The organism is Pseudomonas sp. Ors-4-3C, from assembly GCF_055755035.1.
Genome location: NZ_CM146900.1, coordinates 3,525,001 through 3,637,626, shown reverse-complemented (window position 1 = coordinate 3,637,626; position 112,626 = coordinate 3,525,001). Strand labels below are relative to the sequence as shown.

The following is a 112,626-nucleotide window of genomic DNA, read 5'->3' as shown; positions in this document are numbered from 1 at the left end:
CAGTCAGGGTCTGAAAACTGTCATCGCCAATATCGAGCAACGGGTGCTGGACAGTTTTCGCGAAGAATTGGGGGAGGACGGCGAACAGGATCTGCAGCGGATTCGTGCGGTACGGGTACTGCAGGGCGATCCGTCGCAGGTGATTCTTGACCAGGTGGAGAAACTCTCTGTGGATTTGCTGATCGTAGGCACTCACAGCCACGGTGTCGGGGCGGAAACGCCTTTGGGGCGTACGGCGACCCGGGTCCTGCAATTGGCCAAGGTGCCGGTTTATCTGGTGCCGTTGGTGGAGCGCCGGCGTCGGGAGGATCGCTGAAGCGGGAATAATGGCGTTTTGATAAAAAAGTTCTAGATTTATTCATCAAACCATTAATATAGTTATATACCGTCGCTGATGCCCGTGGCGTCTACCTGCTTTGAGGGATACATATGAAGCTTCAACAATTGCGCTACATCTGGGAAGTGGCGCACCACGACCTCAACGTTTCCGCTACAGCCCAAAGCCTTTACACCTCGCAACCGGGTATCAGTAAACAAATCCGCCTGCTGGAGGACGAACTCGGCGTTGAAGTGTTTGCCCGCAGCGGCAAGCACTTGACCCGCGTCACCCCGGCCGGCGAGCGCATCATCACCACCGCAGGGGAAATCCTGCGCAAGGTCGAAAGCATCAAGCAGATTGCCCAGGAATTCTCCAACGAGAAGAAAGGCACCCTGTCGATCGCCACCACCCACACCCAGGCGCGTTATGCATTGCCGCCGGTGATCAGCAATTTCATCAAGCAATACCCGGACGTGGCGCTGCACATGCATCAGGGTTCGCCGATGCAGATCGCCGAGATGGCCGCTGACGGCACCGTCGATTTCGCCATCGCCACCGAAGCGCTGGAACTGTTCGGCGACCTGGTGATGATGCCGTGCTATCGCTGGAACCGTTGCGTGGTCGTGCCGCAGGGCCACCCGCTGACCAAGCTGCCGAAGCTGACCCTTGAAGCGCTGGCCGAATACCCGATCGTGACGTATGTGTTCGGTTTCACTGGCCGTTCGAAACTCGACGAAGCCTTCAGTCATCGCGGCCTGACGCCGAAAGTGGTGTTCACCGCTGCCGATGCCGACGTGATCAAAACCTACGTGCGCCTGGGTCTGGGTGTGGGCATCGTCGCCAAAATGGCGGTCGACACCAAACTCGATAACGATCTGGTGGTGCTGGATGCCAGCGAACTGTTCGAGTCGAGCATCACCAAGATCGGTTTCCGTCGCGGTACCTTCCTGCGTGGTTTCATGTGCGACTTCATCGAGAAGTTCGCCCCGCACCTGACCCGCGAAGTGATGGCCAAAGCCATCCAGTGCCACAACAAGCAGGAACTGGAAGAGCTGTTCGACGGCGTCGAACTGCCGGTCCACTAAGACCCTGCCTCAAAGCACCTCGGTGACAGCGAACTGTTGCCGGGTGCCCGCCACCAGAATCTCCACCTCATCGCCCTCGAACTTGCCCAGCAGGCTTTTGCCCAGCGGCGAGCGCGGGGTGATGACGGTAATCGGCTGACCCACCACATCGACTTTCAGGCCCGCCGCATCCGGCGCCAGAAACAGCCATTGCTCGCGACCCTTTTCGTCTTCCAGGCCGAGCAGGGCGCCGATCTCGATGCCGCGATTTTCGTCATAGGCGCGCAGTGTCAGGTTCTGGCACAGCGCCAGTGACTGGCGGATTTCCTCGACCCGTTTCGCCTGACCTGCTGCCAGATAGGAAGCCTCAAGTCCGAGGGTGTCGTACTTGTTCTCGGCGATGTTCTCTTCGTGAGTCGCGGTTTCGTAAGCGGTCTGCGCGGCGCGCTCGGCGATGTCGAGGTCGACGCGCAGTTTGTCGAGGATCAGTTGGTGGACGGTGTGCTTGTTCATGATCAATCGCAGAATTGCAAAACGTTGGCGCGGCTCTTCTCGCTCGGCGCGGTCTGGTCCTGTTGCAGCCAGAACTGGCACTTGGGGTTCGACTGGTTGCGACTGCTGCTGCGTGCCTGATCCAGGCGATTCTGCTGTTCGTTCTTGCGCAGGTTTTCTTCGTACTGCTCGAACAGCGGACTCTGTGGCGGAATGTCCGGTTGTACCTGGACGGCCGCCGGGGGCTTGGCCAGTTGCTGCACGGCCTGAGCGACAGGCGCCAGTTGCTCGGTGAACACAAAGCGTGAAAGCAACCAGCAGGTCAAGGCGATGGCCAGAAAGCCCAGCCACATGCCCAGGGCAATGCTGCCGGTCAGTCGCAGCGCGCTAAGCTGAACAGGCAAGGGACGACGCGGGGTGGGGCGATAGGGCATGGCTGCCTCCTGGCGGATGATTACGGGCAAGTCGCGATTGTCGCACGAAGATTAATCGCCGTCGGCTCTTCTGCGCGAGGTCATTTATGCGGACAATCAGCCCTTTTGCCAACGGGAGTCTTGCATGTCGGTACCGAAAACCCGCTGGGATATTTTTTGCACCGTGGTCGACAACTATGGCGACATCGGTGTGACCTGGCGTCTTGCCCGCCAACTGGTGGCCGAGCATGCGCTGGCGGTGCGTCTGTGGGTCGATGACCTGCGCGCCTTCGAGCGTATCTGTCCCGAGATCGACATCAACCTTGCCCAGCAAACGCAGCAGGGCGTCGAGGTGCGGCACTGGCCGAGCGACTGGCCGCAAACGGAAGCCGCCGATGTGGTGATCGCCGCATTTGCCTGTCAGTTGCCACCGGCGTACATGGACGCCATGGCCGAGCGGCAACGGCCGCCACTGTGGATGAACCTCGATTACCTCAGCGCCGAAGACTGGGTAACCGGTTGTCATGGCTTGCAGTCGGTGAAGTACAAGTCGGTACAGAAATTCTTTTTCTTTCCCGGATTTCAGCCGGGGACCGGCGGCTTGCTGCGTGAAGTCGGTCTGCTTGAGCGTCGTCGGCATTTTCAGCAGGATGCCGCTGCGCAGCGACAATTCCTGCAAGGCCTGGGTGTCGATCGCGCAGCGGATTCGCAGCTGATCTCCTTGTTTGCCTACGAAAATGCCGGGCTGGCCAGTTGGCTGGATGTGCTGGCGGCGGATAGCACACCGACCCATTTGCTGGTGCCGGAGGGGCGGATTCTCGGTGATGTCGCGCGCTGGCTCGGAGTCGATTCGCTGGCCGTCGGCGATTTGAACGTGCGTCAGGCGCTGACGGTGCAGGTGCTGCCGTTCGTCCGTCAGGATCAATACGATCAGTTGCTGTGGTGCTGCGATTTCAACGCGGTGCGTGGGGAAGACTCGTTCGTCCGCGCACAGTGGGCCGGGCGACCGATGCTCTGGCACATCTATCAGCAGGACGAAGACATCCATCTCGACAAGCTCGACGCCTTTCTCGCGCTCTACACCGAAGGGCTTTCACCGGCCGCTGCCGAGGCGATCAACGGTCTGTGGCGGGCCTGGAGCGCCGGACAACCGATTGGCGAGCACTGGCTGGAGGCCCGTAAACACTGGTCGCAATTGCAGGACAACGCCGAAGCATGGTGTCTGGAACAAGGCTTGCAGGCGGATCTTGCCACGGCGCTGGTAAGGTTTTACCTAAATTGGATATGATACGCGGCCTAGATTTTTGTAAATCCCATCCAAATTCGGATATTCGCAATGAAAACTGGTAAAGAACTCAAACCCGGTACCGTGATCCGTATCGACAACGATCCTTGGCTGGTTCAGAAAGCTGAATTCACCAAGTCGGGCCGTAACAGCGCGATCATGAAGACCAAGCTGAAGAACCTGCTGACCGGTTACAAGACCGAAACCGTTTACGGTGCGGACGACAAGCTGGACGACGTGATCCTCGACCGCAAAGAAGCGACCCTGTCCTTCATCAGCGGCGACACCTACACGTTCATGGACACCACTGACTACACCATGTACGAGCTGAACGCCGAAGACATCGAAAGCGTTCTGCCTTTCGTTGAAGAAGGCATGACCGACGTTTGCGAAGCCGTATTCTTCGAAGAGCGTCTGGTTTCCGTAGAACTGCCGACCACCATCGTGCGTCAGGTTGACTACACCGAAGGTTCCGCTCGCGGTGACACTTCCGGCAAGGTGATGAAGCCTGCCAAACTGAAGAACGGTACCGAGCTGTCGGTTGCTGACTTCATCGAAATCGGCGACATGATCGAGATCGACACCCGCGAAGGCGGTTCCTACAAAGGCCGTGCCAAATAAGCACTGCTTTTCGCGGAAAGAAAAAGCCCGACCATTGAGTCGGGCTTTTTTGTGCCTGCGATTTCACGTTTACCGCTGAACCCTGTGGGAGGGGGCTTGCTCGCGAATGCGGTGTGTCATTCAACAAACTGGTTGTCTGAGCGGGCCTATTCGCGAGCAAGCCCGTTCCCACAATGGTTTGGTGTTGTTCTCAAACGGTGGTGTGCAGACGCACTTCAACATTGCCGCGAGTGGCGTTGGAGTACGGGCAGACCTGGTGCGCCGCTTCGACCAGGCTCTGTGCATCCGCTTGCTCCAGGCCTGGCAGGCTGATGTGCAGATCGATATCGAGACCGAAACCGCCAGGGATCTGGCCGATACCGACGTGGGCGGTGATCGAGGCGTCGTCGGGGATTTTGCGTTTGGTCTGGCTGGCAACGAATTTCAGTGCGCCGATGAAGCAGGCCGAATAGCCGGCAGCGAACAGTTGCTCAGGATTGGTCGCTGCACCGCCGGCACCGCCGAGTTCTTTCGGGGTAGCGAGTTTGACGTCGAGGATGTTGTCGCTGGAGATCGCACGACCATCACGGCCGCCAGTGGAGGTTGCGATTGCGGTGTAGAGAGTTTGCATGGTGTGAGCCTCGTCGAGTGTGTTTGTTTGCGCTAATTGTTTGCGCGCTAAGTAATTGCGAGATAAATGTGGCTCGCCAATGTTTAGCGCGCAAGATAATTTTTTTGAGAATGCTGAACCTCAGTCCTTTAAAGGCGCTGTCGATCAGCTTGAAAGTGAAGATTTAGAGCGGATGGTGGGGGCGGCGGCGGGGGCTGAAGAATATTTTTCCTGGTGAACCGATCCTTTGTAGGAGTGAGCCTGCTCGCGATAGCGTTGGGACAGGCAATACGCAAGCTGACTGAACCACCGCTATCGCGAGCAGGCTCACTCCTACAAGGGGGGCAGCGCTGTTATCCGGTCAGGCTGTCTTGCAGATGACTGCGCAGCACTTGCAGTTCCGCTTGCAGGTTTTGCAGGCGCTCGACGGTAAAACCACTGGCGCCGAGGATGCACTGCGGAACGCTTTTGGCTTGCTCACGAAGAGCGCGGCCCTGCGTGGTCAGTTCGACGATCACCACCCGTTCGTCTTCACGGCTGCGAGTTCGACTGAGCAGACCTTCGCCTTCCAGACGCTTGAGCAACGGCGTCAGCGAGCCTGGATCGGTCAGCAATCGCGTGCTGATTTCGCCCACGGTCAAACCGTCCTTTTCCCACAGCACCATCATCGCCAGATACTGCGGGTAGGTCAGACCCAGCGCTTGCAGCAGCGGCTTGTAGACCTTGGTCATCATCAGCGAAGTGGAGTGCAGGGCGAAGCAGGCCTGGTTATCCAGCAGCAGGTGATCGCAGTTGTCGGGGGTTTCGCGTTCGGTGGTCATGGCAACGCCTTGTTCGATGATGGGCTTGAATCTAGCGCCCGAATGTTTAATGCGCCAGATAATTATCCAGAATCTAGTGCCGGCCCAGCTCTCGCTGTAGCGCCAGATCCCACGGCGGCACCGGGCTGAAACGGGTCTTGAGGTATTCCAGAAGCAAACGGCTGCGCGAGTTGGTTTGCTGTTCCATGCGCAGCGCATAGATACCGGTGGTTTCCGGTTGTGGCAGGCCGGTCTCGCAGAACAGCGGCAGCAACTCTCCGCGCAGCAGGTACTCACTGGCCAGCCAGGTCGGCAAATGCGCGATGCCCAGCCCGGCCAGTGCGCCGCACACCAGGGCTTCGGCATTGTTGGCGCTCATGCGGATTCGTGAGGGGCGATGCAGTTGCATTTGCCCGTCCAGCTCGAAGCGCCAGGCGAAGGGCGGGGCGAGGCCTTCCCAATCCAGTCCGTCGTGTTCACTCAACTGCGCAGGATGGCTCGGCGCGCCACGGCGTTTGAGGTAGTCGGGGCTGGCGCAGGCGATGCGCACCATGCTCGCCAGCGGGGTGGCGACCAGCCGGGTATCGGCCATTTGTCCAGCGCGCAGCACCAGATCAACTTTGCCCAGATTCGAGCCGTGCATGTCGATGAAGCTGTCGATCAGGTGCAACTGCACATCCAGCCCCGGGTACAGCACCAGAAAGTCGGCGATGACCGGCGCGAGATGGCGGCGGCCGAACGCAGCGGGGGCATCGATGCGGATCAAGCCTTCCGGCGCACTGCTCAACGACACCGCTTCGGCACGGGCCAGTTGCAGCTCGCTGACGATACGTCGCGCCCGCTCGGCAAACGCCAACCCGGCCGGGGTTGCCCGCACAGCGTGGGTGCTGCGGATGAACAACTGGCTACCGACGGCGCTTTCCAGGCTATCAATCCGCCGCGCAATGGCCGAAGGCGTCAGCGGATGACGACGGGAAACCGCGGAAAAACTGCCGCTTTCCAGAACATCGAGAAATAACCCGAGCTGATCGGTCAACTGATTGGGATTCATGAGAATTCAATGCTTGTGCGAATTTGGCATAGCCATTGTGCGTTGCTGTGCGTTTCCCCGCCAGCCTGTACTGCGTAGGATGAATCGCCTGACGGATGAGGAAATCGCTGTGATCGAGTTTTTGTTGTACCTGCTGTTTGGCGCGGCCCTGGGCACACTGGGCGGGATATTTGGCATCGGCGGGGGTTTGATCGCTATTCCGCTGCTGGGGGTGTGGTTCGGCCTGGATCAACAGATCGCCCAAGGCACGGCGCTGGTGATGGTGGTGCCGAACGTGATGCTGGCGCTGTGGCGCTATCACCAGCGCAATCGCATCGAACTGCGCCATGCGCTGCCGCTGGCGGTCATGGGCTTTTGCTTTGCGTGGATCGGCTCGATCTGGGCGGTGGGCATCGATGCGCAAACCATGCGCATCGGCTTTGTCGCGTTCCTTGTGGTGCTCTCGGCGTACAACCTGCTGAAGATGTTCGGCAAAAAAAACGCGGTGAGCTCCGAGATGCGTTACTCATGGCCATGGCTGGGTGTGCTCGGCGCAGCGTCGGGGACCATGGGAGGCTTGTTCGGCGTTGGCGGGGCCGTGGTGGCGACGCCCGTGCTGACCAGTCTGTTCGGCACCACGCAAGTGGTTGCCCAAGGCCTGTCGCTGGCGCTCGCATTGCCGAGCACCGGCGTGACGTTGGTGACGTATGCGGTGCATCACGAAGTGGACTGGATGATCGGTCTGCCGCTGGCCATCGGCGGTCTGGCCAGCATCAGTTGGGGCGTGAAAGTCGCCCACGCAATGCCGGAAAGGCTCTTGCGCGGGCTGTTCTGCGGTTTTCTGGTGCTGTGTGCGGTGATGCTCGCCTTTAAAGTTTGAAGCCTTCGACGATGTGCTCGGCCAGGCATTCGGTGATCGGCGACGGATTGTTCAGGTTGCGGATCAGCATGATGCTGGCCTCGGGCAGCAGCGGCAAATCTTCGGCGGCGCCGAGAATGCGCATGTCCGGGGTGATCAGGCTCTCCAGTTGCGCGGTGATCGCCAGACCCGCGCTCACCACCGCCATCAGCGCCGACAGGCTGGTGCTGTTGTAGGCGATGCGGTAGTCGCGGCCCATCGCGTCCAGCGCATTGCACGCCCACAAGCGGCAGAAACAATCACTGTTGAACATCGCCAACGGCAGCGGCGTCTGCTCGTGGGCGCTGAAGTTTTGCGCTTCGGCCCAGACAAATCGCTCCTTGCGCAGCAACTGGCCGATCTCGTTGCCCGGCTCGCGGGTGACGATCGACAAATCCAGATCGGTGCGCTGCAACAGCTGTTTGCTGGACTCGCAATGCACTTCGATCTGAATCAGCGGATAGAACTGGGCGAACCGCGACAGGATTCCCGGCAGAAAGCGCATCACGTAATCGTCCGGCGTACCGATGCGCACGGTGCCGACCATGTGTGGCTCACGCAGGGTGTTGAACACTTCGCTGTGCAATTTCAGGATGCGCCGCGCGTAGCCGAGCAGCACCTGGCCTTCGGCGGTCAGGCGTACCTGGCGGCCATCGCGCTCGAACAGCTGGCGTTGCAGAACGTCTTCTTCCAGACGCTTCATCTGCATGCTCACGGCCGATTGCGTGCGGTTGACCATCTCGCCAGCGCGGGTGAAACCGCCCTGGTCGGCGATTGCAACGAAGGTGCGCAGGACATCGGTATCGATACTGGGATAGGCCGACAATTCATCAATCTCCGAGATGCATGGCATCAGAAACATTCGTTGGATTGATCTTAGCTCCGGGGCGAGACTTTAGTCATCCCACATGGAGGGCAACACGATGAAAGGTCAAAAAGTCTATGTCAGTGATGAAAGAGTGCCGGTGCACCTGATCTCGGATCTGCTGCACAAGTTTAGCCGCTGGTACGAATTGCACCGTGAACGTGAGCTGCTTGCCAGTCTGAGTGATGAAGCGTTGAAGGACATCGGGGTCAGCCGAGCTGACGTTGAACACGAGGCCATCCGGCCGTTCTGGGACGATCCGATGCATAAATGATGAGGGTATCGCTACACAAACCCCTTTTGACTGAGGTAGGTTGCGAGCAGACAAGGAGATGTTCATGCCCGCGACTCTGGCCTTTTCCCTCAAACAGGCGCGACGTCTGGCGCTGGCTGCCCAAGGGTTCAACGGGCGCCAGCCGCTGACCGTCAAGGCGCCGCACGTCAACCGGCTGATTGAACGGCTGGGGCTGTTGCAGATCGACTCCGTCAACGCGGTGGTGCGCTCGCACTACTTGCCGCTGTTTTCTCGTTTGGGTTCATATCCATCCACACTGCTCGACCAGGCCGCCTGGAGTTCGGGGCGCCGTCGCACGCTGTTCGAATACTGGGGCCACGAAGCATCGTTGCTGCCGCTGGCGATGTATCCATTGCTGGGGTGGCGGATGCAGCGCGCGAAACGTGGCGAGGACATCTATCAACAATTGGCGAAGTTCGGACGCGAGCAGCAAGACACGATTCGTCGGGTTATGGCAGCGGTCGAAGCGCAGGGCGCGTTGGGCGCTGGCAGCCTTTCGACCCGTGAGGACAAGGCCGGTCAGTGGTGGGACTGGAGCGCGGAAAAGCATGCGCTGGAATGGTTGTTCGCCTCTGGTGAAGTGACCGTGGCCGGGCGCCGCGGTTTTGAGCGTTTGTATGATTTGCCGGAGCGGGTCATCCCTGCGCCGATTCTGCAGCAGCCGTTGCCGGATGAAGCCGAGGGCCAGCGTGGTCTCCTGCTGCACGCGGCTCAGGCACTCGGCGTCGGCACGGAAAAGGATCTGCGGGATTACTTCCGTTTGAACCCGGCCGATGCGCGACCGCGTCTGGCGGAGCTGGTCGAGGACGGGCAGTTGCAAACCTGCGAAGTCGCTGGCTGGCGACAGATCGCCTACTGTCTGCCGCAGCCGAAAGTCCCGCGTAAAGTCCTCGCCAGTGCGCTGTTGTCGCCGTTCGATTCGCTGATCTGGGAGCGCAGTCGTACCGAGCGACTGTTTGATTTCCGCTATCGGCTGGAAATTTATACGCCGCAGGACAAACGGGTCTATGGCTATTACGTGCTGCCGTTCCTGCACAACGAGCGGATTGCTGCGCGGGTCGATCTGCGCGCCGAGCGGGCGTCGGGGCGGTTGGCGGTGCATGCGGTGCACGAGGAAGAGCCGGGGCTGGATGATCAGGGGATGTTGGCGCTGGCGCTGAATTTGCGGCAGATGGCCGATTGGCTGGGGCTTGCGCGGGTGCAGCTTAATTGTCAGCGCGAGAGTGCGGGGCGATTGCGGGTGGCATTGGCTGAAATCTGTAGTGACTGAGCTGGCCCCTTCGCGAGCAAGTCCGCTCCCACATTGGTTCTGTGCCGTTCACAAATCCAGTGTGGGAGCGGGCTTGCTCGCGAAGGCTGCCTCTCAGACGCTAGAAACCTGACCGATTCAACGCCGAACCTGCTTCAGGGTTTCCGCAATCAAAAACGCCAGTTCCAGCGACTGATCGGCATTCATCCGCGGGTCGCAATGGGTGTGATAACGATCCGACAGCCCGTCTTCAGTGATCGGCCGCGCACCACCGATGCACTCGGTGACATTCTGCCCGGTCATCTCGATGTGAATCCCGCCCGCGTAGCTGCCTTCGGCTGCGTGCACCTGGAAGAACTGCTTCACCTCGCCAAGGATCTGTGCGAAGTCGCGGGTCTTGTAGCCGCTGCTGGCCTTGATGGTGTTGCCGTGCATCGGGTCGGAACTCCACAGCACCTGCTTGCCCTCACGCTGCACCGCGCGGATCAGCGCCGGGAGATGATCGCCGACCTTGTTCGCACCCATCCGCGCGATCAGGTTCAGGCGACCCGGATCGTTGTCCGGATTGAGCACGTCGATCAGGCGGATCAGGTCGTCCGGGTTCATGCTCGGGCCGACTTTGACGCCGATCGGGTTGTTCACCCCGCGCAGGAATTCGACGTGGGCGCCGTCAAGCTGACGGGTGCGGTCGCCGATCCACAGCATGTGCGCCGAGCAATCGTAGTAATCGTTGGTCAGGCTGTCGCGACGTACGAAGGCTTCTTCGTAGTTCAGCAGCAGCGCTTCGTGGGCGGTGAAGAAACTGGTTTCGCGCAGTTGCGGCGAGCTGTCCATGCCGCAGGCGCGCATGAACGCCAGGGTTTCATCGATGCGGTCGGCGAGGTGGCTGTATTTTTCGGCCAGCGCCGAGTTGGCGATGAAGTCGAGGTTCCACTTGTGCACCTGGTGCAGGTCGGCAAACCCGCCTTGGGCGAAAGCGCGCAACAGGTTCAGGGTGGCGGTGGACTGGTGATAGGACTGCAGCAGGCGCTCCGGATCCGGCACGCGGCTCTTCTCGTCGAAACCGATGCCGTTGACGATGTCGCCACGGTAGGCGGGCAGGGTCACGCCGTCGATGGTTTCGTCGTTGGCTGAGCGCGGCTTGGCGAATTGACCGGCCATGCGCCCGACCTTGACCACCGGGCAACCGGCGGCGAAGGTCATGACGATTGCCATCTGCAGCAACACTTTGAAGGTGTCGCGAATCTTCGCTGCCGAGAACTCGGCAAAGCTTTCCGCGCAATCGCCGCCCTGCAACAGGAACGCCCGGCCCTGAGTCACCTCGGCAAACTGTCGGCGCAGCTCGCGTGCTTCACCGGCAAACACCAGCGGCGGATAACTGGCCAGGGTCTGCTCGACCTGGCGCAGGTGCGCGGCGTCGGGGTATTGGGGTTGTTGCTGGATCGGCAGGGCGCGCCAGCTGTCAGGGCTCCAGGGTTGGCTCATCACAGTCTCTAATTCGGTTCTACGCTCGGGACGCCCATGGTAGCAGCAATTAGTGCGTGACCTGCTCCCGCGCCTCGTCGACAATCGCCGCTTTGCCACGGCGCCTGAGCGGCGTCATCGCGTCACCGCGCCCGGTGACCATCAGGAGACGAAATGACTGAGGAGCGCGTCGAGCTGTTGCTCGCCGAGGTACAGGATGAGTTCGGCGTGATTCGCGTGCTGGAAGTGGCCGATTACCGCTTTCTGGAATTCGGCGATGCCATCGAACAGAGCTGCGTGTTCACCGCCGATCCGAGCTGGCTCGAATACGACTACACCCGGGCGATGCTGATTGGCGCGCTGTGTCATGAGCAACCGGAGAGCGCACTGTTTCTCGGCCTCGGTGCCGGCACGCTGACCCAGGCCTGCCTCAAGTTCCTGCCGCTGGAAGACGTCGAAGCCATCGAACTGCGCCCGGACGTGCCGCGCCTGGCCATCGAGTATCTGGGGCTGGATGACGATCCGCGCTTGTACATCCGGGTCGGCGATGCGCTGGAGTTGCTGCCGACGGCCGAGCCTGCGGATCTGATTTTTGTCGACCTCTACACCGACGTGGGGCCGGGTGTCGGACATCTGGCCTGGAGTTTCCTCGGCGACTGTCAGAAGCGTCTGAATCCGGGCGGCTGGCTGGTGATCAACCAATGGGCCACCGATGATGGCAAACCGTTGGGCGCCGCATTGCTGCGCGGGCTCTATCACCGGCATTACTGGGAGTTGCCGGTGAAGGAGGGCAACGTAATTCTGATTGTGCCGGCGGATCTCGATCAGGAGCTGGACATGCAGGCGCTGACCGCCCGGGCCGAAGCGCTGGCACCGCGGTTGGGGTATTCGTTGCAATCGTTGATCAAGGCGATTCGCCCGGCGACTTGAGTTGTCAGTGATGGCCCCTTCGCGAGCAAGCCCGCTCCCACACTTGAAATGCATTCCAAATGTAGGAGCGGGCTTGCTCGCGAAGAGGGCCTGAAGAGCACCAGATTTCTCAGATCCCTTTGAAGATGCCCGGCCGCCGCTCCACCAGCGACCTCACGCCCTCCTTGGCATCCTCACTCCCCAGCAACTTCTTCACCAGCGCCGGCAACCCCTGCGCTGCCGCTGTCTCACCTTCATACCGCGCCTGGCGCGCCGACATCAGTGTCGCCTGCACCCCCAACGGTGCCTGCCGAGCAATCCGCTCGGCCAGTTCGATCGCCCGTGGCAGCAAATCCTCGCTGGCCATCACTTCCTGCACCAAGCCCAGACGCAACGCATCATGCGCATCGAACTCATCACCGGTCAGCAACCAACGCATCGCGTTGCCCCAGCCCGCCACCTGATGAAAACGTAACGTCGCGCCACCAAAAGGAAAAATCCCACGCTGCACTTCCATTTGCGCAAAGCGCGTATTGCTCGCACACAGGTTGATATCGGCAGCCAGCATCAACTCGATGCCGATGGTCAGGCAGTAACCCTGAGCGGCAACAATCACCGGTTTGCTCACTCGCGGTCCGACGAAAACACCCCACGGGTCGCAACCGCCGGTCGGAACCTGCCAGCCTTCGGCGAGGGCGGCGCTGGCGTTGAGCAGGTCCAGGCCGGCGGTAAAGTGCTTGCCATGCCCGAACACCACGGCCACCCGCGCCTCGCTGTCTGCCTCGAACTCACCGTAGGCCAGGCTCAGGGCATTGAGCAGATCGAGGTCGAACGCGTTGCGCTTGGCGGCTCGGTCGAGGCCGATCAAGTGGAGATGACCACGACGTTCACGGCTGACGCGGCCGGGGCAGGGCTGATTCATGGGGAGATCCTCGGGCGGGAAGGGCGGGTGCAGCGACGGTATGCCGCACATCGGTGAATCGTTTAAGCGTCATCGCCCGCAGGGCCGGGCCTTTGAAAAATAGACCTTCGCACGATTATCCGCAAAACCCCGTTACACAGCGGTGACACACCGATTCAGACGATAAAAAAAGCTCCCTTTTCGGGCAAAATCCGGTATAGTGCGCGCCGGCCTTTAACCGGGCCGCGTTTAGGTAGCGCAGTTTCCCGAAGTCAGCTTCGGCTGCACGTCCGCATTGCGGGCTCTTCCCGGACGATTCTTTTTTTCATTCATTCGTTTTCGCAAATCCCCGCCGACAAAGCTGCCAGGGCGACTCTTGAGTCTCAACACGGCATGCGCAGCTTTGGAGCATGGGTCTTTGCGGATGCACTTAGAGGCAGACCCATGACCCAGGAAACCGGCGGATTCGCCGCTTTTAATCTTAACCCGAATATTCTTGCAGCCGTCGCAGCGACCGGCTACGAAGAGCCTTCGGCGATTCAGCAGCAATCGATCCCGATCATCATGGCCGGCCAGGACATGATTGGCCAGGCGCAAACCGGTACCGGTAAAACCGCCGCGTTCGCACTGCCTATTCTGCACCGCATCGATCCTGCCAAGCGCGAACCGCAAGCCCTGATCCTGGCGCCAACTCGAGAGTTGGCGCTGCAAGTAGCAACCGCTTTTGAAACCTACGCCAAGCAAATGCCTGGCGTCACCGTTGTCGCCGTTTACGGCGGCGCACCGATGGGCCCGCAACTCAAGGCTATCCGTAATGGCGCACAGATTGTTGTCGCTACTCCGGGTCGTCTGTGTGACCACCTGCGTCGCGACGAGAAAGTCCTGTCGACCGTGAACCACCTGGTTCTCGACGAAGCTGACGAAATGTTGAAACTGGGCTTCATGGATGATCTGGAAGTCATCTTCAAGGCGCTGCCATCGACCCGTCAGACCGTTTTGTTCTCGGCTACCCTGCCGCAGTCGATCCGCGCCATTGCCGAACGCCATCTGCGCGATCCGCAACACGTCAAGATCCAGACCAAGACCCAAACCGTTACCGCGATCGAACAGGCTCACCTGTTGGTTCACGCTGACCAGAAGACCTCTGCCGTTCTCAGCTTGCTGGAAGTGGAAGACTTCGACGCGTTGATCATGTTCGTGCGCACCAAGCAAGCGACCCTGGATCTGGCCAGTGCCCTCGACGCCAAAGGCTACAAAGCCGCTGCGCTGAACGGTGACATCGCCCAGAACCAGCGTGAGCGCGTGATCGACTCGCTGAAAGATGGCCGTCTGGACATCGTTGTGGCGACCGACGTAGCTGCCCGTGGTCTGGACGTTCCGCGCATCACCCACGTATTCAACGTGGACATGCCGTACGATCCGGAATCCTACGTGCACCGTATTGGCCGTACCGGCCGTGCCGGTCGCGAAGGTCGTGCGCTGCTGCTGGTGACTCCACGTGAGCGCCGCATGCTGCAAGTGATCGAGCGTGTAACCGGTCAGAAGGTTGCCGAAGTGCGTCTGCCGGACGCTCAGGCTGTTCTCGATGCACGCATCAAGAAACTGACCAACAGCCTGTCGCCGCTGGTCGCTGATGCCGAATCGACTCACGGCGAACTGCTGGATCGTCTGACCGCTGACATCGGTTGCACCCCGCGTGCCCTGGCTGCAGCCCTGCTGCGCAAGGCTACCAACGGTCAAGCGCTGAACCTGGCCGCGATCGAGAAGGAACGTCCACTGGTGCCGAACAACGCACCGCGTGGCGACCGTCCTGAGCGTTCCGGTGATCGTCCAGATCGTGGTGACCGCGAGCGTCGTGCGCCAATGCCTCTGGGCGAAGGTCGTGCCCGTTGCCGTACCGCGCTGGGTGCGCGTGACGGTATCGCCGCCAAGAACCTGCTGGGCGCCATCCTCAATGAAGGTGGTCTGGCCCGCGAAGCGATCGGTCGCATCCAGGTGCGTGACAGCTTCAGCCTCGTCGAGCTGCCGGAAGATGGTCTGGACAAACTCCTGACCAAACTGAAGGACACTCGCGTCGCTGGCAAGCAGCTGAAGCTGCGTCGCTACCGCGAAGATTGATCCGCCCTCGGGCTGATTGATCGAACATAAAAAATCCCCGACTGGTTCGGGGATTTTTTTTGCCTGTCTGAAAGAGCAAAGATCGAAGATCGAAGATCAAAAGATCGCTGCCTGCGACAGCTCCTACACAGGGTGTACTCATTCCCCACTGTAGGAGCTGCCGAAGGCTGCGATCTTTTGGTTCTGCGTTTATCCGAAGCGATAGATATCCATGCCTAACGCACCCATTGTGAATCCCCTGTGCGCCACGCTGAACTCGCCCCCCGCACCGCGGGCGAAATACAACGGCAGCAAATGCTCATCGCTCGGATGGCTGCGTACGGCGTTCGGTGCCTGCTGACGGTAATCGTGCAGCGCCGCCTCATCGTTCGCCTCCAGCTTGTCGATCATCCAGTCACGGAAGTCCCGTGCCCATGGCTCGACGCTTTCCGGTCCGGCATGCCAGTCCAGTTCGCGCAGGTTGTGGGTGATGCTGCCGGAGCCGATCAGCAAAATGCCCTGATCGCGCAGGCTTGCCAACGCACGTCCGACACGGGTTTGCAGCGCCGGGCCGCTGCGGCTCGGCAGCGACACCTGTACCACCGGGATATCCGCCTGCGGGTACATCAGCGACAGCGGCACCCAGACGCCGTGATCGAACGGTCGTTGCGGATCAAGGCGTGCCGGCAGATGGGCAGCGTTCAGCAGTTCGGCAATTTCGCCTGCCAGTTGCGGATTGCCCGGTGCCGGATATTGCACTTCAAACAAGGCACGGGGAAAACCGCCGAAGTCATGCCAGGTCTCTGGTTGCGGATTACTGCTGACCAGCAGTTCCTGACTTTCCCAGTGCGCAGAAACGATGACGATGGCTTTGGGGCGGGGCAGTTCGGCCGCCAGACGCGCCAGAGCCGGGCCACTGGCACCGGGTTCCAGGGCCAGCATGGGCGAGCCGTGGGAGATAAACAGGCTGGGAAACATGGAGAGGTTCCTGAGCGGTAAGATGGCCTCATCTTCAGTCAGATCATTGATCTAAATCTAATATAAGTTTTAACGCCTTTTGATCGATTTTTTTGGGGTGATGCATGCAGCCTGAGTTTTGGCACAAGAAGTGGGAATCCAATCAGATCGGCTTTCACCTGCCTGAGGTGAACCCGTATCTGCAGCGTCACTGGGCGCCGCTGGCCATCCCGGCCCGCGCGCGGGTGCTGGTGCCGTTGTGCGGCAAAAGCCTGGATCTGCTGTGGCTGGCAGGGCGCGGCCATCAGGTGCTCGGGGTCGAGTTGTCGCAGAAGGCCATCGAGGACTTTTTCAGCGGGCATCAGGTAACGCCGCAGGTCAGCGACAAAGGGCCGTTCAAGGTCTATCGCGCGGATTCCATCGAGTTGTGGTGCGGTGATTTCTTTGCGCTGACGGCAGACGATGTAGCTGACTGTGCTGCGTTGTACGACCGGGCAGCGCTGATTGCCTTGCCGCCCCCCATGCGCGAGCGCTATGCAGAGCATCTGCAGCAGATCCTGCCGCCGGGCGTGCAAGGGTTATTGATCACACTGGATTACGATCAGGCGCAAATGTCCGGGCCACCGTTTGCAGTGGCCGATGATGAGGTGCAGCGGTTGCTGGGTGGTGACTGGCAGGTGCGGATGCTGGAAGAGCAGGATGTGCTGGGGGAGAGCTGGAAGTTTCTGCAGGCGGGAGTGACGCGGTTGGAGGAGCGGGTGTATCGGGTTTCTGGCCGATAGGTTTTTTATTGGCCGGGCTGGCCTCATCGCTGGCAAGCCAGCTCCCACAGGGATCGTCGGTGTTATAACAATCTCGAATACACCAAAAACCACTGTGGGAGGGGGCTTGCTCCCGAAGAGGCCAGAACAGGCAATCCATAATCCCGAGTACAAAAAAGGCCCGCATCACTGCGGGCCTTTTCGTTACTGCGTCAAACTGATCAACCGCGACGACGCAACGCGTCGATACGTTCTTCCAGCGGCGGGTGGCTCATGAACATGCGGGCAAAGCCCTGTTTGATGCCACCGTTGATGCCAAAGGCATTCAGGGTGTCCGGCATGTGCACCGGCAGGCCCTGCTCGGCACGCAGACGTTGCAGTGCGCCGATCATTGCGTTGGTGCCCGCCAGACGTGCGCCGGCTTCGTCGGCACGGAATTCGCGCTTGCGCGAGAACCACATGACGATGGCGCTGGCGAGGATGCCCAGAACCAGTTCGGCGAAGATCGTTGCCACGTAGTAGGCAATGCCCTGGCCTTCTTCGTTCTTGAAGATCACCTTGTCGACGAAGTTGCCGATGATCCGCGCGAAGAACATCACAAAGGTGTTCACCACGCCCTGGATCAGCGCCAGGGTGACCATGTCACCGTTGGCCACGTGACCGATTTCGTGGGCCAGCACGGCTTTCACTTCATCCGGCGAAAAGCGCTCGAGCAGGCCCTGGCTGACCGCGACCAGCGCGTCGTTCTTGTTCCAGCCGGTGGCGAACGCGTTGGCCTCGTAGGCCGGGAAAATACCGACTTCGGGCATCTTGATCCCGGCTTCGCGGGACAGTTGCTCGACGGTTTGCAGCAGCCATTGCTCATGCCGGGTGCGTGGCTGGGTGATGATCTGGGTGCTGGTGCTCATCTTCGCCATCCACTTGGAGATGAACAGCGAGAACAGCGAACCGGCGAAACCAAAGACCGCACAGAAAACCAGCAGCTGACTGAGGTTGAGATCAACCCCGTTGGCCGCCATGAACCCGTTGAAGCCGAACAGGCTCAGGGTGATGCTGGCTATCAGCACGACCGCCAGGTTAGTGGCCAAAAACAGCAGGATGCGCATCATGGTTGTAGAAATCTCCTCAAGCTAAAGATGTAGCGTACTGCGGGGTATATAAGGTGCGGCACCGGGTGATTCAACCGAGTGACTATTTCAAACTGTGTCCTACAGCGGATTCCTGGGTCTGCAGGTCGTTGCCCACGACCGAAACCGAAAGGGGTGACAGGCAGCCGCCACCCGCCGCCATTACGTCAGGCGCGTATAAGCCATATCAATCGCAAGTGTAGAAGGCGCAGTGAGGCGGGGAGGGCAGAAGTGTTGCTGAATCAGACAGCGCGCAACGCAGGACACGTTGCGCACTGTCGACCGGTTACTGGCGGTAGGACTTGAGGAAGTTGCCGATGCGGCCGATGGCCATTTCCAGATCATCGACACGGGGCAGGGTCACCACGCGGAAGTGATCCGGCCACGGCCAGTTGAACGCCGTGCCTTGCACCACCAACAGCTTCTCGGAGAGCAGCAGGTCGAGGACGAATTTCTCGTCGTTGTGGATCGGGCAGACTTTCGGGTCGATCCGTGGGAACGCATACAGCGCGCCCATCGGCTTGACGCAGCTGACGCCCGGAATGTCGTTGAGCAACTCCCAGGTGCGGTTGCGCTGCTCGAGCAGGCGACCTTGCGGCAGCACCAGATCGTTGATGCTCTGGTAGCCACCGAGGGCGGTCTGGATCGCATGCTGGCTCGGCACGTTGGCACACAGGCGCATGTTGGCCAGCATGTCGATGCCTTCGATATAGCTCTGGGCATTGTGTTTTGGCCCGGAGATGGCGATCCAGCCGGAGCGGAAACCCGCCACGCGGTAGGATTTCGACAGACCGTTGAACGTCAGGCACAGCAGGTCCGGCGCCAGCGAAGCGGTGCAGATGTGCACGGCATCGTCATACAGGATCTTGTCGTAGATCTCGTCGGAGAACACCACCAGGTTGTGCTGGCGGGCCAGTTCGAGCATGCCCAGCAACACCTCCTTCGAATACACCGCGCCGGTCGGGTTGTTCGGGTTGATGATCACCATCGCTTTGGTGTTCGGAGTGATCTTGGCCTTGATATCGGCCAGATCCGGGAACCAGTCGGCGCCCTCGTCGCACAGGTAGTGCACGGCATTGCCGCCGGCCAGGCTCACGGCGGCGGTCCAGAGCGGGTAGTCCGGGGCCGGCACCAGCACTTCGTCGCCGTTGTTGAGCAGTGCCTGCAGCGACATCACGATCAGCTCGGACACGCCGTTGCCCAGGTAGATGTCTTCGATGCCGACACCTTCGACATTTTTTTGCTGGTAGTACTGCATCACCGCTTTACGCGCGCTGAACAGGCCTTTGGAGTCGCTGTAGCCCTGGGCCGTCGGCAGGTTGCGGATCACATCCTGGAGAATTTCGTCCGGCGCCTCGAAACCAAACGGTGCCGGGTTGCCGATGTTCAGCTTGAGGATGCGCTGGCCTTCCTCTTCCAGACGTTTGGCGTGCTTGAGCACCGGGCCGCGAATGTCGTAGCAGACGTTGGCGAGCTTGTTCGATTTGCTGAACTGCATGGCGTTGTGATCCCGAAAATGAACGATCCAGACGGCGAATGGCCAACCGTACTGGGATTCCTGCGTCTTCGCACAGGCGGAGTCTTGCGCCGTGGCGCCGAGAATCCGTTTGAATGCGCCCGGTCTGACTGCCAGACTGGCGTGTGACGAGGCGCAATCATACGTGCCACCCGATCCGTGGAAAAGGTACAGATCGGGCTTTTTCAGCCGCTGAGGTGTGATGATGGAAAAGTTGGAAAAAACCCTGGAAGAATGGCGTGCGATGCTCGACCCCGAGCAGTACAACGTGTGCCGGCTCAGTGCGACCGAACGGCCGTTCTCCGGCAAATACAACGCCACCAAGACTGACGGCGTCTATCACTGCGTCTGCTGCAACGAGCCGCTGTTCGACTCCACGACCAAATTCGATTCCGGCTGCGGCTGGCCGAGCTTCTACGCGCCGATCGGCGAAAGCGCCATGACCGAAATCCGCGATACCAGCCACGGCATGATCCGCACCGAGGTCAAATGCGCCCGCTGCGATGCGCATCTGGGCCACGTGTTCCCCGATGGTCCGCCACCGACCGGCCTGCGTTATTGCATCAACTCGGTGTGCCTGAATCTCGAGCCGCGCGAGTGATGCGAGCCCCTGTAGGAGCTGCCGAAGGCTGCGATCTTTTGATTTTCAAGATCAACAGATCGCAGCCTTCGGCAGCTCCTACAGGGTTATGTGCAGTTAATTAAATTGCACGCAATTTAATTGCTCGCTATGTTTACGCCTTCTTCCAGAATTCAGAGTGCGGATCATGAGCGACAACCTGCTGAATATCCCTGTCACCACCATCAAGGGTGAGCAAAAGACCTTGGCCGATTTCGCCGGCAAGGCCGTTCTGGTGGTCAATACCGCCAGCAAATGCGGCTTCACCCCGCAATACAAAGGCCTGGAAGAGCTGTGGCAGACCTATAAGGATCAGGGCCTGGTGGTGCTGGGGTTTCCGTGCAATCAGTTTGGCAAGCAGGAGCCGGGCAACGAGGGCGCGATTAGCGAGTTCTGTGAGCTGAACTACGGCGTGAGTTTCCCGCTGTTCAAGAAGATCGACGTCAACGGTTCTGACGCGCATCCACTGTTCGTGCAGTTGAAAAAGCGCGCTCCGGGTCTGCTCGGCTCCGAGGGCATCAAGTGGAACTTCACCAAGTTTCTGATCGGCAAGGATGGGCAACTGGTCAAGCGTTTCGCCCCGACCACCAAGCCGCAGGACATGAGCGGCGAGATCGAAGCTCTGCTCAAATGAACAGCCTGCCCGACGATTCGCTGAAGCTCGACAGTCAGTTGTGCTTCAAGTTGTATGCCGCGTCCCGGGCGGTGATTCGCGCTTACAAGCCGATGCTCGATCAGCTTGGCCTGACGTACCCGCAGTACCTGGCGATGCTGGTGCTGTGGGAATGGCAGGACAAAGCGCCGGAGCAACCGACGGTCAAGGCCTTGGGCGAGCGGCTGGCGCTGGACTCCGGCACCCTGACGCCGTTGCTCAAGCGTCTTGAGCAATTGCAGTGGGTGCAGCGCCAGCGTTCGGCGCGCGACGAGCGTGAAGTGCATCTGAGCCTGACCACCCAAGGTCAGGCGCTGCGCGAGCAGGTCGGGCCACTCAAGGCCCGGTTGTTGTGCGACAGCGGGGTGGATCTCGATCGACTCAACGATTTGCGCAACGGCCTCGATCACCTGTTGGGGCAGATCAAAGCACTGACGTAGTCGGAATCCACTGGTCGAGCACCGCCGCCAGCTCTTCGCGGCGGAACGGCTTGGCCAGGTAATCGCTCATGCCGGCCGCACGGCAGCGTTCGCGTTCTTCGGACATGGCGTTGGCGGTCAGTGCGACGATCGGCAGGTGTGGCCAGCGCCCGCTCTGGCGGATCTGCCGGCTCGCTTCGTAGCCGTCCATCACCGGCATGTTGCAGTCCATCAGCACCAGATCGAATTCATCGTGCTCCAGTTGATCGAGCGCCTCGGCACCGTGGGCGGCGACCACCACATCGCAACCGAGCTTGCCGAGCATGCCCTTGGCCACCAATTGGTTGACCGGATTGTCCTCCACCAGCAGTACCCGTCCGCGCCGTTGTACGGGCACGCTCTCGAGGCGCGCATCGTTGATCGTGGTGATGTCGGCCAGCAGAATGCGCCGCAGGATCTGAAACAGCGCGTTGCGCGCCAGCGGTCGGGCCTGTTGCTGCAATGGCGCCAGCGCCGCGGCTTCTTCGCTGGGCATGAAGCTGCCATAAGCGGTCACCACCAGGATCGGCGTGCTGAGCGTCGGGCGCAGGCTGAACAGGCATTCCGGGCAGTCGGTGATCACCAGGTCGGGAGACAGGCCCAGCAGCGGATCGTCCATGCTGCGCTGCTCATAGGTCACGCCCCACACTGGCAACAGCGTCTTGAGCAGTTCCGCCAGGCCGCTGCTGGCAGCGGTGATCGCCAGAACCTTGCCCTGCAACGGCGGCGGCATCACCGCCCGGGTGTGGCACGGCAACGGCAGGTCGGCACAGAACTGACTGCCGAAACCGGCCTCGGAGCTGATGGTCAATCGGCCTTGCATGGCTTCACACAGGTTGTAGGTCAGCGCCAGGCCGAGGCCGGTGCCGCCGTACTGGCGGGTGATACCGGCACCGGCCTGGGTGAACGGCTGGAAGATTTTCACCTGGGCTTCCTGGGCGATGCCGATGCCGGTGTCGCAGACCTCGATGCGCACCCCGTCGTTATGCGCTGACAGACGCACATCGACCCGGCCGAACCGGGTGAACTTCAGGGCATTTGACAGCAGGTTGCTGACAATCTGCCGTACCCGGGTTGGATCCCCCAGCACCAGCGCGGGGAAGTGCGGGTCGATCAGGCACGTCAATTCGACGCTGGGCGCCGCGTTCTGCGACAGCAGGTTGGCGGTGTCCTCGATCAGCGAGCCGAGGTCGAACGGGATGTGTTCCAGCTCCAGTTGCCCCGCATCGAACTTGGACAGGTCGAGAATATCGTTGAGCAGTTCCACCAGCACCTTGCCCGAGTCGTGGGCAATCGACAGCTGTTGCTGCTGCTCGGCATTCAGTGGCCCGTCGAGGGACAGGGCGATCATCCCCAGCAGGCCGTTGAGCGGGGTGCGGATCTCGTGGCTCATGTTGGCAAGGAATGCCGAGCGCGCTTCGGCCATGTCCAGCGCGGTGCTGCGGGCCACCTCCAGTTCCTCGTTGGACTGGCTGAGCCGGGTGTTGATGGCCTTGAGCTCGGCGGTGCGGGCCGAGACGATGTGTTCCAGTTGCCCGAGGTAATCGGTCAGGCGGTTTTCGGCGTTGCGGCGTTGCTGGATTTCCGTGGCGATGTTGTCGAACTGCTGGTTGGCGACTTTGACCAGTACGCCGATCTCATCGTTGGCGTGGCCGGCCGGACATTCCAGAGTCGTCGGTTCTGCGCTGCGTGCGTCGCGCGCGCTGAGCTCCCGGATCAGACGCACCAGTGGCTTGGTCAGCATCACGTAGAACAGCGCCAGCAGGATGCCGGTGAGGATCAGGCTGCGGGCAAAACCGTTGAGCAGGGTGACTTCGGCGCGGCGCAGGAACCGGCTGCCGAACGCGTAGGTGTCGACTTCCAGACTCAGCGTGCCCAGCGATTCGTTGGGCAGGTGGTCGAGGTACAGGCGGTCTTCGAACTGGCGTTTGGCGCCGAACAGGAAATCGCTGATCACCCGATAACCGCTTTGCAGTTCCGGGCGTTTGACGTTGGCCAGGACGTTACCGTTGTTGTCGGTCATTTGCGCCGAGATGATCGCCGGCGAACGCAACAGGCCCAGGGTCAGTTCCTGCGCCAGTTCCGCGTCGATGTTGTAGGCGATGCGCGATGCCGGATTGTGGCTGATTTCCAGCAAAGACAGGATTTCACGGTTGATGGAGGCGTCTTCACTGGCATAATCGATGCCGATTTGCAGCAGGCTGAGCAGCGTGCCCAGAATGAACCCGACCAGCACAGTGAATCTGGCTTGCTTGTAAGACAGCCGGTGGGTGAATTTGATATCCATGGGGTGTTGAACCACTTCCGTTTCCCTTCGCTGCTCAAGCATAGTCGATCATGTATGGATACCGAGGTTCCCGAATCGCCTTGTAACAAGGCCTGAGCGGGGGTTGTTGATCTGATTGTCGTCGCTGAAGCACCATCATTGCTTTGAACGTGCCCGAGGAGAAGACGTGGATTCCCGATTAAATGCTTTTCTTGAACGCGCCGAGTCGGTTCTGGCGCGGATCGAACCCTTGTTGCCGGCGCCGCGCCCGGTGATCGACTGGGAAACATGCCTCGCGGCGCGCTGGCAGCGTGACGGGCGCAGCGGGTATTTGCTGCCGCTGGAAGTCAGCCTCGACATGCGCCTGTCCGACCTGATCGGCGTTGACCGTCAGTTGGAGCAACTGGGGCGCAACACGCAACAGTTTCTCGACGGCATGCCGGCCAACCACGCGCTGCTCTGGGGCTCGCGCGGCACCGGTAAATCGTCGCTGGTGCGTGCGCTGCTGGCCGAACACGCCAGCGCCGGTCTGCGTTTGATCGAGATCGAGCGTGACCATCTGGCCGACCTGCCGCGCGTGGTCGAGCAGATCGCCAAACTGCCGCAGCGCTTCGTGCTGTTTTGCGATGATCTGTCGTTCGAATCCGGTGAAGGCGACTACCGAGTGCTGAAAAGCGTGCTAGACGGCTCGCTCGAGCAGGCACCGGACAACGTCTTGCTGTACGCCACTTCCAACCGCCGCCATCTGGTGCCGGAAAAGGAAAGCGACAACGAAAACTGGAAACGCGTCGACGGCGAACTGCATCCGAGTGAGGCGGTGGAAGACAAGATCGCCTTGTCGGACCGTTTCGGCCTGTGGCTGTCGTTTTATCCGTTTACCCAGGAACACTTCCTCAACGTCGTCGAACACTGGATCGGCCAGTTGGCCGCCAAGGCTGGCTTGAGCTGGCAGCGCGATGAAGAGCTGGACATCCTCGCCGTGCGCTGGGCAACCGGGCGCGGCAATCGCAACGGACGTTGCGCGTACCAATTCGCCCGTTACTGGGTGGGACTGAAATTGCTGGAGCACAAGGCATGATTGATTTGCAACAAAGCGGCCAGGGGCTCGAAGGCTATGGCCTGTTGGCCGCACAACTGGAATCGCTGCTGGCGGACGAGCGCGATTTCATCGCCAACGCCGCGCAGTTTTCGGCGGTTCTGTTCAACCAGCTCGATGATTTGAACTGGGCCGGTTTCTACCTCAATCGCAACGAAGAACTGGTGCTGGGTCCGTTCCAGGGCCAGATCGCCTGCGTGCGCATTCCGTTCGGGCGCGGTGTGTGTGGCGCGGCAGCGGCCAGTCGGCAAACCCAGCGCGTTGAAGACGTGCATGCGTTCCCCGGTCATATCGCTTGCGACAGCGCCTCCAACAGCGAACTGGTGGTGCCACTGGTCAAGGACGGTCGGTTGATTGGCGTACTCGATCTCGACAGCCCGAAACTCGCGCGTTTCGGCGCGGACGATCAGGCCGGTATCGAGCAACTGGCGGCGATCTTCCTGCGTCTGACCGACTGCTGATCAGGCGCTCAGGCCAGCCTTGCGCAGCAGGCTGGCCGAGTCCACCGCATCGATCTGTCGCGGATCGAGAAACCGCGCGGCGTACTGCATGTACACCCCGTCGTTGATGAACAGCGCAAACAGCTCGGGGTCGATGTGTGCCTCGCGGGACATGGTGGCCATGATCCCCAGGGCTTCGCTCAAGGATTTGGCTTTCTTGTACGGCCGATCCGCCGCTGTCAGCGCCTCGAAAATATCGGCAATCGCCATCATCCTCGCCGGCAGGCTCATGTCGTCGCGCTTCAGGCGTTTGGGGTAGCCGCTGCCGTCCATTTTTTCGTGATGACCACCGGCAATTTCCGCAACGCTGCCCAGATGTCCGGGGAAGGGCAGGTGGCTGAGCATCAGGATCGTCTGCACCATGTGGTGATTGATGATGTAGCGCTCCTCACGGGTCAGCGTGCCCCGGGCAATGCTCAAGTTGTAGAGTTCGCCGCGATTGTATTTGTAGCGCGGCACATCCAGTTTGAACCCCCACGGGTTGTCTTCCGGAATCAGTTCGCTGTCGGCGCGCTTGATCAGGTGTTCGGGTTTGTCCGCCAGCAGTGCCTCGCTGACCGGCAGATTCGCAACCGGCGTTTGCGCCTGACGGCGGTTTTCCTCCCATGACACCCCCAGTCGATCATCGAGGGTGCGCGTCCAGCGGCGCTCGGCAATGCGCTCAAGACGCTGCATGTCGGCTGGCGCCATGGCCTCGCCGCCCAGATTGCAACGGGCAACAAAGGCAAAGTCGTCGTCCAGTTCAGCCAATGTGGCGTCACGCAGGGCGCTCAGTTGCGCCTCGTTGCCGCCCAGCGCCAGTGCCTGCCAGTAACTGATCCAGGCATCGCGCTTGAGCACCTCGAAACGCGTGCGGATTTCGTGGATGCGATCGTTGAGGGTTTCCAGTTTGGTGGCCTTGTCGACGACATATTCCGGCGTCGTGACCTTGCCGCAATCGTGCAGCCAGGCCGCGATGTGCAGGGCTTCCCATTCGTCTTCGGTGGGCTGATAGCTCTGGAACGCCGGCGCCTGACTGGCGGCCGCGGCCTGCGCGAGCATCAGGGTCAGTTCCGGCACGCGCTGACAGTGGCCACCGGTGTACGGGCTCTTGGCGTCGATGGCGCCGGCCAGCAACTGGATGAACGCATCGAGCAACTGCTTCTGCTTCGCTTGCAGGCGCTGGCTTTCGATACTCACCGCCGCCGCGCCGGAGACTGCTTGCAGGAAGGCGATGCGATCCGGGCGCAGTTTTTCCAGGTCCTGAGCGCTGCCGCTGTCGTTGATCAGCAGGAGCAGCAGGCCGATGGTTTCGTTGTGCCGGTTGCGCAGGCGGATACCGATCAGGTGGATGCGCGGCGATTGCATGGCCAACAAGACTTTCTGCAAGTCCCCGGCCTGTTCAAAGCCAAGGCTGCTGACCACGTTGTCAGCGGTGATCAGTTGCTGGAACCACGCCGGCCCTTGATCGGCCAGAAGATCCCGGCCCAGCACAGCGAACTCGCCCGGTTCCTGCGAGACGCCATCAATTACCAGTCCGTAAGGCTCCACTCGGTTGCCATCGTTTTCGCGCAGATAGATCAACCCCGCTTGCGCCTGGGCGATCTGCACCGTTTCGAACAGCACCCGTTGCAGCAACGGGGCAAAGCGGGTTTCGGCGCACAGGCTGTCGGTGATGCGGAAGAAACTGGCGAGTGTTTCCTTCATGCGGGCCATCGACAGGCTCAACTGATCAACTTCCAGAACCGGCGAGCGACGGGTAACCGGAAAGTTGAAATCGAAGCTGCGAATCGCATCGGCTTCCTTGACCAGCGCATGCAACGGCTTGACCAGAATCCGCGAGGTCAGCCAACCCAGCGGCAGGCACAGCAGCAAGGTCGCGAGGGTGATCAGTGCCCCTTGCCAGCGCATACGGTAGGCGTCGGCCAGCAACTCGTCCTCCGGCACCAGCAGGGCCATCTGCAGACCTCTCGGGCCGCCCTCTTGCAGATTGCTGCGGGCGACGATCCAGCGGCGTCCATCGACGTCGAGCCGTTTGCCCGGATGCGTGGTGGACAGCAACGCGTACAGATTCGGGCTCAGGTCGGCAGCCTTGGCCAGGCGTGCGCTGCTGTCGTCGACAATCAGCCGGCGGCTGTCCGGATAGGCCACGGCATTGCCATCGGCATCGAACAACACGATTTCGGTAGACGGGGTAACCACGTGTTTGAGCAAGGTGGCCGAGAGTGCTTCCAGCGTCAGGTCGGCACCGATCACACTGGTTGCGCCGCTGCGTCGGGCCAGGGTGGTGCCCACGTTGTGCGTGGAGAAAAACACATAGGGTTCGGTGGTGATCTGATCGCCCTGTTGCAGGGCGTTGGTGTACCAGTTGCGGGTGCGCGGATCGTAGCGGTCGTCGGGATTGTCCTGGTGCCCGACAGGCATCAGCGCCTGGTCGAAGAACAGTGACTGCGACGACGCGATGCCGCTGGCGTCGTGCTCGATGCTCCAGACCTGATAGGCCGCGTCCGGCGGTGCCTTGAGCAGGGTTTTCAGGGCGCTGGTGCGCAACGGCCGGACCATGAAGAAGTCGCCGTTGCCGTAGCCCAGATACAGCGAAGCGAGATCGGTGTTGTCCTTGAGTGATTGACTGAACGGCTTGAGCAGCGCCAGACGCTGTTGCAGGTTCGAGGCCCCGGCCGCCTGGTTGTCGGCCAGCAGGCTCAGCAGGTGACGGATCGGTTCATACGTTGAATGCAGGTCCAGGCGCACGTCCTGTTCGATGCGATTGAACAGGTTTTCGCTGCTCGACAGGATGATTCGGGTGGTCTGGCGATAATTGAACAGTCCCAGCACCACGCCGGTCAGCAACAGCAGAAACGTGAACATGACGCTGATGTGCACGTGCAACGGGAACCGGCGTTGATCCGGGCGCAGTGGGCTGGGCATTGCTGACTCTCCATTGAAGTAAACACACTGCTCAGCGTCCAAGCATAGTTAAGGCTCGGTCATTGTGCTTTCTGCGAACGGTTCCAATTGTTGCTGCAGCGCCTGCTCCAGTTCGACCATCGCCGCGTCGGTGGCCTCGATGCAGCGCACGATGGCCGCCACAGACGTGGTCTGCAGGCAGGCCTGTTCCAGGGCATCGCAGCGCACGATCAGACGCGAAGCCTGGGCGATTCGGGCGGCGCCCTTGATCTTGTGCGCCACCGCCGCCAATGCCTCGCGATCATTGTGCGGCGCCAGTGCCAGCAGCTCCTCGCGATCGAGGCGGCTGCTCTTGAGCAATTGCGTGAGCAGGCGTTGGGCCTGAAGCGGGTTGCCGCCCGTCAATTGATTCAAACCCTCGAGATTGAACGCAGGTTCAGGCGTTGCCGGTTGCAGGCCGTTGACCCACTGGCTCAGCGCACTGAGGCTCAGGGGTTTGAACAGGCAGTCATTCATGCCGGCCTGTTTGCAGCGCTGCACTTCCTCGGGTTGCGCATTGGCCGTGAAGCCCAGCACGGTACAAGGAGCACGCCCGGTACTTTGTTCGTGCTGGCGGATGGCCTCGGTCAGTTCGTAGCCGTTCATCACTGGCATATTGCAGTCGGCGATGACCAGATCGAATGCGCCGCGCTGCCACTTCTCGAGTCCGCTTCGCCCCTCTTCGGCAAGGCTGAAGCGGTGCCCGAGGAACTCCAGTTGCTGGCACATCAGCAGACGATTGGCGGGATGGTCGTCGACCACGAGGATGTTCAGCGGCGTACCCGCGGCGTGGATCGGTGGCGCGGTTTTCGTCGCGGCGACCTTGCACGGCAGCGTTTGCAGCGGCAGCGACAGGCAGACCTGAGTGCCGATCCCGGGCTGACTGCTCAATTGCAGCTGACCGCCCATCATTTCACAGAGGTTGCGACTGATCACCAACCCCAGACCCGCGCCGCTGCGCGCGGGCTGTCGGCCACTGTCAGCCTGGGCGAACGGTTTGAACAGGCGCTGTTGATCTTCGATGCTGATGCCGACCCCGGTGTCCTGGATCGTCAATTGAATCAGCGAACACTGGCCCGCGCCATCGGGCACCACGTCCAGATTGACCCGGACCTGCCCGGACTCGGTGAATTTGATGGCGTTGCTGATCAGGTTCGACAGGATCTGCTTGAAGCGCAACGGATCGAGCTGCACGTCGACATTGAGGCCCGGGGGAGTGAGGGTCAAGGGCAGGGCGAGGTTTTTCTGCCGGGCCAGACCGTCGAAGATCCTCACCACTGAAGAAACGGTTTCCACCAGATTGACCCGCTCGGGACTCAGGCTCAGGTGCCCGGACTCGATCCGTGCGATATCAAGGATGTCGCCGATCAGGCCCAACAGGTCCTTGGCCGAGCAATAGGCGGTTTCGATGGACGAGCGATCCGGAGCCTGATCGGTCATGCGTTCGAGCGTCAATTCGAGCATGCCGATGATGGCATTCATCGGCGTACGGATTTCGTGGCTCATGGTGGCCAGAAAGGTACTTTTCGCACGGTTGGCGTTGTCCGCTTGTTCTTTGGCCGTACGCAGTTCATCGAACAGTTGCCGGCGTTCACTGATGTCGATCCAGCCACCGATGATCCCTTGTACATCGCCGCTGGAATCGCGGTACGGCAGGATCCAGTGGTAGATCGTCAGACGCCGGCCACCGATGTGCAGCGGTCGGTCGAGTACCATCGGTGTCCCTTCGGCCACGACCCGCTGGTAATCCGCCTCGAAGGCCTGGGCTTCGAAGGCATTGCTCAGGGTGCCTTGCATGACGCTTTTGCCGATCACGTCTTCGCGTTTGGCGTTGAAGGCTTCGAGGTAACTGTCGTTGCAGCTTTGCAGCAGCCCCCGGCGGTCGCGCACATAGATCGGGTGAGGCGTGCCGTTGACCAGTGAGCGCATGAATTCGAACTGATCGTTGAGTGCCCGCTCGGCGGCCTGGCGTTGCTTGATCTGGCGCCGCATGTAGGCATTCCACAGCAGTGACAGCAACAGCAGCAGGCAGGCTGCGCCGATCAGTTGGTAAAACAGGCGCTGGTAGTGATGCCAGTTGCTTTGCGCCGCATTGGAAAAACCGCGCCAGCGGCTATTGATCACCCCCAGTTCTTCGGGGCTGATGCTCAGCAGCGCCTTGTCGAGGATCGACCCCAGTTCGCTGTTGTCGCGGGCCGTGGCCAGCGAAAAGGCGGCCTGACGGGTGCCGAGGGTGGTGGTGATCTGCAACTGATGCTCGAAGATCCGCGACGAAATCAGATAGTTGGCGATCACCAGCGAAGCGACGGCGCCATCGGCCTTGCCCTCGGCGAGCAAGGTCGCGGCGCCAAAGGTGTCGGAGGTTTCGGTCAGGTGGATATTGGGGAACTCGCGTCGCAGGTAATCGGCCATGGGACTGCCTTGGGCAATCGCCAGGTATTTGTCCTTGAGCTGCGTCGGATGCGTCGGGCTGTCAGTGGCTTTGCGGGTCAGCAGGACGAACGAGTTTTCCAGGTAGGGACGGCTGAATTGCAGGGTCTTTTCCCGTTGCGGGCTGGGTAGCAACGCAGCGATCAGATCGGCCCGGTGCTGATTGATCTGCTCGACCATGTCGCCGTCGCTGCGGCTGCGCACCAGTTCGAAGCGCATGCCGGTGCGCAGGCGCAGCAGTTCGAGCAGGTCTGCAGTGATGCCACGCAGATTGCCGTCGCTGTCGAAGAACGTCAGCGGCGCGAACGCCTCGTTGACGACGACGCGCAGCACCGGATGCTGTTTGAGCCACTGCTCTTCATGGTGGGTCAATTGCAGCTTCTGGTCGGTCAGCAGGATGTCGCTGCCAGCGCTCCAGCGCTTGGCGATGCGGTCGCGTTCACTGGCCGGTATGGCCTGGAGCGCGGTGTTGATGATCGCGAGCAGTTGCGGATTGTCGGTATGCACGGCAAAGCTGAAACCGTGGGCTTCCTGTTTGCCGAAATTGGCCATGCGAATGTTGTTCAGATAGCCCTTGTTGATCATGTAGTGGGTGGAGATGGTATCGCCCAGAAACACGTCGGCCTGATCGAAAGCCACCGCATTGATTGCGTTTTGATAGGAAGGGTAGGACGTCAGGATGGCCTTGGGGTACAGCGCCTTGACTTCCTCCTGCGGCAGATAGTGATAGACCATGCTCAGGCGCAGACCGGCCAGGCCCTCGGTAAGCGTACGGGTCTCGTCTTCACGGGTGACCAGTACCGGCTGATCGATGGCATAGGGGATTGAAAGCAGAATGTCTGGATTACTGGCCTCGAAACCGTTGGCCGTACCGAGCATATCGACCTGTCCGGCTATCAGTGCGCGCAAGGCGGCTTCCCGTGAGGCAAAGCGCTTGACCCGGATTGGTAAACCGACAGCCTGTGCGAGGAGGCCGGCGTAGTCGGCGGTAAAACCTTCGTAATCGCGGCCGCTGGCGGTCATGTCGAACGGCGGATAATCCGGTGCGGAGGTGCCCAGTCTCAGTTCGCTGCGAGTCTGTAACCATTGCCGTTGCGCGGGCTGCAGAGAAATGGACAGCGCTTCGTGGCTCGAACGGCTGCGCAGCACATAATCTTGCGCTGTGACGAGGTCGGCATAGGCCTGATGAGTCAGGCACAGGCTCGCACACAATATGACGAGATAGATCTTCAAACGACTGGGCATTCAGGCTCTCACACTAGCGCGTTGCGTTTGGCCATCTCGATAAGTTCCACCAGGGATCTGGCTTTCAGTTTCTGCATCAAGCGTTTTTTGTAAGTGCTGACGGTTTTGTTACTGAGAAACATGCCTTTGGCAATTTCCTTGTTGGTACGCCCCTGTGCAAATAACTGCAGGACCATGAGTTCGCGGTCATTCACGGCTTTGAATAATTCCAGTTCGGCGTAACGTACATCGTCACTGCGTACCGGATTCAATGCCTGACTTGGGAAATAGTTGTAACCGGAAAGTACCGCTTTTATGGCGCTGACCAGTTCACTCAAGTCTTCTTCCTTGCACACATAACCGGACGCGCCGGATTGCATGCAGCGAATACCGAACAGTGTCGGGCATTGCGCCGTCAGTACCAGGGTCTTGAGCGGAGTGCCCATGGCGTTGAAACGGGCGAGGACTTCCAGACCGTCGAGCTTGGGGATGCTGATATCGAGGATGATCAGGTCGGGCATGCATTCGCGAACCATCTGCATGGCATCGACCCCATTATCGGTTTCGCCGACGACCCTATAACCTTCATGCTCGAGCAGCATTCGAACGGCAAGTCGGATGACGGGGTGATCATCGACAATAAAAACGGAGTTCATAATCAAATCCCATACGTGCGCGAATAAAGCGCGCACCTTAGCTCAGATAAATGAGCGGCCGCATGAACTCACATGGCTCTAGCAGCAATATAGGATAAGTCCTACACACTAAAGGGGAATTGACTACGACCAAACTCAATGTCGCGTAAGGAGGTGTTTAGAGTATTTGTTTATCTGAATGTTTTAAGTTGCTTGTAGAGTATTGAAGAAACAGCGTTTGTCTGTGTTGTTTTGAAGTTAAACGGATTACGTTTGGTCTGCGCGGTCATTGAGTACCGCAGAGCCGCGTTAATGGATCAGGCACTCAACCGGGCAGTCGCGCTGACCCGGTTGAGGAAGGTGCCCCGTCAGTGGCTGGAGCGCCCGGTCATTTCCAGCGCCATGTCACTGGCGTAGCTGTCGGTCATCCCGGCGATAAAGTCGATCATGCGCAGGAACGAGGTGTGCAGCGGCCCGTGGGGGTCGGGTGCATTGTTGCCCAGCAGATCAAGGATGCGTCGGCTCTTGAACGACGGCGTGCGTCCGCCATGTTGTTCGAGTGCCGCACCGCAGAACGCGTTGAGGAGGATTTCCAGCGTGGTGTAGGCGCCGATTTCATGCAGCGTCTTGCGCTTGTCCTGGAAGATTTTCTTGCGAGCGATGTCCTTGGCGTTGAGCACGCAGCGTTTGGCCGGGCCGTGCATGTGTTCCACCAGGTCGCCGTGCAGCGTGCCGGCGAGCAGCGCGTCCTGTTGCTCGACGAATGCCCGGGCGGCAGCATTGGTCAGGTGCTCGATGGCCTTGCCGCGCAGGATCGCCAGTTTGCGTCGGCGCGAATCCTGCGGGCCGAGCTGGCGATAGGTTTCCGGCAGGTCGTCACCCACAAGGCCGAGCAGCAGCGATTCGACTTCCGCGTATTCCAGCAGCTCCATTTCCAGGCCGTCTTCGAGGTCGATCAACGCATAGCAGATGTCGTCGGCCGCCTCCATCAGGTACACCAACGGGTGCCGCGCCCAGCGCTGGTCTTCCAGTTGTGGCAGGCCGAGTTTGTGGGCGATCTGCTCCAGCAGCGGCAATTCACTCTGGTAGCAGCCGAACTTGTGTTTCTTGTAGCCAAGCGAGTCGGCGTGACGGGCCGTCCACGGATACTTCAGATAGGTGCCGAGGGTGGCGTAGGTGAGTCGGGTGCCACCGTCGAACTGGTGATACTCAAGTTGAGTCAGCACGCGAAAACCTTGCGCGTTGCCTTCGAAATTGAGGAAGTCACCGCGCTCGGCTTCGCTCATGCCGTCGAGCCAGCCGCGCCCGGCCGCCTGCTGGAACCAGTGGCGAATCGCGTCTTCCCCGGAATGACCGAACGGTGGATTGCCGATGTCATGCGCCAGGCAGGCCGATTGCACGACCATGCCCAGGTCGCTCGGGTCGCACCAGTCGGGCAGGGCGCTGCGCAAGGTTTCACCGACGCGCATGCCCAGCGAACGGCCGACGCAGCTGACTTCCAGCGAGTGGGTCAGACGGGTGTGGATGTGGTCGTTACTCGATACCGGGTGCACCTGGGTCTTGCGTCCCAGGCGGCGGAAGGCGCCGGAGAAAATGATGCGGTCGTGGTCTTTGTGGAACGGGCTGCGGCCCAGCTCTTGCGGGCTGTGCAGCGGTTTTCCAAGGCGTTCGCGGTTAAGCAGGGTCTGCCAATCCAAGGCTGGTTCTCTCCGTCGGTGACTGGAATGATCAATGCCCTAGCTTCCCGGTTCGGCCACGCCCCTGCAAGCGGAACTACAAGCCGGCTGCATCAATGTCGATCAGCAGCAGGCGTTCGCCGTTGTCGAAGAACTGGCCGGCGGTCAGGCAATACTGGTTGCTGGTGGCATCGCGGTAGGTGCTGGACAGGGTCAGGCGCCGCTCCTCCCAGCCTTCGGCGAGCAAATGATAGAAGTACGGACGCCATGACCAGTTGTGCCCCAGGTAGCGGTTGTCGGCGACCCAACGGTTATGCCGCCATTCAAGGTTGGGCGTGAGTTGGGTGCCATGCCGGTCGCATTGGTAGAACCGCAGCAACCACGGGAAGGCTTCGAGTTGCGGCAGCGCACTCAGCGGCGCGTGGGCCTGAGCCCAGCTCTGGAGGATCGACATCAGTTCGCCGAGCTGCTGGCGCATCTGCATCAAGCGCCCGCGTTCGGCCAGCTTCTGCCGCACGTACCGCTGACGCAGTTCGGCGAAGCGCTGCACGAAGGCATCGGTCGGATAGAAGGCTTCCTGCGCCCGGGCGAACAGCAAACCCTGAACGTAACGTGATCCGCATTCCAGGGCGAAATTCAGCTGCGCTTCGGTCTCCACGCCTTCGGCAATGATCCAGCAGCCGGTTTTCTCAGCCATTTGCGCCAGTGCCTTGACCACCTCGCTGCTCGGCCCGCCCAGCGCCGCCGCCTGGAACAGGCGCATGTCGAGTTTGAGGATGTCCGGCTGCAACGCCAGCACCCGATCGAGCTGCGAGTAACCGGCACCGAAATCATCAATGGCAATCCGCGCGCCGGCCTCACGATAACGGCCGACCACGTCGGTCAGACGCTGACTGTTGCCACCCAGCTCAGTGATCTCGAACACGATGCGTTGCGGATCGACGCCGTGTCGCAGCATTTGCTTGAGACTGGGCAGGGGCTGATCCGCGCGCAGGCGACTGATCCAGCGCGGCGACATGTTCAGGCTCAGAAACCATTCGGCAGGGGCTTCATGCAGTCGGCTCAGGGCGTGGTCACGGATCTGGCGGTCGAGGCGGCGCAGGGCGATGGCAGGTGTGCGCGGGTCGGCGAACAAGGGCCCGACCGAGGCCAGTTGGCCGTCAGGCTGGCGCAGTCGACCGAGAGCTTCGACGCCTGCAATTCGTCCGGTGGCGGTATCGATGAAAGGTTGAAAGCAGGCGAGCGGTTGCCCGTCGATCACGGGGCCTCCTTAGTTGTTCTTGTTCGGGGTAAACCCTGCCGGCCGGATAGGCGTGCGGGATTGAACCTCGGGGTGAGGAGGTTCAATCCCGGATATTGCAAGAATGCAGCCAGATACGTCGGTTCAGCGTTTGCCCGAACTCTGCATCACCAGTCTGATCAGCGGCCCGAGGCTGGTGCCCAGACGGATCAGCCGGGTCAACCCGCCGACGCCGCCGCTTTTTGCGCCTTTGCCGGTAATGAAACCCAGCAGGGTGACGGCGGCCACGCCCCATAGCGGCGCATGCTTGATGCCGAAGCCGTCTTGCAGGTTTTGCTTCATCCCCCGCATGCGCTGCAAGGGTTGCAGCACTTGCCCTGCTTCGTGGCGGATTTCCTGACGATGCATTTCCATGCGCAGGCGGATCAGCGCCTTGCGCATTTCCCGGCGCGAGCTGTTGTGTGGCAGTTCAGGCAGGCTCATGGCAGCAGGCGCTCCCGATCGTTGGCCAATTCTTCCAGGGTGCCGTGGAAGGGCGAGGATTCATCGAAGACCGCAGCCTTCAGACGCAATCCACAGAACCCCGCCGCCAGGACGTAGAACACGCACAGACCGATGATCCCGGCCAGGCGATAAGTGTCCCAGAGCAGGATCAACACCAAGGCAGACAGGCCGATCAGCAACAGCAGCGCAAACACCAGCGCCAGCCCTGCGAACAGCAACAGGCTGACGGTGCGTGCTTTCTGTTCCTGCAGCTCGATGCCGAACAGTTCGACATGGCTGTGCAGCAGGCCGAGAACAGCTGCGCCCAGGCGCCGCGTGGAGGAGGTGGTGCCCGACCCCAGGCCGGATTCGCCGATCGACATGATCAGCGCCGAGTGGCCAGCAGGCCAATCAGGAAGCCCACCCCGGCGGCGATGCCCACCGACTGCCAAGGATTGGCGGACACGTAGTCTTCGGTGGCGGTGACCGCCGCTTGACCGCGATCGCGCAGGGTGTCTTCGGTCAGCTTCAGGGTTTCCCGGGCGCGCAACAGGCTGTCGTGGATCTGATCACGCAGCTCATCGGCCTGATCGCCCGCGAGGGACGCGGTGTGTTCGAGCAACCGTTCGGTATCGGCCACCAGAGTCTGGAAGTCGTTCATCAGGATTTCTTGAGCAGTCTTTGCCTTGATGCTGGCCATGGGTGGATCTCCGTAAGTGACGTCTGAAGCGTTCGAGTATGAGCCTTGCGCGAAGGTTCAGTACAAATGACTGGTACAGCTTTTGCTATGTCGTGGTGCGTCCTGCCGTCGCCGTGCGCTGTTGCCGGGCGTGCATGCAGCAAAACCTTAACTCAAATAATCCTGGTTCGTGTCAGGACATCCACCTTGTGCGCCAAAGCGGTTCATCGCAGCGTCGCTGCGCAGACCGACCGGTCGCAACTTGGTGCATGGATTGTCCGCGCGAACCGCTTTGGTGCCTTTTTAGCCTTCAGGTCTGCCTCTTTATGGAAAATCTGCAAAGCGCTGTGGAAACACTGGTTCACAGTTCCAACACGTTGTTCATTCTGATCGGTGCGGTGATGGTGCTGGCGATGCATGCCGGTTTCGCCTTTCTTGAAGTCGGCACGGTTCGCCAGAAAAACCAGGTCAACGCGCTGTCGAAAATTCTCAGTGACTTTGCGGTCTCGACCCTGGCCTATTTCTTTATAGGCTATTGGATCTCCTACGGGGTGACCTTCATGCAACCGGCGGCGGTGCTGAGTGCCGATCACGGTTACGGTCTGGTGAAATTTTTCTTCCTGCTGACCTTCGCCGCGGCGATCCCGGCGATCATCTCCGGCGGGATTGCCGAGCGCGCGCGATTCGTTCCGCAACTGTGTGCAACGGCGCTGATCGTGGCGTTCATCTACCCGTTTTTCGAGGGCATGATCTGGAACGGCAACTACGGTCTGCAAGCCTGGCTGACCGCGCGCTTTGGCGCGGCGTTCCATGATTTCGCCGGATCGGTGGTGGTGCATGCCATGGGTGGCTGGCTGGCGCTGGCGGCGGTATTGCTGCTCGGTCCGCGTAACGGGCGTTATCGCGATGGGCGTCTGGTAGCGTTCGCACCGTCGAGCATTCCGTTTCTGGCGCTGGGTTCGTGGATTCTGATTGTCGGCTGGTTCGGCTTCAACGTGATGAGCGCACAGACGTTGCAAGGCGTCAGCGGTCTGGTTGCAGTCAACTCGCTGATGGCCATGGTCGGCGGCACGGTGGCGGCGTTGATTGTCGGGCGCAATGACCCGGGCTTCCTGCACAACGGCCCGTTGGCCGGACTGGTAGCGATCTGCGCCGGTTCCGACCTGATGCATCCGGTGGGTGCCTTGGTCACCGGCGCGATTGCCGGTGCGCTGTTTGTCTGGTGCTTTACCGCCGCACAAGTCAAATGGCGCATCGACGATGTGCTCGGTGTCTGGCCGTTGCACGGTTTGTGCGGGGTGTGGGGCGGGATCGCCTGCGGCATCTTCGGCCAGACTGCGCTGGGTGGTCTCGGCGGCGTCAGCCTGATCAGCCAGGTGATCGGCACCGCGCTGGGTGTGTTGGTGGCGTTGCTCGGCGGCTTCGTCGTCTACGGTGTGATCAAGGCCTTGCACGGCCTGCGCCTGAGTCAGGAACAAGAGTATTACGGCGCTGACCTGTCGCTGCACAAGATCGGCGCGGTGAGTCAGGACTAGGCTTCCTTGTCTTCGGCGCCGGGATAGAACCCGTGCAGCAGGCGATAGCGGTCGATGCGCACTTGATCGATCTGCTCCTGCACCTGATGCGCCGGCAGGCCGAGCATGATCAAGGCGTGGGAGGCGAGCATCAGGCTCGATTCCAACAGTTCCGGCACCACTTCGGTGGCGCCGGCCGCTTTGAGTTCAGCCCATTGGCTGTCGTCGCGGGTGCGCACCAGAATCGGGATCTGTGCATTGAGCCGGCGCGCTTCCTTGAGAATTCGCAAGCTGACATCGCTCTGATCCACGGCGATCACCAGCAGCCGCGCGCGCAACAGTCCGACCGCGGTCAGCAGGTCGCCGCGTGACGAGTCGCCGTAATGCACCTCGCTTTCGCCGGACGCGGCTTCCTGCACGCGCACCGGATCGTTGTCCAACGCGATATAAGGCTGATTGGCATTGCGCATGAAGCGGCCGATGGACTGGCCGACTCGGCCGTAGCCACAGATCACTACGTGTTGATCCAGACCGGCATTGAGGGCGCTGATTACCTCGATTTGTGCCTCCTGGTTCGGCTTGCGGTGCAGGCGTGCGGCGATTTTCGGCGCGGCGCGCAACAGCAACGGTGTCAGCAGCATCGAGCAGAATGTTGCCGCGAGCAGCAGGGCGCCCAACTCGGCAGGGAGCAATTGGTTCTGTTGCATCTGCGCCATCAAGGCGAAGCAGAATTCCCCGCCCTGCGCCAGGGCCAGGCCGCTGCGCCAGGCGGTTTCATGATCGCTGCCGCGCCACTTGATCAGGAGTGCGACGACCGTGCCTTTGATTAGCATCAGGCCGAGGGTCAGGCCGAGAATCAGCACGCTGTGACTGATGAACAGTTGCAGGTCGATCAGCATGCCGATGCTGACGAAAAACACCCCGAGCAGGATGTCGCGAAACGGCCGGATGTCGGCCTCGATCTGATGGCGATAGTGGCTCTCGCCGAGCAGCATCCCGGCCAGAAATGCGCCAAGGGCAGGGGACAGGCCCAGCAGGTGCGTCAGCCATGCGGTCAGCAGCACAATCACCAGCGCCAGCAGCACGAACAATTCCGCCGAGCGCGACGCGGCCACCTCATGGAACAGCCGTGGCAGCAGCCAGCGGCTGGCCAGCAACAGACCGAAAAACAGCACCACGGTCTTCACCAGCGTCAGCGGCAAGGCCCAATACCAGGCTTGCGCGCTGCTCCCGGCGAACACCGGCACCAGGGTCAGCAACAACACCGCGACCACGTCCTGAAACAGCAAGACCCCGACCGCGTTCTGCCCGTGGCTGCTGAACACTTCGCCCAGGCTGCTCAACTCCTTGGTGACAATCGCCGTCGACGACAACGACAGCCCGGCGCCGAGCAACATTGCCGGGGCCAGCGGCATGCCCAGCAGGATCAGCACCAGCCCGAGCACCCCGGTGCTGAGCAATACCTGCTGGCTGCCCAGGCGAAACACTACCTGGCGCAGCGCGATCATTTTCGACAGGGAAAACTCCAGGCCCAGTGAGAACAGCAGGAACACCACGCCCAACTCGGCCACATCCGGCAGGTGTTCGCTCTCGTTGACCCAGTTGAACGCGGTCGGTCCCACCATCAGGCCCACGCAGAGATAGCCCAGCACCGGCGGCAAGCGCAGGCGGCGGAACAGGGCAATCATCACCAGGGATGAGGCGAGGATGATCAACAGGTTGGCAAACACAAGACACTCCGATGTCAGGCTCAGGCTTCTCAAGCGTAGAGGCAAAAAGCCCGGGAGCATCGCCTGATTGGCTTTTCCGTGGACTGATTTGCGTCAGGGTTTTGCGTGTTTCCCGCCGTGTTCGGGTCTTCGGGCAGCAGTCGCTCGACGGGTTTTCGAGGCAGGCCTAGAATGAACGCTCACTTTTCCGGTTGAGCGATCATGCCTCCTGAATGTCAGTTGTTCGGCACCTTGGGATGCCATTTGTGTGAGTTGGCAGAAGCCGAACTGATGCCGCTTGTCGAGCACGGTCTGCTGGTCGAACTGGTGGACATCGCTGAAAGTGAGCCGTTGGTTGAGGCTTATGGGCTAAGAATTCCGGTACTGCGCCGAATTGATACCGGGGCCGAGTTGGACTGGCCTTTCGACGCCGATCAAGTGGTTGCTTTCCTGCGTTGATCCTCGTTCCGCTGGTCACTCCTGCACAGGCAGTCCTTGGCACTCTAGGGTTTATTCGGTTACTGTATGTTCATACAGTAATTGGAAAGACCTGCTGCTTTTGATGACTTGAGCAGGTGAATCCGGCAGTCAGAGGGACGAACCGTGGTCAATGTCGAACAGTTGAAGAACAGCGTGAACCGGATGTCGGTTGACGTGGTGCGCGAGGCGGTCCTCGAGTTGCGCCTGGACGGGCTGGTCACGGAGGGCAAGACGCCTTTCAACAAACTGCATTTCAACACCTGTTTTGCCGAGATCGAGGCGCTGTTCCAGCGTGCCGGTTATCACAAGCAGCTGGATGTGGTCGGTTATCAGGGCTTGCTGTACGCCTTGTATGACCCGGGGCGCTGGGAGGCGGTCGATGTGCTGCGCTGGCTCAAGGAGTTCACCGAAGCCGCGGCGCTCAAGTCGATTCCGGCCTGAGCGGGCCGCAGATTCTGCGCTAGGTTCGTTGCGCTCAGTGTTGGATAATGCCGGCCTGCATTGAGGGTTCGAATTTCCGTATGTCCACACCAACATTTTCCGCTGCTCAGAATCAGGCCAGCACCCTTTACCTGCCTCCGGGTGCGTGGCTTACCGTGCTGGATTGCCTGTGTGAGCATTTCAGTGCGATCAGCCGGGAGCAATGGCTGGACAGAATCGCCCGGGGCCGGGTGCTGGATGGTCAGGGGCAGCCGATTGCGGTGGATCTGCCGTACAAGGAAGGCCTGCGCATTCACTACTTCCGCGAAGTGCCGGATGAAAAGCCGATTCCGGTGCTCGAGTCGATCCTGTATGCGGACGAGCATCTGGTGGTGGCGGACAAACCGCATTTTCTGCCGGTGACACCGGCCGGTGAATACGTCGAGCAGACGTTGCTGCGCCGTCTGATCCGTCGCCTCGATAATCCGCATCTGGTGCCACTGCACCGCATTGACCGGCACACGGCGGGGCTGGTGATCTTTTCCGCCAACCCGCAAACCCGCTCGGCTTATCAGTCGTTGTTCCCGACCCGGCAGATCGATAAACGTTATGAAGCGATCGCCCGTGCGCTGCCGGAACTGGAATTTCCCCTGGTGCACAAAAGTCGCCTGATCGACGGCGAACCGTTCTTCCGCATGCAGGAAGGCCCAGGTGTCGCCAATACTGAAACGGCGGTGGAAGTCCGGGAAAAGAATGGTGATCTGTGGCGCTACGGCCTGTACCCGGTGACGGGCAAGAAGCATCAGCTAAGGGTGCATATGACCGCGCTAGGGGCGAGTATCTGTAATGATCCGTTCTACCCGGATGTGTTGAAAGACGTTGAGGATGACTATGCCAATCCGTTGAAGCTGTTGGCACAGGGGCTGCGGTTTGTCGACCCGGTGACCGGCGAAGAACGCGAGTTCGAAAGTCAGATCACCCTGCAGTGGTGACGCCATTCACTTTCCCCGCACCCATGAAAAAGCCCGCATTGATGCGGGCTTTTCTGTATCCGGTGTCGACGTAAAGCTTACAGCTCTTTAACGGTACGAACCTGATCCTTGTTGATGCGGGTCTCTTTGCCGTCGAGTTGTTTGAACTCGTAGAAGCCCGAATCTTCATCGTATTTCGGGGTGTCGACGGCCTGGATTTCGCGACCGTCATTCAAGGTGATCACTGTTGGCGACGAGCAACCAGCGAGAGTTGCCAGGCCCAGTGCGAGCATGAAAGTGGCGAGGGTCCGTTGAGTCATGGGTGTGTCTCCGAATGGGAATACTTTGGTTACTGAGCTTGAGACGTGTACAAGGCGTGAGAGTTCCTTGAATGCTGTCAGTCTGACACAGTGTTATGCGCATTTAACAGTTCGGGGGTGTTCAGGTTGGCCAGGCGCGGGTCATTGTCGGGGCATTGCAGGGCCGTCGCGCCGAGGTTGCGCATGACCCGGCCAGGGCTGCGTTCGCCGGTATTCCAGGCGGTTTCGAACACGGGCAGCAGCGCGACCGGAATCACACACAGCAGCGGTTCCCAATGGTCATCGTGACGCAGCATTAAAGGTTTGTCAGGAAACTGGCCGGCGGTTTCACGCATGTCCTGCAGCAGTGCTGCGTCGATTCGCGGCACATCGCAGGGCAGCACCAGCAGGTGCGGCAGACGGGCGGCTTTGAGTCCGGCAAGGATACCGGCCAGAGGACCGGGAAAATCGCCCTCTTCATCGCTGACCAATTGATCGGCGTACGCGGCATAACGCTCACGATTGCGATTGCAGGAGATGATCAGATCGTCAGTCAGCGGCCGGACCTTGCGCTGCAAGTGCGCAATCAGCGGCTCACCCTGCCACTCGATCAGCCCTTTGTCCTGGCCACCCATGCGCTGGCCGCGTCCGCCTGCCAGGAGCAAAATGGAACAAGGGGGCAATGGCGTATTCGAGGTCATGGCAGCTCTCCAGCAGGGCGGCGAAAAATTCGGGCGCTGTGATATAACACCGGGCTGTTTCTCCTACAACTGGACGAGCCTAATGAAAGCCAAGGCCGATGTACCTTTTGCGCCGCTGAACATTGCGGTGCTGACTGTCAGCGATACCCGAACCCTGGAAACCGACACATCAGGCCAGGTCTTCGTCGACCGTCTGACCGCTGCCGGCCACCGTCTGGCCGAGCGGGTCCTGCTCAAAGATGATCTGTACAAGATCCGCGCGCAAGTTGCCCACTGGATTGCCGAGGACGTGGTGCAGGTTGTGTTGATTACCGGCGGCACCGGTTTTACCGGGCGTGACAGCACGCCTGAAGCCGTGGCTTGTCTGCTCGACAAGCAGGTTGACGGATTCGGTGAACTGTTCCGCCAGATCTCGGTGGCTGATATCGGTACGTCAACCGTGCAGTCGCGAGCTCTGGCCGGTCTGGCCAATGGCACGCTGGTGTGCTGCCTGCCAGGTTCAACCAATGCGGTGCGCACCGGTTGGGACGGGATTCTCGCCGAACAGCTGGACTCTCGGCATCGCCCATGCAATTTCGTACCTCACCTGAAACAGGCAGCGCCTTGTGAATCCCGTGGGTAAGCCGGGCAAGACTGGCAGTCTGATGCCTGTCGAGGAAGCGCTGGCCTGCCTGCTGGAAATGGCTGACGCTTCGCCGATTGTCGAGCGCGAGTTTCTGCCGTTGGCTGATGTAGAGGGGCGGGTGCTGGGCGACGACCTGATTTCGACTCTGGATCTGCCGCCCTGGCCAAACAGCGCCATGGACGGTTATGCCCTGAATCTGGCGGACTGGACCGGCGAACCGCTGCCGGTCAGCCAGAAAGTGTTCGCCGGGCAGGCACCTGAGCCATTGAAGCCCGGTACCTGCGCGCGGATCTTCACCGGTGCGCCAGTGCCAGCCGGGGCCGATTGCGTGGAAATGCAGGAGAACGCCGAGGTTCTGACCGACGGCAGCGTGCGCTTCATCGAAACCCTGAGTGTCGGTCAGAACATTCGCCCGCAGGGGCAGGAAACCACTGTCGGTGAGTTGATCCTGGCGGCAGGTACCCGACTGGGACCGATCGAGCAAGGTCTGGCGGCGTCGCTGGGGTGTGCCGGCCTGAATGTTGTACGCAAGGTGCGAGTCGCGGTGCTGTCCACCGGCGATGAACTGGTCGAGCCGGGTCAGCCGTTGGGGCCGGGGCAGATTTACAACAGTAATCGGGTGGTGTTGTGCAGTTGGTTGCAGCGCCTGGGTTGTGAGGTGATTGATGCCGGCATTCTTCCGGACGATCTGGCCACTACGCGGGCGCGTTTGGGCGACTTGCAGGATGTCGACCTGATTCTGTCGACCGGCGGCGTTTCGGTGGGCGAAGCGGATTTTCTTGGCATCGCGTTGAGGGAAGAGGGCGAGCTGGCGCTGTGGAAACTGGCAATCAAACCGGGCAAACCGCTGACCTTCGGCCATTTTCGCAAAGTGCCGGTCATCGGCCTGCCGGGTAACCCTGCTTCGACTCTGGTGACCTTTTCTCTGCTCGCGCGGCCCTATTTGCTGAGGCGTCAGGGCGTACAGGATTCAGAACCTCTGAAGTTTACGGTGCCGGCAGGCTTCGTCTGGCCTGTGGCCGGCAATCGGCGCGAATACTTGCGCGGTCGACTCGAACAAGGGCGGGCAGTCATTTACCGCAATCAAAGTTCCGGTGTGCTGCGCAGTGCGGCCTGGGCGGATGGCCTGGTAGAAGTGCTGGAAGGCCGTACGCTGGCAGAAGGCGATGAGGTTGGGTTCATTCCATTGAGCGACCTGCTCGGCTGATCCGCGCCTGGTGACTGCAGGCTCGACCGATACCGAGTCGATGCCTGCATTTCTCCGTCAATGGCTCATCAGTGTGACCAACTGATCGAACCGGCTGTTGGCAACCCATCCCAACAGTCCCAAGACCACCGCTGTAGCACCCGCCGAATAGGCGAGACGGTGCTTGATGGTCTTTACATCCCCGCGGACTTCGTCCATATCGCGACGAATGTATTTGAGGTGGGTTTCCAGTTCGGTCACGCGCGGTTCCATATCAACTTCTCCAGCGGTTCTGGCGTTTTTTTTGAAATCGGATTTGTGACTGGTGCGACTTTCACCGAGAGGGACAATCGGACTAGTTGGAATTTTGGCTTCATGGCTGGACATGGAAATGTCCATCGGCTGTTTCAAATGTAAGCGCGCTGGCCTTCCCGTCATTCCAACTGTCACCAGCACCGAGGGTGTATCCACTCATTACCTGCACGTCCTTGTGTTGTTAAATCGAAGATTGATACCACCTGCACACGGTGAATCAATGATCGAGTCTGGTCAATTGAGCCGATTCCTCACATATCGTAAGAAAAAATACCGCTGTGTAGGACTGCAACAGGCAATCGTTTGAATTAAATGGAATTGCCATGGCTTTTTTGCGGGTGCCAGAGGTCAAGATGTTTCATACCGATTCAACCGTGGGGAGTGACCGTTATGAGTGAGCGCAGGGCGCTGTTGATTTTGCATGGCAAGCAGGCACTCAATGAGGCGGTGCGCGCCGCCGTCGAAGCAAAGCGCGAGCAGGGCTGGGAGCTGGCAGTGCGTCTGACCTGGGAGGCGGGTGACGCTCAGCGTCTGGTGGAGGAGGCACTGGCAGGCGGTTATCGGCAGATCATCGCCGGGGGTGGTGATGGTACGTTGCGGGATATCGCTGAAGCCCTGGCGGCGCATGCGCACAAGGCCAGTCTGGTGCTGCTGCCGCTGGGCACGGCCAACGACTTTTCCCGCGCGGCGGGGATCCCGCTGGAGCCGGCCGAGGCACTTGAGCTTCTCGATGTACCGCCGCGTGATATTGATCTGGGCGAAGTTGGCGGGCAGATTTTCCTCAACATGGCCACCGGTGGTTTCGGTAGCCAAGTGACGGCCAATACGTCCGAGGATCTGAAAAAAGTGTTGGGCGGGGCCGCCTATCTGTTCACCGGTTTATCGCGCTTCAGTGAGTTGCACGCGGCCTATGGCGAACTGCAGGGGCCGGACTTTCACTGGCGTGGCGAGCTGCTCGCGTTGGGTATCGGCAACGGCCGCCAGGCGGGCGGTGGACACGTATTGTGCCCGCAGGCGCTGGCGGATGATGGCCTGTTGGACATCAGCATTCTGCCCGCGCCACAGGAGTTGGTGGGCACGCTGAAGAATCTGCTCAGCGATGGTTTCGGCCTCGATAACATGTTTGTGCGCGCCCGCTTGCCCTGGGTCGAAATCAAGGTCGCCGAGGGCTTGAGCATCAATCTTGACGGCGAGCCGCTGACAGGCGAAAACCTGCGCTTCGAGGCCCGTCCGAGAGCATTGCGGGTGCACTTGCCCGAGCATTCGCCGCTGTTGGGCGTTAACTGCTCGATCAGTCGTCCAGGCTGATGATCTGCTCGCGTACCGCGAACAGTACCAGGCCCGCCACGTCGTAGATCTGCAGGCGTTTCATGATCTGCGAACGATGGGTTTCGACGGTCTTGATGCTCAGGCCCAGACCGTTGGCGATTTCCCGGGTGGATTTGCCGCGTACGATCAACCGCAGGATCTCCAGCTGGCGTGCCGTCAGGTTGTGCGAGTCGGCCACTTCCGGCTGGTTTTTCTGCGTGCGGGTCAGCGCCTGATTGATCACGGTGTGGGCGATCGCCGGGCTCAGGTAGCGTTCGTTGTTGCGCAGGGCTTCGAGGGCATGTTCAAGCTCGGTGGCCGTCGTGTCCTTGAGCAGATAACCGTGCGCCCCGGATTCCAGTGCCTGCATGATCAGCGCCGGATCGGTATGCATCGACAGGATCAGTACCTTGCTTTGTGGCCGCACGCGCTTGAGCCGTTGCAGGGCTTCCAGGCCTCCGGTTTCCTTCATCGAGATATCCAGCAACACGATATCGGGTACCAGTTGCTCGACCATTTCGAGCAGCTGCGAGCCATCGCTGGCTTCGCCAACGACCGCGTAACCGGGAATGTCGAGCACCAGAGCACGCACGCCGGCCCTGATCAGCGAGTGGTCATCCACCAGAAGTAAGTTACAAGTCAACGCATAACCTTATTCGTACTGGCCCGCTCGAGTGCACGGGGCGCCCAGGGGAATAGTGCTTCGATTTGAGTACCTTTGCCCGGCTCGCTGATGACGTTCAGCGTGCCGCCCAACTGTTCGATCCTTTCGGCCATCCCGGCCATGCCGCGCTGTCCTTCCCGCCCCGGATCCGCAGCAGGCGCAAACCCTTGGCCATCGTCACTGATCAACAACGTCAGGCCTTGCGGCAGTCGTTGCACGCGGATCAACAGGTTGCTGGCCTGCGCGTGACGCAGAATGTTGGTGACCGCTTCCTGGGCAATGCGAAAGGCGGCGACTGCCATTTCTTCGGGAATCCCGTTGAGCCGCTGCTGGCAATCGAGGCTCCAGTGCACCGGCGTGTTGGCCAGAGTCTTGAGCAAGTGCGCACGCAGACTGGCCTCCAGCCCGAGGCTGGTCAGTTGGCGCGGATTGAGGATAGCCGACACGTCGCGCACCTTGTTCAGGGTTTCCTCAAGGGTGTCGCAGAGTGTCGAGCATTGCTCTTGCAGGTCTTGCGGCAGACGTCTTTTCAGCCATTCGCTTTGCAGCTTGGCCGCCGTCAGCAACTGACCGATATCGTCGTGCAGTTCGCGGCTGAGCCGGTGCCGTTCGTTTTCCTGGACTTCCAGCAAGCGGTCGGCGAGCTCCTGAGGCTGGAACTTGATCGATTTGCGTGACAGCCGATATTGCACCCAGACACAAGCGGTGGCGGCGATGTTCAACAGCAGCAGACCGAGCGAGAGTGGCGCCGCAAAACCGTAGGTCAGCAAGCTGCCAACGGCTGCGCTGACACACAATATGAGAGTGAACCGGCGTGCATTTTCCCGGGAGGGTGGCCATGTGGTGATTGACTTGAGGCTGGCGTACATAACGGATGGAGCCAATAGATGTTCGCTGCGGGCAGACCGGCCGGTGGCGGGCGGATCTCTGTCTGAAAATGCTGTCAATTATGTTATTGATTTTAACCGGGGTCAGTGAACGACATTTGACCGCAAACTTCGATGGATGCCTGTCACTGAATCACTGTGCCATTAAATTGAAAGCAACTAATGGCCGGCATAATACCACTTAAGATACCGTTGGTCGCGTTTGCCATATATGTCCATTGAGTCATGAAAGAGGCCATGTTGGACGTGAGTTCCATAATGGAAAAGTCGCTTTATTGTGTTCGATAGATATCGATGTTGCTCGAAGTTGATCGTTACACGGACACAGGCAAACCCTGAGGCCGCAGGAAAATTTCCGCTGGTGTCAGGTGTGATTATTTAATTCGGTTTGTCGCTGGCAGGTATGAACTATTCAATTGCGACATTCAGCGATGCGGATCAGCTATCTGGATTCGTGCAATTTCAGCACTGAATCAGGCCTGCCGTTCCGAATAAGACATGAGTGACAACGGTTGAGTCGCAAGTGACGGCTGAAATTCGCCTTGACCTACCTGGAACGCGAAGGCTTCGATCAGGGAGGTCTGTTCGCTGGCATCCAGGCTCAACTGGCCAGTGTTCTGATCGACCAGTTCGATTTGCCAGGCCATCAGGGTGAAACAGTCTTTGAGCGCATCCAGAGCCTGTGCATGCAGGTCGATATGTTCCGGCGCGTGGTCGAGCAGGCTGTGAATATGCAGGGAAAACTCGGAGATCGCCTCCAGTGCCAACGCTTCTGCACGGCTTGCAAGCTTGAGCAGGGTGCTGCGCATGCAGTCGATGGCGTCCTTGTCGTTGCTGATCAGTTGCAGGTGGCTCAGGCATTCTTCGGACTTGGCCAGGAGTGTTTCAGCTTCGACGAGAAATTCGGGGAAGCGTTGTGCCCAGTCTTTGCGGTCGATTGGCATGCTTATCTCCACAGCGTCATGTCTGATGAGGGAATGCCGTGTGTGTCGACGATCATGAATCGTCGGGAGATCGCGCCCCACCGTGCAAGTGCACTGGCTGAGGTTTTCCAGAGGGTAAGGTTCCACTGACCTGCGATCGCACACAATAGCCTGACTCCGTTCATGCAATGAGAATGGCGTCACATTAATGGCTATTGGATATTGCGAACATCAGGTTGGGCCTGATTGTTACTAGGGGATTCCCTTACACGCGGGAACCTGTGACGCCAACCGTGGTCGCGCCAGAAGAGAATGTAGCAGATGAAAACACCGAGCCAGTAAACCATGATGTTAATGTGACATCAATGCCTGTGTATGGCATTTTGATACTGATTTCTGTGGGGATCAAGAACCGCCATAAACAGCCGATAACCCCTCAATAGTGAATTCATCAGAACAAGCCCAGGAGTCATTGATGGCCGGCATTCTCGACACGGTAGACCAACGCACGCAACTGGTGGGTGAGAATCGCCTGGAAATTCTCATGTTTCGACTGGCCGGACGCCAATTGTTCGCGATCAACGTGTTCAAGGTTCAGGAAGTTCTGCAATTGCCGAAGCTGACCCTGATGCCGCAGCGCCACCCGTTTGTCTGCGGCGTGGTCAACCTGCGCGGCCAGACGCTGCCGGTGATCGACCTGTCCCAGGCGATCGGCATGCGTCCGCTGGTGCCGGGCCCGAACAGCACCATCATCGTCACCGAGTACAACCGTTCGGTGCAGGCTTTCCTTGTCGGTGGCGTGGATCGCATCGTCAACATGAACTGGGAAGCCATTCTGCCGCCGCCGACCAGCGCCGGGCGCCAGCATTACCTGACCGCGATCAGCAAGGTTGACGATCAACTGGTGGAAATTATTGACGTCGAGAAAGTCCTCGCCGAGATCGTCCCGTACAACGCCAAGGTCTCGCGTGACAAGCTCGACGATCCGGTGCTGGAACGTGCCCGCGGCCGCGAAGTGCTGCTGGTGGACGACTCCAACGTAGCGCTGTCGCAACTGCGCGACACCCTTGGCCAGCTCGGGGTGAAGATGCACATCGCCAGTGATGGCCTGAAGGCACTGAACATGCTCAAGGCCTGGGCCGATACCGGGGTGAACATGACCGACAAACTGCTGATGGTGTTCACCGACGCGGAAATGCCGGAAATGGACGGCTATCGCCTGACCACCGAGATCCGCAACGACCCGCGCCTGCGCGGCCTGTACGTGGTGCTGCACACCTCACTGTCCGGCAGTTTCAACGACTCGATGGTGAAGAAGGTCGGCTGCGACAACTTCCTCTCCAAGTTCCAGCCGGACAAACTGGTCGATGTGGTGCGTCAGCGCCTGATGCTCGATGAAGTGCCAGCCTGATCCTGACACTTCAGCCTCCTGTGGGAGCGAGCCTGCTCGCGAAGGCGGATTCCATATCGACACATGTGTTGAATGAGTTTCCGCTTTCGCGAGCAGGCTCGCTCCCACAAGGTTTGCAGTGCACAAACTCTTTTGATTCACGGATAAAGCTCGTATAGGGTGGCTTTTTTGCCCATCAGGAAGCTGGACATGCTGCGTCTGAGTGCGCTTTATCGTTACCCGTTGAAATCCGGCAAGCCCGAGATTCTGCAGTCGATTGGCCTGGATAAACTTGGCCTGGAAGGTGACCGACGCTGGATGCTGGTAGACGAGGCCAGCGGCCGCTTCCTGACCCAACGAGCCGAAGCGAAAATGAGCCAGCTGTCGGCGCTGTGGAATGCGCAGGGCGGTCTGACCCTCAGTGCGCCTGACCACTCCGCGCTGGATATCCCCTTGCCCGAGGACGATGCCGAGCTGCGCGGCGTGACCATCTGGCGTGACACCCTGCGCGTGCCGGATGCCGGTGATGAAGCGGCCCGCTGGGTCAGCGATTTCATCGGCAAGCCGACCCGTCTGGTGCAGGTGCCACTTGATCGCGCGCGCATGACGCAGGCCGGTTATGGCCGCGAGGATGATCAGGTGGCATTCGCCGACGGTTTCCCGCTATTGCTGATTGGTGAGGCGTCGTTGCAGGATCTGGTGCAAAAGGTCGGACGACCGCTGGAGATGTTGCGTTTCCGGCCGAATCTGGTGATCGAAGGCAGTGCGGCGTTCGCCGAAGATGGCTGGAAGCGCATTCGCATCGGCGCTGTCGAATTCCGGGTGGTCAAGCCATGCTCGCGCTGCATCCTGACCACCATCGATCCGCAGACCGGGGAGCGCAGTGCCGATCGCGAACCGCTGGCGACCTTGCAGAAGTACCGCGCCCAGGCCGATGGCGCGATGTTCGGGCAGAATCTGGTCAACGACAGCAATGGTCGACTGGAAGTCGGTATGCCGGTGGAAATCCTCGAATAATCGAGGCCAGAAATGAAAAATGCCCGTGTCCATGGACACGGGCATTTTTTTGCACCGGGAAAAGCCGTGGGCTTAGCCGCGGTATTCGCACAGGTAAGCGGTATCAACAGCGACTTTCAGCTGGAACTTGCTGTTGGCCGGTACGTTGAACTGGCTGCCGGCAGCGAAGGTTTCCCAGTCGCTGCTGTCCGGCAGTTTGACGGTCAGTGCGCCGGAGACCACGTGCATGATTTCGCGCTGAGCGGTGCCGAATTCGTATTCGCCCGGGGCCATGACGCCGATGGTCGCCGGACCTTCAGCGGTGCCAAAAGCGATCGACTTGACGGTGCCGTCGAAGTACTCGTTGACTTTGAACATGGGCGATTCCTCTTGAATGGGGCTTAAAAGGGTTAAAAAAGGGCCGGCCAGTATGCACAAGGCTCCCGGCGCCGTCACCTGCCCGGGGCGTGTCCGGCGAGTTCTCGCCCTGACTTCAGAGTGGCAAGACCAGCGGCAGCAACCGCGCAGTGTTGCGCGCATCTTCCAGGGCCCGATGCTGTTGACCGCTGAACTGCATGCCGGCCAGTTGCAGCGCGCCGTTCAGGCCCAACGGTCGTTCCAGTCGCCGCGCCTTGGCAAAGCGCTGTTTGAGGTTCATGTGCTGCACCCGGCTCAGTACGCTGTCGAGTTGCAGGCGTTGCCACTCCTGGAGCAATTGCTTGCGGTCGTAATCGCCCCAACTGGCCCAGCCCTCGAGGCGCGTCTGGTGTTGCCCGAGCCAGCGTTCGAACGCCGGCCAGACCTCGCTCAACGGCTGCGCGGCGTCGATGTTGGCTTGGGTGATGTGTGTGAGCTCCCGACAGAACGGCGTCAGCAATGGCCGCCGGGTCGGTTTGACGAACCGCTGAAAGTGATCCTGCTCGCGACCGGCACGATCGACCAGCGTCGCGCCGATTTCGATGATTTCCATTTCCGTAACCGGCCAGCCACCTTCATCTGTGGTGGCTTCCAGATCAATGACCAGCCAATGGGGCATCGCAGGTTTCCTGATTTACGCGTCCTGATAGATCAGAGCGTAGTCAAACCTCGCGTTTGCGCCTGGCGACTCACTCGACCTGCAACAGAACCTGACGATTTTTTACCTGATCGCCGACCTTGACCTGCACCCGCTTGAGCACGCCGTCGATGCCGGCCTTGAGCGGATGCTCCATTTTCATTGCCTCCAACACCACCAGCAACTGACCCTTGCTGACCGTGCTGCCTTCGCTGACCAGCACGTCGACGATGGCACCGTCCATCGGCGCCTTGAGTGTGCCGGAGCTGACGCTGCTCTGACTGCTGATGAGCGCATGAGTTCGATCCTCCAGGCGCAGGCTGCCGGGGTGGGTGAACAGCCAGAGTTCTGCACCATCGACCCGATAGGCGTGACGCTGGCGCAGGCCGTCGACTTCCAGCGTCACCGCGCGCTCGTCGCAATCGATGACGGTCAGCGCCAGCGCGCGCTGCATCACGTTCACGGTGAATCGGCCAGCGCCGTCCGCAAGCAGCTGCAAGGTCCAGTCCCGTTCTTCCACACCGAGACGGTAATTGAGCGGCACGCCGGCATTGTTGCGCCAGCCCTTGAGTGGCGCACGATGCGCCCGCGCGCCAGACTGATAAAACAGCACGGCGGCGATGGCCAGTTCCTCCGCACCGGGGTCGTAGGCGTGCAGGCAAGGGTGGTCAGTGAAGTGCTGAGCAATGAATGCGGTGCTGAACTCGCCGCTGATGAACTGCGGATGTTGCAGCAGGCTGACCAGCAAACGCTGATTGGTCTGCACGCCGAGCAGCACGCTGTCCTGCACCGCGCGCAACAGTTTGCGCCGCGCTTCTTCGCGGGTGGCGCCGTGGGCAATCAGTTTGCCGAGCATCGGGTCGTAGAACGGGCTGACCCACTGACCTTCGCGCAAGCCGTGATCGATCCGCGCACCCGGAGTGACTGCCGGTTCCCAGGCCTGGACACGACCGGTTTGCGGCAGGAAATTCTGCGTCGGATCTTCGGCATACAGACGCACTTCCATGGCGTGGCCGTTCAGCGCGACCTGATCCTGAGTCAACGGCAGCGGCTGCCCTTCGGCGACGGCCAATTGCCAGGCGACCAGATCCTGCCCGGTGATCAACTCGGTCACCGGATGCTCGACCTGCAGACGCGTGTTCATTTCCAGAAAGTAGAACTGCCCACGGGCATCGAGCAGAAACTCGACGGTGCCGGCACCGACGTAATTCACCGCTCGGCCAGCCTTGAGCGCCGCTTCGCCCATGGCCTGACGCAACTCGTGGGTCATCACCGGGCAGGGTGCTTCCTCGATGACTTTCTGATGGCGGCGCTGCACCGAGCAGTCGCGCTCGCCGAGGTAGATCAGGTTGCCGCGATGATCGCCGAACAGTTGTACCTCAACGTGCCGTGGTTCGATCAGCGCCTGTTCGAGGATCAGTTCATCACTGCCGAAACCGTTCAGCGCCTCGGAGCGGGCGGTGCGCAATTGCGCCGGCAACTCGTCGCTGCTGTGCACCAGGCGCATCCCGCGTCCACCGCCGCCAGCGCTGGCCTTGATCATCAGCGGGTAGCCAATGCGCTCGGCTTCACGCAGCAGAGTGGCGTCGTCCTGCGCGGCGCCTTGATAGCCGGCGATACACGGTACGCCCGCGTCGAGCATGGCGATTTTCGACAGGCGCTTGCTGCCCATCAGTTCGATGGCGTCGGCGCTGGGGCCAATGAAGGTCAGATTGGCCGCTGCGCAGGCGCGGGCGAACCCGGCATTTTCCGAGAGGAAGCCATAGCCGGGATGAATCGCGTCGGCACCGCTGCGGCGGGCGGCGTCGAGGATCGCCGGGATGTTCAGGTAGGACTGTTGCACCGGTGCGGAGCCGATGTTCACCGCTTGATCGGCCATCTGCACGTGCAGGGCATTGGCGTCGGCATCGCTGAATACGGCAACGGTGCGATAGCCGAGGGCCTGGGCGGTGCGCTGGATGCGGCAGGCGATTTCACCGCGGTTGGCGATCAGGATTTTGTGGATGACGGGCATGTTGATCTTCCTGAGTATTTGGCGGTGGGTTGTCTGGCCTCTTCGCGAGCAGGCTCGCTCCCACAAGGAATTTGCATCGTTCACAAAACCTGTGGGAGCGAGCCTGCTCGCGAAGCTTTTAAGGGGCCCACCCAGGTTTACGCTTTTGCACAAAAGCCATGGTGCCCTCGATCCCTTCGGCCCCGGTCACCGCTTCGCTGAACCACCGCGCCGCTTCATCCAGCAATTCACTCGAAGGCTGCCCGGCACTGGCCAGCAGCAGCTTTTTGGTTGCCGCATTCGCTTCGGGCGCGCAGCACAGAACATGGTCGATCACTTCATCAAGACGTTCTGCCAGCGCCTGCGGATCCTGCTCGACAAAATGCACCAGCCCCAGACGTCGCGCCTGATGGCCATCGAAGCGTGCGGCGGTCAGTGCCAGGCGACGGGTTTCGGTCAGGCCGATGCGTTGCACCACGAACGGAGCGATCTGCGCCGGTAGCAAGCCAAGGCTGGTTTCCGGCAGACCGAACTGCGCTTGATGGTCGGCCATCGCGATATCGCTGACACATGCCAGTCCGAAACCACCACCGAGCACTGCGCCCTGTAAAACGGTGATCAGCACTTGTGGTGTGTCCTGAGCTTCTTGCAGCAGGGCTCCAAAGGCGCGGTTCAACTCGCGGTAAGCGTCGGCCCCTTGGGCACGGGCATTGGCCATGTCCTTGATGTCGCCACCCGCACAGAAATGCCCACCGGCACCGCTGAGGACCAGAGCGCGCACCCCGCGGTCATCGCGCACCGTCGCCAGCACCGCACGCAGCTCGGCGACCATTTGCAGGCTCATCGCATTGCGGCTTTCCGGGCGATTGAGGGTGATGTGCAGCACGCCGCCGTGCTGTTCCAGCAACAGCGTCTGGCAGTCGGGCAGGGCGCTCATTTCTTTTTCCCCGGCAGGATGCCCATCAGTTTGCAGATGATCCCCAGCATGATTTCGTCGGCGCCGCCGCCAATCGACACCAGCCGCACATCGCGATAGGCGCGGGCCACCGGGTTGTCCCACATGAAGCCCATGCCGCCCCAATATTGCAGACAGCTGTCGCTGACTTCACGACCGAGGCGTCCGGCCTTGAGCTTGGCCATCGACGCCAGGCGTGTGACGTCCTGACCTTTCACATATTGCTCGGTGGCCTGATAGACCAGCGCCCGCAGGCATTCGATTTCGGTCTGCAATTCGGCGAGGCGGAAGTGAATCACCTGATTGTCGATCAGCGCGTTGCCGAAGGTCTTGCGCTCCTTGCAGTACTCAATGGTGCTGTCGACGCAATATTCCAGACCCTTGATCATGTTCGCCGCGCCGAACAGGCGTTCCTCCTGGAACTGCAGCATCTGCATCATGAACCCGGCGCCTTCGTGGCCGATGCGGTTGCGCTGCGGCACACGCACGTTGTCGAAAAACACCTGGGCGGTTTCCGAGCTGCGCATGCCGAGCTTGTCCAGGTGCGAGCTGAGGCTGATCCCCGGGGTGTTCATCGGCACCATGATCAGCGACTTGTTGATGTGCGGCTTGTCGTCCGAGGTGTTGGCCAGCAGGCAGATGAAGTCGGCACTCGGTGAATTGGTGATCCACATCTTGCTGCCGTTGATCACGTAGTCGTCGCCGTCCTTGCGCGCGCTGGTCTTGAGCCCGGCGACGTCGGAGCCGGCACCGACTTCCGAGACTCCGATGCAGCCGACCTGCTCGCCGCTAATCGCGGGGCGGAGGAATTCGTCGCGCAATTCATCGGAGCCGAAGCGGGCCAGCGCCGGGGTGCACATGTCGGTCTGTACGCCGATCGACATCGGAATGCCGCCGCAGTGGATGGTGCCAAACTCTTCGGCGGCGACAATCGAATAGCTGTAGTCGAGGCCCATGCCGCCGAATTTTTCCGGCTTGGAAATCCCCAGCAACCCGAGGTCGCCGGCCTTGCGGAAAATCTCGTGGATCGGAAAGCGCCCGGCCTGTTCCCATTCATCGACGTGCGGGTTGATTTCGTGCTCGACGAATTGGCGGACGGTGCGGCGCAGTGCTTCGTGTTCCGGGGTGAAGATCATTTTTATTGTTCTCCTTGGGATCCGTGGCAGTCAGAAGCGGCTGACGCCGAAGCTGTTGGGTTGCAGCGTGCGGATGTCGGCTTCATGGCAGATATCCAGCAGGTATCCGAGCAGGGTGCGGGTATCGCGTGGGTCGATCAGGCCGTCGTCCCACAGGTTGGCGCTGCCGTAGAGCGCGGTGGACTGGCTGTCGAGTTTCTGCGCGGTGACCTGTTCGAGCATGTCGAGCATTTTCGGGTCCGGCACCAAGCCCTCTTTGAGCTGTTTGGCCTCGGTGACGATGCGCAGCACCTTGCCGGCCTGCGCGCCGCCCATCACCGCGGTGCGGCTGTTGGGCCAGGCAAAAATGAAGCGTGGATCGAGACCGCGCCCGCACATCGCGTAATTGCCGGCACCGTAGGAACCGCCGACGACAATCGTCAGTTTAGGCACTCGCGCATTGGCCACCGCTTGAATCAGTTTCGAGCCGTGTTTGATCACGCCTTGCTGCTCGGACTCGGTGCCGACCATGAACCCGGTGGTGTTGTGGAAAAACAGCAGCGGCGTCTGACTCTGGTCACACAGCTGAATGAACTGCGCGGCCTTGCTCGCCCCAGCGGGGGTGATCGGGCCGTTGTTGCCGATCAAACCGCAGGCGCGACCGTGGATTTTCAGTTGGCCGCAAACGGTGTGTTGATCGAACTCGCCCTTGAATTCAAGGAACTCAGACTCATCAGCAATCCGCGCAATGATTTCGCACACGTCGTAGGGCTTTTTCGGGTCGTCGGGGATCAGTCCGAGCAGTTCGTCGATCGGGTACAGCGGCGCCTTGTATTGCGGCTCGGGCAGCCACGGCAGTTGCTCGTTCCACGGCAGCATGCGCAGGATCTCGCGCACCAGCCGCACGCCATCGGCATCGTTCTCGGCCAGGTACTCGGCGGTGCCGGCGACTTGCGCGTGCATCTCGGCGCCGCCCAGCTCTTCATCGGTGGCGACCTCGCCCGTCGCGGCTTTGAGCAGCGGCGGCCCGGCAAGAAACAGCTTGGCCTTGCCGCGTACCACCACCACGTAATCCGACAGCCCCGGTTGATACGCGCCACCCGCCGTGGCCGAACCATGCACCACGGTAATTTGCGGCAGGCCCATGGCCGACATGCGCGCCTGATTGGCAAAGCTGCGCGCACCCTCGACGAAAATCTCCGCGGCATAGTTGAGGTTGGCGCCGCCGCTCTCGGCCAGGGTGATCACCGGCAGTTTGTTTTCCTGGGCGATCTGTTGCAGGCGCAGGGACTTTTTCAGGCCAGTCGGGGAAATGGTGCCGCCCTTGATCGCGCTGTTGTTGGCCACCACCATCGCGCGTATGCCGGACACGTAACCGATGCCGGCAATCAGGCCACCGCCGGCGGCGCTGCCATCCTTGTCGTCGTGCAGTTTGTAGCCGGCCAGGCTCGCCAGTTCGAGGAACGGTGCGCCGGGGTCGAGCAGCAGATTCAGGCGTTCACGGGGCAGCAGTTGCCCGCGCTTGTCGAATTTGGCCTTGGCTTCGGCAGCCTTGTTCAGCAGGTTCTGTTCCAGTTGCTGGACGTGCTCGATGGCCGTGAGCATCGCCGCCTGATTGCGGGCGAAGGCCTCACTGTGCGGATCGAGTTGGGACTGGATCTGCGGCATGGCTTACTCCTTGTCCTTGAGGACGTCGGGCAAGTACGCCCGATGGAAACCGTTGAACGACTCGCTGTGGCTCGCCTTGTGCAACGGCCATGCGCGGCTGCCGAGACTGGCCGCGCCATCGATTTTCAAGGTGCTGCCGCTGATGAACGCCGCCGCCGGACTGAGCAGGAAAACGATCGCCGCACTGACTTCCGATTCGGTACCGATGCGCTTGAGCGGCACATGTTCGCGCAGGGTCGGGATCACTGCTTTGAACGCGCCTTCATAAGTGTCCATGCCGCTGGACGCGATCCAGCCCGGCGCCACTGCATTGACCCGCACCCCGGCGTAACCCCATTCGAACGCGGCGGTCTTGGTGAAGTTGTCCATCCCCGAACGTGCCGCGCCGGAATGGCCCATGCCGGGCATGCCGCCCCACATGTCGGCGAGCATGTTGACGATGTTGCCACCGTGCTTGCTCATCGACTGGTTGAACACTTCCCGGGCCATCAGGAAGCCGCCGACCAGATTGGTCCGCAGCACGGTTTCGAAGCCTTTCTGATTGATCGAGGCCAGTGGCGACGGGTACTGGCCGCCGGCATTGTTGACCAGACCGTGGATCGGCCCGTGTTCGGCGATCAACTCAGTGACCAGTTGTTTCACCGCTTCCTCATCACGGATGTCGCAGGCTTGCCAGTGCGCGCGGCCACCGTCTTCGGTGATTTCAGCGGCGACCTTTTGCAGTTTTTCCGGCTTGCGCCCGACCAGCAGCACATTGGCCCCGAGCGCCGCCAGTTCATGCGCGGTGCAGCGCCCGATACCGCTGCCGCCACCGGTGACGATGATGTTCTGGCCGCTGAACAGATCGGCACGGAAAATTGACTCATAAGCCATGACGCGAATCCTCTAGTCGAGCTGTTCGGCGATGCTCTGCGGCACCGGGATCTGGATTTCCAGCAACTGCTGGGCGAAGGCCTTGCCCTGTGGATCGATACGCAGACTCGCGACACCGCCACCACCGAGGGCGTTTTCCAGCAGGAAATTCAGGCTGTGGGTGCCGGGCAGGTACCAGCGCTCGACCCGGCCATGAATCGGGTCGAGCACGTGGCTCATCCAGTCGACAATCACTGCCGGCGTCAGCGCTTCGGCGATCCACGGCAGGTATTCGGGGCGGCGCGGCAAGACGCCGATGTTGCTGTGGTTGCCCTTGTCGCCGGAGCGCGCCACCGCCAGTTTCACCAACGGCACACTGGCGTCGGCGCGGCCCTGGGGTTTCGGTGGCTGGTCGGGGGTGGGCAGATCGTGGCTGTCGAGTGGTGTTTGCGCGGGCAGGGCGCAGGGGTGCTGTTCACCGGCCATATCGACTTGCAGGGTGCAGGCGTTTTTGTCGATCAGGAACGAGAACAGGCGAATCAACGGATACACCGTCGGCCGTCCGCCGACGATGCCGGTCAGTCCCGGTGCCATTCCGGTGGCAGCCTGGGCGATTTCCCGGGAGAACAGGATCAGCGCCGGTTTCAGTGGATGGCGCACGGCGAGTTTGATCACCACCTCGCGGCTGTCCCGACGCTGGCCGTGAGGGCCGTAAGTGGCTTCGCTGCCGAGCAGTTCGATGTCGACTTCGCTGTACGCTGGCCAGCCGCGTTGGCTGAACATTTCCGAGGTCTTGTCGATGATCGCCTGGCTGACGCGCCGGGCCTTGTCCACCGCATCGATACCGGCGATCAGGCAACTGGCGGTGCAGCGGAAACCGTCCGGCCAGGTCGCGCTGACCTTGTATTTATCGCTGGGCGGCAGACCTTTGGCGCCGTGGACGTGCACGGCGTTTTTGCCTTGTTGCTGCAGTTTGACCTGAGTGAAATCGCAGACCACATCCGGCAACAGATACGCCTGCGGATCACCGATTTCATAGAGCATCTGCTCGCCAACTGTCAGCGGCGTCACCAATCCGCCGGAGCCTTCGGGTTTACTGACGATGAACTGGCCGTCGGCGCTGACTTCGACGATGGGGAAACCGATGTGTTCGTAATCCGGCACGTCGCGCCAGTCGGTGAAGTTGCCACCGGTGCATTGCGCGCCGCATTCGATGATGTGCCCGGCCAGCGCGGCCTGGGCCAGTTTGTCGTAGTCGTGCCACGCCCAGCCGAATTCATGCACCAGCGCCGCACTGACCACCGCGCTATCGACCACGCGCCCGGTGATGACGATGTCGGCGCCCAGGCGCAGGGCTTCGACGATGCCCGGTGCGCCGAGGTAGGCGTTGGTCGATACGCACATCGGCGGCAGCGGCGTGCCGTTGAACATTTCGTGGATGCCTTGGGCGGCAAGTTGCTTGAATTGCGGTTGCAGGTCATCGCCGAGCAGCACGGCGATTTTCAGCTTGACCCCGGCCTTGTCGCAGGCGGCTTGCAGGGCGGCGGCACAGGCTTTTGGATTGATCCCGCCAGCATTGCTGATGACGCGGATTTTCTGTTCAGCCAGTTGCGGCAGCAGCGGCGCGAGCACTTCGATGAAGTCCCCGGCGAATCCGGCCTGTGGGTCCTTCATACGGGCGCCGGCCATGATCGACATGGTGATCTCGGCCAGGTAATCGAACACCAGATAATCCAGCTGTCCGCCGGCCACAAGTTGTGCGGCGGCGGTACTGGTGTCACCCCAGAATGCGCTGGCGCATCCGATCCGAACGGTGGTGGGCATTTTTATCTCCGACTCAGGAACCTGCGACAGAAGTGTCTGGAGGCTACCAAGCAAGCGCTTGGTTTGTAAACCACTGAAATATCTTCTGCCCAAGCGCTTGCTTGGTTGCGGCCCGCGGCTTAAATTGCGCGCAACCCTGCGTGTTCAGGGGGCAACAGACTGATCGACTGTAGGAGAGAACGGGTGGACGAGCAAAAAGCCCTGAGGGTCATGCGCGAACTGGTCGACCAGGGCCAGTTGACCGACCCTGACAGTGCCCGCGGCAAACTGCTGCAAGTGGCGGCTCACCTGTTCCGCAACAAGGGCTACGAGCGCACGACGGTGCGTGACCTGGCGGGGGCGGTGGGGATTCAGTCCGGGAGCATTTTTCATCACTTCAAAAGCAAGGATGAAATCCTCCGTGCGGTGATGGAGGAGACCATCCGCTACAACACCGCGCTGATGCGCGCCGCGCTGGCCGAAGCCACCAATGTCCGCGAGCGGGTGCTGGCGCTGATCCGCTGCGAATTGCAATCGATCATGGGCGGCAGCGGCGAAGCCATGGCGGTGCTGGTCTACGAATGGCGCTCGTTGTCCGAAGACGGTCAGGCCCGGGTGCTGGCCCTGCGCGATGTCTACGAGGACATCTGGCTGCAGGTGCTGGGGGAAGCCAAGGAGGCCGGTTTTATCCGTGGCGATGTGTTCGTTACCCGACGTTTTCTCACCGGCGCGCTGTCCTGGACCACCACCTGGTTCCGTGCCGGCGGCAGCCTGAGTCTCGATCAGTTGGCCGATGAAGCGCTGATTCTGGTACTCGAAGAGCGTTAACCCATTTTTCTATAAGGTCGGGAAACTGGCTAACTGGGCGAAACCGCCTAGCTTGAATGCATTGATCGGTATTTTTTCGGGGAGTGGGGTGTTTTGAAGTCTTCGCCAATTCGGACGGCCACGGGTCTGGTACTCGTCGCGCTGACGGCATTTTCAGGGTTGCCTGCGCAGGCGGCGCAACTGGTTCGAGTGGGCGCCGCGCACTTTCCCCCTTACACCATTCGCCCGGAAAGCGGCGCCGATACCGGGCTGCTGCCGGAATTGGTCGAAGCGCTCAACGCGTTGCAGACGGACTATCAGTTTGTCTTGGTACCGACCTCGATTCCCCGGCGTTTCGGCGATCTGAAGGAAGGTCGCACCGACATGGCCATCTTCGAAAACCCCGAGTGGGGCTGGAAGGACATTCCACATACCACGGTCGATATGGGCCTGGAAGATGCCGAGATTTTTGTCGCGCAACGCAAAGATGCTCGCCAGGAAAACTATTTCGCCGATCTCAAGGGCAAGCGCCTGGCGCTGTACAGCGGTTATCACTATGAGTTCGCCAACTTCAATGCCGATCCCAAATACCTTGCTGATACGTTCAACGCCACGCTGACCTATTCCCACGACAGCAACCTGTTGATGGTCCTGCGCGGGCGCGCCGACATTGCCTTGGTGACGCGCTCATACCTGTTCGATTATCTGAAGCGCAATGAAAAGGTTAAAGATGAGCTGTTGGTGTCGCAGCGCATCGATCAGATTTATCACCACTACGCCATTTTGCGCCCGACTGCACCGATCACCGGCGAGGCGTTCAGCAAGTTACTGCAGGGGCTGCGCAACAACGGCCAGATGCTGAAAATCTTCGAGCCGTACAAGATTGCCGTGGTGCCGGTGCCGCAGCCCTGAGCGTTTTTCACCCCGGCGGCTAAATTTCCTCCCTTGGCTCACGTCCCATCGTTGAACTGTCGACGATTATCGTGAGCCCGACCCATGTCCAATCTGAATGACCTGACTGCCCTGGCCTTGCCTTCGGGCAGCCAATTGGTAGCCGATGCAACTGAAAGCCGTCTGAGCCTGAGCCTGGACGGGCAACCGCTGATTCGCCTGCGAATCGATCGTGGCGGCAACGGCCCGATTCAGCTCGATGAGCGTTTTGCCCTGCCGCCCGGCCTGGCGTTGTGGGCGGCCTGTTACTGGTTGTTCGCCCGTGAGCCGGAGCGCCAGCAATTGCTCTGGCAGCTGGATCAGCCACCCACCGAAGCCTTGCTCAGCGGTTTGCTGGTGAGTACCGAGGTGGCCGGTGAGTATCGCTGCGAACGCACACTGTTCTGGCAACTGCCGCAGCCATGGCTCGGCACCTCGTTGAGCGGCAGTTACCCGCAGCAAATGGTGATCAGCCAGGGCAAGCGCCATCCGCTGCGCCCGGTGAAGCCGCGCGGTGAAGTCTATCGGCGCTTCGATGCGCGTCTCGGGGCGTGGATTTCCCTGCGCACGGTGGAAATCGAGCAGGATCTGGCGCGTTTCAACCGTTGGCAGAACAGTCCGCGGGTCGCCAGTTTCTGGCAGGAGGAGGGCAGTCTTGAGCAGCATCGCGAATACCTGAGTAAGCTCGACGCCGATCCGCACACCCTGATGCTGATCGGTTGTTTCGACGATCAGCCGTTTGCCTATTTCGAAGCCTACTGGGCCAAGGAAGATCGTATTGCGCCGTTCTACGACGCCGACAATTACGACCGTGGCATTCACATGCTGGTGGGGGAGGAGAATCACCGTGGCCCGCACAAAGTCGCGAGTTGGTTGTCGGCGCTGGTGCACTACCTGTTTCTGGATGATCCGCGCACTCAGCGCGTGGTTGCCGAACCGCGTGCCGACAACGCGAAGATGATCGGCCACATGCACAACCAGTGCTTCCACTGCGAGAAGGAATTCGACTTCCCGCACAAGCGTGCGGCGCTGATGATTCTGGGGCGTGAGCGGTTTTTCGATCGGTGCAAGCTGGCCTGAGGTGACACGGCCTGGGATCTATTGCGGTCTCAAGTCTGCCTTCGCGAGCAAGCCCGCTCCCCCATCGACCTGTGTACGCCGGTCAAATGTGGGAGCGGGCTTGCTCGCGAATGGCTTGACGCCGAATTCAGGGCTTAACGACGACCCATCGAAGCCGCATCCCCACGACTGCCCGACACCTTGCGGCAGTGCACCAGCGCATCACGAATCATGAAGTTGACCAGGGTCGGCGAGACGCCGAGTTCCTTGGCGATGTCCTTTTGCGGCACCCCGTGCAGGCGGTACATCTCGAAGGCGTAGCGGGTGCGGCTGGGCAGTTCGGTCAGCGCGTCGGCGATGTGTTCCAGTGTCGAGAAATTGATGTGCGAGGTTTCTGGCGAAGCGCCTTGAATGACCACGTTCAACCCTTCCTCTTCCGGGCCTGCGTATTTCTGCTCCAGCGCCTGTTTACGGTAGTGATCGATGGCCAGGTTGCGCACGATCTGGAACAGGTAACTCAATTGAGCCTTGATTGACGACGTGATCGGTGGAGCCGACTGCAGCCGGAAGAACGCATCCTGAACCACGTCTTCGGCGCGCGAACGGCAGCCGGTAATGCGGGCTGCAATCTTCACCAGAATCAGTCGATTGTCGACGAAGGCCTGAAGTAGCGGTGAATCGCACCTGCTTGTGGATACTTGTTCCGTCATGGAAATCACCTTGCTGCCAATAGGTTAGTGGGACGCCTGGGGGACGGGGCCGTCCTACACATCGAGCGACAAATTATGTTGAATGATAATGATTGTCAATTGAGAAAGAGAACTAATGCTCCGTAAAGGTGCGAATCGAGAACTGCGACACACCGCCACACCTCGGCCCCCGTTGGCGATCCTGCGCGCCGACTAATTATTTCCAGACGTCATCCGTTCTCATTGGTGAATGGCTTCGGGCGCACAGCCCCGGCCAGACAGCATTCCCAAGCCTCGCGCGGTCGGCACAGACCGCGCCCTGCACGCCCTCGACCGGCGTGACGCAGCAACCCGATTCCACTTAGCAAGCCGAATTCAGGCAGGAAACCTCATGACCGACGCGTTCGAACTCCCCAGCACTCTGGTCCAAGCCCTCCAGCGCCGTGCGGCACAGACGCCGGATCGACTGGCCCTGCGCTTTCTCGCCGAAACCGAGGAGCAGGGCGTGGTGCTCAGTTACCGCGAACTCGATCAGCGCGCGCGGACCATTGCTGCCGCGTTGCAGGCCCAGGCTGAATTCGGTGATCGCGCGGTGCTGCTGTTTCCCAGCGGCGCGGATTACGTCGCGGCATTTTTCGGTTGTCTGTACGCCGGGGTGATTGCGGTGCCGGCCTATCCGCCGGAGTCCGCCCGTCGTCATCATCAGGAACGCCTGCTGTCGATCATCGCGGACGCCGAGCCGCGCCTGCTGCTGACCAGCGCCGACCTGCGCGATGCCTTGCAGCAAATCGAAGGTGCGCCGCCGTTGCTGTGCGTCGATACGCTCGACAGCGCGCAGGCTGAACGCTGGGTTGAGCCGGCTCTGCCGCAAGATCACATTGCCTTCCTGCAATACACCTCCGGCTCCACCGCGTTGCCCAAAGGTGTGCAGGTCAGCCACGGCAATCTGGTGGCCAACGAGCTGCTGATTCGTCACGGTTTCGGCATCGACGTGAACCCCGATGACGTGATCGTCAGCTGGCTGCCGCTGTACCACGACATGGGCCTGATCGGCGGCCTGCTGCAACCGATTTTCAGCGGCGTGCCGTGCATCCTGATGTCACCTGCGTACTTCCTTGGCCGCCCGTTGCGCTGGCTCGAAGCGATCAGCCAATACGGCGGCACCATCAGTGGCGGGCCGGATTTCGCCTATCGTTTGTGCAGCGAGCGGGTCAGCGAATCGGCGCTGGAACGCCTTGATCTAAGCCGCTGGCGCGTGGCCTATTCCGGCTCCGAACCGATCCGCCTCGACACCCTTGAACGCTTCGCCGAGAAGTTCACCCCGTGCGGCTTCAGCGAAGCCAGTTTCATGGCCTCCTACGGTCTGGCCGAGGCGACCCTGTTCGTCGCCGGCACGCCGCGTGGCACTGGTATTCCTGCGCTGCGCGTCGATGTTCAGGCGCTGGCGCAAAATCGTGCCGAGCCGGGCGACGGCAGCCCGATCATGAGTTGCGGCATCAGCCAGCCGGAGCATGCGGTGCTGATCGTCGATCCGGTAACGCTAAACGAACTGGCTGACAACCTCGTCGGTGAAGTCTGGGCCGCCGGCCCGAGCATCGCCCACGGCTACTGGCGCAATCCCGAGGCCAGTGCCAAGACTTTCGTCCAGCACGCCGGCCGCACCTGGCTGCGCACGGGTGACCTGGGTTTCAGCCGCGACGGCGAACTGTTCATCACCGGTCGCCTGAAAGACATGCTCATCGTGCGCGGCCACAACCTGTATCCGCAGGACATCGAGAAGACTGTCGAGAACGAAGTGGAGGTGGTGCGCAAGGGCCGGGTCGCGGCATTCGCGGTCACTCAGGACGGTGAAGAAGGCATCGGCATCGCCGCGGAAATCAGCCGCAGCGTGCAAAAAATCCTGCCGCCGGAAGCGCTGATCAAAGCCATTCGCCAAGCGGTGGCCGAGGCCTATCAACAAGCGCCGAGCGTGGTGGTGCTGCTCAATCCGGGCGCGCTGCCGAAGACGTCCAGCGGCAAGCTGCAACGCTCGGCGTGCCGCAATCGTCTGGCCGATGGCAGCCTCGACAGCTACGCGGTGTTCCCGTCCGCCGAGGTGCAAAGTACCGCGTCGACCCTGGCAGCCTCCGAGCTGGAAGCCTTGATCGGCAAGATCTGGGCCGAACAACTCAACGTCAGACAGGTCGGTGCCGACGACCATTTCTTCCTGCTCGGCGGCAACTCGATTGCCGCCACGCAAGTGATCGCCCGAGTGCGTGAAGAACTGGCGCTGGAGCTGAATCTGCGCCTGTTGTTCGAAGCCCCGACCCTGTCCGCGTTCGCCGCTGCCGTGGCGCAGCAGCAACAGGACGGCGGCAGCGCCCAAGGCGCAATAACCACCTTGTCGCGCAGCGAAGCACTGCCGCAATCGCTGGCGCAAAACCGGCTGTGGATCACCTGGCAACTCGACCCGCACAGCAGCGCCTACAACATTCCCGGCGCCTTGCGTCTGCGCGGCGAGCTGGACGAAGACGCGTTGCGTGCGAGCTTCCAGCAACTGATCGAACGCCACGAATCGCTGCGCACACGTTTCTTCGAACGCGACGGTGTGGCGCTGCAACAAGTCGACGCCGCACCTGAATTCAACCTGCAACTGATCGACATCAGCGACCTGCCGGCGCACGAGCGTGAAGCCCGCGCGCAACAGATCCGCGAGGACGAAGCGCGCACCCAGTTCGACCTGGAAAAAGGCCCGCTGCTGTGGGTGACGCTGGTGCGTCTCGACGACGAAGATCACCAGTTGCTGGTGACGCTGCACCACATCATCGCCGACGGCTGGTCGCTGAACGTACTGATCGACGAATTCTCGCGCCTGTACGCTGCCGCCTCTCAAGGCCAGCGCGCCGAACTCGCGCCGCTGCCGACCCAATACGCCGACTACGGCAGTTGGCAGCGCCAATGGCTGGCGCAAGGCGAGGGCGAGCGGCAACTGGCGTACTGGAAAGCCCAACTGGGCGACGAGCATCCGGTGCTGGAACTGGCCACCGATCATCCGCGTTCGGCCAAACAATTGCACAGCGCTGCGCGCCACAGTGTGCGCCTCGGGGTCAGCCTCAGCGATGCGATCAAGCAGACCGCCCAGGCACATCAATCGACGCCGTTCATGCTGTTGCTCTCGGCCTTCCAGAGCCTGCTGCACCGCTACAGTGGTCAGCGCGATATCCGCATCGGTATCCCCAACGCCAACCGTCCGCGCCTGGAAACCCAGGGCCTGATCGGCTTCTTCATCAACACCCAAGTGCTGCGGGCCGAGGTTGATTCACGGCTGTCATTTGTCGAGTTGCTGGCGCAGACCCGCGACGCTGCACTGGGCGCTCAGGCGAATCAGGATCTGCCCTTCGAACAACTGCTCGAAGCGTTCCCGCAGGCCCGCGAGCAGGGTCTGTTCCAAGTCATGTTCAACCATCAGCAGCGCGACTTGAGTGCGCTCAAGCGCCTGCCGGGTCTGCTCGCCGAAGAGTTGCCGTGGCACAGCCGCGAAGCCAAGTTCGACCTGCAACTGCACAGCGAAGAGGATCGCAACGGGCGCCTGACCCTGTCCTTCGACTACGCCGATGAGCTGTTCGACGCAGCGACCATCGCGCGTCTGGCCGAGCACTTCAGCAACCTGCTGCGCGCCGTTTGCGAACAGCCGCAACAGGCAATCGGCGACCTGCCAATGTTGACTCCGTGCGAGCACGAACAGCAGCAGGCATGGAGCATCGCCCCGTGCACCCCGGCGCAACAATGGCTGCCGGAACTGCTCAACGAACAGGCGCGGCAGACCCCGGAACGCACCGCGCTGGTGTGGGACGGCGGCAGTCTCGACTTCGCCGAATTGCACGCCCAGGCCAACCGCCTCGCGCATTATCTGCGCGACAAAGGTGTCGGCCCGGATGTGTGCGTGGCGATTGCTGCCGAGCGTTCGCCGCAACTGCTGATCGGTCTGCTGGCGATCATCAAGGCCGGTGGCGCGTATGTGCCGCTGGACCCGGATTACCCGGCCGAGCGCCTGGCTTACATGCTCAGCGACAGCGGCGTCGAACTGCTACTGACCCAGACCGCATTGCTCGACCGTCTGCCGGCCAGCGACGGCGTCAGCGTGATCGCCATGGACGCGCTGCATCTGGAGAACTGGCCGAGCCAGGCGCCGGGTCTGCACCTGCAGGGCGACAACCTCGCCTACGTGATTTACACCTCCGGCTCCACCGGGCAACCGAAAGGCGTCGGCAACACCCACGCCGCGTTGGCCGAACGTCTGCAATGGATGCAGCACAGCTACCGCCTGAACGACAGCGACGTGCTGATGCAAAAGGCGCCGATCAGTTTCGACGTGTCGGTGTGGGAGTGCTTCTGGCCGCTGATCACTGGCGCACGTCTGCTGATCGCCGGCCCCGGTGAACACCGTGATCCGCATCGAATCGCCCAACTGGTTCAGGAATACGGTGTGACCACGCTGCACTTTGTGCCGCCGCTGCTCGCGCTATTCATCGACGAGCCGCTGAGCGCCGAATGCACCAGCCTGCGCCGAGTGTTCTCCGGCGGTGAAGCGCTGCCGGCGGAACTGCGCAACCGCGTGCTGGCGCAACTGCCGGCGGTGCAACTGCACAACCGTTACGGCCCGACCGAAACCGCAATCAACGTCACCCATTGGCACTGCACCACGGCCGATGGTGAGCGTTCGCCGATTGGCCGGCCGCTGGGCAACGTGATCTGCCGCGTGCTCGACGCCGATCTCAATCCGGTGCCGGCCGGTGTGCCGGGTGAACTGTGCATCAGCGGCATCGGTCTGGCCCGGGGTTACCTCGGTCGCCCGGCGCTGACTGCCGAGCGCTTTGTGGTCGATCCACTGGGCGAGCAGGGCGCACGTCTGTACCGCACCGGTGACCGTGCACGCTGGACCGCTGATGGCGTGATCGAATACCTCGGGCGTCTCGATCAGCAAGTCAAACTGCGTGGTTTCCGCGTTGAGCCGGAAGAAATCGAAGCGCGCCTGCTGGCCCAGGACGGCGTCGCTCAAGCCGTGGTACTGGTGCGGGAAACCGCCGCTGGCGCGCAATTGATCGGCTACTTCACCGCCATCGATGCCCGCGAAGATCAGGACGCGCAGATCGCCCGCCTGAAAACCGCGCTGGCCGCCGAACTGCCGGAATACATGGTTCCGGCGCAACTGATGCGCCTCGACGCAATGCCCCTGAGCCCGAGCGGCAAGCTCGACCGCCGCGCCTTGCCCGACCCGCAGTGGCAGGTGCGTGAACACGTCGAACCGGTCACCGAACTGGAGCAACAGATCGCCGCGATCTGGCGTGAAGTGCTGGGTCTGCCTCAAGTCGGTCTGCGTGACGACTTCTTCGCCCTCGGCGGGCACTCGTTGCTGGCCACGCAAATCATCTCGCGCAGCCGGCAGGCCTGTGACGTCGAGTTGCCGTTACGCGCGTTGTTCGAGCACAGCGAACTCGGTGACTTCGCCGAGCAGATCCGCCTGATCCAGGCCAGCGGCCAGACCAACCAGCAGCCGCCGATTGCCAAAGTCGATCGCCGCCAAGCGGTGCCGCTGTCGTACTCGCAACAACGCATGTGGTTCCTCTGGCAGATGGAGCCGGACAGCCCGGCGTACAACGTCGGCGGCATGGCGCGCCTGCGCGGGGTGTTGCACGTCGAGCATTTCGAGGCGGCCTTGCAAGCGCTGATCCTGCGCCACGAAACCCTGCGCACCACGTTCCCGAGCGTCGATGGCGTGGCCCGTCAGCAGGTGCATGCCGAGACCGGCGTGCGCATGGGTTGGAAAGATTTCTCGAAACTGCCGGCGGACCAGCGCGAGCAGAGGGTCCAGCAACTGGCCGACGAAGAAGCGCATCTGCCGTTCGATCTGGAAAGCGGCCCACTGCTGCGCGCCTGTCTGGTGAAGACCGCCGAGCAGGAGCATTACTTCGTGCTGACTCTGCACCACATCGTCACCGAAGGCTGGGCGATGGATATTTTTGCCCGCGAACTCAGCGCGCTGTACGAAGCCTTTGTCGATGACCGCGACTCGCCGCTCGAAGCGTTGCCGGTGCAGTACCTCGACTACAGCGTCTGGCAACGGCAGTGGCTGGAGTCCGGTGAACGTCAGCGTCAACTCGACTACTGGACCGCGCAACTGGGTCGCGAACATCCGCTGCTGGAACTGCCCGGCGACCGTCCGCGTCCGCCGGTGCAAAGCCACCAGGGCGAGCTGTTCCGTTTCGACCTGAGCGACGATCTTGCCGCCCGCGTCCGTGCGTTCAATGCGCAAAACGGTCTGACCCTGTTCATGACCATGACCGCCGCGCTCGCCACCTTGCTCTACCGCTACAGTGGTCAGACCGACCTGCGCATCGGCGCGCCGGTGGCCAACCGTATCCGCCCGGAAAGCGAAGGGCTGATCGGTGCATTCCTCAATACCCAAGTGCTGCGTTGCCAGCTCGACGGGCAGATGTCGGTCGGCGAGTTGTTCGAGCAAGTGCGTCACACCGTGATTGAGGGCCAGTCGCATCAGGACCTGCCGTTCGATCATCTGGTCGAAGCGTTGCAACCACCCCGCAGCGCGGCGTACAACCCGCTGTTCCAGGTGATGTGTAACGTGCAGCGCTGGGAGTTCCAGCAGAGCCGCATGCTCGCCGGGATGACCGTCGAGTACCTGGCCAACGATGCGCGAGCGACCAAGTTCGACCTCAACCTGGAAGTCACCGACCTCGACCATCGCCTCGGTTGCTGCCTGACGTACAGCACCGATCTGTTCGACGAGCCGACCATCGCACGCATGGCCAAGCATTGGCGCAACCTGCTGGAAGCGTTGATCGCCGACCCGCAACAGCGTTTGAGCCAGTTGCCGCTGCTCGACCAATCCGAGCAGCAACAACTGCTCGACAGCCTCGGTGTCGAACCGGGCGAACGTCGTCTCGATCAATGCCTCCATCACCTGTTTGCCGAACAGGCACTGGCGCGCAAAGACGCCCCGGCCCTGACCTTCGCCGGGCAGACCCTGAGCTACGCCGAACTTGATGCGCGGGCCAATCGCCTGGCCTGGGCCCTGCGTGAGCGTGGGGTCGGCCCGCAAGTGCGGGTCGGTCTGGCGCTGGAGCGTTCGCTGGAAATGGTCGTCGGCCTGCTGGCGATCCTCAAGGCGGGCGGCGCTTACGTGCCGCTGGACCCGGAATACCCGCTCGACCGTCTGCACTACATGATCGAAGACAGCCGCATCGGTCTGCTGCTTAGCGACCGCGCGATGTTCAATGCGCTTGGCGATCTGCCGTCGAACGTGGCGCGCTGGTGCCTGGAAGACGACAGAGCGGCGCTGGCGGATTACCCGGCCACTGAGCTGCCCTTTATCAGCCTGCCGCAGCATCAGGCGTACCTGATCTACACCTCGGGTTCGACCGGCAAGCCGAAAGGCGTGGTGGTGTCCCACGGTGAAATCGCCATGCATTGCCAGGCCGTGATCGAACGTTTCGGCATGCGCCCGGACGACTGCGAGCTGCACTTCTATTCGATCAACTTCGACGCCGCCACCGAGCGTCTGCTGGTGCCGCTGCTCAGCGGCGCGCAAGTGGTGCTGCGAGCGCAAGGACAGTGGGATGCGGAAGAAATCTGCGGGTTGATCCGCACCCATCGGATCAATGTGCTCGGCTTCACCCCGAGCTACGGCAGCCAACTGGCGCAGTTCCTCGCCACGCAGAATGAAACTCTGCCGGTGCGGATGATCATCACCGGCGGCGAAGCGCTGACTGGCGAGCACCTGCAACGGATTCGTGCTGCGTTCAAACCGAGTCTGTTCTTCAACGCCTATGGCCCGACCGAAACCGTGGTCATGCCACTGGCCAGTCTCGCCCCGGAAGTGCTGGAAGAGGGTGCCGGCAGCGTGCCGATCGGCAGTGTGATCGGTGATCGTGTGGCGTACATTCTCGATGCCGATCTGGCGTTGGTGCCGCAAGGCGCGACCGGTGAATTGTTCGTCGGCGGTGCCGGTCTGGCGCAGGGCTATCACGACCGTCCGGGCATCAGCGCCGAGCGTTTCGTGGCGGACCCGTTTGCCGCCGATGGCGGACGCATGTACCGCACCGGCGATCTGGTGCGCCAGCGTACCGATGGTCTGGTGGAATACCTGGGACGGATCGACCATCAGGTGAAAATCCGTGGTTTCCGCATCGAACTGGGCGAGATCGAAACCCGTCTGCTCGATCACCACTCGGTCCGCGAAGCGGTGGTGCTGGCGCTGGATGCACCGAGCGGCAAACAACTGGTGGGTTATCTGGTCAGCGAAGTCGCCGAGCAAGGCGAAGCGCAACAGGCCGAACTGCGTGAAGCACTGAAGTTGCACCTCAAGGCACAACTGCCGGATTACATGGTGCCGACGCACCTGATCCTGCTGGCGAGCATGCCGCTGACCGCCAACGGCAAACTCGACCGCCGCGCCTTGCCGGCACCGGATCCCGAGCTGAACCGTCAGCACTACGTCGCCCCGAGCAATGAGCTGGAGCAGACCTTGGCGCAGATCTGGTGCGAAGTGCTTAACGTTGAGCAGGTCGGTCTCAACGACAACTTCTTCGAACTCGGTGGCGACTCGATTCTGTCGATTCAAGTGGTCAGCCGTGCGCGACAGCAGGGCATTCATTTCAGCCCGCGGGATCTGTTCCAGCATCAGACCGTGCAGACCCTGGCCGCCGTGGCCAGCCGCAGCGAGCAAGTCACTGCCGAGCAGGGGCTGGTGGTCGGTGAGTCGGCCATGACGCCGATCCAGCACTGGTTCTTCGACACTGAAATCCCCGAGCGTCAGCACTGGAACCAAGCGTTGCTGCTGGAGCCGAGCGTGGCACTGGAACCGCATCGTCTGGAGCAGGCGCTGTTGGCGGTGATCGAGCAGCATGACGCCCTGCGTCTGCGCTTCACTCAGGCCAACGATCAATGGCAGGCAACGCATCAACCGGTGTCCGACGCCGAGGTGTTGTGGCAGGTGCGGGTGGCGGCGATGGACCAGTGCGCAGCGCTGTTCGCCGATGCCCAGCGCAGTCTCGATCTGCAAAACGGCCCGCTGCTGCGCGCCTTGCTGGTGGATGGTCCGCAAGGTCAGCAACGGCTGTTCATTGCGATCCATCACTTGGTGGTCGACGGTGTGTCTTGGCGCGTATTGCTCGACGATCTGCAAACCGTGTACCGCCAGCTTGATGCCGAACAGTCGGTAAAACTGCCGGCGAAAACCAGTGCCTTCAAGGACTGGGCGGCACGTTTGCAGGCCTATGCCGGCAGCGAATCGCTGCGCGAGGAACTGAACTGGTGGCAGACCCAACTGGCCGGATCGAGCGCCGACCTGCCGTGCGAAAACCCGCAGGGCGGACAGCAGAATCGTCACGCGCAAACCGTCAGCGTGCGCCTCGATGCCGAGCGTACCCAACAACTACTGCAACAGACGCCGCGCGCCTACCGCACGCAGGTCAACGATCTGCTGCTGACCGCGCTGGCCCGTGTGCTGTGCCGCTGGAGCGGTCAGCCGTCGGCATTGATTCAACTGGAAGGCCACGGCCGCGAAACCCTGTTCGACGAGATCGACCTGACTCGCACCGTCGGCTGGTTCACCAGCGCCTATCCATTACGCCTGACCCCGCACAACATCGAAGATGCGGCCGGGCAGGGCGCTTCGATCAAGGCGATCAAGGAGCAACTGCGCGCGGTGCCGCACAAAGGTCTCGGTTATGGCGTGCTGCGTTATCTGGCCGATGACCTCAGCCAGCGCAGCATGGCGGCGTTGCCGAATGCTCCGGTGACCTTCAATTACCTCGGCCAGTTCGACCAGAGTTTCGCCAGCGATGCGCTGTTCCGTCCGTTGGACGAGCCGGTCGGTGCGGCCCACGATCCGCAGGCGCCGTTGCCCAACGAGTTGAGCATCGACAGTCAGGTGTACGGCGGCGAACTGTTGCTGCGCTGGACTTTCAGCGGCGAGCGTTACGAGGCGCAAACAATCAACGATCTGGCCGACGCCTACCTCGGCGAGCTGCAAAGCCTGATCGAACATTGCCTGCAAGACCAGGCCGGTGGCCTGACGCCGTCGGACTTCCCGCTGGCGAAATTGACCCAGGCGCAACTCGATGCACTGCCGGTGCCGGCGGCGCAGATCGAAGACGTCTATCCGCTGACGCCGATGCAGGAAGGCATGTTGCTGCACACCTTGCTCGAACCGGGCACCGGTCTGTATTACATGCAGGATCGCTACCGCATCAACAGCGAGCTCGATCCGGAGCGTTTCGCCCAGGCCTGGCAAGCGGTGGTCGCCCGTCACGAAGCGCTGCGTGCGTCGTTCTGCTGGAACGTCGGCGAAGACATGCTGCAAGTGATCCACAGCCCGGGGCGCACGCCGATCGAGTACCTGGACTGGAGCGCCGTTGCCGAAGAAGAGCAAGAACCGAAGCTGCAGGCGCTGCTGAAAAGCGAACGCGAGGCCGGGTTCGATCTGCTCAATCAGGCACCGTTCCACCTGCGTTTGATCAAGGTCGGCGCGGCGCGTTACTGGTTCATGATGAGCAACCACCACATCCTCATTGATGCCTGGTGCCGCTCGCTGCTGATGAACGATTTCTTCGAGATCTACACCGCCCTCGGTGAAGGTCGCGAAGCACAGTTGTCGGTGCCGCCGCGTTACCGCGACTACATCGGCTGGCTGCAACGCCAGAGCCTGGCCGAGGCACGCCAGTGGTGGCAGCAGAACCTGCAAGGTTTCGAACGCACCACGCCGATCCCGAGCGACCGGCCGTTCCTGCGCGAACACGCCGGCGAAAGCGGCGGCATGATCGTCGGTGATCGCTATACCCGTCTCAACGTTGAAGATGGCGCCCGTCTGCGCGAGCTGGCCCAGGCCCATCAACTGACCATCAACACCTTCGCCCAAGCGGCATGGGCCTTGGTGCTGCGACGCCTGAGCGGTGATCGCGACGTGCTGTTCGGCGTGACCGTGGCCGGGCGTCCGGTGGAAATGCCGGAGATGCAACGCACCGTCGGCCTGTTCATCAACAGCATCGCGCTGCGGGTGCAGATCCCGGCGGACGATCAGCGCGCCAGTGTGCGCCAGTGGTTGAGCGGCCTGCTCGACAGCAACATGCAGCTGCGCGAGTACGAATACCTGCCGCTGGTGAACATTCAGGAGCAGAGTGAACTGCCGAAAGGCCAGCCGCTGTTCGACAGTCTGTTCGTGTTCGAAAACGCCCCGGTGGAAGTCTCGGTACTGGACCGTGCGCAGAGCCTCAACGCGACTTCGGACTCCGGTCGCACCCACACCAACTTCCCGCTGACGGCGGTGTGCTACCCGGGCGATGACCTCGGTCTGCATCTGTCGTATGACCAGCGCTATTTCGACGAATCGACCATCGAGCGCATGCTCGGCGAGTTCAAGCGCCTGCTGCTGGCGCTGGTCGAGGGTTTCCACGGCGACATGGCCGATCTGCCGCTGTTGGGCGCCGAGGAGCAGGACTTCCTGCTGCACGGCTGCAACCAGAGCGCCCACGACTATCCGCTGGAGCAGAGCTACGTGGCGCTGTTCGAAGCGCAGGTCGCGGCGCACCCGCAGCGCATCGCCGCCACTTGCCTCGATCAGCAACTCAGCTATGCCGCGCTCAACCACAGTGCCAACCGTCTCGGCCATGCGTTGGTCGCGGCCGGGGTACAGCTGGATCAACCGGTGGCGTTGCTGGCCGAGCGTAATCTCGATCTGCTGGGGATGATCATCGGCAGCTTCAAGGCCGGTGCCGGTTACCTGCCGCTGGACCCGGGCCTGCCGAGCCAGCGCCTGCAACGCATCATCGAGCTGAGCCGCACGCCGGTGCTCGTGTGCAGCGAAGCCTGTCGCGAACAGGCGCAGACCTTGCTCGATGAATTCAGCTGCGCCAATCGGCCACGGCTGTTGGTTTGGGAAGAGATGCAGGCGTTGGCGACGGCGCTGCACAACCCGGGCATTTACAGTGGCCCGGATAACCTGGCGTACGTGATCTACACCTCGGGTTCGACCGGGTTGCCGAAGGGCGTGATGGTCGAGCAGCGCGGCATGCTCAACAACCAGTTGAGCAAGGTGCCGTACCTGAAACTGACGGACGCCGACGTGATCGCGCAGACCGCCTCGCAAAGCTTCGATATTTCGGTCTGGCAGTTCCTCGCCGCGCCATTGTTCGGCGCGCGGGTGGACATTGTGCCGAACACCATCGCCCACGATCCGCAGGGCTTGCTGGTGCATGTGCAGGCGCAGGGCATCACCGTGCTGGAGAGTGTGCCGTCGCTGATTCAGGGCATGCTCGCTTCCGATCGCCTGAGCCTCGACGGCCTGCGCTGGATGCTGCCGACCGGTGAAGCGATGCCGCCGGAACTGGCGCACCAGTGGCTGCTGCGTTACCCGGACATCGGTCTGGTCAACGCTTACGGCCCGGCGGAATGCTCGGATGACGTGGCGTTCTTCCGCGTCGACCTGGCCTCGACTCGCGGCAGCTATTTGCCGATCGGTACGCCGACCGACAACAACGTGCTGTACCTGGTCGATGGCGCGTTGGAACTGGTGCCGTTGGGCGCGGTGGGTGAGTTGTGCGTGGCGGGGACCGGTGTCGGTCGCGGTTACGTCAGCGATCCGCTGCGCACCGCGCCGGTATTTGTGCCCAACCCCTTCGGCGCGCCGGGCGAGCGTCTGTATCGCACCGGTGACCTCGCGCGGCGGCGCAGTGACGGCGTGCTGGAGTACGTTGGCCGGGTTGACCATCAGGTGAAGATTCGCGGTTACCGGATCGAACTGGGTGAGATCGAGGCGCGCCTGCACGAACAGCCGGAAGTCCGCGATGCGGCGGTCGGCGTGCAGGAAGGCGTGAATGGCAAGCACTTGGTCGGCTATCTGGTCGCGGCGGATTCGGCGCTCAACCCGAGCGAACGTCTGGAGCGGATCAAGCAACGCCTGCGCAGCGAACTGCCGGAATACATGGTGCCGCTGCACTGGTTGTGGCTGGATCAGTTGCCGCACAACGCCAACGGCAAACTCGACCGCAAGGCCTTGCCGGCGCTGGAGATCGGTCAGTTGCAGAGCCAGGACTACCTGGCCCCGCGCAACGAACTGGAGCAGACCCTGGCCGACATCTGGGCCGAAGTGCTCAAGGTCGACAAGGTCGGCGTGCGCGACAACTTCTTCGAACTGGGCGGGCATTCGTTGCTGGCCACGCAGATCGCCTCGCGGGTGCAGAAAACCCTGCAACGCGATGTGCCGCTGCGGGCGATGTTCGAGTGCAGCACGGTGCAGGAACTGGCCGAGTACATCGAAGGCCTGGCGGCCAGTGACATGACCGAGGACAAGGTGGATCGCTTGAATGATCTGATGGCGGAGCTGGAAGGCTTGTAATTCCGGCGTCTTCACCGGCCCCTTCGCGAGCAAGCCCGCTCCCACCATTGGAATGCATTCCCCTGTGGGAGCGGGCTTGCTCGCGAAAGCGTCAGTGAATTCAACACAAATAAACCGGCATATTCACGTACATATCCAGGGTTGACGATCAACAACCGGCAGCTCAGTCTGCCGGTTCTCTTTTTTGTCGCGGGGGTGGTCGATGCCTTTCTTCACGGTTGACGGACAAGCGCTGCACTACATTGATCAAGGCACCGGGCCAGCCGTCTTGCTGGCCGGCAGTTATCTGTGGGACACGGCCATGTGGGCACCCCAGATCGCTGCGCTGTCGCCGCACTACCGGGTGATTGCCCTGGACCTGTGGGGCCACGGCGAATCCGGGCGCTTGCCGCCAGGCACCACCTCGCTGGATGACATCGCACGACAGGTCGAGGCCTTGCTCGATCACCTGCAGATCGAGCAGATAACGCTGGCGGGGCTGTCGGTCGGCGGCATGTGGGGCGTGCGGCTGGCCTTGTCGGCCCCGCAGCGGATCAACGGGCTGGTGCTGATGGACACCTACGTCGGCGTCGAGCCTGAGCCAACCCGTCAATACTATTTCTCGCTGTTCAAGCAGATCGAAGAAAGCGGCGAGATTGCGCCACAGTTGCTCGACATCGTGGTGCCGATCTTCTTCCGTCCGGGCATCGATCCGCAGTCGCCGCTGTATCAGGACTTCCGCGCCAAACTGGCGGCCTACACCACGGATCGCCTGCGCGAAAGCATCGTGCCGATGGGCCGAATCACGTTCAGCCGTGATGACCTGTTGCCGCGTCTGGGCGAGCTGAACGCCGCGACCACCCTGGTGCTGTGCGGCGACCAGGACAAACCACGACCGCCCTCAGAGGCTCAGGAAATGGCCGAACTGATCGGTTGCCCGTGGGTGCTGGTGCCGGAGGCAGGGCATATCTCCAGTCTGGAGAATCCGCAGTTTGTGAGCGAGGTGTTGTTTACCTTTTTGGCTGAGCGCAACCGTTAAACCGTGTCATCGTTCTTTTCGCGAGCAAGCCCGCTCCCACAGTGACTGCGGTGATCCCTGTGGGAGCGGGCTTGCTCGCGAAGAGGCCCGATCAGGCAATAAAGAATCCGGACTTATTTCGGCCCGAGAATCTTCGCCAGTTTCTCCGGCGAAGGCGCCCCTTGCTGCTGTTGCAGCTCACCCTTGTCATCCATGTAGAAAATCGCCGGAGTCGCCTGCAATTCCAGGTCTTCCATCAACTGCATGTTCGCCGCGAGTTTGGTCTGAACTGCCGCCGGGATGTCTTTCAAGGGTTTGAGTGTGCTGGCCTTGCCAGCCTTCTCATGGTCTTCCAGCGCCTTGGCCGGATCTTTCGCGGCCAGCAGTGCAGCGGATTTCGCCGGGCTATCTTCGCGGATGATCCCGACCATGATGTGCCGCAGCTGCACCTTGCCGGCCTTGACCCATGGCCGCGCCTGTTCCCAGAACATGTTGCAGTACGGGCAGTTCGGATCGCTGAACAGGTACACGGTGCGCGGTGCATCCTTGTTGCCGTCCTGAATCCAGTTGCTGGCTTCGAACTTGCCCCAGATTTCCTTGGCCATCGGCGCGTAGACCAGTTTCTGCAACGGCTCACTGCTCAAGTCCTTGCCGTCGGCGTCGTACAGATTGCCGAGCAAGACGTGCTGGCCGTCCGGTGTCAGGTACAGCGCCATGCCACGGTTCTGGTACTGCGCTGCATAACCGCGCAAGCCGTCCGGCGCGTCGAACTGACCGACGATTTTCGCGCCCTTGGCTTCGATCTGCTTGATCGCGGCGGGCAATTCTTCGGCGGCCTGAACCGACGGCAGGTGCAGCAGGGCAGTGCCCAGAGTCAACGTCAGCAGGTGGCGGAGGCGGGGCATGGCAGTTTCCTTGCAGAGGTGGCCGGTGCGGCGGTTGGATTCGGGATGTCGAAGTTTTCCAGGGCGCGGGCCAGGCTGGCGTTCGACAGTTCGCCCAGGTGGCTGCTCAGCAAGCGACCGTCAGGGCTGTAGAACAGCGTAGTCGGCAGCGCCATGGAACCCACGGCTTGACCCAGTCGGCCGCTGCGGTCGAACAGTACGTTGTTCAGGCTCAGGCCCTGGGTTTCGAGGAAGGTGGCAACGCTTTGCATGCTTTCGGCCTGATTGACGAACAGAAAGGTCAGGTCCGGGCGTTGTTGTTGAGCGTTTTCCAGCACCGGCATTTCACGCCGGCAGGGCGGGCACCAGGTTGCCCAAAGGTTGATCACCAGTGGGCCGCCCTGATAGTCGCTGAGCTGGATGGTTTCACCGGCGGCGTTACGCAGGGTGATTTCCGGCAGGCGCGTGCCTTGCTCGTAGATGTTCAGCGAGAGGGTCGCCAGCAGCCAGAACAGCACGCCGCTGGCCACACCAAAACCCAGTGGCCGACGCAGGCCCGGGCGGCGCCAGCCGCGATAAAGTGCAGCCAGCAGCAGTACGATCACCCCCGGCCAGGCGAGGAAACCGCCGTCGCGCAGGTCGATGATCTGCCACGGGTCGTTGCGATAGTGCCCCCAATACAGGGCGACAAACGCCACGCGCGCCGCAAGCATGCCCAACAGGAACAGGCTGAACAGCGCCGACTCGGGGTTATCGCCGCCACGCTTGGCCACCCGCCAGCCGACAAAGGTCGCCAGCGCCAAGGCACTGATCAGCAGCAGGTGGTTAAGCGCGATGGCGAAGGTGCCGAGGGTGAACGTCAGCATCAGTTGGCGTCTCGAGTGGTGGTGGTCCAGCGTTGCAGGAATGTATCGGCATCGACCTCGCCGGTGATGCGCTGGCTACGCCGTTCTTCGCCGTCGGCGCCAATCCAGACAAAACTCGGTGGCCCCGGGACTTTGTAGCGGCCGAGCAGCTCGCGGCTGGCGGCATTGTCGGCGGTGACGTCGAGGCGCAGCAGGCGCACATCGCTCAGCGCCTGCATGACCTTGTCCTTGCCGAACACTTGTTTCTCCATGACTTTGCACGACACGCACCAGTCGGCGTAGTAATCGAGCAGCACCCATTGGCCCTGAGCCTTGGCGCTATCCAGTTCGCGTTGCAGGGCTGCGGGATCCTTGATCGTGGTAAACGCCTCATGCCCGCTCGGCGTGGCGCTGGCGACCCGGCCGGCGCTGTACACCTGCAACGGCTGATACGGATCGTCACTGCCACCGGCAGCACCGATCAGCAGCAGGCTGCCCCACAAGCCGAGCAGCAACGAACTGGCGCCGAACACCTGGGCGACCCGGCCGAAGCCTTCCGATTGCTTCCAGGCACAGAACGCGGCGATCAGCAGCAGCGCGCCACACAGGCCCAGCCACAACGAGGCGTCCAGCACCGGGCGCAACATCAGCAGCGCAGTGGCCAGGAACAGGAAACCGAAGATGCCCTTGAGCAGGTTCATCCACGCGCCAGGTTTCGGCAGGAAGCGATTGCCGACGGTCACCAGCAGCAACAGCGGCACCCCGATACCGATGCCCAACGCGAACAGAATCAAACCACCGTGCAGCGCATTGCCACTCTGCGCGATGTACAGCAAGGCGCCGGCCAGCGGCGCGGTCATGCACGGGCCGACCAGCAGCCCGGACAACGCACCGAGTACACCGGCACCGATCAGGCTGCCACCGCTGCGACTGCGCGAGGCGTGTTCGAGGCGATCCCGCAAGGCCACCGGCAACTGCAATTCAAAGAAGCCGAACATCGGCAGCGCCAGCACCACAAACACTGCGGCAAATGCACCGAGCAGCCACGGATTTTGCAGCCATGCCTGCAGGTTGGCGCCGAGCAGGGCGGCGATCACCCCCATCGCCGCATACACCAGCGCCATGCAGATCACATAACTGCTGGCCAGGGCGAAACCGCGGCGTGGGGTGGCACCGCTACCGACTATCATGCCCGCCAGAATCGGCAGCATCGGCAACGAACATGGGGTAAACGCGAGCAACAGGCCGAGGCCGAAGAACACCAGCAGGCTCCAGCCGAGCGCCCGTTGTTGCAGGCTGCTGGCCAAGGCCTGATCCGGCGCTTCGGCACTGGCTGTCGGCGTCGCTTTGCCGCCCAGATCGATGACCCGGGTTTGCGGCGGATAACACAGGCCGGCATCGGCACAGCCTTGGTAACTGACTTTGATCTGACCGCTGGCCGAGGCCGCGACTTTGACTTCCAGCCCCTGGCGATACACCGGTTGTTCACCGAAGAACTCGTCACTGTGCGACTCGCCCTCGGGCAACGCCGGCTGTTGCTCGGCCGGCAAACCGTCGAATTTCAGACGTTTCTGGTACAGGTAATAGCCGTCGGTGATTTGCCAGAACAGCTGGGTTTCCCCGGATTCAAGGCGTTCGGAAGTCAGCACGAAGGCTTTGTCGACCGGCAGAAACTCCGGTTTGGTCTCGAATGGATTGTTCCCGGCCTGGGCCAGGCCGGAAATCAGCAGTGCAAACAAAAGAAAAAAATGACGCATGGAGGAGCCTTGTCCCTGTGCAAGTGTGGGCACCATGGTGGATGGCGATTAACCGATGATTAACCGCCCCGCACGCTGTCCGATGGACGGCCCGAAGCAGATGCGCTGATGCCTGCAAAAGGTCTCGGTTTATCAGCAACCCGGGCCAGCGGATTTCGGAGATTGTATACGCGCCACATGTTTTTTTCGCGTCTTGATCATATCGGCGGGCCGGTTGTCATTCAGATAAACATAAAGACAAGATTTCGTATCTCGGAGTTATTCGTTGCCGCTGACATCTTGCTGTTTGCCAATGGCTCAACTTCGCTTGATAAAGCTTATTAATATGGTTGCGGGTTTGACTGTTCTGGCGGGTAGGGACAAGGTGCGTAGTATTGTTGGCGATTAATCGATGCTTAATCGCCAACAATCATTCACTTGAAAAAAGTGTTTTCAGCCGCGCAGCAGTCCTGGCCAGGATTCGTCGTCAATCTGGATGGGATCGGACTCAACCTGATTTTCCTGAATGTTGTAGCGGATGTATTCATCCTTGTCCAAGAACAGATACCAGTAACTGTCCGCCAGCGTACGATCGTTTTGCGCACCCGTCATGATTCGGTCCTGATATTGGGCCAACCCAGGCCATGTTTCATCATTAATGGTTTCTTCGACAAGTGTCTCATAACCAAAATCAAGCCTGAGCGCCTTGCCGTTGTCCATCAGGAAACGGAACAACTGTGCTCGGCCCGGTATGGTTTGCCACCACGTTCCTGCAATGATCCGGTCGAAGTAAGGCACAAGTTTATGCCAGCGTGATTCCTGAACTGGAACCGTGCTGATGCAGCGTTCATCGTCCTGATCATATTTGGTGACATAGGGAGTGAGTCGATCCTCTCCATAATGAAATAGCCACAGGATGTCTCCGTCTATCCTGTCAGTGTCGAGTCCAGTGGTCGTAAAACCAAACCGCAACTGATAGGCGTCATGAAAGTCATCCCAATTCCCGGATACCTCCAAAGGATATTTTTCAGGTACTTTGTTTTCTGCCAGGCTGAAGCGCGAGTATATGTTGTAGTGCGTGAAAAAGAAGTAAATCTGGTCTTTGCCTGAGCGCCAGTCAACAGCGACGGCCTTTCCTAATCGAGACATGTTTAGTCCTTTAATGGTTGTTGAAAAAAGCGTTGTTGTTAATCGTGTGCAGTCGATGTTAGTTGCACAGCTTGATTTTTAATATGCCCGGTATGTTTCAATTTGAAAGTTGCGCCTGGCGGTTGTCGATCAGATTGGAACGCAGGTAGATGACCGACTCTTTACCTGACGTACTGCGGTGGTGGGTGCGGCTACGCAGCGTTTCTCTCGTTAAACGGTACACTTGGCATAACTGCGGCTTAATCTTCGGCTGCTTGAATGGCGTTTTTGCTCATGGAGCCCCCATGCACGTACTGGTTTGTGAAGACGATGAACTGATCGCCAGCGGTATCGTGGCCGGTCTCACGGCGCAGGGCCTGACGGTCGAGCACATCAACACCGCCTCGAAAGCACGGGCGATGCTCAAGGTCGCCGAATTCGACGTGATGGTGCTCGATCTCGGCCTGCCCGACGAAGATGGCCTCAAGTTGCTGCAACAATTGCGTCAGCAGGGTCTGGAAATTCCGGTGCTGATCCTGACCGCGCGCGACTCGGTGACTGATCGCGTCGATGGCCTGCAGGCCGGGGCTGACGATTACCTGCTCAAACCGTTCGATTTGCGGGAGCTGTTCGCCCGTCTGCAAACCCTGTTGCGCCGGGTCGCCGGACGCAGCGTCAACCTGATCGAACACGGTGCGCTGACCTACGATCCGAGCAGCCGTGAAACCACGCTGGCCGGGAAACCGGTGGAATTGTCGCGTCGCGAGCAATCGCTGTTGCAGGCGCTGTTGCACAACCGTGGCCGGGTGCTGTCCACCGAGCAGTTGAAGGACAGCGTCTATGGCTTCAATGACGAGCTGGAAAGTAATGCGCTGAACGTGCACATCCATCACCTGCGCAGCAAGCTTGGCAAGGGTATTGTCGAAACCGTGCGCGGTCTGGGCTATCGCCTCGGGCCGGCCGATGGTGGAGAACAACAGAAGTGATGAGTCTGCGTCTGCGCCTGAGTCTGACCCTCGGCGCCGCCTTCGCCCTGATCTGGGCGCTGGCCGCGGCCTGGATGCTCAGCGACTTGCGCAATCAGATGATGTTTTCCCTCGACCAGCGTCTGGTAGCCTCGGCGCGCATGGTCGCCGGGCTGCTCGAGCAATTGCCGGCGCTGCCGAGCAAGGGCGAGGGCACCCATTTCAGTGCTGAACAATTGAACATTCCCGGCGGCATGGCCTGCCAGGTCAGTTCGCTGCGTGGGGAGATTCTGGCCCGCAGCCACAGCAGCCCCGAGCAAACCCTGGAAGCGGAAAAAATGGGCTTCCACGACCAGATGATCGACGGCGCGCCGTGGCGCAGTTTCACCCTGGCCAGGGGCGATGTGCGGATCACCACCGCCGATCGGCAGATCGAGCGCGAAGCCCTGAACATGTCGATCCTGCTGGCGGCTTCGGTGCCGGTTGGTGTGGCATTGCTCGGTTGTCTGTGCCTGTTGTGGCTGGGCATCGGCCAGGGCCTGGCGCCGCTCAATCGACTGCGCGAAGCCTTGATGCGACGCAATGCCGACTCGCTTGAGCCGTTGCAGTTGCAGTCGTTTCCCAGCGAGCTGAAACCCTTGCTCGATACGCAGAACCAGCTGTTCCAGCGCATCGGCAAGACCATCGAGCGTGAACGCCGCCTGACCGGTGACGCCGCCCACGAACTGCGCAGCCCGCTGACGGCGATCAAGACCCACCTGCAGGTGGCGCGCATGACCGAAGGCAGCGCCCGCGATCAGTCGCTGGCGCGGGCCGAGGAGGGCGCCGACCGCATGCACCGCACGCTGGAGCAATTGCTCTTGCTGGCGCGGGTCGAGGGCAGTCTGTCGTTCGACGACGGCGTGCAGTGCAGCGCCGAGCAGGTGGCGAAACTGGCGATGCAGGATGCGGCCGGCGGTGAGCGTCAGCGCATCAAGCTGCAATTGCCCAAGCAGCTCTCCAGTGCGCCGGTGCAAATGCCGGCGGTGCTGTCGATTGCCGCGCTGCGCAATCTGCTCGACAACGCCCTGCGCCATACCCCGGCGGACGCTAGCGTGGAATTGAGTCTGGAAACCGTCGGCCAGCGCGCACGCTTTGTGGTACGCGACCATGGGCCGGGTATCGCCGCCGATGATTTGCAGCACCTGACCCAACGTTTCTGGCGTAACGGCCAGAGCACCGGCTGCGGCCTCGGCCTGGCCATCGTGCAAGCCATCGTCCAGCGCTGCGCTTGCTCCCTGCATTTCGACAGCCGCCCGGATGGCTTGCGCGTCGAGCTGACCATGCCGCTGCAACCTGCCTGAACCACCAAAAATCCCCTGTGGGAGCGGGCTTGCTCGCGAAGGCGGCGTGCCAGTCAGCAACGTATCGACTGACCGGACGCCTTCGCGAGCAAGCCCGCTCCCACAATTGGGGTTTGTGCTGTGGCACATCAAATGTAACGTCTCTGCATTGGTGATTCGCCGGCCCCGGCGTTAAGGTCGGGGCTGCTCTGACTCAATGGATTGAGGGAACGCGCCATGGAAGCACCGATCTGCATTTGCCCGGCCAGGCCGGCCGATGCCGGCCTTATCAGCCGCATCATCGAGCGTTCGATCCGCGTCGGTTGTGCGCTCGACCACCGCAACGACCCGCAACTGCTCAGCCGCTGGATTGACCTACAGTCCGCCGACGTCATCAGTGCGCACCTTGCCGATCCGCATTTCTATTTGAACATCGCCTTGCTGCAGGACAAGCCGGTGGGCGTCGGCATGGCGGCGGGCAGCGGCGACATCGGCTTTTGCCATGTGCAGCCGGAATGGTTTCGCCGTGGTGCAGGGCGCGCTCTGATGACTGATCTTGAAGGTTGGCTGCGGATTCGTGGTGTGCCACAGGTGAGCGTTTCCAGCACCCGTATCGGTGCGGCTTTTTATCGGCATCTGGGTTACCGCGAGACGGCGCCGGCCTTAACCGATCAGGGCCTGCACCGGGTTGCAATGCACAAGCCATTGGCGGTGCCCGACTGACAACTCGATCTGGGGTCTAAATCCTCGCCCCGCTTAAGCGTTTCCAGAACAGGAAAACCTGCATGTGCGCCCCGCGACCGGAACGCGCACCTGTGCGGTGTGCTGTTTTGGTCACTATCCATAGCGTATTGAGGGGTCGAGAGATGTCAGTCGCCACCAGCCTTATCGAAGAGTCGTCGGCCCGGATCACCTCCGCGCCGGCCGAAACCCTGTATCAGTTCAACGAGTCACCACTGCTGGCCCGGCAGAGTCAGCAGGAATCCAATGCCCGCAGCTATCCGCGGCGCATTCCGCTGGCGCTCAAACGTGCCAAGGGCCTGTATGTCGAAGATGTTGAGGGCCGTACGTTCATCGATTGCCTGGCCGGTGCCGGCACCCTCGCGCTGGGGCACAATCACCCGGTGGTGATCGAGGCGATTCAGCAAGTGCTGGCCGATGAACTGCCGCTGCACACCCTCGACCTGACCACACCGGTCAAGGATCAGTTCGTCCAGGACCTGTTCGGGCTCCTGCCACCGGCATTGGCGGCCGAGGCGAAAATCCAGTTCTGCGGCCCGACCGGCACCGATGCGGTGGAAGCCGCGTTGAAACTGGTGCGCACCGCCACCGGGCGCAGCACCGTGCTGTCGTTCTCCGGCGGTTATCACGGCATGAGCCAGGGTGCGCTGAGTCTGATGGGCAGCCTGGGACCGAAGAAGCCACTGGGTGCCTTGCTCAGCAACGGCGTGCAGTTCATGCCGTTTCCCTATGACTACCGCTGTCCGTTCGGCCTCGGCGGCGCGGCCGGGGTGAAAGCCAACCTGAGTTATCTGGAAAACCTGCTCAACGATCCTGAAGCCGGCGTGCAGTTGCCGGCGGCGGTGATCGTCGAAGCGGTGCAGGGTGAGGGCGGGGTGATCCCGGCCGATATCGAGTGGCTGCGTGGCTTGCGCCGGATCACCGAGAAGGCTGGCGTGGCGCTGATCGTCGATGAGATCCAGAGCGGTTTCGCCCGTACCGGCAAGATGTTTGCCTTCGAGCACGCCGGCATTGTCCCGGACGTGGTGGTGTTGTCCAAAGCCATCGGCGGCAGCCTGCCGCTCGCGGTGGTGGTCTATCGTGACTGGCTCGACACCTGGCAGCCGGGCGCCCACGCCGGCACGTTCCGTGGCAACCAGATGGCGATGGCGGCTGGTTCGGCGGTGATGCGTTATCTGCTCGAACACAAGGTCTGCGAACACGCTGCCGCCATGGGCGAGCGTCTGAGCGAACATCTGCGGATCCTGCAACGCGACTTCCCGCAACTGGGCGATATTCGTGGTCGTGGCTTGATGCTGGGCGTTGAGCTGGTGGACCCGAACGGCGCGCCGGACGCCCTCGGTCATCCGCCGGCATTCGCGCGCCTGGCACCGCTGGTGCAGCGTGAATGCCTCAAGCGGGGGCTGATTCTGGAGCTGGGCGGCCGGCATGGTGCGGTGGTGCGCTTCCTGCCGCCGCTGGTGATCACGGCTGCCGAAATCGATCATGTCGCCGAGATCTTCGGCCGCGCCTTGGCTGCCGCCACCGCCGCCGAGTAAATTTTTCGCAGCGTCGAACGTTCTATCTACATACCCGGCTGCACCCCAGGTGCAGCCTACCCTTACACCGATGGAGAACCAGCATGACGTCAGTATTCGACCGCGAGGACATCCTCTTTCAGGTCGTGGTCAACCACGAAGAGCAATACTCGATCTGGCCGGATTACAAAGCTGTGCCGGAAGGCTGGCGCACCGTGGGCAAGAGCGGCCTGAAGAAGGAATGCCTGGCCTACATTGAAGAAGTCTGGACCGACATGCGTCCGCTGAGCTTGCGTCAGAAGATGGAAGGGCAGGCGGCGGCTCAGTAATTTATCCGCCAAAAACAAACCCGCTGGACTGGTGACAGGCAGCGGGTTTTTTCATTCCTGGCAATGGTGTTGTTCTAGCGGGCCTCTTCGCGAGCAAGCCCGCTCCCACATTGGATCTGTGGTGCGCACAACTCCCCTGTGGGAGCGGGCTTGCTCGCGAAGAACGATAACGCGGTATTACTGAAACTACGCCCCGCTCAAGCCCTTGAGCAACAAATCCACATTCCCCTCCAGCTCCGCCACCGGATCCGCCGCATCGGTACTCAACACCAGCAGATGACTCCCCGAGGCGGCAATTGCTGCTTTCACTGCCTCCGATGGCTGGCGATGATGCAGCACCAGCGCCACGTCGTTGTCCTTCAGCGTCGCCGTGAGTTTCTTCAGATCTTCGGCTGTCCACTCGGCATCTGCTCGTGCGTCCTGACCGATCAGCTCCAGATTCAGGCTGCCGATCAGGTAACCGAAGTGATCGCTGAGGCTCATCACGCTCAGGTTTTCAGCCTCGGCCAGGCGCGCTTCGCTGTCGGCGCTGAGCTTGAGCAGGCGCTGTTTCAGCGCCGCCAGATTGGCCTCGATCTTTGGTTTGGCGGACGGCGCCAGACGCACCAGGTCCGCCGCGATCACGTCGGCCATCCGCCCCATGTTGTTGCTCGCCAGCCATGGCTGACTGTTCAAACCATCGACCTTCAACCCCGGCTGCACGGCAATCCCCGGCAGGGCGCCGTCGACCGGACGTGCCGCATCGACTTCGACAATGCGAATGTTGCTGCGCCGCGCGATCGGGTACAGCGGATCATCGGCCCACAGCGAGCGCACGCCGATCACCGCGTCGGCATTGCTCGCCAGTTTGCCCAGTGCCGGAGCGCCGCGACCGGTGAAGTATGCGGTCTGACGGCTGCCCGGCAGATTCGCCGGAGCTGCGCGCTCGAGGCTGACGTCAGTGCCCTTGAGCAGCACTTCGCCCAGACCGTAAGTGATGGGCAACGAGGCCAGCACGCGCAGCGGTTCAGGGTTTTCAGCCGCCATCAGCGGGCTGCCGACCACGCCGCACAGGGCCATGGCCAGGGTCAGTTTTCGCAGTGAGAAAGTCATTTATCCAAGGTTCCCTTTCAGACTCGGGACGACCCCGCGCGCAATGGCGGCGAGGGCGAAGGCAATGCCGGCGACCAGGATGATCGCGGCGCCGGAGGGGATCGGCAGATCGAAGACGATCGGCGCGAGAATCCCGCATAGCGTGCTGACGGTGGCAATCAGCACCGAACACCAGAAGAAGCCCTTGAGCGACTGGCTCAGTAACCGCGCGGCCGCCGCCGGAATCACCAGCAACGCGCCGACCAGAATTGCGCCGATGACCTTCACCGCCGCGACGGTGATCAGCGTCACCAGAATCACGAACAGGTAATCCAGAGTCTTCACCGCCACGCCGCGCACCGCCGCCAGTTGCGGGTTGAAACTGGCGAGCATGATCCGGTTGTACAACGGCAGCGCCAGCGCCATGACCAGCGAACCGACGATGGCCAGCACCAGCAGATCGTTGCCGTTGACGGTGAGCACTGAACCGAACAGCACGTTCTCCAGAATGTGCACGTTGATCTTGCCGGCCAGAATCAACAGCAGGCTCGCGCCGAGGGCCAGCGATACCGAGAGGAACACGCCGATCAGGGTGTCCGGCGCCAGGCCGGTGCGGTTGCGCAGGTAGTTGAGCAGGATGCCGAACAGCAGGCAGTAACCGAACAGGCTGCCGTACGGCCCGGTGTAGGGTTCGCCAAGCAGAATGCCGATGGCCACGCCGGTCAGCGCCGCATGTCCGACCGCTTCGGAGAAAAACGCAAAGCGCTTGACCACCACCAGCGTACCGAGGCCGCCGAGCACCGGGCCGATCAACAGGCCGGCAAGCAGCGCGTTGACCACAAAGCCGTAGGCCAGCGCCTCCGGCAGGTAACCGGACGACGCCCAGCCTTGAACCATCAAACGAAAGGCTTCGTAACTCATCAGACCGCGCTCCGTGGATGGGTGGAAAACAGACTCAACAGGCGTTCCGGAGTCAGCGCCTGTTGCGGCGTAGCGTCGAACAGCACGCGGCGGTTGAGACCGGTGACCCGGTCGGCCAGACGCTTGACCGCTTCCAGATCGTGCTCGATCCACAGCACGGTGATGCCGGCCGCGCGCCAGTCGCCGAGCAGGCGTTCGAACACCTGGATCCCGGCTTCGTCGAGGGCCGACATCGGCTCATCCAGCACCAGCAATTGCGGGGCCGGGATCAAGCCTTGCGCGAGCAACACGCGCTGACGTTCGCCACCGGACAACGCGCCCATGCGCCGCTTGCGTTTGTCCTGCATGCCGACCCGTTCCAGCGCCTCGCCGATGGCGTTGGCGTAGTGCTTGCTCAAACCGAGAAACGCCGGTCGGCGCTGGCACATGGCGGCCATGAAATCGTCGACGGTCATTGGCAGGCCGCGATCGAATTCCAGCGCCTGCGGCACATAACCGATGGTGCCGGGTTGGCCGGGCCAGTGCAGGCTCAGTTGACCCTGATGCGGCATTTGCCCGAGCAGGGTCTTGATCAGCGAACTCTTGCCGCCGCCGTTGGGGCCGACCAGAGCGTGCACGTGGCCGGGTTGGACCTGGAAGGTGACGTTGTCGAGAATCGTGGTGCGCCCGAGTGTCAGAGAGACTTCCGCAAAATCCAGAGTCGGCCCATTTACCCCTTGTGGGAGCGGGCTTGCTCGCGAATGCGGTGGTTCATTCAACAATGATGCTGACTGACAGGACGCCTTCGCGAGCAAGCCCGCTCCCACAGGGGATGGCGGGGTGTCAGAGAGGGTTTCTTTTGCCGTCATGCCCCGGACTCCTGAATCGCCCGCACCACGGTGTCGAGGTTGCCGGTCATTTCCTTTTCGTACTTGTCGGCGGTGTATTCGCCATAGGAAATGTGCGACAGCGGATACAGCTTCACCCCCGACTCACGCTGGATGGTTTCGACGTAGGTGGAGGGGAAATCCATCTCGGAGAAGATCACCTTGACGTCGAGTTCGCGCAGTTGATCGATGGTCTTTTTCAACTGGCTCGGGCTGGGTTCGATGCCGTGGGCCGGCTCGACCACGGCCGTCACTTCCAGGCCGAATTCGCGCAGCAGATAGTCGTAGGCCGCATGCACCGTGGCCACACGCAGTTCGGCGTTGGGCGCCTGGGTCAGTTTGGCCAGCGCATCGGCGCGCATCTGCCGCAGGCGTTTGCCGTAGGCGCGGGCGTTCTGGGTGTAGGTCTTTGCGTTGTCCGGATCGAGTTTGCCCAGCTCGCGGGCGATGTTGTTGACCTGGGCAATCGAGGCGCTGATCGACAGGAACGTGTGCGGGTTGACCACTTTGCCGGCGCCGCGCGCAGCAGTCCCGGTGGCGGCCAGCAGCGGCACGTTTTCGTTGGCTTCGATGGTCTTGATGTTCGGCGTTTCGCTGGCGGCGATCATGCGGTCGGCGAAGTCGTCATGGCCGACCCCGTTGAGCACGATCACATCCAGGCCGCTGATGCGCTTGATGTCTTCGGCGCGCGGCTCATAGGCGTGCGGGTTGAACCCGGCGGGAATCAGCGGCACCACATCGGCCTTGTCGCCGACGATATTCGCCACATAGCTGTAATACGGGTGCAGGGTGATGCCGATGCGCAGGCGTTTGCCCGGTTCAGCACTGGCCAGTGGGCTCAGCAGGCACGCGCACAGGCCTATCAGCAGAGTGCGCAGGAGGGGACGGCGAGTCAGTGAAATAAGCATGGGCAAGCGGTCTTCTCTCGGGTGAAGGCGAAGGTTCAGTGGCGATGTTCGCGGGTCACGCCGGCATCGAACTGCGCGACGATCTGTTTCCAGCCGGCGGCGGACAGCGCTGCGTCGGTCAGCTCGGCAGGCGTTTGCAGATCGGCGTCGCGGTTAAGCCAGATGTCCGGCGCGGCATTGGCGTCGGCGCTCAGCAACATCACGAACGAACCGGCGACGGCGGGCGACTGGCTGTGGCCGAAATAGGCGCTGTCCGCCAGTAACTGCCAGGCATGGCCGCCACGGCTGACCGAGCTGGCGTCCTGAGCGAACGGGGCGAAACCTTCCTCGGCCAGATTTTGCGGGGTCGGCAGGCTTTGCTGCTCTTCACGCAGCAGGCGGATCTCGTCGAGGGTCACCCGCAGGTCGGCATAGATGCCTTGCTCGGCGGCACTCAGGTCGCGCCGTGCATCGAGTTGATGGCTGGAAACCGGCTCCGGCTCATGGGACACCCCGCGCCATGCCACCACTGATCCGGCGACGGCAAGGATCAGCAAACACAAGATCAGGACATTCAGGGTTTCATGCCCGGCGCCGGCCGGACGTACGACTTGGGTGGTGGGCGTGCTCATGGGGCCTCGATGTCGGCTTGGTCGATTTCCACGACGTGGCCGGGGCCGGCGTCGAACAGCACATAAAACTCGGCCGCCGGTTTCTTGAAGGTCAGGCTCGAATCGGCGCCAAGCTTGCCCGGCACCAGAATGGTTTCGTCGTAACCGATCACATCCAGGGTCACCCCCGGTGCGCCGCTGCCATCGGAAAACCCGCCGGTGCATTTGATCTGCTCGGCGTCGACGGCTTTGCATTCGCACATCGGGTTATGGGCCAGGGCGCCGGCGCTGAAGCCTGCGCACAGCATCAGCAACGCGGCGCGCAACCGCAGACGGGAAGGGCGTTGAACGCAGTTCATGGTTTGGCTCCTTGTTGGTTCAGCCAGGCGAGGGTTGCGGGGGAGGCCTGGCTCAGGGGAATCGAGGCCTGATGCATGCTGCCGTCCCAGCCTTCCATGGTGATCCACAGTTCGGCGTCGGGACGGGTCTTTTCCGGAATCGGCATTTGTGTGCCCATGCGGTACGGCGTACCGAAGAAGATAGTGCCAGCGGCGCGCAGGCTGCGCGGCTTGCCGATGCGCAGGTAGGTAGCCTTGACCTGTTCGATACAGGCATCGCACAGGGCGGCGCTGAAATCCTTCATATAGCCGGCCGGCCCGGTGAGAGTCGGTGCTTCGTTGCGCAATTCGGCCAGTCGCAGGCTCCACGGGCCGACCTGGATGTTGCCAATCTCCCGTTGACCCAAACCGCTGTCGCCGCGAAACAGCGAGGCATCGGCGAAGTACTTGGGCATGAAGCCCAGCGGGATCAGCAGGAGCAGGACATTGAGGTGAAAGCGCCATTGGTGCCAGAAACGGGCCAGTCGGGAGGGCGGTGTGATCGTGCCGGACTTGCTCACAGGCTCACCTCCGAAGGCACACGGGTACGGGCCGGTTGTGCCTGGATGCGGTTTTTCTTTTCCTCGCGCTTCAGCGCATTGGCGGTGGCCAGCGCCGTGCGCTTGGTCCAGATCAGCAAGCCGCTGAGTACCATCATGCTCAGCAGCAGGCCGAAGAAGAACCAGATCAACTTGATCCAGATGCCGCCGAAATCACCCGTATGCAGCGGGCGCATCGACTCGGTGACAAACTCCAGCGAGGAGCGATCGGACAGCAGGCGGGACGCGGCGATGTCGCCGTTGTACGGATTGAGCGTTGCGGTCTGGAACATCAGCGGATACCAGCCGCGACCGCCGACGCTCATGTGGCTGTAGGCGTTACCTGGAAGGCTGACGAAACTGGCCTCCAGCCCTGGGATCTTCTGCTGGGCGATCTCGACGGCGCGGTCCAGGCTGATACGCGGCGGTGGTGTGCCGGCGGCCGAAATCGGCACGCTCTCCCGGGACATGGCGGGAATGATCGGCTCGCTGGAAATGGAGATCTGGTTATCGAAGAGGATCGCGCGGATCAGGAACCAGATGCCGGTGATGGAGATCACCGCGATGAACCAGATCGACCAGATGCCGCACAGTCGGTGGAAGTCGCCCCAGAAGATCCGCGCGCCGTGGCGTATGCGCAGGGTCGGGCGCAGAAAACCTTTCCAGAATTTTTTGTAGACCACCAACCCGGTGATCAACGACACCAGCATCGGCACGCCAAGAAACGACACCAGATACCAGCCCCAACTGAAACCGTTGGTGAACGGCACCAGCCACCAGCCATGCAGGGCGCGGGTGAACGCCTTGAAGTCGAAGCTGGGGGCGGTGCCCTGAATGACTCCGGTGTACGGATTGACATAGACCGTCAGTGAGCGACCGTCCGGGTAGCTGACTTCAACGTCCAGGGCAAAGTGCGACTCATCGGGACGGCTGATGCTTTGTACCAGGGTCTGCGGCTCGGCTTGTTTGATCGCCGCCAGTACCTGATCGTAACTGAGCAGCGGCGCGTCGTCCGACGGCGGGCTGGCGCGCATCTGCGGGTTGGCCAGCCAGACGATTTCCTGGCTGACCACCGCCAGCGTGCCAGTGACACAGACGATCAGGACAAAAAACCAGATCGGCAACGCGAGCCAGCTATGCACCAGGAACCACAGTTTCGAGCGGGATTTCTTTGACATGATTGCGCGTCTTGATTCGGTGAGAGGAGCCTCTGCTACGGGCTTCGCAGCATGGTTATCCGTAAAAGGCGCGGTCGTGGCTGTTGCCTACGCGAACGGCCTGCATCTCTATAGGACGGATGAGCCGGACAAATCCCGAAAGACGATATGAAAGTAAATGTTTCGCAATTCCCCCCAGACGCCACCACCCCCCTGTGGGAGCGGGCTTGCTCGCGAATGCGGTGGTTCATTCAATAAAGATGTCGACTGAGAGGACGCCTTCGCGAGCAAGCCCGCTCCTACAGGGGGTGTTTGGTGATCAGCCGATCAAACACGATTCATGAATGCCGCACTCACTGTCAGGCAATTGATGGCCGGTCGGCGCTCCCTATGATGGAGAGCACCGGATTTCCCTGAGTGAGCACCCTGATGAGCCCCAGAACCCTCTACGACAAACACATTGATTCGCACACCGTGTGCCGCCTCGACGACCAAGGCCATGTGCTGCTGTATATCGACCGTCAGGTGATCAACGAATACACCAGTCCACAGGCGTTCAGCGGTCTGCGCGCTGCCGGGCGCAAGGTCTGGCGGCCGGCCACGGCGCTGGCGGTGGTCGATCATGTCAATCCGACCACCCCCAAACGGGTGGCGGCGATGCCAGATGCGGGCGGTGCGCGGCAGGTGTCGTATCTGGCGGAAAACTGCCGGGACTTCGACATCGAACTGCTGGATATTCTCGACAAGCGCCAAGGCATCGAGCATGTGATCGCCCCGGAGCAGGGTTTCATCCTGCCGGGCATGGTCATCGCCGCCGGCGACAGCCACACCACCACGTACGGTGCGCTGGGGGCGTTCGGGTTTGGCATCGGCACCTCGGAGATCGAGCATCTGCTGGCCTCGCAGACGCTGGTCTACAAGCGCCTGAAAAGTATGCGCGTGACGGTGGATGGCGAACTGGCGCCGGGGCTGACCTCCAAGGATGTGATCATGGCGCTGATCGGCAGGATCGGTGCGTCGGGGGCCACGGGCTATGCGATCGAGTTCTCGGGCTCGACCATTGATGCGCTGAGCGTCGAAGCACGCATGACCATATGCAACATGGCGGTCGAGGCGGGCGCGCGCGGCGCGTTCATGGCGCCTGACGAAAAAGTCTTTGCTTATCTCAACGGCAAACCGCGCGCGCCACGAGGCGAACTCTGGGCGCGCGGCGTGGAAAAATGGCGTGAATTGCGCAGCGATTCCGGCGCCGTGTTCGACCGCGAAGTGTACCTCGACGCCAGTCTGCTGGAGCCGATGGTCACCTGGGGCACCAGCCCCGATCAGGCGGCGGCGATTGGCGCACGGGTGCCGGATCCGCAGACCATCGACGATCCGATCCTACGACAGGACATGTGCCGCGCCCTTCAATACATGGGCCTGGAGGCGGGGATGGCGCTGCGCGATATTGTCATCAGTCACGCTTTTATCGGCTCCTGCACCAACGCGCGGATCGAAGATTTACGTGACGCCGCCAGCGTCGTGCGCGGGCGGCGGGTGGCCGGGCATGTGCGGGCGATGATCGTGCCCGGCTCCAGTGAGGTCCGCGCTCAGGCTGAAGCCGAAGGGCTGGCGCAGATCTTCATCGACGCCGGGTTTGAATGGCGACAGTCCGGCTGTTCGATGTGCCTGGCGATGAACGATGACGTGCTGGCCCCCGGCGACCGCTGCGCCTCCAGCACCAACCGCAATTTCGAAGGCCGGCAGGGCGCGGGGGCGCGTACGCACCTGATGAGCCCGGCCATGGTCGCCGCCGCGGCGATCAACGGCCACCTGACTGACATCCGCCACTTCGGAGAACGCCCATGAGCCTGCAACCCTTTACTCAGGTCAGCGGCCAGGCTGCGCCAATGCTCGCGGCCAACGTCGACACCGACGTGATCATGCCCAAGCAGTTTCTCAAGGGTATCGACCGTCAGGGTCTGGATCGTGGGCTGTTTTTCGATCTGCGTTTTCTTGCCGACGGTACGCCCAACCCTGAATTCGTGTTGAACCAGCCGGCCTGGCAGGGCGCGAACTTTCTGGTGGTCGGGCCGAATTTCGGCTGCGGTTCAAGTCGCGAACATGCGGTGTGGGGGTTGCAGCAGATGGGCATTCGCGCGCTGATCGGCAGCAGTTTTGCCGGGATCTTCTACGACAACTGCCAGCGCAACGGCGTGTTGCTGATCACTCTGGATGAGGCTCAAGTGCAGCGCATTGGCCGACTGGTGAGCCAGCCTGACACGGCGCAGATCAATGTCGATCTAGAGGCGCAGCAGATTCGACTGGCGGACGGTGAAGTGATTGATTTCCAGATTGATGGCTTGCGCAAGACTGCGCTGTTGCTGGGGCTGGATGCGATTGGCAGTACCTTGCAGCGGCGTGAGCAGATCGAGGCGTTCGAGCGCGAACACCTGGCCGCCAACCCATGGCTGAGCTAACACCCAATTAGCCCTCTGTAGGCCTTCGCCTGCTCGCGATGGCGTCGTGTCAGTCGAAATAATCATTGGCTGAATGACCGCCATCGCGAGCAGGCTCACTCCTACAAAGGGTTTTGTGGTGTTTGGGCTAGAGAGAAAGATCCTTGAAATGCCCCTGCAAAAACTCCACACACGCGCGCAGCTTGCCGGAGTTGGCCAGCCGCGTCGGGTACACCGCCCAGACATTGGCGCTCTGGCTGTAATCAGTCAGCACCGGTACCAGTCGGCCCTGTTCCAGCAACGGTTTTACATCCCACAATGAACGCAGCAACACGCCGCGTCCGTCGAGCGCCCATTGCAGGACGATTTCGCCGTGGTTGGAAGACAACGGCCCACTGACCCGCACGCTTTCCTGCGTGCCGTTGCGATCCAGATTCCAGACGCCGAAGGCGTTGTCGCGCTCCTTGATCACCAGGCAGTCGTGTTGTTGCAGATCGTCCAGGGTCTGCGGGGTGCCTCGGCGCTCAAGGTATTCGGGTGCGGCGCACAGCACACGGCGGTTGCTCACCAGTTGCCGGCCGATGTGCTGGCCGGGCAGGTCGTCGCCGACGCGGATTTCCAGATCGAAACCCTCGTTGACGATGTCCACTGCGCGGTCGAACAGGTCCAGACGAATCTGCAATTGCGGGTGCCGTTCGGCCAGCCGCGAAACGGCGGGCGCCACATGGTTGCGACCGAAGCCGAAACTGCTGCAGATGTGCAAACGCCCGCGCGGGCTGTCGTGGGCGTCGGCGAGGTCGTCGTGCAGTTGCTGGAAATCATCGAGGATGCGCAAGGCCCAGCGCTGCACCCGCTCGCCGTCCTCGGTCAGCGACACCCGGCGACTGGTGCGATGCAGCAGGCGGGTGCCGAGGGTCGATTCGAGAATCTGGATGCGTTTGCTGACGTAGGCCGGGGACAGCCCCAACTCATCGGCGGCAGCGGCGAAACCGTTCTTGCGGATCACGGTCAGCAGCACGCGCAAGTCTTCGGGCAGGGGCACGGTGTCTTTGTTCTGGGACATGTGGGAACGAGCACTGGCGGCACAAGCCGCCAGCATAGCATCGGCGATGAACGGCTCGGTTCAGCGCAGGAAATCCAGCGCCTCGGCGAGCAGCAGTTCTGGCACTTCTTCGGCCAGATAATGCCCGCCCGGCAGCGCCTTGCCGCTGACGTTGGTCGCCACTTGCTGCCATTCCTTGAGCGGGTCGAAACAGCGCCCGACCGTGCCTTCCGCGCCCCACAATACCCGCAGCGGCAGTTCAAGCTGATTGCCGGCGGCGATGTCGGCGCGGTCATGCTCAAGATCGATGGCGGCGCTGGCGCGGTAGTCCTCGCAGATGCCCCGGGCGCTGCCGGGACGTTGCAGGCAGCGCAGGTATTCGCCGAACGCGTGCTCGGTGAACGGCGCCAGTCCGGCGCTGCGGCTGCCCATCACACTGCGCAGATAGGCTTCGGGATCGGCTTCGATCAGGGTTTCCGGCAACGGCGCCGGGCGGATCAGGAAGAACCAGTGCCAATAGGCGCGGGCGAACGCTTCGTTGGTCTGCGTGTACATCGCCAGGGTCGGCGCAATGTCCAACAGCATCATCCGTTGCACCGCAGCGCGGTGGTCGAGGGCCAGGCGATGGGCAACCCGGGCGCCACGGTCGTGGGCCAGAATCGAAAACTGTTCGAACCCCTGCGCCTGCATCAACGCGACGTTATCTCTGGCCATTTCGCGTTTTGAATAGTTGCGGTGTAGTTCATCGGCAGCCGGTCGGGCGCTGTCGCCGTATCCGCGCAGGTCGGCGGCAACCACGGTGAAATGCTCGGCCAGTTGTTCGGCGATCTTGTGCCAGATCACGTGGGTCTGCGGGTGCCCGTGCAACAGCAACAGCCCCGGGCCGCTGCCGCCGAGGCGATAGGCGATGTCGACGCCGTTGACGTGGCACTGGTCTTTGACGAATCCGGCAAACATCGGGCTGATCCTTGTTCAGGTGCGGGTGGGATGCATCCTGAAAGTGTTCGGCATTCGGGGCAAGGGTTGAAGCGTGGTGTGGTGGTTCATGAAGTGTGATGTGTGTCGGCAGTGCCGGCCCCTTCGCGGGCAAGCCCGCTCCCACAGTGTTTTTCTGTGTGACACCCATTGTATAAACACCAGAGATCCCTGTGGGAGCGGGCTTGCCCGCGAAGAGGCCGGCCCGGCCCTGAAAATCTCAACCCTGACTGAACATCTCCATCGCCCGCTGCTTGATCTGCTCCTCGGTCAGATCCTCCTTGCGCGTGGCGAGAAACCACACGTGTCCATAGGGATCCTTCAGCGTGCCGCTGCGATCGCCATAAAACTGATCCTTGACCTCCGACACCGCACTCGCCCCGGCATCCAGCGCTCGCTGAAAGGACTTGTCGACATCGGTGACATACAGATGCAGACCGACCGACACCGCGTTGTCCGGGCCGCTCAACGGTCCTTGATCGCACGGCGTACCAAGCATGATCGCGCTGTCGCCTATGCGCAGTTCGGCGTGGCCGATGCGCCCGTCGGGCATGTCCAGGCGCATGACCTGGGTCGCGCCAAAGGCTTTCTTGTAGAACTCGATGGCCTCGGCGGCCTTGAGGATGCCGAGGTACGGGGTAATGCTGTGATACCCCTCGGGAATGGGTTTGACGCTCATGACGTTCTCCCTGTTCTTTGTTTTCGGGGTGGAACTCCACCGGATTTGTGGAGGATTCACTATAGAACTGTCTGCGCGGCCAGCATTTTTCCCCGACGAGCCGTCAGTCCGGAAAATGCGCCCCCGGCCCCTGCTCACCGAGTACATCGCCCTGATTGCGCAACGGGCAGGCCTCCATCGACAGGCAGCCGCAACCGATGCAACCGGTCAGCCGGTCGCGCAACAACGTCAGTTGATTGATTCGCTCGTCCAGTTCGCGGCGCCATTGTTCGGACAGGACTTTCCAGTCCGCCGCGGTCGGGGCGCGGTCGTCCGGGAGGATTTTCAGCGCCTCGCCGATTTCCGCCAGCGGAATGCCCAGGCGCTGCGCGACCTTGATCAACGCCACCCGACGCAAGACTTCCCGTGGATAGCGCCGCTGATTGCCGGCATTGCGCTGGCTCTTGATCAGGCCTTTCGATTCATAAAAGTGCAGGGCAGTCACCGCGACACCGCTGCGCGCTGCGACTTCGCCCACGGTTAGTTGCTTGTGCAGGTTTTCCTTGGTGATCATTTTGCAAAATGACTCTTGACCTTGACTTAACTAGAGGTTTTACCCTGCAGGCCTTCGAGTCGCAAGACTCGTCTTACGATGAGTGGGGACTTCTCATGCAAACTTCAGCGAAAAATCGCAGTTTTACCCAGTTGATCGAATTCGAGATCGAGCCGCGCCAGCAACCGGCATTGGTCTCGGCGCTGTCGCAGCAGAGCGAACATCTGGCGCAGCGCTACGCAGGCTTCGTCAGCGCCAGCGTCCAGGTCAGCGACGACGGTCGGCGGGTGCTGAGCTTGCTGCAATGGCAGAGCCGTGAGGCAGGAGAGGCGGCGTTCTGTCGCTATGAAAGCGGCGAGCAGGATTTCTGGCAGTTGATCCGCGCCCATCAGGCGAAAACCGTGACCTTCAATTCATTCCAGGTGTTGAGCAGCATCGCCCGCAGTCATGACGATGCGCTGCACTGCAATCTGGTGGGCTAGATCGACAACTGAATCAGGCGTTCACCGTGCAGGTTCTCCGTGAGTCGCCGCTTGTTCACCGCCAGTTCGCCGATCTTGATCAATCGCGTGCGGGTGACGTTGCGGCTCAGACCGAGCAGCGCGGCGGTATGCACCTGGTTGTAATGGCAGAAGCGATAAGCGGCGCGCAGCAGGGCGTCTTCGACTTTTTCGTGGAGGGCGCCGGCCTGTTGTTCGAAGAGTTTTTGAAAGGCCCGCTCGAGCAACGCTTCCGGTGAATCGTCGGCGTTCGACTGCTGATCGTCCGGGCGCTCGATGCGCAGGTTCGACAGGCGCAAATCGTCGCGCTCGATCACGCCGTTGCGGCAGATCAACAGGGTGTGATGGATGACGTTTTCCAGTTCGCGAATATTGCCCGGCCAACTGTAGCTGCGCAGTTTCTGTTCGGCGCCGGGGCTGATGCTGACCCGTCCGTAACCCAGGCGCTGGCTGTAGGCCTCGATGAAATGCCGGGTCAGCGGCAGGATGTCACCGGGCCGCTGGCGCAACGGACTGAGTTCCAGATTGACCACGTTCAATCGGTAGAACAGGTCTTCGCGGAAGTTGCCGGCATTGATCGCTTTCTCCAGTTGCACGTTGGTCGCCGCCAGCACGCGCACATCGATCGGAATGCTTTTGCGCGAGCCGAGGCGTACCACTTCGCGCTCCTGCAACACCCGCAGCAACTTGACCTGAATCGCCATCGGCAAATCGCCGATTTCGTCGAGGAACAAGGTGCCGCCATCCGCCTCTTCGAACCACCCGGCCTTGGCGCTGAGGGCGCCAGTGAAGGCGCCTTTTTCATGGCCGAACAGCTCGGCTTCCACCAGCGATTCGGAGAACGCACCGCAGTTGACCGCGACAAACGGCCGATGCCGGCGGTGGCTCAGATTGTGGATATGCCGCGCCACCAGCTCTTTGCCGGTGCCGGTCTCGCCAATGATCAGCACGCTGGCTTCGCTCGGCGCGACCTGTTGCAGATGCGCGAGCAGGGCCTGGGACTTGGGGTCTTCGAAGACCTGCGCGGTGGCGCGGATCGACGTCGCCAGAGCGGGTGAGGGCGGAAGGGTCAGCAGTTGCATGGGACTCGCTCCATTAAAGGCAAGATCAGGAATAGAACGTCGGCACCGGCAGCGCCTGATTCAGCGCCCAGTCGCCCAGCTCATGAAGTTTGTAATCGAGCGGGTCGTGCAGGGTCTGCGTGCGCAGGTTGCGCCAGTGCCGGTCGAGGCGCAGCGAGGCGTGGGTCGAACGCGCGCCAGTGACTTCGAACAAGCGGCTGCAAATCTCCAGCCCCTGACGACTGGCGGCGACCTTGGCGGTGGCAATCGCCGTGGCCAGATGTCCACGTTCCTCTGCGGTCAGGTTCGGGCCTTTGGCCCAGGCCACGTCGAGCAGCGCGGCGGCCCGTTCGACCAGCAGGCGAATGCCTTCCAGCGCGACCCAGAACTCGCCGTAATGCGCGAGCACGTACGGGTCTTCACGCACATTTCGGGCTACGGATTTGTGCCAGAGACGGGTTTCGCTCAGGGTGTATTGCCGGGCTTCTTCAAAAGCGCCTTCGGCGATGCCGAGAAACATATGGGTGAAGGTCAATTGCGCAATCAGCGGACGCAGGCAGGCGAACGGTGTGCTCAACGGGCCGGGATCAAGCAGCAGCTCGGACTCTTCGACCCGCACCCGTTCGAACGTGGCGCTGCCGCTGTCAGTCTGGCGCTGGCCGATGTTGTTCCAGTCGTCGTGCAGGGTGATGCCGCTGCGACCGCTGGGGATCGCCGCGATCAGCAATTTGCCGCCGGCGCTTTCGTCGACGGCCGAGGCGATCAGCATCTGTGAATCGCTGGCGCCGGAACAGAAGCTTTTCTTCCCGGAAAACTCGCGCCAGCCGCCGAAGTCCTTGACCACCGTACGGGTGTCGAGCGGGTTGAGGGCGTTGCCCCAGAACCAGTTCTGTCGCGCGGTCTGTTCGAACCACGGCTGCCATTGTTCCGGCCGCGAGAACAGACGCACGGTGGCGAGCATCAGGTGATGAAAGCCGAAGACGTGGGCGATGGAACTGTCGACCTTGGCGAACTCGCGCACGATCTGCAGGGTTTCGCTCCATGTCGCGCCGAGCCCGCCGTAACGGGTGGGAATGCTCAGGGCCAGCAGGCCGCTGTCGCGCAGGGCATCGCGTTCAGCCTTCGGCGTGCCGCCGCGCTCGTCACGCTCGACGGCGGTGAGGGCGAATTCAGCGGCCAGCTGGCGGGCAGTCTGCAGCGGGGAGAGCAGGGTGCTTTGTGGTTTGGCGGTCACACGGTGTTCCTCAAAATCGATGCAATCCCCCCTGTAGGAGCGGCGGTGCGACGGTTCGACTTGCTCGCGAAGGCGTCAGATCAGTCAATATTCTGGTGCCTGACACTCCGCCTTCGCGAGCAAGCCCGCTCCCACAGGGGATTTTGGTCAGGCCTTGGCTTGGCCGGGCAGCACATCGTTGGCAATCATTTCGCCAAACGGCCCGGTGAGGTTGGTCACGCCGCGTCCGGCCAGACTTGCGTACGGCTCGGGCAACAGCGGGAACACCAGTTCGGCAAACCGGTACGCTTCTTCCAGATGCGGATAGCCGGAGAAGATAAAACTCTCGATACCGAGGTCGGCGTACTCCTTGATCCGCGCCGCCACTTGCTGCGGATCGCCCACCAGCGCCGTACCGGCACCGCCGCGTACCAGACCAACGCCGGCCCACAGATTGGGGGCGATTTCCAGGTTGTCGCGACGACCATCGTGCAACGCCGCCATGCGCCGCTGACCTTCGGAATCGAAGCGCGAGAAGGACTTCTGCGCCGCTTCGATGGTCTCGTCGCTGATGTGTTCGATCAGTTTGTCCGCAGCTTTCCACGCCTCTTCGGCGGTCTCGCGAACGATCACGTGCAGGCGAATACCGAACTTCACCTTGCGTCCATGCCGAGCGGCGCGTTCACGCACATCGGCGAGTTTTTCGGCGACAGCGGCGGGTGGTTCGCCCCAGGTCAGGTATACGTCCACCTGCTCGGCGGCCAGGTCGTGCGCCGCGTCGGACGAGCCGCCGAAATACAGCGGCGGATAGGGTTTCTGCACTGGCGGATAGAGGGCCTTGGCGTTCTGTACTTTCAGGTGCTTGCCTTCGAAATCCACTGACTCGCCTTGCAACACCCGGCGCCAGATCTTGAGGAATTCGTCGGTGACTTCGTAGCGTTCACTGTGGCTGAGGAAGCTGCCGTCGCCACGGTTTTCGTCAGGATCGCCGCCGGTCACCACGTTGATCAGCAGACGACCGTTGGACAGTCGATCGAGTGTCGCCGCCATACGGGCCGAAACGGTTGGTGAAATGATTCCCGGACGGATCGCCACCAGATAACGCAGACGTTCGGTCAACGGTACCAGCGCCGACGCAATCACCCACGAGTCTTCGCAGGAGCGCCCGGTGGGAATCAGCACGCCGTGGTAACCGAGGCTGTCGGCGGCTTGCGCCACTTGTTTCAGATAATTCAGGGTGACCGGGCGCGCGCCTTGGGTGGTGCCCAGGTAATGGCCGTCGCCGTGGGTCGGCAGGAACCAGAAAACATCCATGAGCAGCTCCTTAAGCGATTTTCAGCAACGGTTTGATTTGCGTGCCGAACAGTGGCGCGGCGCGTTCGGCAGCCAGGCGAATCCGCGCTTTCAGCGGTTCGCTGGTGATCTGGTAATCGGCGAAGTCGGCCTCGGTGGCGTACACGCCAATGGGCAGGGTCACGGCCTGGAAGAAACTGAACAGCGGACGCAACTGGTGATCGAGCACCAGCGCATGGCGCTCGCTGCCACCGGTGGCGGCGAGCAGCACCGGGGTGTCGATCAGCGCGTTGAGGTCGATCAGATCGAACAAATGCTTGAGCAGGCCCGGATAGGAGCCGCGATACACCGGCGCGGCAACGATCAGCAGATCGGCCTGTTCAATGGCTTGCAGTTCGGCCTCGACCTCGGCACTCAGCTCCTGACGCGACAGAGCGCTGCCCAGTGGGCGGGCGATATCGCCGAGCTCGATCAGATGACTCTCGACCGGCAAGTGTCCGGCCAGTTCGGCCAACAGCGCTTGGGTCAGCACCAGAGTGCGCGATGGACGCCAGGTGCCGCCGGAGAGGGCGACGACTTTCAGGGGACGCGACATGATGAGTTCCTTTTTCAACAGTTGCTCAGCGAGCAGTGAGTAAGTGCCAAGGCTTGAGCAAGCGCTGTACCAATTCCTGAGAGGCCCGGATTACCTGGGCTTGAGCCTTCTGGCGTGAGTCGGTTGTGCAGATATCAGGCGGGTTTGTTGATCTGCTGTTGCCTGAGCAACAGTTGCTGGAGCAACAGTTGTTCGCCGCGTGCAGGGATTTATAGCGGCTGCTGGTTATTCCGTAAAAGAACGTTAATCGATATTTATAGATCGTTAGGAGATATGAGGGCGTTAAAGCTGAAATCCTGATAGCCACTATTGAGAGCGTTGATTTTTGCCCGCACGGGCGCGGGCGTAGCCTTTGTCCATCGACTACCACCGCTCGCCAGGACGCTCCCCATGAATCGTTTACTGACTGCTTCGCTGCTGCTTGCTGTCTCCGTACTTGCCGGTTGCGCGACCCATGTGTCTCCCGAACAACGGCCGTACACCGCCGAAGAAACCCGCGAACTGGCGATGGAAGCGCTGAACCGCAGCGGCTTGTCCTTCGACGAATATCACGCGAAGAAAGCGGCACTGCTGGGCGAATCGCAATTCGACAAGAAAGCTGAAATGAGCGCCGGACGTGCGATACAGCTGCACGGTCGTCCAAGTTAATCGAAAACTGTACTGCTCGTATTTTCGCGTAACTGTCCGTGGGTTTGCGGGCTGCCGTGCGATAGGGTCAACACCTGAATGACCCCGACGGATTGCTCCCATGACCCTCTCGCTTGATCTGCTGTTGGGCTTTGCCCTGTTTGCCCTTGTCACCTCGATTACACCGGGGCCGAACAACACCATGTTGCTGGCATCGGGCGTGAACTTCGGCTTCAACCGCACCATTCCTCACATGCTCGGCATCACCTGCGGTTTCTTCGTATTGGTGGTCGCAGTGGGCTTTGGCCTCGGCGCGGTGTTCCAGACTTACCCGATTCTTTACACCGTGTTGCGCTATCTCGGTGCCGCGTATTTGTTGTACCTGGCGTGGAAAATCGCCCATTCGGGCCCGGTAGGCGAGGGCGTCGAAGGTGAGGCCAAGCCGATCAGCTATCTCGGTGCCGCCGCGTTTCAATGGGTCAATCCCAAGGCCTGGATCATGGCCATCGGTGCCATCAGCACGTACACGCCGATGCAGGGTTATTTCACCAACGTGGTGGTCATCGCCGCCGTGTTCGCCATCATCAACCTGCCCAGCGTCGGTGTCTGGGCGGCGTGCGGCACGCTGCTGCGCAATGTGCTGAAGGACCCGCGCTGGTTGCGCGTGTTCAACTGGGGCATGGCGACGCTGTTGGTGATTTCGCTGTACCCGCTGCTTCTCGAAAGCTTTCACTGACGCATTGCTTCAACCGCCGGCCCGATGCCTGTTAAGCTCGACTTCAGGAGCGTTCCTACGCACTTTTAAATGAAGTTGTTCTTCTTTAACGGCATCCGATCAGGTATTGATGACGGTCTCGAACCCAGGCGCAGCTCACAAGGCTGCGCTGTGCCGTTTGCAGACACGAGCCTCCTGATCCCGGAACACGCTCTGCGAGTCTTTTATGAATAAACGTCCGTTGTATTTCGATTACGCCGCCACCACCCCGGTGGACGAGCGGGTCATCCAGGTGATGATCGACTGTCTGGGTTTTCACGGTAACTTCGGCAACCCGGCTTCCAGCTCCCACGCCTTCGGCCAGCAGGCCCGGCAAACGGTCGAGCAGGCCCGTCGGCAAGTCGCCGAACTGGTCGGTGCCGAGGCTACGCAGATCGTCTGGACCTCCGGCGCCACCGAATCCAACAACCTCGCCCTCAAGGGTGTGGCCCAGGCGCGCGGCGTTGCCGGTGGCCACATCATTACCAGTCAGATCGAACATAAAGCCATCCTCGATACCGCCCGGCAATTGCAGGATGCCGGCGTCGCGGTAACCTATCTGGTGCCGGACGCCGAAGGCCTGATCACCCCGCAGGCGGTCAGTGAAGCAATGCGCGACGACACCTTTCTGGTGTCGTTGATGCTGGTCAACAACGAACTCGGCACGCTTAACGATATCCCGGCCATCGGTGAAGTGGTGCGCGGCCGTGGGGCGTTGTTCCATGTCGATGCCGCTCAGGGCGCCGGCAAAGTGGCGATTGATCTGCAGCAGTGGCCGGTGGACCTGATGTCGTTTTCGGCGCACAAGCTTTACGGCCCCAAAGGCATCGGCGCGTTGTATGTCGGCCCGCGTGCGCAACAGCGTTTGCAGGCGCAGATTCATGGCGGCGGCCACGAAGGCGGGCTGCGCTCCGGGACTCTGGCGACGCATCAGATCGCCGGCATGGGCGCGGCATTCGCCTTGGCGGCTGCCGAATTCGATGCCGAGAAAAAGTCCATCGTGGCGCTGCGTGAGCGGTTGCTTGAACAGTTGCTGAGCCTGCCGGGCGTGCGCCTCAACGGCAGCGCCAGCCAGCGCATCGCGCATACCTTGAGCCTGACCTTCAGCGAAGGTGAGTTCAACAGTGCAGCCTTGAGCCATTCGATCGCTTTTTCCGCAACCTCGGCCTGTAACTCAGCGAGCAACACACCCTCTCACGTGTTGCTGGCGCTGGGGCACGACGCACGGCTGGCCGGTCGCACGATTCGCCTGAGCCTTGGCCGCTTCACCACCGCCGACGATATCGATCAGGCGGCAGAACTGATCAAAGGCGCCTGCGCCAGTGCCCCGGCATTCTGGGCGACAGGGCTTTAACCAGCCGTTTATACGGCTACGAACAATAACGATGAAGTGATTGGCAGGAGACATGATGAGTACCCAGACTTTGACCGAAGGAACGGTTCCCCAGCGCCTGGCGCACACCCGTGAACTGATGCGCCGCGAAGGCATTCATGCGTTGCTGGTGCCATCCGCCGACCCGCATCTGTCGGAGTACCTGCCGGGCTACTGGCAGGGGCGGCAATGGCTGTCGGGCTTCCATGGTTCGGTCGGCACTTTGATCGTTACCGCTGATTTCGCCGGGGTCTGGGCCGACAGTCGCTATTGGGAACAGGCGACCAAGGAACTCAAGGGCAGCGGCATCGAACTGGTCAAGCTGCAACCGGGTCAGCCCAGCCCGCTGGACTGGCTGGCCGAGCAGACCCCGGAAGGTGGCGTAGTCGCGGTGGACGGTGCGGTGATGGCCGTGGCTTCGGCGCGCACCCTGAGCAGCAAGCTCGAAGCCCGCGGCGCGCGTCTGCGCACAGACATCGACCTGTTGAATGAAGTCTGGGCGGATCGCCCGAGCCTGCCGAACGCGCCGATCTATCAACATCTGCCACCGCAAGCGACGGTCAGCCGTGGCGAAAAACTCGCCAAACTGCGCGAGACCCTGCAGGAACGTGGCGCCGATTGGCACTTCATCGCCACCCTCGATGACATCGCCTGGCTGTTCAACCTGCGTGGCGGCGACGTGTCGTTCAACCCGGTGTTTGTTTCTTTTGCGTTGATCAATCAACAGCAAGCAACACTGTTCGTGGCCTTGAGCAAAGTCGATGCCGAGCTGCGTGCGGTGCTGGAACGGGACGGCGTGACCCTGCGCGATTACCGTGAAGTCGCCGACGCCTTGCGCGCTGTACCAGGCGGCGCGAGCCTGCTGGTGGATCCGGCGCGGGTGACCAGCGGTTTGCTGGATAACCTGGACAGTGCGGTGAAACTGGTCGAAGGCCTGAATCCGACCACCCTCGCCAAATCGCAAAAAAGCGAGGCCGATGCTCAGCACATCCGCAAGGCCATGGAGCAGGATGGCGCGGCGTTGTGCGAATTCTTCGCCTGGCTGGAATCGGCCTGGGGCCGCGAGCGCATCACCGAACTGACCATCGATGAAAAGCTCACCGCTGCCCGTGAGCGCCGTCCGGATTACGTGTCGCTGAGTTTCAATACGATTGCCGCGTTCAATGCCAATGGTGCAATGCCGCACTATCACGCTACCGAAGAAGAACATGCGGTGATCGAGGGCGACGGTTTGCTGCTGATCGACTCGGGAGGCCAATACCTCGGTGGTACTACCGACATCACTCGAATGGTGCCGGTGGGTACGCCGACGGCTGAGCAGAAGCGTGACTGCACTCGCGTGCTCAAGGGCGTGATCGCCCTGTCGCGGGCGCAGTTCCCGAAAGGCATTCTGTCGCCGTTGCTCGATGCCATCGCTCGCGCGCCGATCTGGGCGGAAAGCGTGGATTACGGTCATGGCACCGGTCATGGGGTCGGCTATTTCCTCAACGTGCACGAAGGCCCGCAGGTGATCGCCTATCAGGCAGCACCGGCACCGCAAACGGCGATGCAACCGGGGATGATCACCTCGATTGAGCCGGGCACCTATCGTCCGGGTCGTTGGGGCGTGCGGATCGAGAATCTGGCAATGAATCGCGAGGCGGGGAGCAGCGAGTTTGGCGAGTTCCTCAAGTTTGAAACGCTGACCCTGTGCCCGATCGACACGCGTTGCCTGGAGCCATCCTTGCTGACGCAGGAAGAGAAGCAGTGGTTCAACGCCTACCATGCCGAAGTGCGTGAGCGTCTGAGTCCATTGCTTGAGGGGGCCGCGCTGGAGTGGCTGAACACGCGCACAGCGGCGATCTGAATGGTTGAAGCTCAGGCGCTATTGCCAGCGCCTGAGTTCTGCTGCTGACTCAGGCTTGGCGCAGGGCTTCTTCGACGAAGTCGAGCCGGTCCTGTCCGAAGAACATCTGGTTGCCGATGAACATGCTCGGCGCACCAAACACGCCGCGTTTTACCGCTGTCTCCGTATTCTCCTTGAGTACAGCCTTGACCGATTCGTCGTTGGTCAGGGCCAGTACTTCATCGGGGGCGAAGCCGTGTTCGCTCAATACCGCAGCGACGGTAGCCGGCTCATCGAGAGGGCGCCCCTCCACCCACAGCGCCTTGAAAAGACAATCGATAAACGCCTGAAAGCGTTCTGGCTGGTGCAGTTGTATCCCGGTGACGGCACGCATCAATGTCAGCGTGTTGATCGGGAAGTGCGGATTGAACTTGAGCGGCACGTCATAACGTTTGGCGTAGCGATCCAGATCCTGAAACATGTAGCGGCCCTTTGCCGGAATCATTGCCGGTGAGGCGTTGCCGGTCGCTTTGAACACACCGCCCAGCAGCATCGGGATGTACATCAGCTGGCTGCCGGTCTCGGCACAGATCTTCGGCAACTGCGTGTAGGCCAGGTAGGTGGCAGGGCTGCCGAGGTCGAAATAGAACTCCACGGTTTTCGTCATCTTTACTGCTCTCTGGTTATTGTTATGGAGGAGGGGCTTACCAGCGTTCGTTCCAGGGGCGCAGATCCAGCTCGAATGTCCAGGCATCCCGTGGCTGACTGTGCAGGTACCAATAGTTTTCGGCGATGTGTTCGGGGTTGAGAATACCGTCCTGATCCTTGGTCGCGTACTTCTCGGGGAAACTGTTGCGGATGAAGTCGGTATCGATGGCGCCATCGACCACTACATGGGCGACATGGATGTTCATCGGGCCCAACTCGCGCGCCATGCTTTGCGCCAGTGCACGGATACCGTGTTTGGCGCCGGCAAATGCGGCAAATCCGGAAGCACCACGCAGCCCGGCGGTGGCGCCGGTGAACAGAAGGGTGCCGCGTTTGCGGGTGACCATGCGCTTGGCCACTTCGCGGGCATTGAGAAAACCCGAGAAACAGGCCATTTCCCAGATCTTGAAATACTTGCGTGCGGTTTCTTCAAGAATGCTGCAAGGCACGTTGGCGCCGATGTTGAAGACAAACGCTTCGATCGGGCCGAGGCGGGTTTCGATGTCTTCAATCAGGGCAATGACGTCTTCTTCCTTGCGCGCATCGCAGGCAAAACCGTGTGCTTCGCCACCTTCGGCCTGAATCGCGTCGACCAGCGGCTGCAATTTGTCGGCGCTGCGGCGGGTGACGCAAGCGACAAAACCCTCTTTGGCAAAACGCTTGGCAATCGCTCCGCCCGTGGCATCACCGGCACCAACCACTAACACGACCTTCTTGTTATTCATGGGTGAATCCCTTTAGTAAACGATCGTTAAGTGAACGAACGTTATGCTAGGATCCGGATAACGTCAAGGCGGTCGATAAAGAGGGCAAGTACATGCGGTATTCCGCTGGTCACAAGCTGGAAACCCGAGAAAAACTGCTGAACAGCAGCGCGCTGTCAGCCAAGCGTTCGGGCTTTTCGACTGTCGGGGTCGATGGTTTGATGAAGGCTATCGGCCTCAGTGGCGCAGCTTTCTATAGTCACTTCTCTTCGAAAGACGCGCTGTTCACGGCCATCGTCGAGCGCGAACTGTGTCAGAGCCTGGAGCGACTCGGAGGGCAGGGAGCACAGGATCGTGAGCGGCTGGAGCGCTGTCTCAAACAATACCTGAGCATGGCCCACGTAGAGCAGCCAGAATCGGGCTGCGCCTTGCCGACGCTGGGCGCGGAAATTGCCCGTTCAGATGATCAGGTTCGTGAGCAGGCAGAGTTGTGGATTTGTCGGCTGCAAGCCAGTTGGGCACAGATTCTGGAGAGCGACAGCCTGGCATGGGCGATTCTGTCGCAATGTGTCGGGGCACTGGTGGTGGCGAGGATGCTGGTGACACCGGACATTCAACGGACGGTATTGAAGTCCAGCCATGAGGAGATCGGGCGTCAGCTGGCTGCTCGACGATGCGAGCAGCCAGAATGATTCATTTGCAGATGACGATCATGCTGCGGCTGGTATAGCCGGCCGGATTGAGACCGAATGGGTAGTCGCCTGGCTCTTCCACGGCGTCCCCTGATTTGGCGATGACTTTGTAGCCCTTTGGGGCGCAAGCATCGGCGGCGCTGGTGTAGCACTTGTCCCAAGAGGACGACAGCCCGGAACAGTTGATGTGCAGCCCTTTTTTACCGTGCTTCACCTGGGTCTTGGAGGTCGCTGCGCACCCCGCTACTGCCAATACAGCGATCAGTATCAAAATTCGTTTCATTACCGTCCTTATGGTAGCCGCGAGTCTGGCGCTCGGGTCTGCCTGTATTCGCCTGCGCTTTAAGCGGTTCGATATCCCTATCCGAAAAAATCCATGCCTGGCACTGAGTTAAGGGGCCTAAACATGGCCTAAATGAACGCCAATTGCCAGACCTTCGTCAAATCCTGTTTCAATCTGCCGCAATGGCGGGCTTGGCGGAACTGCCCATGGTCATGGTTGCTCCGACCGAGGCGAGAATAATGCAGAGGATCGCCATCCATTGTGACAGCGTGAGGTATTCCTGCAGAAACAACAGCCCCGACAGCGCACCAAAGGCCGGTTCAATGCTCATCAAGGTGCCGAAGGTGCGGGCTGGAATGCGGGTGAGGGCGACCATTTCCAGCGTATAGGGCAAGGCGGTTGAGAGGATGGCGACGCCGATGGCGACCGGGATCAGCGACGGGGTGAGTAGCGCTGCACCGGCATGCACGATGCCGATCGGGGCGACGAATAATGCGGCGATCATCACGCCGAGGGCCGCAGTCGTGACGCCGTTGTCGGCACCGGCCTTCTGGCCGAACAGAATGTACAGCGCCCAGCACACGCCGGCGCCCAAGGCGTAACCGGCACCAACCAGATCAATTCCCGCTGATGTCGCTCCGGTCGGGATCAACAGCAGCAAACCGACCGCTGCCAGGGCAATCCAGAGAAAGTCGATTGCGCGGCGCGAGGCATAAATGGCGACGGCCAGCGGGCCAGTGAATTCGAGTGCGACTGCGATCCCCAGTGGCACGGTGCGCAGTGACATATAGAAGAGGAAGTTCATCCCGCCCAGCGCCATTCCGTAAACGATCACCGTGCGCAAGGATTGAGCGGTCAGCCTGGCGCGCCATGGGCGCAGCAGCAACAGCATGATAACGCTGGCGAAAACCAGGCGCAGGGTGGTCGTCCCTTGGGCGCCAACCACCGGGAACATGCTTTTGGCCAGAGAGGCGCCGGACTGGATGGAAGCCATGGCGATTAATAACAGGCCAACCGGGAACAGCATTGAGGCCAGAGAGCGAGGTTGGTCAGTCATTGCGAGGCATCATCCGAAGGTGGGAGCAGGGTGTTGCTTTGGGGTTGGGCAATATACTGCTCATTCGCTGACACTGCGTCTATATATAAGCAGGCTTTTTCAGGGACTCGACAGAAAACTGAAATTAACGGTTGACGGCAGATTC

General features: G+C 61.2%; 103 protein-coding genes (1 of these 103 only partly in view). 43 read left to right on the top strand and 60 right to left on the bottom strand.

The window, feature by feature from the left end:
* Both ACVHNU_RS16300 and cysB read left to right on the top strand, forming a co-directional pair.
* Positions 1-316, top strand: the 3' portion of a protein-coding gene (locus ACVHNU_RS16300) for a universal stress protein (protein ID WP_003226793.1). Its footprint begins 188 nt before the window's first position; the window shows 316 of its 504 coding nt (coding positions 189-504); its start codon lies off the left edge, out of view; the stop codon is at positions 314-316.
* Positions 317-429: 113 nt separating this feature from the next.
* Positions 430-1,404, top strand: coding sequence for an HTH-type transcriptional regulator CysB (gene cysB / locus ACVHNU_RS16295; protein WP_007908591.1), 975 nt, complete (start codon positions 430-432; stop codon positions 1,402-1,404).
* Positions 1,405-1,413: 9 nt separating this feature from the next.
* On the opposite strand, the gene ACVHNU_RS16290 is transcribed toward cysB, so the two are convergent.
* On the bottom strand, positions 1,414-1,896 hold the full coding sequence (locus tag ACVHNU_RS16290) for a GreA/GreB family elongation factor (RefSeq protein WP_003226791.1): 483 nt from the start codon (positions 1,894-1,896) through the stop codon (positions 1,414-1,416).
* A gap of 2 nt (positions 1,897-1,898) precedes the next feature.
* On the bottom strand, positions 1,899-2,309 hold the full coding sequence (locus ACVHNU_RS16285) for a hypothetical protein (RefSeq protein ID WP_103483834.1): 411 nt from the start codon (positions 2,307-2,309) through the stop codon (positions 1,899-1,901).
* A 124-nt stretch (positions 2,310-2,433) separates the two neighbouring features.
* On the opposite strand from ACVHNU_RS16285, the gene earP reads away from it, so the two are divergent.
* Positions 2,434-3,576: an elongation factor P maturation arginine rhamnosyltransferase EarP gene (earP, locus tag ACVHNU_RS16280; protein WP_473017821.1), complete on the top strand. Its 1,143-nt coding sequence runs from the start codon at positions 2,434-2,436 to the stop codon at positions 3,574-3,576.
* Positions 3,577-3,624: 48 nt separating this feature from the next.
* Entirely contained in the window at positions 3,625-4,194 is a 570-nt protein-coding gene (locus ACVHNU_RS16275; RefSeq protein WP_003226785.1) for an elongation factor P, read from the top strand.
* A 190-nt stretch (positions 4,195-4,384) separates the two neighbouring features.
* On the opposite strand, the gene ACVHNU_RS16270 is transcribed toward ACVHNU_RS16275, so the two are convergent.
* Complete coding sequence (locus tag ACVHNU_RS16270) at positions 4,385-4,804, bottom strand: organic hydroperoxide resistance protein (protein ID WP_003226782.1); 420 nt, start codon at positions 4,802-4,804, stop codon at positions 4,385-4,387.
* Between the two features lie 79 nt (positions 4,805-4,883).
* On the opposite strand from ACVHNU_RS16270, the gene ACVHNU_RS16265 reads away from it, so the two are divergent.
* Positions 4,884-5,021 (top strand): hypothetical protein, encoded by a 138-nt coding sequence (locus ACVHNU_RS16265; RefSeq protein ID WP_400499226.1) that lies wholly within the window; start codon positions 4,884-4,886, stop codon positions 5,019-5,021.
* A gap of 115 nt (positions 5,022-5,136) precedes the next feature.
* On the opposite strand, the gene ACVHNU_RS16260 is transcribed toward ACVHNU_RS16265, so the two are convergent.
* Entirely contained in the window at positions 5,137-5,604 is a 468-nt protein-coding gene (locus ACVHNU_RS16260; RefSeq protein ID WP_473017820.1) for a MarR family winged helix-turn-helix transcriptional regulator, read from the bottom strand.
* A 73-nt stretch (positions 5,605-5,677) separates the two neighbouring features.
* A complete protein-coding gene (locus tag ACVHNU_RS16255) occupies positions 5,678-6,634 on the bottom strand; it encodes a LysR family transcriptional regulator (RefSeq protein ID WP_201136934.1) in 957 nt (318 codons plus the stop codon).
* 109 nt (positions 6,635-6,743) lie between these two features.
* Here ACVHNU_RS16255 and ACVHNU_RS16250 point away from each other — a divergent pair, with 109 nt between their 5' ends.
* Positions 6,744-7,493, top strand: a complete 750-nt coding sequence (locus ACVHNU_RS16250; RefSeq protein ID WP_177434687.1) for a TSUP family transporter — start codon at positions 6,744-6,746, stop codon at positions 7,491-7,493.
* Here the strand turns inward: ACVHNU_RS16250 and ACVHNU_RS16245 are convergent.
* Positions 7,483-8,337 (bottom strand): LysR substrate-binding domain-containing protein, encoded by an 855-nt coding sequence (locus ACVHNU_RS16245; protein ID WP_025113145.1) that lies wholly within the window; start codon positions 8,335-8,337, stop codon positions 7,483-7,485. The two genes, ACVHNU_RS16250 and ACVHNU_RS16245, sit on opposite strands and share 11 nt — an antisense overlap.
* 97 nt (positions 8,338-8,434) lie before the next feature.
* On the opposite strand from ACVHNU_RS16245, the gene ACVHNU_RS16240 reads away from it, so the two are divergent.
* Together ACVHNU_RS16240 and ACVHNU_RS16235 are read left to right on the top strand one after the other, a co-directional pair.
* The gene (locus tag ACVHNU_RS16240) at positions 8,435-8,650 is read left to right on the top strand and encodes a DUF1127 domain-containing protein (protein ID WP_003226778.1); all 216 of its coding nucleotides are present in this window, start codon (positions 8,435-8,437) and stop codon (positions 8,648-8,650) included.
* 64 nt (positions 8,651-8,714) lie between these two features.
* Positions 8,715-9,941 carry a winged helix-turn-helix domain-containing protein gene (locus ACVHNU_RS16235; RefSeq protein ID WP_473017818.1) on the top strand — a complete coding sequence of 409 codons (1,227 nt, stop codon included), beginning with the start codon at positions 8,715-8,717 and terminating at the stop codon, positions 9,939-9,941.
* 117 nt (positions 9,942-10,058) lie between these two features.
* Here ACVHNU_RS16235 and ACVHNU_RS16230 read toward each other — a convergent pair whose 3' ends face one another.
* Positions 10,059-11,405: a class II 3-deoxy-7-phosphoheptulonate synthase gene (locus ACVHNU_RS16230; protein WP_473017816.1), complete on the bottom strand. Its 1,347-nt coding sequence runs from the start codon at positions 11,403-11,405 to the stop codon at positions 10,059-10,061.
* A gap of 153 nt (positions 11,406-11,558) precedes the next feature.
* On the opposite strand from ACVHNU_RS16230, the gene ACVHNU_RS16225 reads away from it, so the two are divergent.
* Positions 11,559-12,314 (top strand): spermidine synthase, encoded by a 756-nt coding sequence (locus ACVHNU_RS16225; protein WP_095668663.1) that lies wholly within the window; start codon positions 11,559-11,561, stop codon positions 12,312-12,314.
* Positions 12,315-12,423: 109 nt separating this feature from the next.
* Here ACVHNU_RS16225 and ACVHNU_RS16220 read toward each other — a convergent pair whose 3' ends face one another.
* On the bottom strand, positions 12,424-13,215 hold the full coding sequence (locus ACVHNU_RS16220) for a crotonase/enoyl-CoA hydratase family protein (protein WP_473017814.1): 792 nt from the start codon (positions 13,213-13,215) through the stop codon (positions 12,424-12,426).
* Between the two features lie 423 nt (positions 13,216-13,638).
* Between ACVHNU_RS16220 and ACVHNU_RS16215 the strand changes: the two genes are divergently transcribed.
* Positions 13,639-15,312: a DEAD/DEAH box helicase gene (locus ACVHNU_RS16215; RefSeq protein WP_003226768.1), complete on the top strand. Its 1,674-nt coding sequence runs from the start codon at positions 13,639-13,641 to the stop codon at positions 15,310-15,312.
* Positions 15,313-15,501: 189 nt separating this feature from the next.
* Here ACVHNU_RS16215 and ACVHNU_RS16210 read toward each other — a convergent pair whose 3' ends face one another.
* Complete coding sequence (locus tag ACVHNU_RS16210; protein ID WP_473017813.1) at positions 15,502-16,269, bottom strand: DODA-type extradiol aromatic ring-opening family dioxygenase; 768 nt, start codon at positions 16,267-16,269, stop codon at positions 15,502-15,504.
* A 104-nt stretch (positions 16,270-16,373) separates the two neighbouring features.
* Here ACVHNU_RS16210 and ACVHNU_RS16205 point away from each other — a divergent pair, with 104 nt between their 5' ends.
* Positions 16,374-17,030 (top strand): thiopurine S-methyltransferase, encoded by a 657-nt coding sequence (locus ACVHNU_RS16205; protein ID WP_473017811.1) that lies wholly within the window; start codon positions 16,374-16,376, stop codon positions 17,028-17,030.
* Positions 17,031-17,230: 200 nt separating this feature from the next.
* Here ACVHNU_RS16205 and htpX read toward each other — a convergent pair whose 3' ends face one another.
* Both htpX and ACVHNU_RS16195 read right to left on the bottom strand, forming a co-directional pair.
* Positions 17,231-18,118, bottom strand: coding sequence for a protease HtpX (gene htpX, locus ACVHNU_RS16200; RefSeq protein WP_045122567.1), 888 nt, complete (start codon positions 18,116-18,118; stop codon positions 17,231-17,233).
* A 304-nt stretch (positions 18,119-18,422) separates the two neighbouring features.
* On the bottom strand, positions 18,423-19,634 hold the full coding sequence (locus tag ACVHNU_RS16195; RefSeq protein WP_103483824.1) for a pyridoxal phosphate-dependent aminotransferase: 1,212 nt from the start codon (positions 19,632-19,634) through the stop codon (positions 18,423-18,425).
* Between the two features lie 223 nt (positions 19,635-19,857).
* Between ACVHNU_RS16195 and msrB the strand changes: the two genes are divergently transcribed.
* The 3 genes from msrB (at position 19,858) to ACVHNU_RS16180 (ending at position 21,363) form a co-directional block, all read left to right on the top strand.
* Positions 19,858-20,253 (top strand): peptide-methionine (R)-S-oxide reductase MsrB, encoded by a 396-nt coding sequence (gene msrB / locus ACVHNU_RS16190; RefSeq protein ID WP_003226759.1) that lies wholly within the window; start codon positions 19,858-19,860, stop codon positions 20,251-20,253.
* 166 nt (positions 20,254-20,419) lie between these two features.
* A complete protein-coding gene (locus ACVHNU_RS16185) occupies positions 20,420-20,905 on the top strand; it encodes a glutathione peroxidase (protein ID WP_003226757.1) in 486 nt (161 codons plus the stop codon).
* Entirely contained in the window at positions 20,902-21,363 is a 462-nt protein-coding gene (locus ACVHNU_RS16180) for a MarR family winged helix-turn-helix transcriptional regulator (RefSeq protein WP_045122566.1), read from the top strand. Before ACVHNU_RS16185 ends, ACVHNU_RS16180 begins: the two co-directional genes overlap by 4 nt.
* Here ACVHNU_RS16180 and ACVHNU_RS16175 read toward each other — a convergent pair.
* Positions 21,347-23,668 carry a hybrid sensor histidine kinase/response regulator gene (locus tag ACVHNU_RS16175; RefSeq protein WP_473017809.1) on the bottom strand — a complete coding sequence of 774 codons (2,322 nt, stop codon included), beginning with the start codon at positions 23,666-23,668 and terminating at the stop codon, positions 21,347-21,349. The two genes, ACVHNU_RS16180 and ACVHNU_RS16175, sit on opposite strands and share 17 nt — an antisense overlap.
* A 166-nt stretch (positions 23,669-23,834) precedes the next feature.
* On the opposite strand from ACVHNU_RS16175, the gene ACVHNU_RS16170 reads away from it, so the two are divergent.
* The gene (locus tag ACVHNU_RS16170) at positions 23,835-24,725 is read left to right on the top strand and encodes an ATP-binding protein (RefSeq protein WP_003226753.1); all 891 of its coding nucleotides are present in this window, start codon (positions 23,835-23,837) and stop codon (positions 24,723-24,725) included.
* Positions 24,722-25,204 (top strand): GAF domain-containing protein, encoded by a 483-nt coding sequence (locus tag ACVHNU_RS16165; RefSeq protein ID WP_473017807.1) that lies wholly within the window; start codon positions 24,722-24,724, stop codon positions 25,202-25,204. Before ACVHNU_RS16170 ends, ACVHNU_RS16165 begins: the two co-directional genes overlap by 4 nt.
* Here the strand turns inward: ACVHNU_RS16165 and ACVHNU_RS16160 are convergent, their stop codons facing one another.
* The 8 genes from ACVHNU_RS16160 to ACVHNU_RS16125 form a co-directional block, all read right to left on the bottom strand.
* Positions 25,205-28,150 (bottom strand): HD domain-containing phosphohydrolase, encoded by a 2,946-nt coding sequence (locus ACVHNU_RS16160; protein WP_473017806.1) that lies wholly within the window; start codon positions 28,148-28,150, stop codon positions 25,205-25,207.
* Positions 28,151-28,198: 48 nt separating this feature from the next.
* Positions 28,199-31,843: a transporter substrate-binding domain-containing protein gene (locus tag ACVHNU_RS16155; RefSeq protein WP_473017804.1), complete on the bottom strand. Its 3,645-nt coding sequence runs from the start codon at positions 31,841-31,843 to the stop codon at positions 28,199-28,201.
* A gap of 8 nt (positions 31,844-31,851) precedes the next feature.
* Positions 31,852-32,478 carry a response regulator transcription factor gene (locus ACVHNU_RS16150; protein ID WP_003226744.1) on the bottom strand — a complete coding sequence of 209 codons (627 nt, stop codon included), beginning with the start codon at positions 32,476-32,478 and terminating at the stop codon, positions 31,852-31,854.
* 347 nt (positions 32,479-32,825) lie between these two features.
* Positions 32,826-34,154, bottom strand: a complete 1,329-nt coding sequence (locus tag ACVHNU_RS16145; protein WP_003226741.1) for a deoxyguanosinetriphosphate triphosphohydrolase — start codon at positions 34,152-34,154, stop codon at positions 32,826-32,828.
* 76 nt (positions 34,155-34,230) lie between these two features.
* Positions 34,231-35,394 carry an EAL domain-containing protein gene (locus tag ACVHNU_RS16140; protein ID WP_473017802.1) on the bottom strand — a complete coding sequence of 388 codons (1,164 nt, stop codon included), beginning with the start codon at positions 35,392-35,394 and terminating at the stop codon, positions 34,231-34,233.
* 123 nt (positions 35,395-35,517) lie between these two features.
* A complete protein-coding gene (locus ACVHNU_RS16135; RefSeq protein WP_003226737.1) occupies positions 35,518-35,856 on the bottom strand; it encodes a hypothetical protein in 339 nt (112 codons plus the stop codon).
* The gene (locus tag ACVHNU_RS16130) at positions 35,853-36,239 is read right to left on the bottom strand and encodes a phage holin family protein (protein ID WP_003226735.1); all 387 of its coding nucleotides are present in this window, start codon (positions 36,237-36,239) and stop codon (positions 35,853-35,855) included. The genes ACVHNU_RS16135 and ACVHNU_RS16130 overlap by 4 nt, the downstream gene beginning before the upstream one ends.
* A gap of 2 nt (positions 36,240-36,241) precedes the next feature.
* Positions 36,242-36,556: an ElaB/YgaM/YqjD family protein gene (locus ACVHNU_RS16125; protein WP_003226733.1), complete on the bottom strand. Its 315-nt coding sequence runs from the start codon at positions 36,554-36,556 to the stop codon at positions 36,242-36,244.
* A 305-nt stretch (positions 36,557-36,861) separates the two neighbouring features.
* Here ACVHNU_RS16125 and ACVHNU_RS16120 point away from each other — a divergent pair, with 305 nt between their 5' ends.
* Positions 36,862-38,070: an ammonium transporter gene (locus ACVHNU_RS16120; protein ID WP_473017800.1), complete on the top strand. Its 1,209-nt coding sequence runs from the start codon at positions 36,862-36,864 to the stop codon at positions 38,068-38,070.
* On the opposite strand, the gene ACVHNU_RS16115 is transcribed toward ACVHNU_RS16120, so the two are convergent.
* Positions 38,067-39,779 (bottom strand): cation:proton antiporter, encoded by a 1,713-nt coding sequence (locus tag ACVHNU_RS16115; RefSeq protein ID WP_473017799.1) that lies wholly within the window; start codon positions 39,777-39,779, stop codon positions 38,067-38,069. The two genes, ACVHNU_RS16120 and ACVHNU_RS16115, sit on opposite strands and share 4 nt — an antisense overlap.
* Positions 39,780-39,980: 201 nt before the next feature.
* Between ACVHNU_RS16115 and ACVHNU_RS16110 the strand changes: the two genes are divergently transcribed.
* The 3 genes from ACVHNU_RS16110 (at position 39,981) to ACVHNU_RS16100 (ending at position 41,650) form a co-directional block, all read left to right on the top strand.
* The gene (locus ACVHNU_RS16110; RefSeq protein ID WP_103483816.1) at positions 39,981-40,217 is read left to right on the top strand and encodes a glutaredoxin family protein; all 237 of its coding nucleotides are present in this window, start codon (positions 39,981-39,983) and stop codon (positions 40,215-40,217) included.
* A 144-nt stretch (positions 40,218-40,361) separates the two neighbouring features.
* The gene (locus tag ACVHNU_RS16105) at positions 40,362-40,679 is read left to right on the top strand and encodes a transcriptional regulator (RefSeq protein ID WP_003226726.1); all 318 of its coding nucleotides are present in this window, start codon (positions 40,362-40,364) and stop codon (positions 40,677-40,679) included.
* An 80-nt stretch (positions 40,680-40,759) separates the two neighbouring features.
* A complete protein-coding gene (locus tag ACVHNU_RS16100) occupies positions 40,760-41,650 on the top strand; it encodes a pseudouridine synthase (protein WP_045122565.1) in 891 nt (296 codons plus the stop codon).
* 77 nt (positions 41,651-41,727) lie between these two features.
* On the opposite strand, the gene ACVHNU_RS16095 is transcribed toward ACVHNU_RS16100, so the two are convergent.
* Both ACVHNU_RS16095 and mobA read right to left on the bottom strand, forming a co-directional pair.
* Entirely contained in the window at positions 41,728-41,949 is a 222-nt protein-coding gene (locus ACVHNU_RS16095; RefSeq protein WP_003226722.1) for a YgdI/YgdR family lipoprotein, read from the bottom strand.
* Between the two features lie 77 nt (positions 41,950-42,026).
* Positions 42,027-42,629, bottom strand: coding sequence for a molybdenum cofactor guanylyltransferase MobA (gene mobA, locus ACVHNU_RS16090; protein WP_226501860.1), 603 nt, complete (start codon positions 42,627-42,629; stop codon positions 42,027-42,029).
* An 82-nt stretch (positions 42,630-42,711) separates the two neighbouring features.
* Between mobA and moaB the strand changes: the two genes are divergently transcribed.
* Both moaB and ACVHNU_RS16080 read left to right on the top strand, forming a co-directional pair.
* Positions 42,712-43,251 (top strand): molybdenum cofactor biosynthesis protein B, encoded by a 540-nt coding sequence (gene moaB, locus ACVHNU_RS16085; protein WP_003226719.1) that lies wholly within the window; start codon positions 42,712-42,714, stop codon positions 43,249-43,251.
* A complete protein-coding gene (locus ACVHNU_RS16080; RefSeq protein ID WP_473017798.1) occupies positions 43,235-44,461 on the top strand; it encodes a molybdopterin molybdotransferase MoeA in 1,227 nt (408 codons plus the stop codon). The genes moaB and ACVHNU_RS16080 overlap by 17 nt, the downstream gene beginning before the upstream one ends.
* Before the next feature lie 57 nt (positions 44,462-44,518).
* On the opposite strand, the gene ACVHNU_RS16075 is transcribed toward ACVHNU_RS16080, so the two are convergent.
* Positions 44,519-44,827, bottom strand: a complete 309-nt coding sequence (locus tag ACVHNU_RS16075; protein WP_177434688.1) for a hypothetical protein — start codon at positions 44,825-44,827, stop codon at positions 44,519-44,521.
* A 318-nt stretch (positions 44,828-45,145) separates the two neighbouring features.
* Between ACVHNU_RS16075 and yegS the strand changes: the two genes are divergently transcribed.
* Positions 45,146-46,063, top strand: a complete 918-nt coding sequence (gene yegS, locus ACVHNU_RS16070) for a lipid kinase YegS (protein WP_473017797.1) — start codon at positions 45,146-45,148, stop codon at positions 46,061-46,063.
* Here yegS and ACVHNU_RS16065 read toward each other — a convergent pair.
* The 3 genes from ACVHNU_RS16065 to ACVHNU_RS16055 form a co-directional block, all read right to left on the bottom strand.
* Positions 46,047-46,706, bottom strand: a complete 660-nt coding sequence (locus ACVHNU_RS16065) for a response regulator (RefSeq protein WP_003226712.1) — start codon at positions 46,704-46,706, stop codon at positions 46,047-46,049. The two genes, yegS and ACVHNU_RS16065, sit on opposite strands and share 17 nt — an antisense overlap.
* Positions 46,703-47,596: a sensor histidine kinase gene (locus ACVHNU_RS16060; protein WP_473020079.1), complete on the bottom strand. Its 894-nt coding sequence runs from the start codon at positions 47,594-47,596 to the stop codon at positions 46,703-46,705. Before ACVHNU_RS16060 ends, ACVHNU_RS16065 begins: the two co-directional genes overlap by 4 nt.
* A 491-nt stretch (positions 47,597-48,087) precedes the next feature.
* Positions 48,088-48,558, bottom strand: a complete 471-nt coding sequence (locus tag ACVHNU_RS16055; protein WP_103483810.1) for a hypothetical protein — start codon at positions 48,556-48,558, stop codon at positions 48,088-48,090.
* Between the two features lie 454 nt (positions 48,559-49,012).
* On the opposite strand from ACVHNU_RS16055, the gene ACVHNU_RS16050 reads away from it, so the two are divergent.
* Together ACVHNU_RS16050 and ACVHNU_RS16045 are read left to right on the top strand one after the other, a co-directional pair.
* Positions 49,013-49,948, top strand: coding sequence for a chemotaxis protein CheV (locus tag ACVHNU_RS16050; RefSeq protein WP_003226705.1), 936 nt, complete (start codon positions 49,013-49,015; stop codon positions 49,946-49,948).
* 189 nt (positions 49,949-50,137) lie between these two features.
* Positions 50,138-50,944, top strand: coding sequence for an MOSC domain-containing protein (locus ACVHNU_RS16045; protein WP_473017795.1), 807 nt, complete (start codon positions 50,138-50,140; stop codon positions 50,942-50,944).
* A gap of 72 nt (positions 50,945-51,016) precedes the next feature.
* Here the strand turns inward: ACVHNU_RS16045 and ppnP are convergent, their stop codons facing one another.
* From ppnP to ACVHNU_RS16005, 8 genes are all read right to left on the bottom strand, one after another.
* Positions 51,017-51,301, bottom strand: coding sequence for a pyrimidine/purine nucleoside phosphorylase (gene ppnP, locus ACVHNU_RS16040; RefSeq protein WP_003226701.1), 285 nt, complete (start codon positions 51,299-51,301; stop codon positions 51,017-51,019).
* Between the two features lie 115 nt (positions 51,302-51,416).
* A complete protein-coding gene (locus ACVHNU_RS16035; protein WP_003226699.1) occupies positions 51,417-51,959 on the bottom strand; it encodes a 3'-5' exonuclease in 543 nt (180 codons plus the stop codon).
* 70 nt (positions 51,960-52,029) lie between these two features.
* On the bottom strand, positions 52,030-53,991 hold the full coding sequence (locus tag ACVHNU_RS16030) for an acetyl/propionyl/methylcrotonyl-CoA carboxylase subunit alpha (RefSeq protein ID WP_473017794.1): 1,962 nt from the start codon (positions 53,989-53,991) through the stop codon (positions 52,030-52,032).
* A gap of 118 nt (positions 53,992-54,109) precedes the next feature.
* Positions 54,110-54,907 carry an enoyl-CoA hydratase/isomerase family protein gene (locus ACVHNU_RS16025; RefSeq protein WP_473017793.1) on the bottom strand — a complete coding sequence of 266 codons (798 nt, stop codon included), beginning with the start codon at positions 54,905-54,907 and terminating at the stop codon, positions 54,110-54,112.
* Complete coding sequence (gene atuD / locus ACVHNU_RS16020; protein WP_003226692.1) at positions 54,904-56,061, bottom strand: citronellyl-CoA dehydrogenase; 1,158 nt, start codon at positions 56,059-56,061, stop codon at positions 54,904-54,906. The genes ACVHNU_RS16025 and atuD overlap by 4 nt, the downstream gene beginning before the upstream one ends.
* Positions 56,062-56,091: 30 nt before the next feature.
* Positions 56,092-57,708, bottom strand: coding sequence for a geranyl-CoA carboxylase subunit beta (gene atuC / locus ACVHNU_RS16015; protein ID WP_473017792.1), 1,617 nt, complete (start codon positions 57,706-57,708; stop codon positions 56,092-56,094).
* A gap of 3 nt (positions 57,709-57,711) precedes the next feature.
* Positions 57,712-58,581 carry an SDR family oxidoreductase gene (locus tag ACVHNU_RS16010; protein ID WP_338802597.1) on the bottom strand — a complete coding sequence of 290 codons (870 nt, stop codon included), beginning with the start codon at positions 58,579-58,581 and terminating at the stop codon, positions 57,712-57,714.
* Between the two features lie 12 nt (positions 58,582-58,593).
* The gene (locus tag ACVHNU_RS16005; RefSeq protein WP_473017791.1) at positions 58,594-60,384 is read right to left on the bottom strand and encodes an acyclic terpene utilization AtuA family protein; all 1,791 of its coding nucleotides are present in this window, start codon (positions 60,382-60,384) and stop codon (positions 58,594-58,596) included.
* 183 nt (positions 60,385-60,567) lie between these two features.
* On the opposite strand from ACVHNU_RS16005, the gene ACVHNU_RS16000 reads away from it, so the two are divergent.
* The 3 genes from ACVHNU_RS16000 to ACVHNU_RS15990 all read left to right on the top strand — a co-directional run bounded on the left by ACVHNU_RS16000 (position 60,568) and on the right by ACVHNU_RS15990 (position 63,180).
* Positions 60,568-61,191 (top strand): TetR/AcrR family transcriptional regulator, encoded by a 624-nt coding sequence (locus ACVHNU_RS16000; protein WP_045122564.1) that lies wholly within the window; start codon positions 60,568-60,570, stop codon positions 61,189-61,191.
* Positions 61,192-61,284: 93 nt separating this feature from the next.
* On the top strand, positions 61,285-62,082 hold the full coding sequence (locus ACVHNU_RS15995) for a substrate-binding periplasmic protein (RefSeq protein ID WP_003226684.1): 798 nt from the start codon (positions 61,285-61,287) through the stop codon (positions 62,080-62,082).
* Positions 62,083-62,166: 84 nt separating this feature from the next.
* Entirely contained in the window at positions 62,167-63,180 is a 1,014-nt protein-coding gene (locus ACVHNU_RS15990; protein ID WP_473017790.1) for a GNAT family N-acetyltransferase, read from the top strand.
* Between the two features lie 134 nt (positions 63,181-63,314).
* Here ACVHNU_RS15990 and ACVHNU_RS15985 read toward each other — a convergent pair whose 3' ends face one another.
* On the bottom strand, positions 63,315-63,869 hold the full coding sequence (locus ACVHNU_RS15985; RefSeq protein WP_003226680.1) for an RNA polymerase factor sigma-70: 555 nt from the start codon (positions 63,867-63,869) through the stop codon (positions 63,315-63,317).
* Between the two features lie 370 nt (positions 63,870-64,239).
* Here ACVHNU_RS15985 and ACVHNU_RS15980 point away from each other — a divergent pair, with 370 nt between their 5' ends.
* Entirely contained in the window at positions 64,240-77,238 is a 12,999-nt protein-coding gene (locus ACVHNU_RS15980; protein WP_473017789.1) for a non-ribosomal peptide synthetase, read from the top strand.
* Positions 77,239-77,440: 202 nt separating this feature from the next.
* The gene (locus ACVHNU_RS15975; protein ID WP_473017787.1) at positions 77,441-78,256 is read left to right on the top strand and encodes an alpha/beta fold hydrolase; all 816 of its coding nucleotides are present in this window, start codon (positions 77,441-77,443) and stop codon (positions 78,254-78,256) included.
* A 113-nt stretch (positions 78,257-78,369) separates the two neighbouring features.
* Here the strand turns inward: ACVHNU_RS15975 and dsbG are convergent, their stop codons facing one another.
* The 4 genes from dsbG to ACVHNU_RS15955 form a co-directional block, all read right to left on the bottom strand.
* Complete coding sequence (dsbG, locus tag ACVHNU_RS15970; protein ID WP_201136961.1) at positions 78,370-79,140, bottom strand: thiol:disulfide interchange protein DsbG; 771 nt, start codon at positions 79,138-79,140, stop codon at positions 78,370-78,372.
* On the bottom strand, positions 79,116-79,985 hold the full coding sequence (locus ACVHNU_RS15965; RefSeq protein WP_003226672.1) for a TlpA disulfide reductase family protein: 870 nt from the start codon (positions 79,983-79,985) through the stop codon (positions 79,116-79,118). Before ACVHNU_RS15965 ends, dsbG begins: the two co-directional genes overlap by 25 nt.
* Positions 79,985-81,721: a protein-disulfide reductase DsbD gene (dsbD, locus tag ACVHNU_RS15960; protein WP_473017786.1), complete on the bottom strand. Its 1,737-nt coding sequence runs from the start codon at positions 81,719-81,721 to the stop codon at positions 79,985-79,987. Before dsbD ends, ACVHNU_RS15965 begins: the two co-directional genes overlap by 1 nt.
* A gap of 432 nt (positions 81,722-82,153) precedes the next feature.
* A complete protein-coding gene (locus ACVHNU_RS15955) occupies positions 82,154-82,849 on the bottom strand; it encodes a hypothetical protein (protein WP_003226670.1) in 696 nt (231 codons plus the stop codon).
* A gap of 284 nt (positions 82,850-83,133) precedes the next feature.
* Between ACVHNU_RS15955 and ACVHNU_RS15950 the strand changes: the two genes are divergently transcribed.
* From ACVHNU_RS15950 to ACVHNU_RS15930, 5 genes are all read left to right on the top strand, one after another.
* On the top strand, positions 83,134-83,814 hold the full coding sequence (locus ACVHNU_RS15950; RefSeq protein ID WP_473017785.1) for a response regulator: 681 nt from the start codon (positions 83,134-83,136) through the stop codon (positions 83,812-83,814).
* Positions 83,814-85,136, top strand: a complete 1,323-nt coding sequence (locus ACVHNU_RS15945; RefSeq protein ID WP_003226668.1) for an ATP-binding protein — start codon at positions 83,814-83,816, stop codon at positions 85,134-85,136. Before ACVHNU_RS15950 ends, ACVHNU_RS15945 begins: the two co-directional genes overlap by 1 nt.
* Positions 85,137-85,352: 216 nt before the next feature.
* Positions 85,353-85,838, top strand: a complete 486-nt coding sequence (locus ACVHNU_RS15940) for a GNAT family N-acetyltransferase (protein ID WP_003226667.1) — start codon at positions 85,353-85,355, stop codon at positions 85,836-85,838.
* Positions 85,839-85,981: 143 nt separating this feature from the next.
* Positions 85,982-87,394, top strand: coding sequence for an aspartate aminotransferase family protein (locus ACVHNU_RS15935; protein ID WP_226501878.1), 1,413 nt, complete (start codon positions 85,982-85,984; stop codon positions 87,392-87,394).
* A gap of 83 nt (positions 87,395-87,477) precedes the next feature.
* A complete protein-coding gene (locus ACVHNU_RS15930; RefSeq protein ID WP_003226665.1) occupies positions 87,478-87,702 on the top strand; it encodes an MbtH family protein in 225 nt (74 codons plus the stop codon).
* 186 nt (positions 87,703-87,888) lie between these two features.
* Here the strand turns inward: ACVHNU_RS15930 and ACVHNU_RS15925 are convergent, their stop codons facing one another.
* From ACVHNU_RS15925 to ACVHNU_RS15890, 8 genes are read right to left on the bottom strand one after another with little or no spacing between them, the layout of a single operon-like run.
* Positions 87,889-88,794 (bottom strand): metal ABC transporter substrate-binding protein, encoded by a 906-nt coding sequence (locus ACVHNU_RS15925; RefSeq protein ID WP_473017784.1) that lies wholly within the window; start codon positions 88,792-88,794, stop codon positions 87,889-87,891.
* Positions 88,795-89,694, bottom strand: a complete 900-nt coding sequence (locus ACVHNU_RS15920) for a metal ABC transporter permease (RefSeq protein WP_003226663.1) — start codon at positions 89,692-89,694, stop codon at positions 88,795-88,797.
* On the bottom strand, positions 89,694-90,542 hold the full coding sequence (locus ACVHNU_RS15915; protein ID WP_473017783.1) for a metal ABC transporter ATP-binding protein: 849 nt from the start codon (positions 90,540-90,542) through the stop codon (positions 89,694-89,696). The genes ACVHNU_RS15920 and ACVHNU_RS15915 overlap by 1 nt, the downstream gene beginning before the upstream one ends.
* The gene (locus ACVHNU_RS15910; RefSeq protein ID WP_103483791.1) at positions 90,539-91,468 is read right to left on the bottom strand and encodes a metal ABC transporter substrate-binding protein; all 930 of its coding nucleotides are present in this window, start codon (positions 91,466-91,468) and stop codon (positions 90,539-90,541) included. Before ACVHNU_RS15910 ends, ACVHNU_RS15915 begins: the two co-directional genes overlap by 4 nt.
* Positions 91,469-91,503: 35 nt before the next feature.
* Positions 91,504-92,079: a DUF6162 family protein gene (locus tag ACVHNU_RS15905; protein ID WP_473017781.1), complete on the bottom strand. Its 576-nt coding sequence runs from the start codon at positions 92,077-92,079 to the stop codon at positions 91,504-91,506.
* Positions 92,076-92,417, bottom strand: a complete 342-nt coding sequence (locus tag ACVHNU_RS15900) for a hypothetical protein (protein ID WP_003226659.1) — start codon at positions 92,415-92,417, stop codon at positions 92,076-92,078. The genes ACVHNU_RS15905 and ACVHNU_RS15900 overlap by 4 nt, the downstream gene beginning before the upstream one ends.
* Positions 92,414-92,956, bottom strand: coding sequence for a thiamine pyrophosphate-binding protein (locus tag ACVHNU_RS15895; RefSeq protein WP_226501883.1), 543 nt, complete (start codon positions 92,954-92,956; stop codon positions 92,414-92,416). Before ACVHNU_RS15895 ends, ACVHNU_RS15900 begins: the two co-directional genes overlap by 4 nt.
* On the bottom strand, positions 92,953-94,152 hold the full coding sequence (locus ACVHNU_RS15890) for a PepSY-associated TM helix domain-containing protein (protein WP_003226657.1): 1,200 nt from the start codon (positions 94,150-94,152) through the stop codon (positions 92,953-92,955). Before ACVHNU_RS15890 ends, ACVHNU_RS15895 begins: the two co-directional genes overlap by 4 nt.
* 408 nt (positions 94,153-94,560) lie before the next feature.
* Here ACVHNU_RS15890 and leuC point away from each other — a divergent pair, with 408 nt between their 5' ends.
* Together leuC and leuD are read left to right on the top strand one after the other, a co-directional pair.
* Entirely contained in the window at positions 94,561-95,979 is a 1,419-nt protein-coding gene (leuC, locus tag ACVHNU_RS15885; protein WP_473017779.1) for a 3-isopropylmalate dehydratase large subunit, read from the top strand.
* The gene (gene leuD, locus ACVHNU_RS15880) at positions 95,976-96,590 is read left to right on the top strand and encodes a 3-isopropylmalate dehydratase small subunit (RefSeq protein ID WP_473017778.1); all 615 of its coding nucleotides are present in this window, start codon (positions 95,976-95,978) and stop codon (positions 96,588-96,590) included. The genes leuC and leuD overlap by 4 nt, the downstream gene beginning before the upstream one ends.
* 127 nt (positions 96,591-96,717) lie before the next feature.
* On the opposite strand, the gene ACVHNU_RS15875 is transcribed toward leuD, so the two are convergent.
* From ACVHNU_RS15875 to soxR, 4 genes are all read right to left on the bottom strand, one after another.
* Positions 96,718-97,668, bottom strand: coding sequence for a LysR substrate-binding domain-containing protein (locus tag ACVHNU_RS15875; protein ID WP_473017776.1), 951 nt, complete (start codon positions 97,666-97,668; stop codon positions 96,718-96,720).
* A 24-nt stretch (positions 97,669-97,692) separates the two neighbouring features.
* A complete protein-coding gene (locus ACVHNU_RS15870; RefSeq protein ID WP_473017775.1) occupies positions 97,693-98,568 on the bottom strand; it encodes an alpha/beta fold hydrolase in 876 nt (291 codons plus the stop codon).
* Positions 98,569-98,806: 238 nt separating this feature from the next.
* On the bottom strand, positions 98,807-99,265 hold the full coding sequence (locus tag ACVHNU_RS15865) for a VOC family protein (RefSeq protein WP_003226653.1): 459 nt from the start codon (positions 99,263-99,265) through the stop codon (positions 98,807-98,809).
* Positions 99,266-99,368: 103 nt separating this feature from the next.
* On the bottom strand, positions 99,369-99,818 hold the full coding sequence (gene soxR / locus ACVHNU_RS15860; RefSeq protein ID WP_003226652.1) for a redox-sensitive transcriptional activator SoxR: 450 nt from the start codon (positions 99,816-99,818) through the stop codon (positions 99,369-99,371).
* Between the two features lie 95 nt (positions 99,819-99,913).
* Between soxR and ACVHNU_RS15855 the strand changes: the two genes are divergently transcribed.
* Positions 99,914-100,279 carry an antibiotic biosynthesis monooxygenase gene (locus tag ACVHNU_RS15855; protein WP_003226650.1) on the top strand — a complete coding sequence of 122 codons (366 nt, stop codon included), beginning with the start codon at positions 99,914-99,916 and terminating at the stop codon, positions 100,277-100,279.
* Here ACVHNU_RS15855 and ACVHNU_RS15850 read toward each other — a convergent pair.
* The 4 genes from ACVHNU_RS15850 to msuE form a co-directional block, all read right to left on the bottom strand.
* Positions 100,276-101,379, bottom strand: a complete 1,104-nt coding sequence (locus tag ACVHNU_RS15850) for a sigma-54 interaction domain-containing protein (protein WP_473017773.1) — start codon at positions 101,377-101,379, stop codon at positions 100,276-100,278. The genes ACVHNU_RS15855 and ACVHNU_RS15850 overlap by 4 nt on opposite strands.
* Before the next feature lie 25 nt (positions 101,380-101,404).
* Entirely contained in the window at positions 101,405-102,592 is a 1,188-nt protein-coding gene (locus tag ACVHNU_RS15845) for an acyl-CoA dehydrogenase family protein (protein ID WP_338802576.1), read from the bottom strand.
* A gap of 147 nt (positions 102,593-102,739) precedes the next feature.
* Complete coding sequence (gene ssuD / locus ACVHNU_RS15840; protein WP_003226647.1) at positions 102,740-103,885, bottom strand: FMNH2-dependent alkanesulfonate monooxygenase; 1,146 nt, start codon at positions 103,883-103,885, stop codon at positions 102,740-102,742.
* 10 nt (positions 103,886-103,895) lie between these two features.
* Complete coding sequence (gene msuE, locus ACVHNU_RS15835) at positions 103,896-104,459, bottom strand: FMN reductase (protein WP_201136976.1); 564 nt, start codon at positions 104,457-104,459, stop codon at positions 103,896-103,898.
* A 390-nt stretch (positions 104,460-104,849) separates the two neighbouring features.
* On the opposite strand from msuE, the gene ACVHNU_RS15830 reads away from it, so the two are divergent.
* The 4 genes from ACVHNU_RS15830 to ACVHNU_RS15815 all read left to right on the top strand — a co-directional run bounded on the left by ACVHNU_RS15830 (position 104,850) and on the right by ACVHNU_RS15815 (position 109,058).
* Positions 104,850-105,107, top strand: coding sequence for a hypothetical protein (locus ACVHNU_RS15830; protein WP_473017771.1), 258 nt, complete (start codon positions 104,850-104,852; stop codon positions 105,105-105,107).
* A gap of 100 nt (positions 105,108-105,207) precedes the next feature.
* Positions 105,208-105,822, top strand: coding sequence for a LysE family translocator (locus ACVHNU_RS15825; protein ID WP_473017770.1), 615 nt, complete (start codon positions 105,208-105,210; stop codon positions 105,820-105,822).
* A 205-nt stretch (positions 105,823-106,027) separates the two neighbouring features.
* Positions 106,028-107,194 (top strand): aminotransferase class V-fold PLP-dependent enzyme, encoded by a 1,167-nt coding sequence (locus ACVHNU_RS15820; RefSeq protein ID WP_473017768.1) that lies wholly within the window; start codon positions 106,028-106,030, stop codon positions 107,192-107,194.
* Positions 107,195-107,249: 55 nt separating this feature from the next.
* Entirely contained in the window at positions 107,250-109,058 is a 1,809-nt protein-coding gene (locus ACVHNU_RS15815) for an aminopeptidase P family protein (RefSeq protein ID WP_103519754.1), read from the top strand.
* Between the two features lie 49 nt (positions 109,059-109,107).
* Here ACVHNU_RS15815 and ACVHNU_RS15810 read toward each other — a convergent pair whose 3' ends face one another.
* Together ACVHNU_RS15810 and ACVHNU_RS15805 are read right to left on the bottom strand one after the other, a co-directional pair.
* Positions 109,108-109,704 (bottom strand): 2-hydroxychromene-2-carboxylate isomerase, encoded by a 597-nt coding sequence (locus ACVHNU_RS15810; RefSeq protein WP_473017766.1) that lies wholly within the window; start codon positions 109,702-109,704, stop codon positions 109,108-109,110.
* A 37-nt stretch (positions 109,705-109,741) separates the two neighbouring features.
* Complete coding sequence (locus tag ACVHNU_RS15805) at positions 109,742-110,470, bottom strand: SDR family oxidoreductase (protein WP_003226636.1); 729 nt, start codon at positions 110,468-110,470, stop codon at positions 109,742-109,744.
* 92 nt (positions 110,471-110,562) lie between these two features.
* On the opposite strand from ACVHNU_RS15805, the gene ACVHNU_RS15800 reads away from it, so the two are divergent.
* A complete protein-coding gene (locus tag ACVHNU_RS15800; protein WP_045122561.1) occupies positions 110,563-111,141 on the top strand; it encodes a TetR/AcrR family transcriptional regulator in 579 nt (192 codons plus the stop codon).
* A gap of 1 nt (position 111,142) precedes the next feature.
* Here ACVHNU_RS15800 and ACVHNU_RS15795 read toward each other — a convergent pair whose 3' ends face one another.
* A complete protein-coding gene (locus ACVHNU_RS15795; RefSeq protein ID WP_003226635.1) occupies positions 111,143-111,424 on the bottom strand; it encodes a hypothetical protein in 282 nt (93 codons plus the stop codon).
* A gap of 169 nt (positions 111,425-111,593) precedes the next feature.
* Positions 111,594-112,481, bottom strand: a complete 888-nt coding sequence (rhtA, locus tag ACVHNU_RS15790; protein WP_003226634.1) for a threonine/homoserine exporter RhtA — start codon at positions 112,479-112,481, stop codon at positions 111,594-111,596.
* Between the last annotated feature and the right edge of the window lie 145 nt (positions 112,482-112,626).

Excerpts from the sequence above, each read along its gene's own strand:
- cysB (WP_007908591.1), top strand. The coding sequence starts at position 430 with ATGAAGCTTCAACAATTGCGCTACATCTGGGAAGTGGCGCACCACGAC.
- ACVHNU_RS16290 (WP_003226791.1), bottom strand. The coding sequence starts at position 1,896 with ATGAACAAGCACACCGTCCACCAACTGATCCTCGACAAACTGCGCGTC.
- ACVHNU_RS16285 (WP_103483834.1), bottom strand. The coding sequence starts at position 2,309 with ATGCCCTATCGCCCCACCCCGCGTCGTCCCTTGCCTGTTCAGCTTAGC.
- earP (WP_473017821.1), top strand. The coding sequence starts at position 2,434 with ATGTCGGTACCGAAAACCCGCTGGGATATTTTTTGCACCGTGGTCGAC.
- ACVHNU_RS16275 (WP_003226785.1), top strand. The coding sequence starts at position 3,625 with ATGAAAACTGGTAAAGAACTCAAACCCGGTACCGTGATCCGTATCGAC.
- ACVHNU_RS16270 (WP_003226782.1), bottom strand. The coding sequence starts at position 4,804 with ATGCAAACTCTCTACACCGCAATCGCAACCTCCACTGGCGGCCGTGAT.
- ACVHNU_RS16265 (WP_400499226.1), top strand. The coding sequence starts at position 4,884 with ATGTTTAGCGCGCAAGATAATTTTTTTGAGAATGCTGAACCTCAGTCC.
- ACVHNU_RS16260 (WP_473017820.1), bottom strand. The coding sequence starts at position 5,604 with ATGACCACCGAACGCGAAACCCCCGACAACTGCGATCACCTGCTGCTG.
- ACVHNU_RS16255 (WP_201136934.1), bottom strand. The coding sequence starts at position 6,634 with ATGAATCCCAATCAGTTGACCGATCAGCTCGGGTTATTTCTCGATGTT.
- ACVHNU_RS16240 (WP_003226778.1), top strand. The coding sequence starts at position 8,435 with ATGAAAGGTCAAAAAGTCTATGTCAGTGATGAAAGAGTGCCGGTGCAC.
- ACVHNU_RS16235 (WP_473017818.1), top strand. The coding sequence starts at position 8,715 with ATGCCCGCGACTCTGGCCTTTTCCCTCAAACAGGCGCGACGTCTGGCG.
- ACVHNU_RS16230 (WP_473017816.1), bottom strand. The coding sequence starts at position 11,405 with ATGAGCCAACCCTGGAGCCCTGACAGCTGGCGCGCCCTGCCGATCCAG.
- ACVHNU_RS16225 (WP_095668663.1), top strand. The coding sequence starts at position 11,559 with ATGACTGAGGAGCGCGTCGAGCTGTTGCTCGCCGAGGTACAGGATGAG.
- ACVHNU_RS16220 (WP_473017814.1), bottom strand. The coding sequence starts at position 13,215 with ATGAATCAGCCCTGCCCCGGCCGCGTCAGCCGTGAACGTCGTGGTCAT.
- ACVHNU_RS16215 (WP_003226768.1), top strand. The coding sequence starts at position 13,639 with ATGACCCAGGAAACCGGCGGATTCGCCGCTTTTAATCTTAACCCGAAT.
- ACVHNU_RS16210 (WP_473017813.1), bottom strand. The coding sequence starts at position 16,269 with ATGTTTCCCAGCCTGTTTATCTCCCACGGCTCGCCCATGCTGGCCCTG.
- ACVHNU_RS16205 (WP_473017811.1), top strand. The coding sequence starts at position 16,374 with ATGCAGCCTGAGTTTTGGCACAAGAAGTGGGAATCCAATCAGATCGGC.
- htpX (WP_045122567.1), bottom strand. The coding sequence starts at position 18,118 with ATGATGCGCATCCTGCTGTTTTTGGCCACTAACCTGGCGGTCGTGCTG.
- ACVHNU_RS16195 (WP_103483824.1), bottom strand. The coding sequence starts at position 19,634 with ATGCAGTTCAGCAAATCGAACAAGCTCGCCAACGTCTGCTACGACATT.
- msrB (WP_003226759.1), top strand. The coding sequence starts at position 19,858 with ATGGAAAAGTTGGAAAAAACCCTGGAAGAATGGCGTGCGATGCTCGAC.
- ACVHNU_RS16185 (WP_003226757.1), top strand. The coding sequence starts at position 20,420 with ATGAGCGACAACCTGCTGAATATCCCTGTCACCACCATCAAGGGTGAG.
- ACVHNU_RS16180 (WP_045122566.1), top strand. The coding sequence starts at position 20,902 with ATGAACAGCCTGCCCGACGATTCGCTGAAGCTCGACAGTCAGTTGTGC.
- ACVHNU_RS16175 (WP_473017809.1), bottom strand. The coding sequence starts at position 23,668 with ATGGATATCAAATTCACCCACCGGCTGTCTTACAAGCAAGCCAGATTC.
- ACVHNU_RS16165 (WP_473017807.1), top strand. The coding sequence starts at position 24,722 with ATGATTGATTTGCAACAAAGCGGCCAGGGGCTCGAAGGCTATGGCCTG.
- ACVHNU_RS16160 (WP_473017806.1), bottom strand. The coding sequence starts at position 28,150 with ATGCCCAGCCCACTGCGCCCGGATCAACGCCGGTTCCCGTTGCACGTG.
- ACVHNU_RS16155 (WP_473017804.1), bottom strand. The coding sequence starts at position 31,843 with ATGCCCAGTCGTTTGAAGATCTATCTCGTCATATTGTGTGCGAGCCTG.
- ACVHNU_RS16150 (WP_003226744.1), bottom strand. The coding sequence starts at position 32,478 with ATGAACTCCGTTTTTATTGTCGATGATCACCCCGTCATCCGACTTGCC.
- ACVHNU_RS16135 (WP_003226737.1), bottom strand. The coding sequence starts at position 35,856 with ATGAGCCTGCCTGAACTGCCACACAACAGCTCGCGCCGGGAAATGCGC.
- ACVHNU_RS16130 (WP_003226735.1), bottom strand. The coding sequence starts at position 36,239 with ATGTCGATCGGCGAATCCGGCCTGGGGTCGGGCACCACCTCCTCCACG.
- ACVHNU_RS16125 (WP_003226733.1), bottom strand. The coding sequence starts at position 36,556 with ATGGCCAGCATCAAGGCAAAGACTGCTCAAGAAATCCTGATGAACGAC.
- ACVHNU_RS16120 (WP_473017800.1), top strand. The coding sequence starts at position 36,862 with ATGGAAAATCTGCAAAGCGCTGTGGAAACACTGGTTCACAGTTCCAAC.
- ACVHNU_RS16110 (WP_103483816.1), top strand. The coding sequence starts at position 39,981 with ATGCCTCCTGAATGTCAGTTGTTCGGCACCTTGGGATGCCATTTGTGT.
- ACVHNU_RS16100 (WP_045122565.1), top strand. The coding sequence starts at position 40,760 with ATGTCCACACCAACATTTTCCGCTGCTCAGAATCAGGCCAGCACCCTT.
- ACVHNU_RS16095 (WP_003226722.1), bottom strand. The coding sequence starts at position 41,949 with ATGACTCAACGGACCCTCGCCACTTTCATGCTCGCACTGGGCCTGGCA.
- mobA (WP_226501860.1), bottom strand. The coding sequence starts at position 42,629 with ATGACCTCGAATACGCCATTGCCCCCTTGTTCCATTTTGCTCCTGGCA.
- moaB (WP_003226719.1), top strand. The coding sequence starts at position 42,712 with ATGAAAGCCAAGGCCGATGTACCTTTTGCGCCGCTGAACATTGCGGTG.
- ACVHNU_RS16075 (WP_177434688.1), bottom strand. The coding sequence starts at position 44,827 with ATGTCCAGCCATGAAGCCAAAATTCCAACTAGTCCGATTGTCCCTCTC.
- yegS (WP_473017797.1), top strand. The coding sequence starts at position 45,146 with ATGAGTGAGCGCAGGGCGCTGTTGATTTTGCATGGCAAGCAGGCACTC.
- ACVHNU_RS16060 (WP_473020079.1), bottom strand. The coding sequence starts at position 47,596 with ATGTACGCCAGCCTCAAGTCAATCACCACATGGCCACCCTCCCGGGAA.
- ACVHNU_RS16055 (WP_103483810.1), bottom strand. The coding sequence starts at position 48,558 with ATGCCAATCGACCGCAAAGACTGGGCACAACGCTTCCCCGAATTTCTC.
- ACVHNU_RS16050 (WP_003226705.1), top strand. The coding sequence starts at position 49,013 with ATGGCCGGCATTCTCGACACGGTAGACCAACGCACGCAACTGGTGGGT.
- ACVHNU_RS16045 (WP_473017795.1), top strand. The coding sequence starts at position 50,138 with ATGCTGCGTCTGAGTGCGCTTTATCGTTACCCGTTGAAATCCGGCAAG.
- ppnP (WP_003226701.1), bottom strand. The coding sequence starts at position 51,301 with ATGTTCAAAGTCAACGAGTACTTCGACGGCACCGTCAAGTCGATCGCT.
- ACVHNU_RS16035 (WP_003226699.1), bottom strand. The coding sequence starts at position 51,959 with ATGCCCCATTGGCTGGTCATTGATCTGGAAGCCACCACAGATGAAGGT.
- ACVHNU_RS16030 (WP_473017794.1), bottom strand. The coding sequence starts at position 53,991 with ATGCCCGTCATCCACAAAATCCTGATCGCCAACCGCGGTGAAATCGCC.
- ACVHNU_RS16025 (WP_473017793.1), bottom strand. The coding sequence starts at position 54,907 with ATGAGCGCCCTGCCCGACTGCCAGACGCTGTTGCTGGAACAGCACGGC.
- atuD (WP_003226692.1), bottom strand. The coding sequence starts at position 56,061 with ATGATCTTCACCCCGGAACACGAAGCACTGCGCCGCACCGTCCGCCAA.
- atuC (WP_473017792.1), bottom strand. The coding sequence starts at position 57,708 with ATGCCGCAGATCCAGTCCCAACTCGATCCGCACAGTGAGGCCTTCGCC.
- ACVHNU_RS16010 (WP_338802597.1), bottom strand. The coding sequence starts at position 58,581 with ATGGCTTATGAGTCAATTTTCCGTGCCGATCTGTTCAGCGGCCAGAAC.
- ACVHNU_RS16005 (WP_473017791.1), bottom strand. The coding sequence starts at position 60,384 with ATGCCCACCACCGTTCGGATCGGATGCGCCAGCGCATTCTGGGGTGAC.
- ACVHNU_RS15990 (WP_473017790.1), top strand. The coding sequence starts at position 62,167 with ATGTCCAATCTGAATGACCTGACTGCCCTGGCCTTGCCTTCGGGCAGC.
- ACVHNU_RS15985 (WP_003226680.1), bottom strand. The coding sequence starts at position 63,869 with ATGACGGAACAAGTATCCACAAGCAGGTGCGATTCACCGCTACTTCAG.
- ACVHNU_RS15980 (WP_473017789.1), top strand. The coding sequence starts at position 64,240 with ATGACCGACGCGTTCGAACTCCCCAGCACTCTGGTCCAAGCCCTCCAG.
- ACVHNU_RS15975 (WP_473017787.1), top strand. The coding sequence starts at position 77,441 with ATGCCTTTCTTCACGGTTGACGGACAAGCGCTGCACTACATTGATCAA.
- dsbG (WP_201136961.1), bottom strand. The coding sequence starts at position 79,140 with ATGCCCCGCCTCCGCCACCTGCTGACGTTGACTCTGGGCACTGCCCTG.
- ACVHNU_RS15965 (WP_003226672.1), bottom strand. The coding sequence starts at position 79,985 with ATGCTGACGTTCACCCTCGGCACCTTCGCCATCGCGCTTAACCACCTG.
- dsbD (WP_473017786.1), bottom strand. The coding sequence starts at position 81,721 with ATGCGTCATTTTTTTCTTTTGTTTGCACTGCTGATTTCCGGCCTGGCC.
- ACVHNU_RS15955 (WP_003226670.1), bottom strand. The coding sequence starts at position 82,849 with ATGTCTCGATTAGGAAAGGCCGTCGCTGTTGACTGGCGCTCAGGCAAA.
- ACVHNU_RS15950 (WP_473017785.1), top strand. The coding sequence starts at position 83,134 with ATGCACGTACTGGTTTGTGAAGACGATGAACTGATCGCCAGCGGTATC.
- ACVHNU_RS15945 (WP_003226668.1), top strand. The coding sequence starts at position 83,814 with ATGAGTCTGCGTCTGCGCCTGAGTCTGACCCTCGGCGCCGCCTTCGCC.
- ACVHNU_RS15940 (WP_003226667.1), top strand. The coding sequence starts at position 85,353 with ATGGAAGCACCGATCTGCATTTGCCCGGCCAGGCCGGCCGATGCCGGC.
- ACVHNU_RS15935 (WP_226501878.1), top strand. The coding sequence starts at position 85,982 with ATGTCAGTCGCCACCAGCCTTATCGAAGAGTCGTCGGCCCGGATCACC.
- ACVHNU_RS15930 (WP_003226665.1), top strand. The coding sequence starts at position 87,478 with ATGACGTCAGTATTCGACCGCGAGGACATCCTCTTTCAGGTCGTGGTC.
- ACVHNU_RS15925 (WP_473017784.1), bottom strand. The coding sequence starts at position 88,794 with ATGACTTTCTCACTGCGAAAACTGACCCTGGCCATGGCCCTGTGCGGC.
- ACVHNU_RS15920 (WP_003226663.1), bottom strand. The coding sequence starts at position 89,694 with ATGAGTTACGAAGCCTTTCGTTTGATGGTTCAAGGCTGGGCGTCGTCC.
- ACVHNU_RS15915 (WP_473017783.1), bottom strand. The coding sequence starts at position 90,542 with ATGACGGCAAAAGAAACCCTCTCTGACACCCCGCCATCCCCTGTGGGA.
- ACVHNU_RS15910 (WP_103483791.1), bottom strand. The coding sequence starts at position 91,468 with ATGCTTATTTCACTGACTCGCCGTCCCCTCCTGCGCACTCTGCTGATA.
- ACVHNU_RS15905 (WP_473017781.1), bottom strand. The coding sequence starts at position 92,079 with ATGAGCACGCCCACCACCCAAGTCGTACGTCCGGCCGGCGCCGGGCAT.
- ACVHNU_RS15900 (WP_003226659.1), bottom strand. The coding sequence starts at position 92,417 with ATGAACTGCGTTCAACGCCCTTCCCGTCTGCGGTTGCGCGCCGCGTTG.
- ACVHNU_RS15890 (WP_003226657.1), bottom strand. The coding sequence starts at position 94,152 with ATGTCAAAGAAATCCCGCTCGAAACTGTGGTTCCTGGTGCATAGCTGG.
- leuC (WP_473017779.1), top strand. The coding sequence starts at position 94,561 with ATGAGCCCCAGAACCCTCTACGACAAACACATTGATTCGCACACCGTG.
- leuD (WP_473017778.1), top strand. The coding sequence starts at position 95,976 with ATGAGCCTGCAACCCTTTACTCAGGTCAGCGGCCAGGCTGCGCCAATG.
- ACVHNU_RS15875 (WP_473017776.1), bottom strand. The coding sequence starts at position 97,668 with ATGCTGGCGGCTTGTGCCGCCAGTGCTCGTTCCCACATGTCCCAGAAC.
- ACVHNU_RS15870 (WP_473017775.1), bottom strand. The coding sequence starts at position 98,568 with ATGTTTGCCGGATTCGTCAAAGACCAGTGCCACGTCAACGGCGTCGAC.
- ACVHNU_RS15865 (WP_003226653.1), bottom strand. The coding sequence starts at position 99,265 with ATGAGCGTCAAACCCATTCCCGAGGGGTATCACAGCATTACCCCGTAC.
- soxR (WP_003226652.1), bottom strand. The coding sequence starts at position 99,818 with ATGATCACCAAGGAAAACCTGCACAAGCAACTAACCGTGGGCGAAGTC.
- ACVHNU_RS15855 (WP_003226650.1), top strand. The coding sequence starts at position 99,914 with ATGCAAACTTCAGCGAAAAATCGCAGTTTTACCCAGTTGATCGAATTC.
- ACVHNU_RS15850 (WP_473017773.1), bottom strand. The coding sequence starts at position 101,379 with ATGCAACTGCTGACCCTTCCGCCCTCACCCGCTCTGGCGACGTCGATC.
- ssuD (WP_003226647.1), bottom strand. The coding sequence starts at position 103,885 with ATGGATGTTTTCTGGTTCCTGCCGACCCACGGCGACGGCCATTACCTG.
- msuE (WP_201136976.1), bottom strand. The coding sequence starts at position 104,459 with ATGTCGCGTCCCCTGAAAGTCGTCGCCCTCTCCGGCGGCACCTGGCGT.
- ACVHNU_RS15830 (WP_473017771.1), top strand. The coding sequence starts at position 104,850 with ATGAATCGTTTACTGACTGCTTCGCTGCTGCTTGCTGTCTCCGTACTT.
- ACVHNU_RS15825 (WP_473017770.1), top strand. The coding sequence starts at position 105,208 with ATGACCCTCTCGCTTGATCTGCTGTTGGGCTTTGCCCTGTTTGCCCTT.
- ACVHNU_RS15820 (WP_473017768.1), top strand. The coding sequence starts at position 106,028 with ATGAATAAACGTCCGTTGTATTTCGATTACGCCGCCACCACCCCGGTG.
- ACVHNU_RS15815 (WP_103519754.1), top strand. The coding sequence starts at position 107,250 with ATGAGTACCCAGACTTTGACCGAAGGAACGGTTCCCCAGCGCCTGGCG.
- ACVHNU_RS15810 (WP_473017766.1), bottom strand. The coding sequence starts at position 109,704 with ATGACGAAAACCGTGGAGTTCTATTTCGACCTCGGCAGCCCTGCCACC.
- ACVHNU_RS15805 (WP_003226636.1), bottom strand. The coding sequence starts at position 110,470 with ATGAATAACAAGAAGGTCGTGTTAGTGGTTGGTGCCGGTGATGCCACG.
- ACVHNU_RS15800 (WP_045122561.1), top strand. The coding sequence starts at position 110,563 with ATGCGGTATTCCGCTGGTCACAAGCTGGAAACCCGAGAAAAACTGCTG.
- ACVHNU_RS15795 (WP_003226635.1), bottom strand. The coding sequence starts at position 111,424 with ATGAAACGAATTTTGATACTGATCGCTGTATTGGCAGTAGCGGGGTGC.
- rhtA (WP_003226634.1), bottom strand. The coding sequence starts at position 112,481 with ATGACTGACCAACCTCGCTCTCTGGCCTCAATGCTGTTCCCGGTTGGC.